At 73.4% G+C, this 114,317-nt stretch carries 97 protein-coding genes, 1 tRNA gene, 1 pseudogene and 1 riboswitch (1 of these 100 only partly in view); of the genes and pseudogenes, 40 read left to right on the top strand and 59 right to left on the bottom strand.

From position 1 onward, the window contains the following. Positions 1–53 precede the first annotated feature (53 nt). Positions 54–272, bottom strand: a complete 219-nt coding sequence (locus BJ976_RS07925; RefSeq protein WP_167736915.1) for a hypothetical protein — start codon at positions 270–272, stop codon at positions 54–56. 163 nt (positions 273–435) lie between these two features. Here BJ976_RS07925 and BJ976_RS07930 point away from each other — a divergent pair, with 163 nt between their 5' ends. Beyond that, positions 436–1,095 (top strand): PepSY domain-containing protein, encoded by a 660-nt coding sequence (locus BJ976_RS07930; protein ID WP_167736914.1) that lies wholly within the window; start codon positions 436–438, stop codon positions 1,093–1,095. 85 nt (positions 1,096–1,180) lie between these two features. Here the strand turns inward: BJ976_RS07930 and dnaG are convergent, their stop codons facing one another. Further along, entirely contained in the window at positions 1,181–3,061 is a 1,881-nt protein-coding gene (gene dnaG / locus BJ976_RS07935) for a DNA primase (RefSeq protein ID WP_135029144.1), read from the bottom strand. Between the two features lie 203 nt (positions 3,062–3,264). Between dnaG and BJ976_RS07940 the strand changes: the two genes are divergently transcribed. From BJ976_RS07940 to BJ976_RS07960, 5 genes are all read left to right on the top strand, one after another. Continuing rightward, on the top strand, positions 3,265–4,356 hold the full coding sequence (locus BJ976_RS07940) for an iron ABC transporter substrate-binding protein (RefSeq protein ID WP_135029142.1): 1,092 nt from the start codon (positions 3,265–3,267) through the stop codon (positions 4,354–4,356). A gap of 98 nt (positions 4,357–4,454) precedes the next feature. Beyond that, a complete protein-coding gene (locus BJ976_RS07945; RefSeq protein ID WP_229667203.1) occupies positions 4,455–5,942 on the top strand; it encodes an ABC transporter permease in 1,488 nt (495 codons plus the stop codon). A 5-nt stretch (positions 5,943–5,947) separates the two neighbouring features. Next, positions 5,948–6,973: an ABC transporter ATP-binding protein gene (locus BJ976_RS07950; RefSeq protein ID WP_135029138.1), complete on the top strand. Its 1,026-nt coding sequence runs from the start codon at positions 5,948–5,950 to the stop codon at positions 6,971–6,973. Positions 6,974–7,020: 47 nt separating this feature from the next. After that, positions 7,021–9,330 carry a chorismate-binding protein gene (locus BJ976_RS07955; protein ID WP_135029136.1) on the top strand — a complete coding sequence of 770 codons (2,310 nt, stop codon included), beginning with the start codon at positions 7,021–7,023 and terminating at the stop codon, positions 9,328–9,330. Between the two features lie 85 nt (positions 9,331–9,415). Beyond that, complete coding sequence (locus BJ976_RS07960; protein ID WP_135029134.1) at positions 9,416–10,228, top strand: SIR2 family NAD-dependent protein deacylase; 813 nt, start codon at positions 9,416–9,418, stop codon at positions 10,226–10,228. A 39-nt stretch (positions 10,229–10,267) separates the two neighbouring features. Here the strand turns inward: BJ976_RS07960 and BJ976_RS07965 are convergent, their stop codons facing one another. The 5 genes and pseudogenes from BJ976_RS07965 to BJ976_RS07985 form a co-directional block, all read right to left on the bottom strand. Beyond that, positions 10,268–11,590 (bottom strand): deoxyguanosinetriphosphate triphosphohydrolase, encoded by a 1,323-nt coding sequence (locus tag BJ976_RS07965; RefSeq protein WP_135029218.1) that lies wholly within the window; start codon positions 11,588–11,590, stop codon positions 10,268–10,270. A gap of 82 nt (positions 11,591–11,672) precedes the next feature. After that, positions 11,673–13,002: pseudogene (gene dusB, locus BJ976_RS07970) on the bottom strand (tRNA dihydrouridine synthase DusB). A 215-nt stretch (positions 13,003–13,217) separates the two neighbouring features. Continuing rightward, on the bottom strand, positions 13,218–13,733 hold the full coding sequence (locus BJ976_RS07975; protein WP_167736913.1) for a hypothetical protein: 516 nt from the start codon (positions 13,731–13,733) through the stop codon (positions 13,218–13,220). Further along, positions 13,730–14,332 carry a hypothetical protein gene (locus BJ976_RS07980; RefSeq protein ID WP_135029132.1) on the bottom strand — a complete coding sequence of 201 codons (603 nt, stop codon included), beginning with the start codon at positions 14,330–14,332 and terminating at the stop codon, positions 13,730–13,732. Before BJ976_RS07980 ends, BJ976_RS07975 begins: the two co-directional genes overlap by 4 nt. Next, on the bottom strand, positions 14,329–14,757 hold the full coding sequence (locus BJ976_RS07985) for an ankyrin repeat domain-containing protein (protein ID WP_135029130.1): 429 nt from the start codon (positions 14,755–14,757) through the stop codon (positions 14,329–14,331). Before BJ976_RS07985 ends, BJ976_RS07980 begins: the two co-directional genes overlap by 4 nt. A 93-nt stretch (positions 14,758–14,850) precedes the next feature. Between BJ976_RS07985 and BJ976_RS07990 the strand changes: the two genes are divergently transcribed. Both BJ976_RS07990 and BJ976_RS07995 read left to right on the top strand, forming a co-directional pair. Then, on the top strand, positions 14,851–15,873 hold the full coding sequence (locus tag BJ976_RS07990) for an LLM class flavin-dependent oxidoreductase (protein ID WP_135029128.1): 1,023 nt from the start codon (positions 14,851–14,853) through the stop codon (positions 15,871–15,873). A gap of 36 nt (positions 15,874–15,909) precedes the next feature. Beyond that, positions 15,910–17,217, top strand: coding sequence for an MFS transporter (locus BJ976_RS07995; protein ID WP_135029126.1), 1,308 nt, complete (start codon positions 15,910–15,912; stop codon positions 17,215–17,217). 96 nt (positions 17,218–17,313) lie between these two features. Here the strand turns inward: BJ976_RS07995 and BJ976_RS08000 are convergent, their stop codons facing one another. The 3 genes from BJ976_RS08000 to BJ976_RS08010 are packed head-to-tail and all read right to left on the bottom strand — an operon-like array spanning position 17,314 to position 20,413. Further along, positions 17,314–17,949, bottom strand: a complete 636-nt coding sequence (locus tag BJ976_RS08000; protein ID WP_135029124.1) for a cation efflux transmembrane domain-containing protein — start codon at positions 17,947–17,949, stop codon at positions 17,314–17,316. Then, on the bottom strand, positions 17,946–19,034 hold the full coding sequence (locus BJ976_RS08005) for a GNAT family N-acetyltransferase (RefSeq protein WP_308421549.1): 1,089 nt from the start codon (positions 19,032–19,034) through the stop codon (positions 17,946–17,948). The genes BJ976_RS08000 and BJ976_RS08005 overlap by 4 nt, the downstream gene beginning before the upstream one ends. After that, a complete protein-coding gene (locus BJ976_RS08010; RefSeq protein WP_135029122.1) occupies positions 19,031–20,413 on the bottom strand; it encodes a glycine--tRNA ligase in 1,383 nt (460 codons plus the stop codon). Before BJ976_RS08010 ends, BJ976_RS08005 begins: the two co-directional genes overlap by 4 nt. A gap of 130 nt (positions 20,414–20,543) precedes the next feature. Between BJ976_RS08010 and BJ976_RS08015 the strand changes: the two genes are divergently transcribed. Then, positions 20,544–20,792 (top strand): RNA-binding S4 domain-containing protein, encoded by a 249-nt coding sequence (locus tag BJ976_RS08015; RefSeq protein ID WP_135029120.1) that lies wholly within the window; start codon positions 20,544–20,546, stop codon positions 20,790–20,792. A gap of 15 nt (positions 20,793–20,807) precedes the next feature. Here BJ976_RS08015 and BJ976_RS08020 read toward each other — a convergent pair whose 3' ends face one another. Beyond that, a complete protein-coding gene (locus BJ976_RS08020; protein WP_135029118.1) occupies positions 20,808–21,491 on the bottom strand; it encodes an alpha/beta hydrolase in 684 nt (227 codons plus the stop codon). Between the two features lie 63 nt (positions 21,492–21,554). Here BJ976_RS08020 and BJ976_RS08025 point away from each other — a divergent pair, with 63 nt between their 5' ends. Beyond that, positions 21,555–22,424, top strand: a complete 870-nt coding sequence (locus tag BJ976_RS08025; RefSeq protein ID WP_184231839.1) for an SGNH/GDSL hydrolase family protein — start codon at positions 21,555–21,557, stop codon at positions 22,422–22,424. Between the two features lie 52 nt (positions 22,425–22,476). Here the strand turns inward: BJ976_RS08025 and metX are convergent, their stop codons facing one another. Both metX and BJ976_RS08035 read right to left on the bottom strand, forming a co-directional pair. Further along, positions 22,477–23,613: a homoserine O-acetyltransferase MetX gene (gene metX / locus BJ976_RS08030; protein WP_135029117.1), complete on the bottom strand. Its 1,137-nt coding sequence runs from the start codon at positions 23,611–23,613 to the stop codon at positions 22,477–22,479. An 8-nt stretch (positions 23,614–23,621) separates the two neighbouring features. Next, a complete protein-coding gene (locus BJ976_RS08035) occupies positions 23,622–24,971 on the bottom strand; it encodes an O-acetylhomoserine aminocarboxypropyltransferase/cysteine synthase family protein (RefSeq protein ID WP_135029115.1) in 1,350 nt (449 codons plus the stop codon). A 95-nt stretch (positions 24,972–25,066) separates the two neighbouring features. Beyond that, positions 25,067–25,183: riboswitch (SAM riboswitch) on the bottom strand. Positions 25,184–25,376: 193 nt separating this feature from the next. Between BJ976_RS08035 and BJ976_RS08040 the strand changes: the two genes are divergently transcribed. Beyond that, positions 25,377–26,036, top strand: a complete 660-nt coding sequence (locus tag BJ976_RS08040; RefSeq protein ID WP_135029113.1) for a VOC family protein — start codon at positions 25,377–25,379, stop codon at positions 26,034–26,036. Between the two features lie 99 nt (positions 26,037–26,135). On the opposite strand, the gene BJ976_RS08045 is transcribed toward BJ976_RS08040, so the two are convergent. Then, a complete protein-coding gene (locus BJ976_RS08045) occupies positions 26,136–27,017 on the bottom strand; it encodes a CPBP family intramembrane glutamic endopeptidase (RefSeq protein ID WP_135029111.1) in 882 nt (293 codons plus the stop codon). A 137-nt stretch (positions 27,018–27,154) separates the two neighbouring features. On the opposite strand from BJ976_RS08045, the gene BJ976_RS08050 reads away from it, so the two are divergent. Next, entirely contained in the window at positions 27,155–28,192 is a 1,038-nt protein-coding gene (locus tag BJ976_RS08050; protein WP_135029109.1) for a phosphotransferase family protein, read from the top strand. Positions 28,193–28,220: 28 nt separating this feature from the next. Here BJ976_RS08050 and BJ976_RS08055 read toward each other — a convergent pair whose 3' ends face one another. The 4 genes from BJ976_RS08055 to gatC form a co-directional block, all read right to left on the bottom strand. Then, positions 28,221–28,868, bottom strand: a complete 648-nt coding sequence (locus BJ976_RS08055) for a hypothetical protein (protein ID WP_135029107.1) — start codon at positions 28,866–28,868, stop codon at positions 28,221–28,223. A 217-nt stretch (positions 28,869–29,085) separates the two neighbouring features. Beyond that, a complete protein-coding gene (gatB, locus tag BJ976_RS08060; protein ID WP_135029105.1) occupies positions 29,086–30,588 on the bottom strand; it encodes an Asp-tRNA(Asn)/Glu-tRNA(Gln) amidotransferase subunit GatB in 1,503 nt (500 codons plus the stop codon). Further along, on the bottom strand, positions 30,585–32,198 hold the full coding sequence (gene gatA, locus BJ976_RS08065) for an Asp-tRNA(Asn)/Glu-tRNA(Gln) amidotransferase subunit GatA (protein WP_135029103.1): 1,614 nt from the start codon (positions 32,196–32,198) through the stop codon (positions 30,585–30,587). Before gatA ends, gatB begins: the two co-directional genes overlap by 4 nt. 5 nt (positions 32,199–32,203) lie before the next feature. After that, complete coding sequence (gatC, locus tag BJ976_RS08070) at positions 32,204–32,500, bottom strand: Asp-tRNA(Asn)/Glu-tRNA(Gln) amidotransferase subunit GatC (protein WP_135029101.1); 297 nt, start codon at positions 32,498–32,500, stop codon at positions 32,204–32,206. Between the two features lie 173 nt (positions 32,501–32,673). On the opposite strand from gatC, the gene BJ976_RS08075 reads away from it, so the two are divergent. Beyond that, entirely contained in the window at positions 32,674–33,861 is a 1,188-nt protein-coding gene (locus BJ976_RS08075) for a Fic family protein (RefSeq protein ID WP_167736912.1), read from the top strand. Positions 33,862–33,911: 50 nt separating this feature from the next. On the opposite strand, the gene BJ976_RS08080 is transcribed toward BJ976_RS08075, so the two are convergent. Genes BJ976_RS08080 through BJ976_RS08115 form a run of 8 tightly spaced genes read right to left on the bottom strand, consistent with a single transcriptional unit; the run spans position 33,912 to position 41,662 of the window. Next, entirely contained in the window at positions 33,912–34,481 is a 570-nt protein-coding gene (locus tag BJ976_RS08080; RefSeq protein WP_135029097.1) for a GNAT family N-acetyltransferase, read from the bottom strand. Further along, entirely contained in the window at positions 34,478–34,960 is a 483-nt protein-coding gene (locus tag BJ976_RS08085) for a glutaredoxin domain-containing protein (protein ID WP_135029095.1), read from the bottom strand. Before BJ976_RS08085 ends, BJ976_RS08080 begins: the two co-directional genes overlap by 4 nt. Beyond that, positions 34,957–35,844 carry an inositol monophosphatase family protein gene (locus BJ976_RS08090; RefSeq protein ID WP_135029093.1) on the bottom strand — a complete coding sequence of 296 codons (888 nt, stop codon included), beginning with the start codon at positions 35,842–35,844 and terminating at the stop codon, positions 34,957–34,959. The genes BJ976_RS08085 and BJ976_RS08090 overlap by 4 nt, the downstream gene beginning before the upstream one ends. After that, entirely contained in the window at positions 35,841–38,276 is a 2,436-nt protein-coding gene (ligA, locus tag BJ976_RS08095) for an NAD-dependent DNA ligase LigA (RefSeq protein ID WP_167736911.1), read from the bottom strand. The genes BJ976_RS08090 and ligA overlap by 4 nt, the downstream gene beginning before the upstream one ends. Positions 38,277–38,309: 33 nt before the next feature. Continuing rightward, positions 38,310–39,080, bottom strand: a complete 771-nt coding sequence (locus tag BJ976_RS08100; RefSeq protein ID WP_135029091.1) for a PP2C family protein-serine/threonine phosphatase — start codon at positions 39,078–39,080, stop codon at positions 38,310–38,312. A 12-nt stretch (positions 39,081–39,092) separates the two neighbouring features. Further along, on the bottom strand, positions 39,093–40,256 hold the full coding sequence (locus BJ976_RS08105) for an adenylate/guanylate cyclase domain-containing protein (protein ID WP_135029089.1): 1,164 nt from the start codon (positions 40,254–40,256) through the stop codon (positions 39,093–39,095). Further along, positions 40,253–40,783, bottom strand: coding sequence for a PH domain-containing protein (locus BJ976_RS08110; RefSeq protein ID WP_135029087.1), 531 nt, complete (start codon positions 40,781–40,783; stop codon positions 40,253–40,255). The genes BJ976_RS08105 and BJ976_RS08110 overlap by 4 nt, the downstream gene beginning before the upstream one ends. A gap of 45 nt (positions 40,784–40,828) precedes the next feature. Then, positions 40,829–41,662 (bottom strand): biotin--[acetyl-CoA-carboxylase] ligase, encoded by an 834-nt coding sequence (locus BJ976_RS08115; protein WP_135029086.1) that lies wholly within the window; start codon positions 41,660–41,662, stop codon positions 40,829–40,831. A gap of 127 nt (positions 41,663–41,789) precedes the next feature. On the opposite strand from BJ976_RS08115, the gene BJ976_RS08120 reads away from it, so the two are divergent. From BJ976_RS08120 to BJ976_RS08150, 7 genes are all read left to right on the top strand, one after another. Beyond that, a complete protein-coding gene (locus BJ976_RS08120) occupies positions 41,790–42,182 on the top strand; it encodes a DUF1622 domain-containing protein (protein WP_135029084.1) in 393 nt (130 codons plus the stop codon). Positions 42,183–42,264: 82 nt separating this feature from the next. After that, on the top strand, positions 42,265–43,848 hold the full coding sequence (locus tag BJ976_RS08125; protein ID WP_135029082.1) for an acyl-CoA carboxylase subunit beta: 1,584 nt from the start codon (positions 42,265–42,267) through the stop codon (positions 43,846–43,848). Then, complete coding sequence (locus BJ976_RS08130) at positions 43,845–44,117, top strand: acyl-CoA carboxylase epsilon subunit (protein WP_135029080.1); 273 nt, start codon at positions 43,845–43,847, stop codon at positions 44,115–44,117. Before BJ976_RS08125 ends, BJ976_RS08130 begins: the two co-directional genes overlap by 4 nt. Positions 44,118–44,227: 110 nt before the next feature. Then, complete coding sequence (locus tag BJ976_RS08135; RefSeq protein ID WP_135029078.1) at positions 44,228–45,910, top strand: DUF885 domain-containing protein; 1,683 nt, start codon at positions 44,228–44,230, stop codon at positions 45,908–45,910. Further along, a complete protein-coding gene (locus BJ976_RS08140; RefSeq protein WP_135029075.1) occupies positions 45,907–46,605 on the top strand; it encodes a Maf family protein in 699 nt (232 codons plus the stop codon). The genes BJ976_RS08135 and BJ976_RS08140 overlap by 4 nt, the downstream gene beginning before the upstream one ends. 168 nt (positions 46,606–46,773) lie before the next feature. Next, complete coding sequence (locus BJ976_RS08145; protein WP_135029074.1) at positions 46,774–48,639, top strand: acetyl/propionyl/methylcrotonyl-CoA carboxylase subunit alpha; 1,866 nt, start codon at positions 46,774–46,776, stop codon at positions 48,637–48,639. 264 nt (positions 48,640–48,903) lie between these two features. After that, positions 48,904–50,316, top strand: coding sequence for an MFS transporter (locus BJ976_RS08150; protein WP_135029072.1), 1,413 nt, complete (start codon positions 48,904–48,906; stop codon positions 50,314–50,316). 99 nt (positions 50,317–50,415) lie between these two features. Here the strand turns inward: BJ976_RS08150 and BJ976_RS08155 are convergent, their stop codons facing one another. Beyond that, entirely contained in the window at positions 50,416–51,843 is a 1,428-nt protein-coding gene (locus BJ976_RS08155; protein ID WP_135029070.1) for an NAD(P)H-quinone dehydrogenase, read from the bottom strand. 83 nt (positions 51,844–51,926) lie between these two features. On the opposite strand from BJ976_RS08155, the gene BJ976_RS08160 reads away from it, so the two are divergent. The 6 genes from BJ976_RS08160 (at position 51,927) to BJ976_RS08185 (ending at position 57,424) form a co-directional block, all read left to right on the top strand. Then, complete coding sequence (locus tag BJ976_RS08160) at positions 51,927–52,763, top strand: purine-nucleoside phosphorylase (protein ID WP_184231904.1); 837 nt, start codon at positions 51,927–51,929, stop codon at positions 52,761–52,763. 94 nt (positions 52,764–52,857) lie between these two features. After that, positions 52,858–54,576, top strand: coding sequence for a phospho-sugar mutase (locus BJ976_RS08165; protein WP_135029066.1), 1,719 nt, complete (start codon positions 52,858–52,860; stop codon positions 54,574–54,576). A 42-nt stretch (positions 54,577–54,618) separates the two neighbouring features. Further along, positions 54,619–55,317, top strand: coding sequence for a deoxyribose-phosphate aldolase (gene deoC / locus BJ976_RS08170; protein ID WP_135029064.1), 699 nt, complete (start codon positions 54,619–54,621; stop codon positions 55,315–55,317). A 45-nt stretch (positions 55,318–55,362) separates the two neighbouring features. After that, positions 55,363–55,656 carry a hypothetical protein gene (locus BJ976_RS08175; protein WP_135029062.1) on the top strand — a complete coding sequence of 98 codons (294 nt, stop codon included), beginning with the start codon at positions 55,363–55,365 and terminating at the stop codon, positions 55,654–55,656. Between the two features lie 80 nt (positions 55,657–55,736). Further along, on the top strand, positions 55,737–56,756 hold the full coding sequence (locus tag BJ976_RS08180) for an acyltransferase family protein (RefSeq protein ID WP_135029060.1): 1,020 nt from the start codon (positions 55,737–55,739) through the stop codon (positions 56,754–56,756). Beyond that, positions 56,753–57,424 (top strand): arsenate-mycothiol transferase ArsC, encoded by a 672-nt coding sequence (locus tag BJ976_RS08185; protein ID WP_135029058.1) that lies wholly within the window; start codon positions 56,753–56,755, stop codon positions 57,422–57,424. The genes BJ976_RS08180 and BJ976_RS08185 overlap by 4 nt, the downstream gene beginning before the upstream one ends. Positions 57,425–57,448: 24 nt before the next feature. Here BJ976_RS08185 and BJ976_RS08190 read toward each other — a convergent pair whose 3' ends face one another. Further along, positions 57,449–58,738: an O-antigen ligase family protein gene (locus tag BJ976_RS08190; RefSeq protein WP_135029057.1), complete on the bottom strand. Its 1,290-nt coding sequence runs from the start codon at positions 58,736–58,738 to the stop codon at positions 57,449–57,451. Positions 58,739–58,868: 130 nt separating this feature from the next. On the opposite strand from BJ976_RS08190, the gene BJ976_RS08195 reads away from it, so the two are divergent. Next, entirely contained in the window at positions 58,869–60,302 is a 1,434-nt protein-coding gene (locus BJ976_RS08195; protein ID WP_135029054.1) for a tyrosine-protein kinase domain-containing protein, read from the top strand. 75 nt (positions 60,303–60,377) lie between these two features. On the opposite strand, the gene BJ976_RS08200 is transcribed toward BJ976_RS08195, so the two are convergent. Beyond that, positions 60,378–60,941, bottom strand: coding sequence for a hypothetical protein (locus tag BJ976_RS08200; protein WP_135029052.1), 564 nt, complete (start codon positions 60,939–60,941; stop codon positions 60,378–60,380). Between the two features lie 305 nt (positions 60,942–61,246). Between BJ976_RS08200 and BJ976_RS08205 the strand changes: the two genes are divergently transcribed. Together BJ976_RS08205 and BJ976_RS08210 are read left to right on the top strand one after the other, a co-directional pair. Next, positions 61,247–62,134 (top strand): nucleotidyltransferase family protein, encoded by an 888-nt coding sequence (locus BJ976_RS08205; protein ID WP_135029050.1) that lies wholly within the window; start codon positions 61,247–61,249, stop codon positions 62,132–62,134. Beyond that, the gene (locus BJ976_RS08210; RefSeq protein ID WP_135029048.1) at positions 62,124–62,456 is read left to right on the top strand and encodes a PqqD family protein; all 333 of its coding nucleotides are present in this window, start codon (positions 62,124–62,126) and stop codon (positions 62,454–62,456) included. Before BJ976_RS08205 ends, BJ976_RS08210 begins: the two co-directional genes overlap by 11 nt. Positions 62,457–62,462: 6 nt before the next feature. Here the strand turns inward: BJ976_RS08210 and mfd are convergent, their stop codons facing one another. Then, positions 62,463–66,143 (bottom strand): transcription-repair coupling factor, encoded by a 3,681-nt coding sequence (gene mfd / locus BJ976_RS08215; RefSeq protein WP_135029045.1) that lies wholly within the window; start codon positions 66,141–66,143, stop codon positions 62,463–62,465. Continuing rightward, the gene (locus BJ976_RS08220; protein ID WP_135029043.1) at positions 66,140–67,219 is read right to left on the bottom strand and encodes a MauE/DoxX family redox-associated membrane protein; all 1,080 of its coding nucleotides are present in this window, start codon (positions 67,217–67,219) and stop codon (positions 66,140–66,142) included. Before BJ976_RS08220 ends, mfd begins: the two co-directional genes overlap by 4 nt. A 223-nt stretch (positions 67,220–67,442) precedes the next feature. Here BJ976_RS08220 and BJ976_RS08225 point away from each other — a divergent pair, with 223 nt between their 5' ends. Next, positions 67,443–67,949 (top strand): DUF2505 domain-containing protein, encoded by a 507-nt coding sequence (locus tag BJ976_RS08225; RefSeq protein ID WP_135029041.1) that lies wholly within the window; start codon positions 67,443–67,445, stop codon positions 67,947–67,949. A gap of 79 nt (positions 67,950–68,028) precedes the next feature. Here BJ976_RS08225 and pth read toward each other — a convergent pair whose 3' ends face one another. The 4 genes from pth to rfbB form a co-directional block, all read right to left on the bottom strand. Continuing rightward, positions 68,029–68,604, bottom strand: a complete 576-nt coding sequence (gene pth, locus BJ976_RS08230) for an aminoacyl-tRNA hydrolase (RefSeq protein ID WP_135029038.1) — start codon at positions 68,602–68,604, stop codon at positions 68,029–68,031. Positions 68,605–68,610: 6 nt separating this feature from the next. Then, the gene (locus tag BJ976_RS08235; RefSeq protein ID WP_135029036.1) at positions 68,611–69,282 is read right to left on the bottom strand and encodes a 50S ribosomal protein L25/general stress protein Ctc; all 672 of its coding nucleotides are present in this window, start codon (positions 69,280–69,282) and stop codon (positions 68,611–68,613) included. Positions 69,283–69,450: 168 nt separating this feature from the next. Then, entirely contained in the window at positions 69,451–70,863 is a 1,413-nt protein-coding gene (locus tag BJ976_RS08240; protein ID WP_135029034.1) for a sugar nucleotide-binding protein, read from the bottom strand. Positions 70,864–70,876: 13 nt separating this feature from the next. Next, positions 70,877–71,872, bottom strand: coding sequence for a dTDP-glucose 4,6-dehydratase (gene rfbB, locus BJ976_RS08245; RefSeq protein WP_135029032.1), 996 nt, complete (start codon positions 71,870–71,872; stop codon positions 70,877–70,879). Between the two features lie 1,028 nt (positions 71,873–72,900). On the opposite strand from rfbB, the gene BJ976_RS08250 reads away from it, so the two are divergent. Then, on the top strand, positions 72,901–73,731 hold the full coding sequence (locus BJ976_RS08250; RefSeq protein WP_239286754.1) for an alpha-1,2-fucosyltransferase: 831 nt from the start codon (positions 72,901–72,903) through the stop codon (positions 73,729–73,731). Positions 73,732–73,777: 46 nt separating this feature from the next. Here BJ976_RS08250 and BJ976_RS08255 read toward each other — a convergent pair whose 3' ends face one another. After that, positions 73,778–74,884 carry a glycosyltransferase family 4 protein gene (locus BJ976_RS08255; RefSeq protein WP_135029026.1) on the bottom strand — a complete coding sequence of 369 codons (1,107 nt, stop codon included), beginning with the start codon at positions 74,882–74,884 and terminating at the stop codon, positions 73,778–73,780. Positions 74,885–75,265: 381 nt separating this feature from the next. Here BJ976_RS08255 and BJ976_RS08260 point away from each other — a divergent pair, with 381 nt between their 5' ends. The 5 genes from BJ976_RS08260 (at position 75,266) to BJ976_RS08280 (ending at position 81,186) form a co-directional block, all read left to right on the top strand. Next, the gene (locus tag BJ976_RS08260) at positions 75,266–77,263 is read left to right on the top strand and encodes a glycosyltransferase (RefSeq protein ID WP_167736910.1); all 1,998 of its coding nucleotides are present in this window, start codon (positions 75,266–75,268) and stop codon (positions 77,261–77,263) included. Next, positions 77,260–78,105 (top strand): glycosyltransferase family 2 protein, encoded by an 846-nt coding sequence (locus tag BJ976_RS08265; protein WP_135029022.1) that lies wholly within the window; start codon positions 77,260–77,262, stop codon positions 78,103–78,105. Before BJ976_RS08260 ends, BJ976_RS08265 begins: the two co-directional genes overlap by 4 nt. A 188-nt stretch (positions 78,106–78,293) precedes the next feature. Further along, a complete protein-coding gene (locus tag BJ976_RS08270) occupies positions 78,294–79,100 on the top strand; it encodes a glycosyltransferase family A protein (protein WP_167736909.1) in 807 nt (268 codons plus the stop codon). 82 nt (positions 79,101–79,182) lie between these two features. Further along, positions 79,183–80,052 carry a glucose-1-phosphate thymidylyltransferase RfbA gene (gene rfbA / locus BJ976_RS08275; protein ID WP_135029018.1) on the top strand — a complete coding sequence of 290 codons (870 nt, stop codon included), beginning with the start codon at positions 79,183–79,185 and terminating at the stop codon, positions 80,050–80,052. A gap of 18 nt (positions 80,053–80,070) precedes the next feature. Next, positions 80,071–81,186 carry a glycosyltransferase family 4 protein gene (locus BJ976_RS08280; protein WP_135029016.1) on the top strand — a complete coding sequence of 372 codons (1,116 nt, stop codon included), beginning with the start codon at positions 80,071–80,073 and terminating at the stop codon, positions 81,184–81,186. Between the two features lie 61 nt (positions 81,187–81,247). On the opposite strand, the gene BJ976_RS08285 is transcribed toward BJ976_RS08280, so the two are convergent. Genes BJ976_RS08285 through BJ976_RS08325 form a run of 9 tightly spaced genes read right to left on the bottom strand, consistent with a single transcriptional unit; the run spans position 81,248 to position 91,724 of the window. Beyond that, the gene (locus BJ976_RS08285; RefSeq protein ID WP_135029014.1) at positions 81,248–82,360 is read right to left on the bottom strand and encodes a glycosyltransferase; all 1,113 of its coding nucleotides are present in this window, start codon (positions 82,358–82,360) and stop codon (positions 81,248–81,250) included. Between the two features lie 9 nt (positions 82,361–82,369). After that, positions 82,370–83,332 carry a glycosyltransferase family 2 protein gene (locus tag BJ976_RS08290; RefSeq protein ID WP_135029012.1) on the bottom strand — a complete coding sequence of 321 codons (963 nt, stop codon included), beginning with the start codon at positions 83,330–83,332 and terminating at the stop codon, positions 82,370–82,372. Between the two features lie 16 nt (positions 83,333–83,348). Next, positions 83,349–84,386 (bottom strand): glycosyltransferase family 4 protein, encoded by a 1,038-nt coding sequence (locus tag BJ976_RS08295; protein ID WP_135029010.1) that lies wholly within the window; start codon positions 84,384–84,386, stop codon positions 83,349–83,351. Further along, positions 84,383–85,519: a glycosyltransferase family 4 protein gene (locus tag BJ976_RS08300; protein ID WP_229667206.1), complete on the bottom strand. Its 1,137-nt coding sequence runs from the start codon at positions 85,517–85,519 to the stop codon at positions 84,383–84,385. Before BJ976_RS08300 ends, BJ976_RS08295 begins: the two co-directional genes overlap by 4 nt. Beyond that, complete coding sequence (locus BJ976_RS08305) at positions 85,510–87,753, bottom strand: N-acetylneuraminate synthase family protein (protein ID WP_135029008.1); 2,244 nt, start codon at positions 87,751–87,753, stop codon at positions 85,510–85,512. Before BJ976_RS08305 ends, BJ976_RS08300 begins: the two co-directional genes overlap by 10 nt. Beyond that, a complete protein-coding gene (locus BJ976_RS08310; RefSeq protein WP_135029006.1) occupies positions 87,750–88,526 on the bottom strand; it encodes an acylneuraminate cytidylyltransferase family protein in 777 nt (258 codons plus the stop codon). The genes BJ976_RS08305 and BJ976_RS08310 overlap by 4 nt, the downstream gene beginning before the upstream one ends. Further along, positions 88,523–89,740 (bottom strand): RNA-binding protein, encoded by a 1,218-nt coding sequence (locus tag BJ976_RS08315; RefSeq protein ID WP_167736908.1) that lies wholly within the window; start codon positions 89,738–89,740, stop codon positions 88,523–88,525. Before BJ976_RS08315 ends, BJ976_RS08310 begins: the two co-directional genes overlap by 4 nt. After that, a complete protein-coding gene (locus tag BJ976_RS08320) occupies positions 89,737–90,798 on the bottom strand; it encodes a CgeB family protein (protein WP_135029004.1) in 1,062 nt (353 codons plus the stop codon). Before BJ976_RS08320 ends, BJ976_RS08315 begins: the two co-directional genes overlap by 4 nt. Continuing rightward, positions 90,795–91,724: a glycosyltransferase family 2 protein gene (locus BJ976_RS08325; protein ID WP_135029002.1), complete on the bottom strand. Its 930-nt coding sequence runs from the start codon at positions 91,722–91,724 to the stop codon at positions 90,795–90,797. Before BJ976_RS08325 ends, BJ976_RS08320 begins: the two co-directional genes overlap by 4 nt. 201 nt (positions 91,725–91,925) lie before the next feature. On the opposite strand from BJ976_RS08325, the gene BJ976_RS08330 reads away from it, so the two are divergent. After that, on the top strand, positions 91,926–93,122 hold the full coding sequence (locus tag BJ976_RS08330; protein ID WP_135029000.1) for a hypothetical protein: 1,197 nt from the start codon (positions 91,926–91,928) through the stop codon (positions 93,120–93,122). Between the two features lie 60 nt (positions 93,123–93,182). Here BJ976_RS08330 and lepB read toward each other — a convergent pair whose 3' ends face one another. From lepB to rsmI, 12 genes are all read right to left on the bottom strand, one after another. After that, entirely contained in the window at positions 93,183–93,944 is a 762-nt protein-coding gene (gene lepB / locus BJ976_RS08335; RefSeq protein WP_135028998.1) for a signal peptidase I, read from the bottom strand. A gap of 3 nt (positions 93,945–93,947) precedes the next feature. Next, positions 93,948–94,928, bottom strand: a complete 981-nt coding sequence (locus tag BJ976_RS08340) for a ribose-phosphate diphosphokinase (RefSeq protein WP_135028996.1) — start codon at positions 94,926–94,928, stop codon at positions 93,948–93,950. A gap of 74 nt (positions 94,929–95,002) precedes the next feature. Then, entirely contained in the window at positions 95,003–96,523 is a 1,521-nt protein-coding gene (glmU, locus tag BJ976_RS08345) for a bifunctional UDP-N-acetylglucosamine diphosphorylase/glucosamine-1-phosphate N-acetyltransferase GlmU (RefSeq protein WP_135028994.1), read from the bottom strand. A 62-nt stretch (positions 96,524–96,585) separates the two neighbouring features. Further along, positions 96,586–96,657 (bottom strand) — tRNA-Gln (locus tag BJ976_RS08350). A 50-nt stretch (positions 96,658–96,707) separates the two neighbouring features. Further along, positions 96,708–98,201 (bottom strand): sugar transferase, encoded by a 1,494-nt coding sequence (locus BJ976_RS08355; RefSeq protein WP_135028992.1) that lies wholly within the window; start codon positions 98,199–98,201, stop codon positions 96,708–96,710. A gap of 90 nt (positions 98,202–98,291) precedes the next feature. Next, positions 98,292–100,118, bottom strand: a complete 1,827-nt coding sequence (locus tag BJ976_RS08360; RefSeq protein WP_135028990.1) for an ABC-F family ATP-binding cassette domain-containing protein — start codon at positions 100,116–100,118, stop codon at positions 98,292–98,294. A gap of 38 nt (positions 100,119–100,156) precedes the next feature. After that, positions 100,157–101,110 (bottom strand): 4-(cytidine 5'-diphospho)-2-C-methyl-D-erythritol kinase, encoded by a 954-nt coding sequence (locus BJ976_RS08365; RefSeq protein ID WP_135028988.1) that lies wholly within the window; start codon positions 101,108–101,110, stop codon positions 100,157–100,159. After that, positions 101,107–102,033 (bottom strand): 16S rRNA (adenine(1518)-N(6)/adenine(1519)-N(6))-dimethyltransferase RsmA, encoded by a 927-nt coding sequence (rsmA, locus tag BJ976_RS08370; RefSeq protein ID WP_135028986.1) that lies wholly within the window; start codon positions 102,031–102,033, stop codon positions 101,107–101,109. The genes BJ976_RS08365 and rsmA overlap by 4 nt, the downstream gene beginning before the upstream one ends. Before the next feature lie 62 nt (positions 102,034–102,095). Continuing rightward, on the bottom strand, positions 102,096–103,907 hold the full coding sequence (locus tag BJ976_RS08375) for an ABC transporter ATP-binding protein (RefSeq protein WP_135028984.1): 1,812 nt from the start codon (positions 103,905–103,907) through the stop codon (positions 102,096–102,098). A 75-nt stretch (positions 103,908–103,982) separates the two neighbouring features. After that, the gene (locus tag BJ976_RS08380; protein ID WP_135028982.1) at positions 103,983–104,954 is read right to left on the bottom strand and encodes a TatD family hydrolase; all 972 of its coding nucleotides are present in this window, start codon (positions 104,952–104,954) and stop codon (positions 103,983–103,985) included. Between the two features lie 93 nt (positions 104,955–105,047). Continuing rightward, the gene (locus tag BJ976_RS08385; protein ID WP_135028980.1) at positions 105,048–106,535 is read right to left on the bottom strand and encodes an NAD-dependent succinate-semialdehyde dehydrogenase; all 1,488 of its coding nucleotides are present in this window, start codon (positions 106,533–106,535) and stop codon (positions 105,048–105,050) included. A gap of 196 nt (positions 106,536–106,731) precedes the next feature. Then, entirely contained in the window at positions 106,732–107,616 is an 885-nt protein-coding gene (gene rsmI, locus BJ976_RS08390; protein WP_135028978.1) for a 16S rRNA (cytidine(1402)-2'-O)-methyltransferase, read from the bottom strand. A gap of 45 nt (positions 107,617–107,661) precedes the next feature. On the opposite strand from rsmI, the gene BJ976_RS08395 reads away from it, so the two are divergent. The 3 genes from BJ976_RS08395 (at position 107,662) to BJ976_RS08405 (ending at position 112,391) form a co-directional block, all read left to right on the top strand. Further along, positions 107,662–109,308 carry a dolichyl-phosphate-mannose--protein mannosyltransferase gene (locus BJ976_RS08395; RefSeq protein WP_135028976.1) on the top strand — a complete coding sequence of 549 codons (1,647 nt, stop codon included), beginning with the start codon at positions 107,662–107,664 and terminating at the stop codon, positions 109,306–109,308. Between the two features lie 130 nt (positions 109,309–109,438). Beyond that, entirely contained in the window at positions 109,439–111,232 is a 1,794-nt protein-coding gene (locus tag BJ976_RS08400; RefSeq protein WP_221419675.1) for an AMP-dependent synthetase/ligase, read from the top strand. Between the two features lie 85 nt (positions 111,233–111,317). Continuing rightward, positions 111,318–112,391, top strand: a complete 1,074-nt coding sequence (locus BJ976_RS08405; RefSeq protein ID WP_135028972.1) for an alkene reductase — start codon at positions 111,318–111,320, stop codon at positions 112,389–112,391. 65 nt (positions 112,392–112,456) lie between these two features. On the opposite strand, the gene BJ976_RS08410 is transcribed toward BJ976_RS08405, so the two are convergent. Together BJ976_RS08410 and ahcY are read right to left on the bottom strand one after the other, a co-directional pair. After that, positions 112,457–113,650 (bottom strand): TIGR01906 family membrane protein, encoded by a 1,194-nt coding sequence (locus BJ976_RS08410; protein WP_135028970.1) that lies wholly within the window; start codon positions 113,648–113,650, stop codon positions 112,457–112,459. A 43-nt stretch (positions 113,651–113,693) separates the two neighbouring features. After that, positions 113,694–114,317, bottom strand: partial view of an adenosylhomocysteinase gene (ahcY, locus tag BJ976_RS08415; protein WP_167736907.1) — the 3' portion only. 936 nt of this gene lie beyond the right edge of the window; 624 of the gene's 1,560 nt are visible here — the last part of the coding sequence; its start codon lies off the right edge, out of view — the gene reads right to left on this strand; it ends in the stop codon at positions 113,694–113,696.

The raw sequence follows: 114,317 nt of genomic DNA on the forward strand, positions 1-114,317 counted from the left end.
CGGTGTGCCGCCAAGTCGGCGCGGGACACCGCCGCGGTGGGGCGCAGGCCGTGTCAGACCGGGCGGGCACCCTCGGCCTCGAGCCGCTCCTTGAGCCGGTCGAGGTACCACCGGGGACCGGAGTCGGTCATGATGCCCACGCCGCCGTCGGTGGGCTCCACAGGGTCGATCATGCCCTGGTCCAGGTAGGCCCACTCCTGTTCGGGCGTCATGAAGAGCGAGGCGGGCGTGGGTCGGGCGGCGGGCCTGTCGGCGGGGGTGCGGTGCTGCATGGACGGCATCCTGCCCTGCGGGGCGGCGTCATGCCAGGGGCTGAACGGCCCGGCGTCGCTGGCACAGCACTCCCGCACAGTGTTCTCATGGGTTGACAGGTCGGTGGGATGCGTCCCGCCGCACCGACGCACACGAAGACCGCCGATGAAGGGAGTCCCTCCGATGGCTGACCTGAAGAGGACCCTGTCCCTCTCCGCGGGCGCGCTACTCGCCCTCACCGCCGTCACCGGTTGCGGCACGCAGGCCGAAAATGCCGCCGAGGACGCCGCCTCGGGTGCACAGAGCGCCGCCCAGGACGCCGCCTCGGGTGCACAGAGCGCCGCTTCGGGTGCTGCGAGCGCCGCCACCTCCGCCGCCGGCGCCGCCTCCTCCGAGATGACCGACGACGACGAGTCCTCGGGCGCCGTGGCCGACCCGGACGCCCAGGCCGCCGTGGACGCGGTCCTGGCTCAGCACGCGGGCGGCACCGTCACGGCCCTGGACCGCGACGACGACGAGGACGAGCGCTGGGAGGTGGACGTCGTCGTCGACGACCAGGTCAAGGAGCTGACTGTGGCCGCCGACGGCACCGTCACCGAGTCGGAGACCGACGACGCCGACGACGAGGACGTCGCCCAGGCGAAGGACGCCACGGTGGACGTCACCGCCGCGATCGAGGCCGCTCTCGAGGGCCGCGACGGCCAGGTCGTCGACGAGGTGGAGCTGGACGAGGACGGTGACCGACTCGCCTGGGACATCTCCCTGGACAAGGCGGATCGCCAGGACGCCGACGAGGTCCTCGTGGATGCCAAGACCGGCGAGGTCGTCTCCACCGACGGCTGATCCGCCCCCACGTCGACGGCGGCCCGTCTCCCCTGAGGGAGGCGGGCCGCCGTCGTGCTGGTCGCCTCGCCGCGCGCGGCCGGCCTCAGTCCGCGCGCAGGGCGCGGCGCTTGGCCTCCAGCTCCATGAGCTCGCCGTTGATGCGCAGGAACTCGTCGTGGTCCCCCTCGGGCCCGAGCCGCTGGAGCTGGCCGAGCAGCTCCTCCTTGCGGTGCACGATCTGCAGGGCGAAGAGCCGGTTCATGATGTCCCGGCAGTAGCGGTCCACGTCCTCGGCGGTGCGCGCGGGCAGGTCTCGGACCGCCAGTTCGGAGACGGTCCCGGCCACCTCCTCCGGCACGGCGTCCCGCACGGCGTCCACCCACCGCGAGGGCGTGGCCCCCGAGGAGCCGGCCACCTTCACCGCATGGTGCACGGCCGCGTACTGCGGGATGGTGAACCGCGCCTGGTACAGGGCCGTCCATTGCTCGGCGGAGAGCAGCGTGGGGTGCTGGAGCACGACCTCGAGGGACTCGCGCTCGCGCCGGGCAGTCGGGTCGCGCGGGTCCACGGGCACCACGATGGACGGGCGCGGCGCCGCCGGCCGCTCGTCCTGTGCGGGCCGGCCGACCGGGTCGGGGCGCTGCTCGCCCCGGCCCGCCCCGCGGCCGGCCTGGGCGACGGCCCGGTGCACGGCGTTGGGGTCCATGCCCAGCCATCCGGCCAGCTCCCGCTCGTAGCCTGGGCGCAGCACGGAGTCCTTGATGCCGGCGACGATCGGCGCGGCGTGCCGGAGGGCCCCGGCGCGGCCCTCCACCGTGTCGAGGTCGTGGTCCTTCAGCCCGGCCCGGATGGCGAACTCGAACAGGGGGCGGCGGGAGGCGATCAGCGCGCGCACCGCCTCCTCGCCCTTGGCCATGCGCAGGTCGCACGGGTCCATGCCGCTGGGCTCCACCGCCACGAAGGTCTTGGCCAGGAACCGGTGGTCCTCGTCGAACGCCTTGAGCGCGGCCTTCTGCCCGGCCTCGTCGCCGTCGAAGGTGAAGATCACCTCACCGCCCGTGCCGTCGTCGGTGATGAGGCGGCGGGCGACCTTGATGTGGTCCGCGCCGAAGGCGGTGCCGCACGTGGCCACCGCCGTGCCGACCCCGGACAGGTGCGCGGCCATGACGTCCGTGTAGCCCTCCACCAGGACCAGCTGTCGTTCCTTGGCGATGGCCCGCTTGGCCAGGTCGATGCCGTAGAGCACCTGCGACTTCTTGTACAGCGCGGTCTCGGGGGTGTTGAGGTACTTGGGGCCCGGGTCGTCGTCGTCCAGCTTGCGCGCGCCGAAGCCGATGGTCGCGCCGGTCATGTCGCGGATGGGCCAGAGGAGCCGGCCACGGAAGCGGTCGTAGAGCCCCCGTTGCCCCTCGGAGAACAGGCCGGAGGCGCGCAGCAGCTCGTCGTCCCGGAACCCCTGGGACCGCAGGTGCTCCAGCAGGTGCGACCAGCCCTGCGGCGCGTAGCCGAGCGAGAACTGCACCGCGTGCTCCTGCGTGAAGCCGCGGCCCGTGAGGAAGTCGCGCGCCGTCTGGGCCTCGGGGGTCGCGAGCTGGGCACGGAAGTACTCGTCCGCGATCTTATTGGCCTCCAGCAGCCGCTGGCGGCGGCCGACCTCGGCCCGGTCCGGGCCCTGGCCATCCTCGTAGTGCAGCTCCACGCCCGCGCGGGAGGCCAGCCGCTCCACCGTCTCGGTGAAGGAGGTGTGCTCCATCTCCATGAGGAAGCTGATCACGTCCCCGTGCTCGCCGCAGCCGAAGCAGTGGTAGGTCCCGACGCCGGGGCGCACGTGGAAAGAGGGGGTCCGCTCGTCGTGGAACGGGCACAGGCCCTTGAACGAGCCCACGCCGGCCGAGCGGAGGGTGACGTACTCCTCCACGATGCCCTTGAGGTCGGAGCGCTCGCGGACGAGGTCGATGTCCTTGCGCACGATCAGTCCGGCCATGCCCGCCAGTCTAGGCGTGGCGACCGGGCGCCCTGCCCGCCGTCCCCAGCGCGATCGGAATACGTCATACTGCTGTGACGGAATGGGTCGAAGCCGTGTACAGTCCCCGACTGAGGTAAGCCAGACCTCATCTCGGCAGCGTCGACCCGCGCAGCCCCGCCCGCCGACGACGCACCCCGCGTCCCTCGACACAGGAGCCCCCCGTGATCGCACGATCTCCCCTCGCCCTCACCGGCACCGCCGCCGCCCTGCTTCTCGGCCTCACCGCGTGTGCCGACGGCGGCACCCCCGCCGCCTCCTCGGCGCCGGCCGCCGGCTCCGCCTCCTCCGCAGCCCCCCAGGTCGGCGACGACGCGTCCGACGGCAAGGTCACCCTCTACTCCGGCCGCGACGAGAACCTCGTCCAGCCGGTGCTGGACCAGTTCTCCGAGGAGACCGGCATCGAGGTGGAGGTCCGCTACGACAAGACCGCCGCCATGGCCGCGCAGCTCATCGAGGAGGGCGACTCCTCCCCCGCCGACGTCTTCCTGGCCCAGGACGCGGGCGCCCTCGGCGCCACGGCGAAGGAGGGCGTGCTCACCGAGATGGACGAGAAGACCCTCGAGGCCATCCCGGAGCAGTACCGCGACGACGAGGGCCGCTGGGTCGGCCTCACCGGCCGCGTCCGCGTGCTCGCCTACAACGAGGACGCCGTGGCGCAGGAGGACCTGCCGGACAGCGTGTCCGAGCTGACCGAGGACGAGTGGAAGGGCCGCGTCGGCATCGCCCCCACGAACGCCTCGTTCCAGACCTTCGTGACCGCCCTGAACGTGGTGGAGGGCGAGGACGCCGCCCGCGAGTGGCTCACCGGCATGGCCGAGAACAACCCGCAGATCCGCGAGAAGAACGGCGAGATCCTCTCCGACGTGGACGCCGGCACCATCGACGTCGGCCTGATCAACCACTACTACCTGTACGAGATGGCCAAGGAGAAGGGCGTCGCCCCGGAGGACATGACGGCCTCCCTGCACTTCTTCGAGGACGGCGACCTCGGCTCGCTCGTGAACGTCTCCGGGATCGGCCTCGTCGGCGAGCAGGAGGACGCGGACGCGCAGCAGCTCGTGGACTACCTGCTCTCCGAGAAGGGCCAGCAGTACTTCGTCGAGGAGACCTTCGAGTACCCGATGATCGAGGGCGTCGAGCCCCCGGCCGGCCTGCCCGCACTCGAGGACCTCGAGGCCCCGGACGTGGACCTCAATGACCTGGACGACCTGCAGTCCTCCGTCCAGCTGATCCAGGAGTCGGGTCTGCTCTGAGGCCACTCCCCCGCCCCGCCGCCCGCCGCGGCGGGTCCCGCACCCCGCCGGCGCTGACCGCCGCGGCCCTCGTAGCCGCGGCGGCGGCGCTGGTACCGGTGGGATACCTGTTCCTGCGTGCGGCCGAGGGCGGCGTGCCGGCCTGGCTCGACGCCGTCGCCCGGCCCCGGGTGGCCGAGCTCGCCGCCACGTCCCTGGCCCTGACAGCCGTGGTCACCGCCGCCTGCCTGGTGGTCGGGGTCGGCGCTGCATGGCTCGTGACGCGGTCCGACACCCCCGGCCGGCGGTTCCTGGCGGTGGTGTTGGCCATGCCGCTGGCCGTGCCCTCGTTCGTGGCCGCGTTCACATGGGTGTCCGTCTCCGACCTGCTGCCGTGGGTGGACGGCGGCCGCCTCGAGGGATTCGGGGCCGCCGCCCTGGTGCTGACGCTCTACACGTACCCGTACGTCTACCTGCCCGTGGCGGCGGCGTTCTCCCGGACCGACCCGGCCCAGGAGGACGTGGCCCGCTCGCTCGGCCGGGGACCGTGGCGCACGTTCTTCACGGTGACCCTGCCGCAGGCCAGGCTCTCGATCGCCGGCGGCGGGCTGCTCGCCGCGCTCTACACGCTCTCCGACTTCGGCGCCGTGGCGATCCTGCGCCTGGACACGTTCACCCGCGCGATCTTCACCGCGCTCGAGGTGGGCTTCAACCGGCAGCTCGCCCTCGCGCTGGCCACCGTGCTCGTGGTGCTGACCTTCGTGATCCTGTGGGGTGAGGGGCGCACCCGACGCGCGATCCCCGCCGTCCGCACGGGCCGCACCGTCCGCCGCGCCCCCGCCCAGCGCCTGGGTCCCTGGCGGTGGCCGGCCGCCGCCGGGCTCGCCGCGGTCCTCGTGGCCGCCCTCGGGGTGCCCGGCGTGAGCCTCATCCGATGGATGGGCGCGGGCACGTCCCTGTCCGCCGCCGCGGACCGCTGGCTCGAGGCCGTGCTGGGCTCGCTCAGCCTGGCCCTGGCGGGCACGCTCCTGACGATGCTCCTGGCCCTGCCGGTCGGCGTCCTCGCCGCGCGCCACCCTGGGCGGGTGTCCCGCTGGGTCGAGCACGCGGTGTTCCTGGCCCACGGCCTGCCCGGCGTGGTCGTAGGCCTCTCACTCGTCTTCCTCGGCGCGTCCCTGGCGCGCCCGCTCTACCAGACGACGTGGATGGTCGCCTTCGCGTACGCCACCCTCTTCCTGCCATTGGCCGTCGCCGCGGTGAGCGGCGCCGTGGCGCAGTCCTCCCCCGCGATCGAGGAGGCGGCCCGGTCCCTGGGCGCGCCCCCGCGCGTCGTGCTCCGGCGGGTGACGCTCCCGCTGGCGGCGCCGGGGCTCGGCGCGGGCGCCGCCCTCGTGATGCTGACGGCCATGAAGGAGCTGCCCGCGACGCTCCTGCTGCGTCCCACCGGGACCGACACGCTGGCCACCCGGCTGTGGAGCGCCACGGGCGTGGGCCGCTACGCCGAGGCCGCCCCCTACGCGCTCACGCTGGTGCTGCTCGCGGCGATCCCGGCGTGGGTCGTGGTGCACCGCACGGGGGTCGTCCCGGCCGAGGGCGTGCGAGCATGAGGACCATGCCCGCCGCCGCCGTGTCCGCCGTGTCCGTCGCCGACCTCGGTGCCTCCTACGGCGCCGCGCCCGTGCTGGCCGGCGTCGACTTCGAGCTCGCCACCGGCGAGCTGCTCGCCGTCCTCGGCCCCTCCGGCTGCGGCAAGACCACGCTGCTGCGCTGCCTGGCCGGGTTCGAGCGCATCGAGGCCGGGCGCATCAGCCTGGCCGGCGACGTCGTCGCGCTGCCCCGCGTGCACGTGCCGGCGCACCGCCGGCAGGTGGCGGTGGTCCCGCAGGAGGGGGCGCTGTTCCCCCACCTCTCCGTGGCGGAGAACGTGGGCTTCGGGCTCCGCCGCCGCCGCCCCGGGCGCGTGGCCCGCATCCGTGAGTGCCTCGCCCTCGTGGGCCTGGCGGGCCTGGGCGAGCGGATGCCCCACCAGCTCTCCGGCGGACAGCAGCAGCGGGTGGCGCTGGCCCGCGCCATGGCCCCACGGCCGCCGCTGATCCTGCTCGACGAGCCCTTCGGCGCCCTCGACGCCGCCCTGCGCACCGACCTGCGCCAGGCCGTCCGCCGCGCGCTCAAGGAGGACGGCGCCACCGCGGTGCTCGTCACCCACGACCAGTCCGAGGCCCTGTCCGTCGCCGACCGGGTGGCCGTCATGGAGGGCGGGCGCCTGCGGCAGGTCGGCACCCCCGAGGAGGTCTACGCCCGCCCGTCGGACGCATGGGTGGCGCAGTTCGTGGGCGAGGCGGACCTGCTGCCCGTCCTGGGGACGACGCCGGACGGCCGTGTCCGCACCGCGGCCGGCGCGGTGGCCGGGATCGGGACCGGGACGCGCGCCGTCGTCCGGCCCGAGCACGTGCGCCTCACGCAGGGTGGCGAGGGGGTCACGGCTCGGGTGGTGGACGTGGAGTTCCGCGGGCACGAGCACCTGGTGGCCCTGGAGCTGCCGGACGGGACCGCCGTGCGGGCCCGGAGTCTGCGTGCTCCCGCCCCCGGCTCCGTGGTGACGGTGTCCCTGACCGGGGCCGTCGCCCTCGTGGACTGAGGGCCGCCCGCCTCGGCGGGGACGGCTGGCATGATGTGCCGGTGCCCGTGACCGCTCCCGCCCCCTCCCGCCGCCTGCTCGTGGTGGACAACCGCGACTCCTACACGTTCAACCTCGTGCAGATCCTGTCCGCCCGGGCGCACGAGGCCCACCCGGGGCTCGAGGTCGTCGTGGTGGGCGCGGACGAGCCGGCGGCGGCCCGGGCGGCCCTGGCGGACCCGGGCCTGGCCGGCGTCGTGGTCTCCCCCGGCCCCGGCCACCCCGGACGCCCCGGGGACTTCGCCGTGTCCGGGGAGGTGATCGACGCCGTCCTGGCCCGCGGGGACGGCGCCGACGCCCTGCCCCTGCTCGGGGTGTGCCTGGGCCACCAGGGCCTAGCGCTGCGGTTCGGGTGGGAGGTCGGCCCCGCCCCGGAGCCCCGGCACGGCTGGATCAGCGCTCTGCGCCACACGGGCACCGGCCCGTTCGCAGGCCTGCCGCAGGGCACCCGCGTCACCCGGTACCACTCCCTCGCGGCGACGCCCGGACCCGGGGCCGACCCGCGCCTCGTGCCGACCGCCTGGAGCGAGGACGGCGTGGTGCAGGCCGTGGCGGTGGAGGGTGCGCCGTGGTGGGGCGTGCAGTTCCACCCGGAGTCGATCGCCTCGGAGGACGGTGCGGCGATGCTGCACGCGTTCCTCGCGGAGGTGGAGCGGCGGCGGCCGGGGAGCGCCCCGGCCGGGGGCACGAGGCCGGATCACCGCGACGAGCGCAGCCGGCCGGATCCCCGGGGGTCCATCTCACGGGAGCCGGCCCCGGACGGCCCGGCGCTGCACGTGGCCGTCGAGGATCTCGACCCGGACGCCCTGCGCGCCCTCGGCCACGATCTGCGCTCCGCCTGCCGCGCCGTGTACGCCCGCGCGCTCACCCGCGGGGCCGGGTCCTTCTGGCTCGACTCGGCCCGCACGGACGTGGGCACGGCCCGGTGGTCCGTGCTCGGGGACGCGGAGGACGTCCTCCCGGACGGCCGCCCCCGGGTGCTGCGCGTGGACCGCGCCGACGCGGCGGACCACGCGGCGGTCCTGTGGGACGCGCTCGCCGCCGCGGCCGCGCCCCGTCCCGTCCGCGGCGGTGAGGGCCTGGCCTTCCGGGGCGGCCTCGTCGGGTTCCTCGGCTACGAGGCGGGCCTGGCGGGCCTCGGGGTGGCTCCGCCGCGCGCGGCCGGCCCGGCGGGCCTGCCCGACGCGTGGTGGGCGCGGCCCGCCCGCTGGGTGGCCGCCGACCACGCGGCCGGCACGCTCCACGTGTGCGTCGCCGGTCAGGACCCCGACGACGCCGCCCGCGCCCTGGACGCGTGGCTCGCCGCGGTGCGCGGGGCGCTCACGGCAGAGAGGCCGCACACCGGGGACGACGCGGAGGCCCCGAACGCGGCAGCCGCCCGCGGCGAGGACGCCGGCGACGAGCCCCTCGAGGTCCCCGGGACCTGGCGGCACAATCGCGCCGAGTACCGGGGTCTCGTGGAGCGATGCCGGTCCGCCCTCACGGCCGGCGAGTCCTACGAGCTGTGCCTGACCAGCCGGTTCGACGTGGACCCGGGCGTCGGAGAGCGTGTCGACCCGCTCGCCCTGTTCCTGGAGCTGACCGAGCGGACCCCGACCCCCTATGCGGCGCTGCTCGAGGTGGCCGCCGGCCCCGGCGAGACGGACGCGGACGGCGGGTTCGCCGTCGTGAGCGCCTCCCCGGAGCAGTTCCTCTCCGGCGCCGGCGGCGTGTACTCGACGAAGCCCATCAAGGGGACGACGCCCCGGCACGCGGACCCCGTGGCGGACGCGGCGGCGGCCGAGCACCTGACCACGGACCCGAAGACGTTCGCGGAGAACCTGATGATCGTGGACCTGCTGCGCAACGACCTCGGCCGCGTGTGCGAGCCGGGGTCGGTGCACGTGCCGGCGCTCATGCAGGTGGAGTCGTACGCCACGGTCCACCAGCTGGTGTCCACGGTGCTCGGCCGGGCGGCCGCGGGCGTGACTCCCGTGGACGTGGTACGGGCGCTCTTCCCCGGCGGCTCGATGACGGGCGCCCCGAAGCTGCGGTCGGTGCAGCTGCTGGCCGGGCTGGAGGGCGCCCCGCGCGGGGTGTACTCGGGGGCGCTGGGGTTCCTCGGCGCCGACGGGCGGACGGAGCTGAGCATCGTGATCCGCACCGCCGTCCGCGACGCGGCGGGCCGGTGGAGCGTGGGGGCCGGCGGGGCCGTGGTGCTCGACTCCGACCCCGACGCCGAGGCGGACGAGGTGCTGCTCAAGGCGCGGTCCGTGCGCCAGGCGATGGCGCGCGTCGCCGAGGCGACCGACGACGGCGCACCCCGCCGCGCGACCTGAGCTTTCCGTCAGGACCTGAACCGACGGACGCGGTCTTGACGGAAGGTTGAGGTCAGGCGGGGCGCCCGCTCCGTACGCTGGTCGCATGACTCCTGACCGCTCCGCAGCCGACCTGGACCTGCCCGAGCTCGACGCCGTCCGTGACCTCGTGGCCCGGGCCGAGCGGCCCGTCGTCCTGACCGGGGCGGGCATGTCCGCCGAGTCCGGGGTGCCCACGTTCCGCGACGCGCAGACCGGCCTGTGGGAGCGCTACTCCCCTGAGCAGCTGGCCACGGAGGAGGCGTTCCTGGCGGACCCGGGCCTCGTGTGGTCCTGGTACCTGTGGCGGGCGCGCATGGTGCGCGGGGTGGAGCCGAACGCGGGGCACCGCGCGGTGGCCGCGTGGCAGGCGCGGGTGCCCGGGCTCGTGGTGGCCACGCAGAACGTGGACGACCTCCACGAGCGCGCCGGCGCGGACGTCCTGGCCCACCTGCACGGCTCCCTGTTCCGGTTTCGCTGCGCCGAGTGCGAGGCGCCGGCCGAGGTGGACGTGGCGGCTGCGCACGACGGCGGCCACGCCCCCGGCTCGGAGGCCGACCTCGAGGGGCTCCTGCGGACCGAGCCGCCGGTGTGCACGGCGTGCGCGGCGGGCCGGGTGCGCCCGGACATCGTGTGGTTCGGGGAGATGCTCCCCGCGGACGCGTGGGATGCGACCTACGCCGCACTGGACTCGTGCGACCTGTGCGTGGTGGTCGGCACGTCCGGGCTCGTGCAGCCGGCCGCGTCCCTGCCGTTCGTGGCGCTGGGCGCGGGGGCGCCGGTGGTGGAGGTGAACCCGGACGTCACGGAGCTCAGCTCTGCCGTGACCCACCGCCTCGCCGGGCCGGCCGGCCTCGTGCTGCCGGCGCTGCTGGCCTGAGGTCGGCGCCCCCGGACGCTCCGAGGGGAGGCTGCCGGCTCAGACCCACTCGCGGTGGAACGTCTCCCCGCGCACGAGGGTCCGGTGCCACTCGATCGCGGTGGAGTCCGTCAGCGAGGCCACCTGGTCGATCACCACGCGGGCGCGGGCTGCGTCGTCATCGGCCTCCCGCCAGTCCGCGGCGAACATGGGGTCCAGGTAGCGGTCCCCCGTGGACTGCAGCAGGTCCACCAGCTCGGCCAGCAGCTCGCGCTGCCGCGCGTAGAGCGGCTGGCGCTGCTCCGCGGTCATCACGAAGGCCGCCGCGATGCCCTTCATCACGGCGATCTCGTGCTCGGTCTCCGCGGGGACCACGACGTCGGCCCCGTGCCGGGTCAGCGGCTCGTTGCCGAAGACCTCGCGGGTGGCCTCGAAGGCCGCCGCGCAGAACCGGCCGATCAGCTGGCTGGTCATGTCCTTCATCGCCGCGAGCGCCCGGCGGGTGCCGTCCATCTCCGCGACCCACACGTCCAGGGACTCGAGCCGCGCCAGGGCGGCCTCGATCTCCGCGAGGTCCCCGCCGGGCAGGTACCAGTCCCGGGTGGTCTCCACCACGCGGCGGCGGTGCTCGGCGTGTTCGGTGACCCAGCGCAGCTGGAACGCGGTGTTGACCACGCCGTCCTCAACGTCGTGCACGGAGTAGGAGATGTCGTCCGCGAGGTCCATGACCTGGGCCTCCATGGACTTCCGCATTCCCGGCACGCCCTCGCGGAACCAGCGGAAGACGGGCAGGTCGTCGGCGTAGACACCGAACTTCTTGGAGCGCTTCCCGTTGGGCTTGAGCGGGGCGTCTTCGCGGGTCCACGGGTACTTGCACGCCGCGTCCAGGGCGGCGCGGGTGAGGTTCAGCCCGGCGGAGGAGCCGTCGTCGAAGGTCTTCTTCTGCTCCAGGCGGGCCAGCAGCCGCAGGGTCTGGGCGTTGCCCTCGAAGCCGCCGCACTCGGCGGCCACGGCGTCCAGCGCCTTCTCCCCGTTGTGCCCGAACGGAGGGTGGCCGAGGTCGTGGGACAGGCACGCGGTGTCCACGAGGTCCGGGTCGCAGCCCAGGGACCGGCCGAGCTCGCGGCCGACCTGCGCGACCTCGAGCGAGTGGGTGAGCCGGGTGCGGGAGAAGTCGTCCACGTCCGGGGCCACGACCTGCGTCTTCGCCCCGAGCCGCCGCAGGGCCGCCGAGTGGAGCACACGCGCGCGGTCCCGTTCGAAGTCCGAGCGGTAGGAGTTCTTCGGCGGCTCGGCCAGCCACCGCTGCCGGTCCCACGCGGAGTACCCGGGCGTGAGGGCGGGCCGGCCCGCGTACGGCGGACGCCCCTCGGGCCCGAACAGCACGGGCTGGGAGGCGCGGCGCGCACCGGGGGCGCCGCCCGACGTCGTGCCCGCCCCCGCGGACGACGACGGCGTCCCCGCCTCAGCCACCGGAGACGTCCAGCTCGGCGGCGGCGATCATGGCCTTCTGCTCGGCGTTGAGCTCGCGGGAGTCGAGCCAGCCGTCCGGCAGGTGGGGACGCTTCGGGGCGCCGGCCCGGCCGCGCGGGCCCTCGGCGGCCTCGCCCGGGTAGGGGGCGTCGCGGTCCACGCCGTCCAGCAGCTCGCGGAGGGTGGCCAGGTCCGGCACGGTGGACAGCGCGGTGCGGATCTCGGAGCCGACGGCGTAGCCCTTGAAGTACCAGGCCACGTGCTTGCGGATGTCCCGCAGGGCCTTGAGCTCGTCCCCCTCGAAGGTGTCCACGAGCAGCTCGGCGTGCCGGTACAGCGTGTCCGCCACCATGCCCAGGCTCGGGTGGAACCGGTCCGGCCGTCCCTCGAAGGCCGCCTGCAGGTCGCCGAACAGCCACGGGCGGCCCTGGCAGCCGCGGCCGATCACGACGCCGTCCACGCCGGTCTGCTCGACCATCGCGATCGCGTCCTCGGCGGACCAGATGTCCCCGTTGCCCAGCACCGGGATGTCCGGCAGGGCCTCGCGCAGGCGCGCGATGTCCTCCCACACGGCGGTGCCCGAGTAGAACTGGCGGGTGGTGCGCCCGTGCAGGGCGACGGCGGCCACGCCCAGGTCGCGGGCGGTGCGGCCGGCGTCGAGGAAGGTGAGGTGGTCCTCGTCGATCCCGCGGCGCATCTTCACCGTCACCGGGATGTCCTTCCTCGACGCCTCCGTGACGGCGGCCTTGACGATGGAGGCGAACAGCTCCGACTTCCACGGCAGGGCCGACCCCCCCGCCGCGCCGGGTGACCTTGGGCACGGGGCAGCCGAAGTTCAGGTCGATGTGGTCCGCGCGGTCCTCCTCGACGAGCATGCGCACGGCCGCGCCCGTGGTCACCGGGTCCACGGAGTACAGCTGCACGGAGCGCGGGACCTCGTCCGGGTCGTGCTTGATGATCCGCATGGACTCGGGCTTGCGCTCCACCAGGGCGCGGGCCGTCACCATCTCGTTGACGTACAGGCCGCCGCCGTACTCGCGGCACAGGCGGCGGAACGCGGTGTTGGTGATGCCCGCCATGGGCGCCAGCACCACGGGCACGTCCACCGTGATCGGCCCGAGCTGCAGCGGGGGCAGGGAGAGGCGGTCCGTGGTGGGGGCGGCGTGGCGGCCCTCGTGGAGCTGGTCGTCGTCGGCGATCCGGCGACCCGCCCCGGCGGCCTTGGCGTAGAGGGCGTGGTTCGGGTCCACGCCGGGGGCGTCGACGGCGGGGGCGCCGGGCATGGCCAGCGCGGCGTCGGGAAGGGTGTGGGAAGCACTCATGTCAAGGGCCATTCTTCCATCGCGGTCAAGCCGACGACGGTGGCGTCCCCAGGGACGCCGGCCCGTGAGGTGTCAGCGGCGGCCGAGGGGTGGCACCGCCGCCCCCGAACCGGTTGTGATCATGACACGCCGTGCCCGCCAGGGGGCCCGCGGCGTGTCGTGACCACAACGTGCAGGGCCGACGGGCCGACGGCGTTGGTGTTCTGTGCCGGCGCTCAGCCGTCCGTCCGGGTCCAGGCCGCGCGCATGACGTCATACGGGCCGGGCTCCGCTCCCTCGACGCCCTCCGGGACCACGTTCTGCATGACCATGGCGAGCGTGCCGTTCTGCAGCCGCACCGCGACGGTCCACCCCCACCCGGAGTACTCCATGGACACCGCCACGCCCTCGCCGCTGATCGGGTGGGTGCTGATCGGGTCAGTTGAGATCGGGGCGGCCTCCCCGGCAGACCCCGCCTCGGCGACCCCCTCCAACACGCGGATCTCGGGGGCCTGGTGGAAGTCGTCGGTGAGGGACGCGGTGACGCGGCCGGCGTCGTCGGGGCGGCCGATCACGAGATGGCCGGCCCGCTCCCCCTGCTCCGGGTGGACCCACGTGTAGTCCAGGGCGAGGGCGGCGCCCCCGGCGACCGGCGTGAGGCGGGCGGCCGAGGGGCCGGAGGCGAAGCCGTCGGTGGGGAACATCCGGAAGCCGCAGGTGCCGGACCAGTCGGTGGCGGGGAACAGGCTCATGGGGCGATCCTCCCATCCGCCACGACCGCCAGCTGAGGCAGGATCCGGCACAGGTCCCGCAGGAACGACGCCAGCTCCTCCCCCGCCACCGGCTCGGTCCGGACGCCGAGCACGTCCTCCGGCCAGCCCTTGGCCCACCGCAGCGGCAGCCCGTGGCGTCGCGCGGCGTCCGCCTTGGCCTTCGCCGCCCCGATCCGCCCGCCGCCGGCGCTGCGGGAGATCCTCACCGGGCCGTCCGGGGCGCACACCGCCTCGGCCGCCTCGCTCACGCGGCGCAGGGCGCCGATCCAGGCGGGGGCGGCGCCGTCGTCCTCGGGGTGGGACGCGGTGACCTCCCCGGGGGCCATGACGACGCCGGCCGTGGCGTGGAAGCGGTCCGCGCGGCAACGGACGGGGGTCACCCAGGCCGCGACCGCGCGACTGCCGGCCGGGGGCGACCGCTCGAGGCGCACCGTGGGATGCGGGCCGGCGACGTCCGCCGCCACCCGCCAGCCGGGGCCGAGCCCCGCCTCCAGCTCCGCGGCGAGGCCGGGGAGCTCGGTGCGGAGGCGGTCATAGAGCCGGTCGACGTCGGCCGCACCGGCGGAGCGACGCGTCACCGAGGCTCGCCCGCGGCGCCGTCGAGGAGGGCGAGCAGCTCGGCCGAGCCGGTCATCTGCGCGGTCTCGCGTGCGGTCGGGGTGCCGGCGTCGGGGTCGGCGCCGGCGGCCAGCAGCAGCCGCGCGGACTGCGCGTCCTGCTTGAAGACGGCGCACACGAGGGGCAGCTGGCCGCGGTCGTTGGCGAGGGCCGGGTCCGCGCCGAACTCCAGGAGCATGGCCACGGTCTCGGGGCGGCGGTGATACGCGGCGAGGGTCAGGAACGTGTCCCCGCCGGTGTTCTGCAGGTCCGGGCTGACCCCGCGCCGCAGGAACGTGCCCAGGAGACCGGTCTGTCCGTGGCGGGCGGCGTCGAACAGCCGCCGGGCGAGCTCGAGCTCGTCCTCGTCGACGCGGGTGGGGCTGGTCTGGGGTGCCTCGGACATGCCCGCCAGTCTCCCGTTCCCCGCTCTGACCGGGGAGGTCTCAGGACCCGCACCTCGGGGAACACCCTCAAGTCCTTCAGTGTTGAACCACCCATGACGAAGAAGCACCTCGGATTCCTGAACTTCGGGCACTGGATCCCTATCCCCGGCGGCGAGCCGGACGCGAAGGCCGCGCTGGACGACGTCGTGCAGATGGCGGTGGATGCCGAGGCCGCGGGCCTGGACGGCGCGTGGATCCGCATCCACCACTTCCAGCGGATGTTCTCCAGCCCCTTCCCGATCCTCGCCGCCATGGCGGCGCGCACCGAGCGCATCAGCCTCGGCACCGGCGTGATCGACCTGCGCTACGAGAACCCTCTGGCCATGGCCGAGGCCGCCGCCACCACGGACCTGCTCTCCGGCGGCCGGCTCGAGCTGGGGATCTCGCGCGGCTCCCCCGAGGCCGCCCTCGACGGGCAGGCCCAGTTCGGCTACGCCCCCGCCGACGGCCAGACCTGGGCCGACCTCGCCCAGGAGCGCGGCCGTCGGTTCCTGGAGGCGATCCGCGGCGCCCGCCTGGCGACGCCGGACCCCTCCTCCGGCTGGTCGTACACCTCCCAGAAGATGCCGGTGGAGCCGCAGTCCCCGGGGTTGGCGGACCGGATCTGGTGGGGCTGCGGGTCCACGGCCTCGGCGGTGCGCGCGGCGCAGGAGGGCTACCACATGCTCTCCTCCACCCTGCTCCTCCAGGACGACGGCCGCCCCTTCCACGTGCAGCAGGCCGACCAGATCGCCCGCTACCTGGATGCCCGCGCGGCGGCGGGCGTGCCGGGAGCGGGCCGCACGGCCGTGACGCGCTCGGCGTTCGTGATCCAGGACGACGAGGACGAGCTGTACTTCGGCCGCGAGCGCCGCTCCCAGGAGTCCGCCGGGCATCTCGACGGCGGCGCCGCCCGCTCCGGCCCCACCTACGCGGGCAGCACGGAGGAGGTGGCGGAGAAACTCGCTGCGGACACCGCGGTGCAGGCCGCCGACTGGGTGCTCTTCGCCAACCCGAACCAGCTCGGCGCGGCGTACAACGCCAAGATCTTCGCCGGCTGGGCGGAGGTGTGGCGGCTGCTCGGCTGGGACCGCTGAGCGCCCGCCCTGGACCGGCGTGAGAGGCTGGCCGGCATGCCCTCTCCGCCCGCCACGGCCGGCGTCAACCGCGCCCGCTGGGCCGCGACCGCCGCGTTCTTCACCAACGGCGCCCTGCTCGGCGCGCTGATCCCGCACTATCCGGGGGCGAAGGCCGCCTTCGGCCTGGACTCCGGTGCGTTCGGGCTGCTGGTCATCACCCTGGCCCTCGGCGCCGCGGCCGCCGGGTCCACGCCGGCGCCGCTGCTGCGCCGGTGCGGCAGCCGCCGGGTGGTCCTGCTGGGCAGCCTGCTCGTGGCCGCCCTCGCCCTGATCGCGGGGTTGGTGATCGACGTCGCGGCAGCCGCCCGTGCCGACGGCGACATGGGGGTGACCGGCAGCGCCTGGCCCGGCGCCGTCTGGCTGTTCGCCGCATGCCTGTTCGTGGCCGGCGCAGCGGACGCCGCCGTGGACACTGCCCAGAACGCCCAGGGCCTGCGCGTGCAGTCGCTGCTGGGCCGCCCCGTCCTCACCTCGATGCACGCCGGGTGGAGCCTCGGCGCCGCGGCCGGCGCGGGCCTCGGCGCGCTGAGCATCGCCCTCGGCCTGCCCGTGGCCGTCCACCTGGGCCTCAACGGGCTGGCGTGCGCGGTGATCCTCGCGCTCGCCGTCGGCCGGTTCGTCCCCGACGACGTCGGCCCTCACCCGACCTCCGATTCCGCCTCCCCCTCGGGCACCCCCGCCGCGGACGCCTCGGCCTTCCCCACCACCGGCCTGCGCGCCGCGGGGGCGCCGCTGCTGCTCGTGTCCGTGATCGCGATGGGCGGGTTCGCGGTGGAGGAGTTCGGCAACTCCTGGACGTCCCTGTACCTGCAGTCGGAGCGCGGGCTGGACGCGGCGCTTGCCGGGCTCGGAGCCGCCACCCTGCTGCTCGCGCAGTTCGCCGGCCGCGTGGGAGGCGACGCCGTCCTCCATGCACTGGGCCGGCGGCGGACGCTGACGGCGAGCCTCGCCGTCGTGGTGGTGGGCCTGGTGCTGGCGCTGGGGGCCCCGGCCACGCCGCTGGTCTCCGCGGGGCTCGCGCTGGCGGGCGTCGGCTGCGCCGTGGTGGTGCCCACCGCGTACGCGCTCGGCGACGAGATCCCGGGACTGCCCCGTCAGACCGGCCTGGCGGTGGTGAGCTGGCTCATGCGGCTGGCCTCGATCGGGCTGAGCCCGCTCGTGGGCCTGCTGGCCGTGGGCCTGCCGCTGACCGCGGCGCTGGCCGCCTTCCCCGCGCTCGCCGCACTGGGGCTGGTCTGTTCTCTGCTCATCGAGCGGCCGGCACGCCCCCGGACCGGCGCGCCGACGCCCGCCGCACGCTGAGCACGGCTAGCACGGCGCACGGCGCTTTGGGGGCGGAACCCGTCGCCTCCTCACCGTGACGGCGACGTGTTCCGCCCCGGAAGTGCCAAGGGAGTGTCAGTCGTCGTCGAACTCGCCGGCCAGGGCCTTCGCCGCGAGCTCCTCCTCCGTGGCGGCCTCCCAGACCTCCTTGGCGGCGGAGCCGTTGAGCACCACGAGCAGCACGCCCACGATGATGTCGGCCCAGCCCGAGGCCGTCAGCGCCGTGGCCCCGGCCAGGGCGATCAGCACGACGCCCGCGATCAGGTCGTTCCGGGCGGCGAGCCACGCGGCGGCGGTGAGGGAACCGCCGTCGGCCCGGAAGCGCGAGAGCAGGCCCACGCACACGAGGTTCACGAGGATCGCGCCGACGGCCGTCCACAGCAGGGCCCCGGCAGCGGGCGGCTCGGGGTCGCCGATCTTCACCACGGCCATGACGAGCGCGGCGATCGCCGGGAGCACGATGATCCCGGCCATGACCTTGCCGACCCTCGCCCGCCGGGCCAGGGACCAGCCCAGGGCCACGAAGATCAGCAGGTTGACCGCGAAGTCCTCGAAGAAGTCCACCGAGTCGGCCACGAGCGCCACGGACCGGATGGACAGCGCCACCGCGATCTCCACCACCATGTAGGCCAGGTTCAGCAGCGCCACCGTGAGGACGGTGGTGCGCAGGGACCGCACGCGGCCCGCGTCGGCGGTCTCCTGACCGCTCACGTCGGATCCGTGGCCCAGATGCGGGTGTCCACGAGGGTCAGCGCGGCCTTCGCCCCGATCAGCCCGTCGAGGATCGGCTCGAGGGCCTCCATGGCCTCGTCCACCTCCACCTGCACGGGGTGCTGCGCCACGAGCATCGCCAGCAGCTGACCGGTTGCCAGCTGCGCCTGATCGAGCGGCAGCTGCGGGTCCCAGCCGAGGAACACGTCCGCGGGCGCGTCCTGGCGTTCGGCCGTGTAGGACACGGCGAACGCGCGGATGGTCCCGCCCTCCTCCTTCGGGGTGTCCCGGAGCACGACGGCGCCCGCCGCCCCCGTCTGCGGGCCCAGGATCAGCTGCTGGGCGGCACCCACGGACATCTGCGAGGGGTCCCAGCCGTGCACGGCGTCGTAGAACGAGGCCACCGCGCGGGTGAGCTCCACCGACCCGGTGGCGGCCTCCTCGAGGACCGCGCCCTCGGGGTGCTCCTCGTCCCGCAGCGGCGGCAGGGCGATCGAGCCCGGCGCCACCGCGATCCGCCGCGAGCGCTGCACGGGGGTGAACCCTGAGGCCACGAGGAACGCCTCGGTACCGGCCACCTGCGCGGCGTGGGCCTCCCCGGCTTCCTCGCCGAGAGCCGCGGTGGTCGCCGCAGCATCGCCCTCACCGGACTCCGCCGCGGCGTCCGCCTCATGGCCCGTCACCACGGGCACACGCGAGGCGACGGCGAAGCGCGTCTTGAGCTGCGTCGTCGTCACCCGGCCGGCGGCGTGGGCCTGCTCCACCGCGGCCCGCAGGGCCCCGAGCAGGGCCGAACCGATGCCCCGGCGGCGGGCCGTGGGCGCCACCTCGAGGTAGAGCCACAGCCGGCGCGGGTGCAGGGACTGCGCGAACACGGTGCCGGCACCCACCGGGACGCCGTCGTCCTCGGCCACGAGCGTGCGCCGCCACGGGGCGTCCGCGTCCGGGGCGAGCATGGCGCGGTCCTGGTGCTGCTGGACGTCGGCGGGGTCCCCCCACACCTCGAGCAGGCGCAGGTCGTCGCCCTCCGCCCACGGGCGCAGCGTGACGCCTGCGGGCAGGTCCATGCTGTGCTCGGCGCTCACTTGACCAGGCGCTCCAGCAGGTAGGACTTCACCTGGGACAGCGCCACACGCTCCTGGGACATGGTGTCCCGCTCGCGGATGGTGACGGCCTGGTCCTCGAGGGTGTCGAAGTCCACGGTGATGCAGAACGGGGTGCCGATCTCGTCCTGGCGTCGGTAGCGGCGGCCGATCGCGCCGGAGTCGTCCGTCTCGATGTTCCACAGGCCGCGCAGCTCGGCGGCGAGGGCCCGGGTGGGCTCCTGCAGCTCGGGCTTCTTGGACAGCGGCAGCACGGCGGCCTTGACCGGGGCCAGGCGCGGGTCCAGCTTCAGGACGGTGCGCACGTCCACGCCGCCCTTGGCGTTGGGGGCCTCGTCCTCGGCGTACGCGTCCACGAGGAACGCCATCATCGAGCGGGTCAGGCCGAAGGACGGCTCGATCACGTAGGGGGTGTAGTGCACGTCGTTGGCCTGGTCGAAGTACTGCAGCTTCGTGCCGGAGGCGTTCGTGTGGCTGGTGAGGTCGAAGTCGGTGCGGTTGGCCACGCCCATCAGCTCGCCCCAGCCCTCGCCGCCGCCGAACCCGAACCGGTACTCCAGGTCGATGGTGCCGTCCGAGTAGTGCGCGCGCTCCTCGGCGGGCACGTCGAACTTGCGCAGGTTCGCCGGGTCGATGCCCAGATCCACAAACCAGTTCCAGCAGTCCTCCACCCAGCGGTCGAAGTGCTCGCCCGCCTCCGCCGGCGGCACGAAGTACTCGATCTCCATCTGCTCGAACTCGCGCGTGCGGAAGATGAAGTTGCCGGGAGTGATCTCATTGCGGAACGCCTTGCCGATCTGGCCGATGCCGAACGGCGGCTTCTTCCGGGATGCGCTCAGCACGTTGAGGAAGTTCACGAAGATGCCCTGCGCCGTCTCCGGGCGCATGTAGTGCAGGCCCTCCTCGTTGTCCACGGGGCCCAGGAAGGTCTTCATCAGGCCGGAGAACATCTGCGGCTCCGTGAACTCGCCGCGCGTGCCGCAGTCCGGGCACACGACCTCGGCCATGGACTCCGGCGCCCGGCCCTTCTTGGCCTCGAACGCCTCCTCGAGGTGGTCCTGGCGGTGGCGCTTGTGGCACGCGGTGCACTCGACCAGCGGGTCGGTGAAGGTCTCCACGTGGCCGGAGGCCTCCCACACGTCCCGGGGCAGGATGATGGAGGAGTCCAGGCCCACCATGTCCTCGCGGGAGCGGACGAAGGTCCGCCACCACTCGGCCTTGATGTTCTCCTTCAGCTCCACGCCGAGGGGCCCGTAGTCCCACGCGGAGCGCGAGCCGCCGTAGATCTCACCGGCCTGGAAGACGAATCCGCGGCGCTTGGCCAGGTTGATCACGTTGTCCAGGGGGGACTTGGCAGCCATGGGGGCATCACTTCCGTACACATCGGGGGCAGGTGGGGATCACGACGACGACGCCGCCCGGTCCGCGTGCGGGGCACGGGCCGGCGTCGGGCGGGTCGACGCGCCCAGCCTACCGGGGACAATGGAGCCCATGACCTCTGCTGACGCCCCCTCCCCCGACGCCCAGCCGCTGCCGATCCGCGACGCGTCCATCCGCCTGGGCCAGGCCCTCAAGCTCGCCTCCCTCGTGGAGGACGGCGCCATGGCCCGGGACGTCGTCCAGGACGGGATGGTCACGGTCAACGGCGAGGTGGAGACCCGCCGCGGCCGGCAGCTGCACGGCGGGGACGTCGTCGGGTTCAACGGCGAGGAGATCGTGATCGAGGCCGACCAGGGCTGAGCGCCCGGCTCGGGCTCAGCGCACGTGGTGCGCGAGGTACTCCTTCACGTGGCCCAGCTCCTGGGGGCTGATCGCGTGGCCCAGGCCCGCGTAGACCACCTTGGTCAGGTCGGTGTTCGCGGTCAGCCACGCGTGGGACTCCTCCACGCGGTGCTCGGAGATGATCGGGTCGGCCTGACCGCGGCCCCAGAAGACCTTCGGCTTCGCCGCGGCGACGGTCTCGTCCGCCGGGAACAGCCCCTCCAGGCCCGCCTCCGCGTGCCGCGGGTCCACGACGAACCCGGACAGGGCGACGGTGCACGCGTAGGCCTCGGGGTCGAGCCGCAGCAGGGACGTGGCCATGGCCATGCCCTGCGAGAAGCCCAGCAGCGACACGGTGCGGAACCCGGCGCGGATCTCACGGACCCACGCGTCCAGTGCCTCGACCGCGGACCGGACCGCGCCGGCGTCGGCGCCGATCTCCCCGGTGACGGGGTCCTGGGAGAGCGGGAACCAGGCGGCCCCGCCGGTGGACAGCGCCAGCGGGGCGCGCACGGACACCGCGGTGAGGTGCTCCGGCAGGTGCGCGGCGACACCGACGAGGTCGTGCTCGTCGGCGCCGTAGCCGTGCAGCAGGATCAGCAGGTCGTCGGTCCATTCGCCCTCCGGGCGGGACCAGCGGACGGTGGACGGGGCGGGGGCGGAGGAGGTCTCGGTCACGGCGACACCCTACTGGTCGTCTCCCCTGGCCCCGGGGGCACAGGACGGGCACAATGGATCAATGTGAGTGAGACGACCGGTATCGACAACTTCTCCGCCACCGCCCTCGGACAGCCCTGGCGCCGCTTCGTGGCCCTCGGCGACTCCTTCACGGAGGGGATCGGCGATCCCGACCCCACCCCGGAGAACCCCGACTACCACCGCGGCTGGGCCGACCGCGTGGCGGAGGAGCTCTCCCGGCTCACTCCGGCCGGCGAGCCCTTCTCCTACGCCAACCTCGCGGTGCGCGGCCGCCTGATCGACGAGATCGCCGCCGGCCAGGTGGATCCCGCCGTGGCGCTCGAACCGGACCTGATCAGCATCTGCGCCGGCGGCAACGACATCCTCCGCCGCGCCGACCCGGACGACGTCGCCCTGCGCCTCGACGACGCCGTCGCCCGCCTGGCCGAGAGCGGCGCCACGATCCTGCTGTTCAACGCCACGGACATCCGGGACACCCCCGTGCTGGGGCGGATCCGCGGTCGCGTGGCGATCTTCAACGAGAACATCCGCACCGTGGCCGCCCGCCATGGGGCGCTCGTGCCGGACATGTGGTCCCTCAAGGAGCTCTCCCGCCCGGAGATGTGGGCCGAGGACCGCCTGCACTTCTCTCCCGCCGGGCACCACACCATCGCGGCCATGGTCCTGGACATGCTCGGCGTCGAGCACGATCTCAACCCGTTCGTCCCCCGCCCCTCCGTCGAGCGCACGTGGAGCCAGGCGCGCGTCTCGGACGTGCGGTGGGCGCGCACGCACCTCGCCCCGTGGGTGGGCCGCCGGCTGCGCGGCGTCTCCTCAGGGGACGGGATCGAGGCGAAGCGGCCGCTGCCCGCGCCGCTGTTCGGGGCGGACATGCCCCACGGCTCCGACCACACGGAGGACGCCCGGGACTGACCCGGGACGACGCCGGCCCCGGCCCGGCAGGTCCGCACGCCGGCCCCGGGCCTCACAGCTCGAGCGCGGCCTTCAGCTCCTCCGCCACCTGCGCGTACTCGGTGAGGAACCCGTCGTGCCCGATCGGCGAGGCGATCGTGTGCACCGGCACCTCGCCGGGCAGCAGGCGTGCCAGCCGCTCCGACTCGGCCGGGAAGTACAGCCGGTCCGAATCGACGGCGGCCACGAACGCCCGCCCCGGGTATCCGGCGAGCGCGGCCTCGACCCCGCCCCGGCCGCGCCCGACGTCGTGGCTCATGAGCGCCTCCGTGAGGGTGACGTAGGAGCCGGCGTCGAACCGGTCCACGAGCTTGGCGGCCTGGTGGTCCAGGTAGGACTCCACCTGGTAGCGGCCCGCCCGCGGCCCGGCGACGGTGCCGAACGGGTTCTCGGCGCCCTGGGCGGCGCGGCCGAACCGGCCCTCCAGCTCCGCCGCGGACCGGTAGGTGGTGTGCGCGATGCGCCGGGCGATGCCCAGCCCGACCACCGGACCGGGGCCCGGGTGGTAGTCGCCCCCGGCCCAGTCCGGGTCCAGGCGGACGGCCTGGGTCTGGGCCTGCGCCCACGCGATCTGCTCGGCGGAGGAGCACGCGGTGGAGGCCAGCACCGCCACCCCGCGGACCATCTCCGGGTGGGTCACGGCCCACTCGAGCGCCCGGGCCCCGCCCATCGAGCCGCCGATCACGGCCTGCCACGCGGTGACGCCGAGGTGCTCCGCCAGCCGCCGCTCCGTCTCGACCGCGTCGCGCAGGGTGACGAACGGGAAGCGGCTGCCCCAGGGCGCGCCGTCCGGGGCCGGCGAGGACGGGCCCGTGGAGCCGTCGCAGCCGCCCAGCATGTTCGGGGCCACCACGAACCAGCGGTCCGTGTCCACCGCGCGGCCGGGGCCCACGAGCTCCTCCCACCAGCCCGCGGAGGGGTCCGCACGGTGGGAGGCCACGTGCGCGTCCCCGGTGAGGGCGTGCAGCACGAGCACGGCGTTGGCCCCGTCCGCGTCCAGGGTGCCCCACGTCTCGTAGGCCAGCCGCACGTCCGGCAGGTGTCCGCCGGTCTCGGTGTGCAGCTCCCCCACGGAAAGGCTCCCCCGCGTCCCGTGGGGCAGGCGCGGAGCACGGAGCGCCGGGGCCGGACGTGTCGTCGTCATGGTCATCACTGGCCTCAGCCCTGATCCTGCGGACCCACGGCGCGACCGGCGGCGAGGAAGCCGCCCTCCAGATCGGCGAGGACGTCGTCGAGGTCCTCCACGCCCAGGGACAGGCGCACCAGTCCGGGGGTGACGCCGGCGGCGCGCTGCTCGCCCTCGGTGAGCTGGGAGTGCGTGGTGGAGGCCGGGTGCACCACGAGGGAGCGGACGTCGCCGATGTTCGCCACGTGGTGGTGCAGCTCCAGGCCGTCCACGAACGCCGCGCCCGCGGCCGCGCCGCCGGCGATCTCGAAGGACACGAACGCGCACGCCCCGCGGGGCAGGTAGCGCTGCGCGCGCTCGTGCCACGGGCTGGACTGCAGGCCCGGGTGGGAGACGGACTCCACCTGCGGGTGCCCCTCGAGGTGGCGGGCCACCGCGAGCGCGGTGGCCACCTGGCGCTCCATGCGCAGGGAGAGGGTCTCCAGGCCCAGGTTCACCAGGAACGCGTTGAACGGGGAGATGGCCGACCCGTAGTCGCGCAGCAGCTGCACGCGGGCCTTGAGCACGAACGCCAGGTTGGCGCCCAACGGGCTGCCCACGCCCAGGTCCCGGGCGTAGACCACGCCGTGGTAGGACTCGTCCGGCTCGTTGAACCCGGGGAACCGCTCGGGGTCGCGGGCGTAGTCGAACCGGCCGGCGTCCACGATCACGCCGGCCATCGCGGCGGCATGCCCGCCGAGGTACTTCGTGGCCGAGTGCACGACGACGTCCGCGCCGTGCTCGATGGGCCGCACGAGATACGGGGTGGTCAGGGTGCTGTCCACGATCAGCGGCACGCCGGCGTCGTGGGCGGCCTCGGCGACGGCGGCGATGTCCAGGACGTCGCCGCGCGGGTTGCCCACGACCTCCCCGAAGAAGGCCTTGGTATTCGGGCGCACGGCGGCGCGCCACTGCTTGGGGTCGTCCGGGTCCTGCACGAACGTGGTCTCCACGCCCACCTTGGCCAGGGTGTGCTTGAACAGGTTCTGCGTGCCGCCGTACAGCGAGGCGGAGGCGACGACGTGGTCCCCGGCCCCGGCGAGGTTGAGGATCGAGAACGTGGTGGCGGCCTGGCCGGAGGCCAGCAGCAGCGCGCCGACACCGCCCTCGAGCGCGGCGATCTTGGTCTCCACGGCCTCCTGGGTGGGGTTGCCGATGCGGGTGTAGATCGGGCCGAGGTCCTTGAGCGCGAAGCGGTCGGCGGCGACCTCGGCGGACGGGAAGTCGTACGAGGTGGTCTGGTAGAGCGGCAGGGCCGTGGCCCCGAAGGCGTGCGGCTCGGTGGCGCCCGCGTGGACCTGGGTGGTGGAGAAGCCCCAGTGCGGGGCGGCGTCGGTGGTCATGGCTGGTCCTCCTGAACGGATCAGGGGCCGCGGACGTCCACCCCTGCGGCGCCGCCGCGGACGGGCGTGCACCGAGGGAGGGGACGCCGTGGGGCGGCCCGCGCTTGCCGGCACCCCGGGCGGGGGCCGGCCTGGTCGTCACCCGGGGCACCCCACCGCGGTAGGAGGGTTGCCGGTCAGCTCGCCGGGGCCTTGCGCTGACTCTCGTGACCGTGCCGCCATCGTAGCCGCCCCGGGGCGGCGGGAGGCCGGATCGCGACGTCCGGTGACCCGATTTCGTCACCTGTGTCACACGCGGATACGCTTCCACCACAGGGGGAGCGCCGCCGTCAAGACCCGGCTCGCACCGCTGCTCGCACCAGCCCAGGACCTCGGGAGAGCCGGGGAACCGAGAGGATCAGCGCCGTGAACACCTGCCGCATGGACCACGTCTCCTACGCCGCCGGACCCGAGGGCCTCGACGCGACGGTGGAGCGGATCTCCGCCGCCCTCGGCGTCGAGCGGATCAAGGGCGGGGTGCACCCGCGCTTCGGGACGCAGAACGTCCTGTTCCCCATGGCCAACCGCCAGTACCTCGAGGTCGTCGAGGCCCTGGACCACCCGGCCTCCCTGTCCGCCCCGTTCGGCCAGCTGGTGCGCGCCCGCTCCGAGCAGGGCGGCGGCTGGATGAGCTGGGCCGTCTCCACCACGGACATCGGCCGCTTCGAGCGCCATCTGGGCCGCGCGGCCGTGCCCGGCGCCCGCCGCTTCCCCGACGGCCGCGAGCTGTCCTGGCGCCAGATCGGGGTGAAGGGCACCCTGGCCGACCCGCAGTTGCCGTTCATCATGCGCTGGGCGGACGGCCAGGAGGACATGCATCCCTCCCAGGCGGCCGAGCCGCAGGCCGCGATCGAGAAGGTGTCCATCGCCGGCTCCCGGGACCGCCTCATCGAGTGGCTCGGCGGCGAGCAGGAGGACGAGGCGGACGGGGTCGCGGACGTGGACGTCGAGTACCTCGCCCCCTCCGGCACCCCGGGCATCGTCTCGGTCACCTTCACCACGCCGGCGGGCACGGTCACCCTCTGACCGGGCGCTGCCCCTCCTCCTGCGCTGTGGGGGCGCTATCTGGTGCCTTCCGGGCGGGACAGCACCGGGTTCCGCCCCGGAAGTACCGCGGGGGCGGCCTCACCCGCCGAAGAGTCCCGCCTGGTGGAGCAGCGGGTACGCCACGAACCCGGCGGCGTCCAGCAGGAAGTGGGCCAGGACCAGCGGCATGACCCGACGCGTGCGCAGCAGCACCAGCGTGAACACCACGCCCATGAGCGCGTTGCCGATCCCCGGGCCCACCCCCTGGTACAGGTGGTAGGCCCCGCGCAGCACCGCGAGCGCCAGGACCACCATCCAGACCCGCACGGGCAGGATCAGGCCCGGCCCCTCGACAGCGGGGGCGGGGACCCCGGAGGCCCCGGCGGCGCGCAGCCGCTGCAGCCACCCGAGCCGGTCGACGAGCCACACCCCCACGATCACCTCCTCGACGAGGGCGTGCCGCGCAGCGGAGAGCAGCAGCACCGGGATCTGGTACCAGGTGTCGTCGAGGGCGTTGGCGACGATCGCCGTCGTGATCCCGGCGGCGCGGCCGGCGGCGTACACGCCCAGTGTGCCGAGGCCGATGCCGAGGAAGAGGGCGAACCCCCACGCGAGGTCGCGGCCGGGACGGCGCAGGTCCAGGCCGAACGCCCGGAACGGGTTGCGCCCCCGCAGCCACGTCAGGTGCAGCACGAGCAGCACGGGGACCAGTGCGAACCCGATGTCCAGCAGCTGATAGGTCAGGTCGAAGCCCCACCGTGGGCTGAGGGTCGGGTTCAGCACGGTGGTCTGCTCGCCGAGCGGGGCGCGGGTGGCCTTGTCGATCAGCTGGACGATCGCGTAGACGGCGCTGCGGCCCAGGGACAGGCCCAGCACGATGGCGATCTCCCACCGGACCACGCGCGCGCTCGGGGCGGGGAGGGCCTGGGGCCCCGGGCGGGTGGCGGCCACGGAGGGGACGGGGGCGGCGGGTCCGGTCATGCGGGCCAGTATCTCCTCCTCCCCTCCCCCTCTCTCACTTTCGAAAGCGGAATCGGCCCTTCAGCCGTCTCCCGGAGACTCGGAAGCCCCGATTCCGCGTGCGACAGTGCAGGCGGGGCGGGCGTTACCGTGGGGTCATGACCTCCTCCCCCGCCGCGTCCGAGCTCGAGCTGGCGGCCGAGGCCCTGGACCGTCTGCTGCCGGACGTGCCCGCCACGCTCGCGGGCCGCCTCCGCTCCGCCGACTGGGGCGGCGGTCGCGTGGTGGAGTCCGGCCAGTTCCACCGGGTGCTGGTGCTCGAGGACGTCGGCGTGCTGCGGATGACCCGTCTGAGCGAGGCCGGGGCGCCGATCGGCGCGGCCTGGGCGCCGGAGGACTCCCCCGCCGCGCACCTGCCCCGCCGGATGGCCCTGCTCGAGGCCCTCGCCGCCGCGGGCCTGCCCTTCGCGGTGCCGCGTCCGCTGTCCGCGGTGCTCCGCCGGGACGACGACGCCGGGCACCCCCTCGCCACGGCCGTCCTCCAGGCGTTCGTGCCGGGCCAGCCGCATCCGCCCCACGAGGGGGACGCAGCCGTCCTGCGCGGGATCGTGGACGCCCTCGACGCGGTGGACGTGACCACGCCGGCGGTGGCCGCGGGGCTGGGTCCGGCGTTCGCGTTCCGCGGCCCGTGGACCGCCGAGCGGATCGACCGCGTCGCACGGCTCGGGGCGGCGCTGCCCGCCGAGCACACGAGCGCACTGCCGGCGGACTGGGCCGGCGTCGTCGGGCGGATCGCGGCGGCCGTGACCGCGTGGGCCGCGGCTCCCCCGGACGGCCCGTCGCTCGTGCACGGCGACCTGGCCGGGCACAACATGCACTGGCTGCCGGTGGCGGGCCAAGGCGGCCACGAGGTCCGCTGGGAGCCGTCCGGGATCCTGGACTGGGACCTGGCGCACGCCGGGGACGCCGCGCGCAACGTGGCCTCCCTGGGGATCTGGCACGGCGAGGAGTGGATCGAGGCGATCGCCCGCACGCCGGAGGAGGCCCTCCGCGCCCGCGTGTGGCTCGGCGCCGCCGGCCTGGACTCCCTCGACGACGCTGCCGCACGGCAGGAGCTGACCGGCCGCGCCCCGCGCTGGGGGCGCCTGTTGCGCAAGGTGCTGCCGCGGATCGAGCGGGCGGCCGCGGCGCTCTGACCTGCCACCCCTCGCCGCCCGCCTCCGGTCAGGGGCAGATGCTGTACGTCAGCTGGAAGGCGGAGAGGAAGATGCGCTGGTCCCCGTCGATGGTGGTGCTCGCGGTGGCGGCCTGGTTCCAGTAGTGGAGGTTGAACGAGGTCACGTCGCCGGTGAAGCGGATCGTCGCATTGCCCCGGCTCTCGCTCTCCTGGACGTCGGTGTTCCTGCCGGCGGCGCGGAGGGGGTCCGTCAGCGTCCCGGTCCCGCTGACGCCCGCGGTGGTGGTGTTCGCCCTCGTCGCCGTGAAGACCGTGGCGCTCTGGATGCCCACCGCGTCCACGAAGTCGGCGGTCTTCGAGTCGATGTCCGTGATCGTGAAGGCGAGACCGCTGACAGGCCTGCTGAAGGTGAAGGTCGTCACCGTCTTGTTGGCGTTCGTCCGGGTGTCGCGCTTGTCGCTGTCCGACCGAGGGGACTGATGGAGGACCAGCGGGTTGGCTGCTCCCCCGGCGGTATCGGCAGTGGCGGAGGTGCGGGTGTAGCGCGCCGTGGACCAGTCCACGGTGACGCTCCGCAGGCATGCCGGTGAGATGGCCATCGCGGGCGCGGCGGCGGCGAAGGCCACCGCCGGTGCGGTCCAGGCCAGGCCATGGACGACGGCGCGCCGGCCGGCGCAGTGTCGGGTCTCGTTCATGGGGGTCGGCCTCTCCACTGCTCTTCCTCGGTGTGGCGTCCGACGGAACGTCATCACAGCGGAGACGAGTACCGACCTGTGAACATTGGGGTGACGTACATGTCCTGCCGCCGTAGAGCAGGAGTCGCCCCACCCACCTCAGACGAGGGGCCACGAACGGTTCGGATCCGGCCTGGATTCCCACCGTTCGTGGCCCCTCGTCGGGGAGGGGTGCGGCTCAGCCCACCCCGAGGCGCTCGAGCACGATCTCGCGGACGCGGCCGGCGTCGGCCTGGCCGCGGGTGGCCTTCATGACGGGGCCGATCAGCGCGCCGACGGCCTGCATCTTGCCGCCCTTGATCTTCTCGACCACGTCCGGGTTGTCCGCGATCGCGGCGTCGACGGCCTCGGTGAGGGCGCCGTCGTCGGAGACCACGGCCAGCGAGCGCGCCTCCACGATCTCCTTCGGCGTGCCCTCGCCCTCGGCCACGAAGCCGAGCACCTGCTTGGCGATCTTGTCATTGATCGTCTTCGCGGCGATCAGCTCCTCGATCTCCACCACGTGCGCGGGGGTGACGCCGAGCTCGGCGACCTCCTTCTCCTGCACGTTGGCCAGGCGGGCGATCTCGCCCATCCACCACTTGCGGGCGGCGGCGGGGGTCGCCCCGGCTCCGACGGTCTCCGCGATCTGGTCCGCCACGCCGGCGTTGACCACGTCGCGGAACTCCGCGTCGGAGAAGCCCCACTCGCCCTTGAGCCGCTTGTTCCGCACGGCCGGCAGCTCGGGCAGCTCGGCGCGCACGCGCTCGATCCAGGCCTCGTCCACCACGACGGGCAGCAGGTCCGGCTCGGGGAAGTAGCGGTAGTCGTCGGCGTCCGACTTCGGACGGCCGGCCGTGGTGGTCCGGGTGTCCTCGTGCCAGTGGCGGGTCTCCTGCGTGATGGTCCCGCCCGCGGCGAGCACCGCGGCCTGCCGCTGGATCTCATGCATCACGGCGTGCTGGACGGCGCGCGTGGAGCTCACGTTCTTGGTCTCGGTGCGCGTGCCGAACTCCGACGCGCCCTTCTCCATGAGGGACACGTTCGCGTCGCAGCGCACGTTGCCGTGCTCCATGCGGGCGTCCGAGATGCCGATCGCCTTGACGATGTCCCGCAGCGCGGTGACGTAGGCGCGGGCGATCTCCGGGGCGCGCTCCCCGGCGCCCACGATCGGCCGGGTGACGATCTCGATCAGCGGCACGCCGGCGCGGTTGTAGTCCACGAGCGACGCCGACGCGCCCTGGATGCGGCCGGAGCCGCCCTGGTGGGTGAGCTTGCCGGCGTCGTCCTCGAGGTGCGCGCGCTCGATCTCCACGCGGAACACCGTGCCGTCCTCCAGCTCCACGTCCAGGTGGCCGTCGAACACGATCGGCTCGTCGTACTGGGACGTCTGGAAGTTCTTGGGGGTGTCCGGGTAGAAGTAGTTCTTCCGCGCGAACCGGCAGGACGGCGCGATCTGCGCGTCCAGGGCCAGGCCCAGCTTGATCGCCGACTCCACGGCCCCCCTGTTCAGCACCGGCAGGGTCCCGGGCAGGCCGAGGTCCAGCGGGGTCACGTTGGTGTTCGGCTCGTCGCCGAACGCGTTGGCGCCGGTGGAGAAGATCTTGGACGCGGTGTTCAGCTCGACGTGCACCTCGAACCCGAGCACGGGGTCGAAGCGCTCCATCGCCTCCGCGAAGTCCATCACGTCTGCGGTGCTCACTTGCTGCCTCCTGCGGGGGTCGCGGCGGCGCGCTCGGCGCCCTTCTGAAGGTCCGGGGCCTGCGCCCACACGGGGTGGCCCTCGCGCTCGGTCACGAGCCTCTCGACGGCGGCGCCCACCGCGTACAGGCGCGCGTCCTCGCGGGCCGGGGCCATGAACTGCAGGCCGTAGGGCAGGCCGTCCACGAGGCCGCCGGGCACCGAGATGCCGGGCACGCCGGCCAGGTTCGCCGGGATGGTGAACAGGTCGTTCAGGTACATCGTCACCGGGTCCTTGGTCTGCTCCCCGAGGCGGAACGCCGGGATCGGCGCGGTGGGGGTGAGCAGCACGTCCACCTGCTCGAACGCGGCGGCGAAGTCCTGCTGCACCAGGGTGCGGACCTTCTGCGCCGAGCCGTAGTAGGCGTCGTAGTAGCCCGCGGACAGGGCGTAGGTGCCCAGGATGATGCGGCGCTTGACCTCGTCGCCGAAGCCGGCGGCGCGGGTGGCGCCCATGACCTGCTCGATCGTGCCGCCGCCGTCCGGCACCACGCGGTTGCCGTAGCGGACGCCGTCGTAGCGGGCCAGGTTGGAGGACACCTCGGAGGGCATGATCAGGTAGTACGCGCCCAGGGCCGCGGAGAAGTGCGGGCAGGAGACCTCCACGATCTCCGCGCCCGCGTCGGCCAGGGCCCGCACGTCCCGGTCGAAGGCCTCCTTCACGCCCGGGTGCAGGCCCTCGGCGTCCAGGTCGGTCACGACGCCGACGCGCAGCCCCGCCAGGTCGCGCCCGGCCGCCGCGGCCACCAGGTCCGCCTGTCCCTCGGGCAGCGAGGTGGAGTCGCGCGCATCGTGCCCGCCGATCACCTGCTGCAGGGCCGCGGCGTCCGCCACGGTGCGGGCCGCGGGGCCCACCTGGTCCAGCGAGGAGGCCATGGCGATCACGCCGTAGCGGGACACCGCGCCGTAGGTGGGCTTGACGCCCACGGTGCCGGTGAACGCGGCGGGCTCGCGAATGGAGCCGCCCGTGTCCGAGCCGAGCGCGAAGGGCGCGCAGAACGCCGCCACCGCCGCGGCCGAGCCGCCGCCGGAGCCGCCGGGCACGCGCTGCCCGTCCCACGGGTTGCGGGTCACGCCGAACGCGGAGTGCTCGGTGGAGCCGCCCATGGCGAACTCGTCCATGTTGGTCTTGCCGAGGATCGGCAGGCGGGCTGCACGGATCCGCTCGACCACGTGGGCGTCGTACGGGCTCATCCACCCGTCCAGCATGCGCGAGGCCGCGGTGGTGGGCTGGCCCACGGTGACGATGTTGTCCTTCAGCGCCACGGGCACGCCGGCCAGCGGGTGCAGGGCCTCGGCCTCGGCGCCGCCGGCGGCGCGGATCGCGTCCACCTCGGCGGCCACGGCCAGGGCCTCCTCCGTGTTCACGTGCAGGTAGGCGCGCACGCCGGCGTCGGCGTCGGCGTCCTGGCGCGGGTCGCCGTCGACCGCGGCGATGCGGTCCAGGTGGGCCTGCACGAGCTCCACGGAGGTGGTGGTGCCGGCGCGCAGGCGCTCGGCCATCTGCAGGGCGGTGAGGCGGACGAGGCCGTCCGCCTCGATCGGGGCGTGCACGTCGAAGGTCTCACTCATCTCGATCACTCTCCGTCCAGGATCGCGGGGACCTTGAACATGCCGTCCTCGGCGTCCGGCGCCTGGTCCAGCGCCTGGTCCTGCGTCAGCATGCCGGTGGGCTCGTCCGCGCGGAACACGTTCTCCAGCGGGATGGGGTGGGAGGTGGGCGCCACGTCCTCGCCCGCCACGGCCTGCACCTGGGAGACGTGCTCCAGGATCTGCTCGAGGTCGCCGGACATCGCGTCCAGCTCCTCCTCGGTCATCCGGATGTGGGCCAGGCGGGCCAGATGCTCCACCTGCTCCCGGGTGATCTCAGGCATGGATCTCCTTCGCACAGTTCGGTTCGCACAGTTCGGGCGCCACTTCCAGGCAGGGCGGGACGCCGGTTTCAGACCGAGTCTATCGGCGGGACGGCTCTCGCCTCATGTACGATGAGGATGGATTGTCAGTTATTAAACGACATTCGACCACTATCTGCCCCATGGAGGCGGCCATGCTCTTCAACGCCCCAGACCTCAATGCGGACGACAGTGCCGTCCTGGAGGAGATCAACCGGCTGAGGCTCGATCTGCGGCACAATCTAGCCCCGACCCATCGCTGGTTCGGTACCCTTGCCCGCCAGCACCGAGCTCGGGCCGTCCGGGGGTCCAACTCGATCGAAGGCATCGACGTCTCGGAGGAGAAGGCCCTCGCTATTGAGGCCGACGAGGAAGAACTGACCACCGTTGACGACGTATGGCTCGCGGTCAAGGGGTATTCGGATGCCATGACCTACGCGCGCGTCCTGGGAGGCGACCCCGGTAGGACACTGGACATGTCCACGTTGCTCTCGTTGCACTTCATGGTCCAGGGTCATGACCTGTCGAAATCGCCCGGGGAGTTCCGCAAACGAGACGTATACGTGGAGGAGGAGGACACCGGACGCATCGTCTACGAGGGTCCCGACGCGGACGCGGTACCCGACCTCGTCGCTGAACTCCTGCATGATCTCGACGGCACGTCCGCGGGCGTGCCTCCCCTCGTCGTCGCGGCCATGGCTCACCTTAACCTGGTGATGATCCACCCCTTCCGGGACGGCAACGGGCGTCTCTCGCGCATTCTGCAGTCGGCGATCCTGTACCGGGAACGGGTGGCCGAAGCCGAGTTCGTCTCTGTCGAGGAATACCTGGGGCGCAATACATTGGCGTACTACGACGTGCTGGCCCAAGTCGGTGGTGGTCGGTGGCAGCCGCATCGTTCGGCCCATGCCTGGATCGAGTTCATGCTGACCGCCCACTACCGCCAGGCGACCACCGTGCAGCGCAGGGTGGAGATTATGAACCATGTCGCGGCACGTGCTGACGACCTGCTCGAGCGTCACGGTCTTCCTGAGCGCTCATTACCGGCTTTGGAGTCGACCCTCAGTGGTTGGCGCCTCACCAACGCTCGCTATCGAGAGGATGCGGGAGTCACTGCGACAACCGCTTCACGCGACCTGCGGGCGCTGTGCCGCGCCGGGATCTTGGAACGTCAGGGGCAGAAGCGCGGCAGTTGGTACATACCGACGGAGGAGCACCGATCCTGGCTGGCCCGCCTCCAATCGTCGTTGCGGGAGAAGTACGACTCGTCGGTCGATCCGTATGCCGTCCTGCGACGGGCAGGGCACCTTCCTCCTGCTGGCCAGGCGAGCATTGGGGGGTAGGCGGGACGGGTCCAGCTACTGGCCGCTGGCCACAGTGGCCGGACGAGGCCTCAGTCCACGGGCAGCACGTACACGATGAACGGGCCCTTGTCCTCCTCCGGGGGCAGGCCCGGCAGCAGCGCGGAGAGCATCCAGTCCCGCTCGGGCGTGCGGACGAACCCCGCCGCCTCGTAGAGGCGGTGTGCCTCGACCATGGACTCCATGGTGGTCAGCGCGACGCCGCGCACCCCCTCCATGGCCCGCGCCCGCTCGACGACGGCGGCCAGCAGCGCGCGGCCGATCCCCCGCCGGTGCAGGTCCGGGTGCACCGCGAGCATGCGGAACTCGTACTCGTCCTCGCGGGCGGTCTCCTGCAGGGGCGAGCCGGGCGGGGCGAGCACCACGCTGCCGCCCACCCGGGGCCCGGCGTCGGTGTCCACCTCGGCCACGAGGATCTCGGCCACCTCCGCCCGGGAGGCGACGTCGGCCAGGATCGCCCGGTAGGTGTCCTCCTCCTCGAGGTGGCCGCCGGCGTCGTACGCGGCGAGGATCAGCTCCGACACGGCGTCGTGGTCCTCGGGGCGCAGACGGCGGATGCGGACCCCGTGCTCCCGCCCGGTGGTCTCCTCCTGTGCCGTCATCCCGCTGCCTCCCTCGTCTGGCGCAGCCGTTCGCGCAGCCGGTCCCGGTCCGCCTCCGAGGCCACGATCCAGTCGCGGCGGCGGGTCCAGGCGGTCGGCACGGCCTGGTGCGGGCGGCCGTCCCGGCGAGCGTGCAGCGCCTCGAGGGCGGCCGCCGCCTCCGGCTCCTGCCAGATGTTGACCCAGTGCACGCGCCCGCGCTCCTCAGGCGTGAGGGTCTTGATCAGGGTCATGCAGTACCGACAGCCCGGCCGCCAGAACACGACGACGCCGCCCGCGTCCACCGTGCCCTGCGCCTGCGCGTAGGGCCGGGAGCGCACCCGGGTGGCGCGCAGGGACGGGAGCATCAGCAGGACCATCAGCACGGCGGACACGATCACGGCGACGTTCCGCTGCGCCGTGCCCCAGAGCGCGAACGCGAGGCCCGCGGCGATGAAGGCCGTGGGGTAGGCCCACGGGTGGCCGAGCAGCCGCCTCATGCGGTCGCCGCCTTCGCGCGGGCGAGGGCGGACGCGTCCACGTCCCCGGCCACCATCCAGTCGGGGTGGTCCGTCCCGTCGCCCGACGGCGGCCGGGTCACGGGCACGCCGGCCTCCTCGGCGATCAGCGCGCCGGCGGCCCAGTCGTACTCCTGCGTCCCGTACTCCGCGTAGGCGTCCAGGGTGCCGTCGGCCACCATGCACAGGTCCAGCGCGGCCGAGCCGATCCGCCGCACGTCCCCGAAGTCCGGCAGCAGCGCCTCGAGCGCGGCCAGCTGCAGCCGGCGCCGCTCCGGCCGATACCCGAAGCCGGTGGCCAGCAGGCGTCCTGAGCGGCCCGGCACGGGGCCGGTCAGCCGCACGGGCTCGCCGCGGTCCGGCGCGTGCACGCCCGCGGTGGAGGCGTCCACGGTGCTGAACGCGCCCCCGCCGGCGGACGCGTACCAGGTCCGCCCCAGCCCCGGCGCGACGACGGCGCCCGCCAGCCAGCGCTCCTCGCCGCGGGCGTCCGGTCCCCACACGGCCACGGAGGTGCAGAACTGGGGCAGCCCGCGGATGAAGTTGGTGGTGCCGTCCAGCGGGTCGATGGACCACCGGAACCCGGAGGGCTCGGCGGGGACGGTGGCCCCGTGCTCCTCGCCGGTGATCTCGTCCTGCGGCCGGTAGGCGGTGAGCACGCGGCGCACGACGTCCTCGGCGCGGCGGTCGTAGTCCGTGACCCAGTCCGAGCCGGAGGACTTGGTGTCCGCGCCGAGCTGGCCCCGGGTCAGCGGCACCGCCGGGTGATGGCCGGCCCAGCGCTCGCCGAGCACGTCCGCGCCGGCACGCGCGGCGGCCTTGGCCACCACCAGCAGCCCGGTCGGCGTCGTCCCGACGGCGCTCACGCCTGCTCCACCGCGCCCGGCGCGGCGCCCCCGGGGGCCTCCGGGCCGTCCTCCGCCTCGGCGTCCTCGTCCTCCCCGGCGAACGCCTCCGGCCCCTCCGCGAGCAGCCGCACGAACCCGGCCTCGTCCAGCACCGGAACGCCGAGCGACTCCGCCTTGTCCAGCTTCGAGCCCGCGGCCTCGCCCGCCACCAGGAAGTGCGTCTTCTTGGACACGGAGCCGGAGGCCTTGCCGCCGCGCACCAGGATGGCCTCCTTCGCGGAGTCGCGGGAGAAGCCCTCGAGCGAGCCGGTGACCACCACGGTGACGCCCTCGAGGGTGCGCGGGACGGACTCGTCCCGCTCGTCCTCCATGCGCACCCCGGCCGCGGCCCAGCGGTCCACGATCTCGCGGTGCCAGTCCTGGGCGAACCACTCGATCAGGGCGTCGGCGATGGTCGGGCCCACGCCGTCGATCTCCGCGAGCCGCTCGCGCTCGCCGCCCTCGGCCGCCGCCCGCAGGGCCGTCATGGAGCCGAACGCGGTGGCCAGGGAGCGCGCCGCCGTCGGGCCGACATGCCGGATGGAGAGCGCCACGAGCACGCGCCACAGCGGCTGGGACTTGGCCTTCTCCAGCTCGTCGAACAGGCGCAGGGTGGTGGCCGTGGGCGACGAGGGCCGCTTCGCGGTGCCCGCCGTGAAGAAGTACGGCTTGAGGGACCACACGCCGGACGGGACCATGCGCCCGTCCACCTTGGTCCGGCCCTCGCGCCACACGCGCACCTCGCCCAGGGCGCGCTGGGCGTCCGTCAGTCCGTCCTCGCCGCGGGGGCCGACGATCTCCTCGGGGGTGCCGGAGGCCAGGTCGAACACCTGCGCCTCGGCCGTGATCGGCCCGGCACCCTCGGGCACCACCCGCCCCTCGTTCTCCGCCGGATCGGGTCCGGGACCGTTCACCAGCCAGCGGGCGGCCTCCTCGCCGAGCGCCTCGACGTCGAACGCGCCGCGGCCGGCCAGGTGCTCCACGCGCCCGGCCAGCTGGGCGGGGCAGCTGCGCGCGTTGGGGCAGCGCAGGTCCACGTCGCCCTCCTTGGCCGGGGCCAACGGGGTGCCGCACGAGGGGCACTCGGACGGCATGACGAACTCGCGCAGCTCCACGCCCTCGGCCCGCAGCCGCTCGCGCATCGGCAGCACCGGACCCACGACCTCCGGGATGACGTCCCCGGCCTTGCGCAGCACCACCGTGTCCCCGATCAGCACGCCCTTGGCCTTGACCACGTCCTGGTTGTGGAGGGTGGCCATGGCCACGGTGGACCCGGCCACCCGGGCGGGCTCCATCATCGCGAACGGGGTGACGCGGCCGGTCCGGCCCACCGAGACCGTGATGTCCAGCAGCCGGGTGTGCACCTCCTCCGGCGGGTACTTGTACGCCGCGGCCCAGCGCGGCACACGGGAGGTGTGCCCCAGGTAGCGCTGATCCGCGAACGCGTCCGCCTTCAGGACGATCCCGTCGATCTCGTGCACCAGGCGGTGCCGCTTCTGGCCGTACTCCTCGATCACCGCGACGACGCCGGCCAACGCCGCCTCGTCCGCCCCCTCCACCACGCGGGTGTAGGGGCTCACGGGCAGCCCCCAGCCGGCCAGCGCCTGGTAGGCCTCCTCCTGGGAGTCCAGCCCGAACGCCTCCACCGAGCCGATGCCGTGCACGAACATGCTCAAGGGGCGCTGCGCGGTGACAGCCGGGTCCTTCTGGCGCAGCGCGCCGGCGGCGGCGTTGCGCGGGTTGGCGAAGGGCGGCAGCCCCTCCTCCGCGCGGCGCTCGTTGAGCTCGGCGAACGCCTGCGACGGCATGAACACCTCGCCGCGCACCTCGAACTCCTCGGGCCAGCCCTCCCCGGACAGGCGCTGGGGCACGTCCTGGATGGTCATGACGTTGCGGGTGACGTCCTCGCCCGTGACGCCGTCGCCGCGGGTGGCCGCCTGCACCAGGCGCCCGCCGCGGTACCGCAGGGCCACCGCGAGCCCGTCGATCTTGACCTCCACGAGCCAGCGCGGGGCCCGCCCCGGGCGCACCTCGGTCAGTGCGCCCGCGGCCCGCAGGAACCAGACCTCCAGCTCCTCCGGGGAGAACAGGTCCTCGAGCGAGTACATGCGCGCGCCGTGGGTGACGGGGGCGAACGCCTCGGAGGCCTCGCCGCCGACCTCCTGGGTGGGCGAGTCGTTCGAGACCAGCTCCGGATGCAGCGCCTCGAGGTCCTCGAGCTCGCGGTACAGGCGGTCGTACTCGGCGTCGGAGAGCTCGGGCGCGTCGTGCTGGTAGTAGGCCACGCGCGCGGCGCGGACCTGCTCCACGAGCGCGTCGTGGCGCTCGCGCACGCCCTGCTCGGGGATCTGCCCCTCGGTGGGGACGTGGTCGTCGGGGCCCTCGGCGGGGGCGCGGTCTGCGGTGCTCACCGGGTCAGCCTAGCGGCGGCCCCGGACACGGCATCAGGGGCGGGGGAAGCCGACCAGCACCACGGTGATGTTGTCCCGGCCGCCGCGCCACAGCGCGGCCTCCACGAGACGCTCGGCGGCCTCGGAGAGCGCGCCGGCGTCGTCGAGGATGGCGCGGATCTCCTCGTCCAGCAGCTCGCCGGTCAGGCCGTCGCTGCACAGCAGGAGCCGGTCGCCGGGCGCGACGTCGATCTCGGTGACGTCCACCGTGAGGGCGTGGCTCGAACCCAGCGCGCGGGTGATGACGTTGCGGCGCGGGTGCACGCGGGCCTCGGCCGGCGTCAGCTCCCCGGCCTCGACCATCATCTGCACGGCGGAGTGGTCCACGGTCAGCTGCTGCAGGACGGGGGCGCCCACGGGGCGCAGGTAGGCGCGGGAGTCCCCCACGTTGGCGATCGCCCAGCGGCCCCGCTCCACGTCCAGGCACGCCAGGGCCGTGAGGGTGGTTCCGGAGCGGCCCCCGCCGGAGTCGATCACGGCGGCGTTGGCCTCGTGGACGAGCGCGCCGAGCTCCTGGGGGGTGTGCGTCGCGCCCGGGGCGAGGACCTCCGGGACGCGGTGCTCGAGCAGCTCGACGGCGGCGGCCGAGGCCACCTCCCCGGCCTCGTGACCGCCCATGCCGTCCGCCACCGCCGCCAGCAGCAGCGGCTCCCCGACGATCGCCCACGCGTCCTCGTTCAGCTCCCGGACGGCTCCCACGTGGGTCACCGCCACCGCCTCGGGCTGCGCGGGGTCGGCCGCGCCGGTGGTCGGCTGCTCGCTCATGGGTCCTCGGGTTCAGTCGGTGATCAGGGGCTGCGCCGCGCCGTTCATGAGGAGGGAGGGGCGGACCTCTCCGAACCCCCGGACGATCCGCGGCGGCTGCGGGACGAGCACGAAGCGCTCGTCCTCGGAGAGGGCGGCCGCGGTCATGGCGTCCACGAGCACGGTACCCGGATCCGCCAGGGACGTCAGCCGGGAGGCCAGGTTCACGGTGGGCCCGTAGATGTCCCCCAGGCGGGAGAGCACGCGCCCCCACGCCAGGGACACCCGGGCCGAGGGCAGCTCCGTGTCCGCCGCCATGGCCTCGGAGAGCGCGAGCGCGATCTCCGCTCCGGCCTCCGGGGTCTCCGCGTTGAACAGCACCTCGTCCCCGATGGTCTTCACGAGCCAGCCGCCGCCGGCGGCGATGATCTCCGCGGCCCTGGACTCGAACCGCTGGACCGTGCGGGCCAGCGTCCGCTCGTCCATGGTCCGGGAGAGCGTGGTGTAGGAGACCATGTCCGCGAACCCCACCGCGCGGGCCAGCGGGAGCGGCGCGTCGTCCTCCGAGCCGTCCCGGCCCTGCTCCGAGGCGGCCAGCCCCGCCTCCACGCGCACCGTCAGGCGCTGCACCGCGTTGTTGAGCTGACGCCGGTACACCACCTGCATGACCTTCTCGAGCGGACTGATGATCTGCGGCAGCAGGTCGACGGCGGCGCGGCGGGCCTCGGGGTCCGTCCGGCCCTCCGAGGAGATCTGGTCCTCCACCAGCGCCTCGATCTGCCAGACCACCATGCGGTCCGTCATCTGACCCACCGAGCGGGCCAGGGACACGGCCGTGTCCTCGTTGAGGGTGCCCTCGCGGACCAGCTGGAGGACGGCGTCGAACGCGTTGAGGTCCTCCTCGGAGAACACGGTCTCCCCGTCCGGCACGTCCGGGTAGCCCAGGGCCCGGGAGATCCGGCGGGCGGCGCCGGCGGTGATGCCGAGGCGGCGGGCCGCCTCCCGACGGGAGATGGCGGGGGGACCGGCCACGAGTCCGGCGTCGAGCGTGCGCATCGCGCTCGTCCAGCCGGGCTGGGCGACGGGCGCGGGCGTGCGGCGGGGACGCCCGGCGTCGGGTCGGGACCCGTCCGACGGGGGCACCACGGGCAGGGGCGCGGTGACGGGGGTGGCCGGGTCGGGGCGGTGGCGGGTCATCGGGGTCCTCCCCCCAGGTCGGCGGCGGGCCAGGAGACGGTCCGGGCGCGGCGGGTGGTCTCGGCGAGCAGCTCCTCGAAGCGGGCGGCCTCGGGGACGTCGGCGAGGCGCCAGTACACCTGACGGACCGGCTCCTGGAACAGGACCAGCAGGTCGCCGGCGCCCGAGCCGCGGCCGCGGCGCTCCACGTCCGCGATGGCCACCAGCGGCATGGCGCCGTCCGGTCCGCCGCCGAGGCCCGTGCGGCGGATCAGGCGCGCGGTGGTGAGCACGGTGCGGCCGGTCAGCCAGACCAGCAGGGGACGGAGGGTGCCCAGCAGGACGGCCAGCGCGGCCGCGGCCCACAGGAGCGCGTCCAGCCACGGGGCGGCCCGGTCCACGACGCCGGGCAGGCCCGGGCGGGCCAGCACGCCCCGCCCCAGGCCGAGCAGGAAGGCGGTGGCCACCAGGGCGGAGGCGGCGCCGAGGAGCGCGCGGGGATGGCGGCGCGTGCGCACCACCACCTGCTCGCCGGGCTCGAGCCGCATCCTCGTCCACCTCCGGGACTGTCCGTGCCGGGCGCCCGCGGGGCGTCACCGGCCCCGGCGCACGTCCCCCCGCAGGTGGACCACGTCGCCGGCGCTGATCTCGGTCTCGAGTATCTCACGGCCCTCGCCGCCGGTCCGGACCCGCAGGACCCCTCCGGGGCCCAGCCCCACGGCCTCCCCCTCGAGCGCCGTGCCGTCCGGCAGCTCGGCCCGCACGGACCGGCCGGGAGTGCTCAGCCGCGCCGCCACGGGAGCCACGGCGGGGTGGGTCCCGCCCACGGGGTCGGCCACGCCGTCCAGGGCCGCGGCGAACGCGTCCGCGGCGGTGACGACGGCGGCGCGCAGCTCCTCCGCGAGCGCCCTCGGCGCGGGCACGGCGGCGGCCGGGACCCAGTCCGCGAGCGCGGTGGCGGTGGGGGCCGGGGGCCCGCCCGGGAAGGCCAGGTTCACGCCCGTGCCCACCACCACGCCGCCGCCCGGGGCCACGGTGGCCAGCACGCCGCACAGCTTGCGGCCGTCCTCGGCGAGCACGTCGTTGGGCCACTTGACGTGCGTGGGGGCGCCCCGGTCCGCCAGGAGCCCGGCCACCGCCGAGGCGGCCACGAGGGAGATCCAGCTCCAGTGGGCCGGGGCCAGCGGGCCGGAGGGCCCCGCCGGGCGCAGCAGTACGGACAGCGCCAGGGAGGACCCGGGCGGGGCCTCCCAGACCCGGCCGTGGCGTCCGCGCCCGGCGCGCTGGTCCGCGGTGGCGAGCACATCGCCGTGGGCGGGGGCCGGCGTCGTGCCCCCCGCCCCGGACGGGCCCGCCGGCCCGTTCAGCAGGCGCAGCAGGGCGTCCTGTGTGGAGTCCACCGTGTCCAGCCATGTGAGTCGTCCCATTCCTCCAGGTATAGCCGACGCCGGACCGCGCCGCTGCCCCTCCCGCCGGGGCCCCGTGAGACGGGCGTATCCTCGGCCCGTCCCCGGGCGACCGCGCGGGGGCCGGACGAGTGGAAGCGGGTGCCCCGTGGAGGAGACCATCCAGGCCGTGATCGGCGTCGTGATCCTGGTGGTGGAGTCCCTGGGAGCGGCCGCCGTGGCGGTGGGCGCCGTGGCCGCCGTCGTCCTGCTGGTGCGCGGCTGGCTGGGCGGGGACCGGCACGGGATCACGCGGGCGCGGGTCGCGCTCGGCAGGGCCCTGGCGCTGGCCCTGGAGTTCCAGCTGGCGGCGGACGTCCTGGCCACCGCCGTGGCGCCGACGTGGGACATGATCGGGCGTCTGGCGGCCATCGCCGCCATCCGGACCGCGCTCAACCACTTCCTCGCCAAGGAGATCGCCGAGCAGCAGGAGGTCATGGCCCGGGACGAGGACGTCCTGCCCGCCCGCCCCGCGCGCCGGCGGGCCGCGCGCGTAGACTGACGGCCGCACCCGACCGCCGCATCCGAGCCCTGCGACGGGCCCGCCCGGGCCCGGCCGCCGCCCCCGCCCCGAGGAGCCCCGCGTGACCGACCCCGACCTCAGCACCACCGCCGGCCGGCTGGCCGACCTGCACCGCCGCCTCGAGGCCACCGCGGCCCCCGGCGGGGAGGCCGCCGTGCAGCGTCAGCACGCCCGCGGCAAGCACACCGCCCGCGAGCGCGTGGACCTGCTGTTGGACGAGGGCTCGTTCGTGGAGCTGGACGCCCTGTCCACGCACCGCACCACCGCGTTCGGCATGGACGCCAAGCACCCGGCCGGCGACGGCGTGGTGGCCGGCTTCGGCACGGTGGACGGCCGCCAGGTGGCCGTCTACTCGCAGGACTTCACCGTGTTCGGCGGATCGCTGTCCGAGCGCAACGGCCAGAAGATCGTGAAGGTGCAGGAGTTCGCCGCGCGCAACGGGTGCCCGGTGATCGGCATCCTCGACGGCGGCGGCGCGCGCATCCAGGAGGGCGTGGCCTCCCTGGCGCAGTTCGCGGACATCTTCCGCAACAACGTGCTGGCCTCGGGCATGGTCCCGCAGATCTCCCTGATCATGGGCCCCTCGGCCGGCGGCGCCGCGTACTCGCCGGCGCTGACCGACGTCGTCGTGATGGTGGACCGGACCTCGCACATGTTCATCACGGGCCCGGACGTGATCAAGACCGTCACGGGCGAGGACGTGGACATGGAGACCCTGGGCGGCGCCCGGTCCCACAACAGCACCTCCGGCACCGCGCACTACATGGCCTCCTCCGAGGAGGACGCGATCGCCTACGTCCAGGACCTGCTGGAGTTCCTGCCCTCGAACAACCTGGCCGAGGCCCCCGCGTTCGAGCCGGCCTCCCTCGAGGTGACGGAGGAGGACGAGGCGCTGGACACGATCGTCCCGGACTCGGCGAACCAGCCGTACGACATGCTCGAGGTGGTCTCCGCGCTGGTGGACGACGGCCAGCTGCTGCAGCTGCAGGAGATGTACGCCCCCAACGTGATCACCGGCCTGGCCCGCATGGACGGGATGAGCGTGGGCGTGGTGGCCAACCAGCCGCAGCAGCTGGCCGGCACGCTGGACATCGCCGCCTCGGAGAAGGCCGCACGGTTCGTGCGCTTCTGCGACGCCTTCAACATCCCGATCCTCACCCTCGTGGACGTCCCCGGCTTCCTGCCCGGCACGGACCAGGAGTTCAACGGGATCATCCGCCGCGGCGCCAAGCTCATCTACGCGTACGCGGAGGCCTCGGTGCCGAAGCTCACCGTGATCACCCGCAAGGCCTTCGGTGGCGCGTACATCGTGATGGGCTCCAAGAAGCTCGGCGCGGACCTGAACCTCGCGTGGCCGTCCGCGCAGATCGGCGTGATGGGCCCGCAGGGCGCCGTCAACATCCTGTACCGCCGGGAGCTGCAGGCCGCCGAGGAGGCCGGCGAGGACGTCGAGGCGCGCCGCGCGCAGATCGTGGCGGACTACGAGGCGGAGCTGCTCAACCCGTACCAGGCCGCGGACCTGGGCTACGTGGACGCGGTGGTCCCGCCGCGCCAGACCCGCGCGCAGCTCGTGCGCGCGCTGCGGGCCACCCATCACAAGCGCGAGGCGCGCCCCGCCAAGAAGCACGGGAACATGCCGCTGTGAGCGCCGCACAGCAGGCCCCCCATCCGGGCGAGGGCCAGGAGGAGAACGACCCCGTGCGCCTGGACGGCGCCCAGCTCGAGCCGGAGGAGATGGCCGCCCTCACCGCGGTGCTCGCGCAGATGCGCGCCCAGGGCGCCACGGCGGTGCCGCAGGCCGGCCGCCACGGCCGGATGCGCCGCCCGGACCGCACCCTCCTGCGCCGCGGGGACCTGGGCCTGTGGGCCCGCCCCGGCCAGGATCAGTGGCGCCGTGCCGCAGGCTGGCGCTGACCTGGGCGGACGACGCCGGCCGGCCCCGCCGGCGTCGTCCGCCCCTCCGGCGGCGCGCACCGGCCGGCCGCGATGGTAGGACGTCTGTCACACCCCCTAGAGTGCCGTGCATGACCGACACCGCCGCCGTCACGGGCGCCGCCCGCACCCCCACCGCCATCGACGCTCTCGCCGAGCGACACGTCGCCGAGTACCTCCGCCTGCGCCCGGACGAGGCCACCGCCATGGGCTTCCCCGGCGGCGAGACCGAGTACGGCGACCTCTCCCCCGCCGGGCTGCGCGCCCTCGACGAGCTCAACGCCCGGACCCTGGCGGAGCTGGAGGGCCTCGAGCCGGCGGACGAGGCGGACCGCGTGACCGCCGCCGCGATGCGCGAGCGGCTGGGCCTGGAGCGGGAGATCCACGCCACCGGCCGCGTGGAGCTGAACAACATCGCCTCCCCCGCCCAGGGCGTCCGGGCCGTGTTCGACCTCATGCCCACGGACACCGCCGAGCAGTGGGAGCACGTGGCCGGGCGCCTGGAGAACCTGCCGGCGGCGCTGGCCGGCTACACCGCGTCCCTGCTCGCCGCCCGGGACGCCGGGCACGTGGCCGCGGTGCGCCAGGTGGACATCGTGATCGAGCAGGCCGAGGCGCACGGGGCGCCCGGCGGGTTCTTCCCCGGGCTCGTGGAGCGGGCCGGCGCGGCGGAGGCCGTGACCCCCGCGCTGGCCGCGCGGATCCGCTCCGGCGTCGAGGCCGGCGTGCAGGCCTACCGGGACTTCGCCACGGCCCTGCGCGAGGAGTTGCGCCCGCACGCCCCGGAGGAGGACGCCGTCGGGATCGAGGCCTACCGCCTGGCCTCCCGCGTGTTCCTCGGCGCGGAGATCGACCTCGAGGAGACCTACCGCTGGGGCCAGGAGGAGCTGGCCCGGATCGTCGCCGCCCAGGAGGCGGACGCCGAGCGCATCCGCCCCGGCGCCACCGTGGAGGAGGCCCGCGCGATCCTCGACGCGGACCCGGCCCGGAAGCTCACGGGCACGCAGGCGCTGCGGGACTGGATGCAGGGGCTCTCGGACGAGGCCATCGAGGCCATGAAGGAGCACTTCGCCATCCCGGCACCCATGGACCGGGTGGAGTGCATGATCGCCCCCACGCAGGAGGGCGGCATCTACTACACCGGCCCGTCCGAGGACTTCTCCCGCCCGGGCCGCATGTGGTGGTCCGTGCCGGCGGGCGAGGACGAGTTCACCACGTGGGCGGAGACCACCACCGTCTACCACGAGGGCGTGCCGGGCCATCACCTGCAGATCGCCACGGCCATGATGGCGCGGGACGAGCTGAACCTGTGGCGCCGCAGCTTCTGCTGGACCTCCGGACACGGCGAGGGCTGGGCCCTCTACGCGGAGCGCCTCATGGACGAGCTCGGCTTCCTCGAGGACGCCGGCGACCACCTGGGCATGCTGGACATGCAGCGCATGCGCGCGGCCCGCGTGGTGTTCGACATCGGCTACCACTGCGGCTTCGCCATGCCGGAGTCCGAGGGCGGCGGCGCGTGGACCCCGGAGCGGGGCTACGACTTCCTCTCGAAGCACCTGATCCTCTCCGAGGGCCAGCGCCGGTTCGAGTTCACCCGCTACCTCGGCTGGCCGGGCCAGGCGCCTGCCTACAAGGTGGGCCAGCGGATCTGGGAGCAGATCCGCGCCGAGCACGAGGCGCGCGAGGGCGAGGACTTCGACCTCAAGGCCTTCCACACCCGCGCCCTGCGCCTGGGCTCGATGGGCCTCGACACCCTGCGCGAGGCGCTCGCATGACCCCTGCCGACGACGACGGCGGCCGCCCCTGCCCCGGGCACCCGCTCCTGGTGCTGGGCTCGGCCTCGCCGGGCCGCGCCGAGATCCTGCGGCGCGCCCGCCTCCCGTTCCGCGTCGTGGTGTCCGACGTGGACGAGGAGGCCCTCGGGGCGGCGCGCCCCGAGGCGACCCCGGAGGAGCTCGCCCTCCACCTGGCGAGGGCGAAGGGGTACGACGTGGCGGAGCGGTTGACCGCGGAGGGCGTCGAGTGCCCCACCCTGGTGGTGGGCTGCGACTCCGTGTTCGAGCTCGACGGCGTGGCGCACGGCAAGCCGTACGAGCCGGAGGTCGCGGTCGAGCGCTGGCGGGAGCAGTCCGGGCGCACCGGGCGCCTCCACACCGGCCAGTGGGTCGGCCTCCTGACCCCGGGCGACGACGGCGCCGTGCCGGATGCGGAGACGTGCACCACGATCAGCGCGGACGTGCACTTCGCCGCCGTGGACGAGGACACGGTGCGCGCGTACGTGGCCACGGGCGAACCCCTGCAGTGCGCTGGCGCGTTCACCATCGACGGCGCCGGCGCCGCCCTCGTGGAGTCGGTGGACGGAGACCCGAACGCGGTGATCGGCCTGTCCGTGGCGGTGCTGCGCGCGCAGTGCGCGGAGCTGGGCCTGCGGTTCACGGACTTGTGGGATTCCTCCAACCCGGGCGGGTGAGCACCGCCGGACCCCCGCGAACGCCTGTGCGGGGGTCCACCACCGCAGTACAGTGCACGTGAACAGCGGCGCCGTGCGGGCGGCCCGTCCCGCGTCGGCCGATCGGCGCGACGGGCCGGACCCCGCGGCGGCCGCACCCCCGCCCCCGTCTTCAGGAGCCCCGACCCCATGACCACCACCAGCGGCCCCCAGGTCACCCCCGCCTCTCCGGACGGGAGGGTCCGGCGCTTCTCCCGGGTGCTGATCGCCAACCGCGGGGAGATCGCCGTGCGCGTGGTGCGGGCCTGCCAGGACGAGGGCCTGACCTCCGTGGCCGTGTACGCCGAGCCGGACCGGGATGCGCTGCACGTGAAGCTCGCGGACGAGGCCGTGGCCCTCGGCGGGGAGACCGCCGCGGACTCCTACCTCCTGATGCAGAAGATCCTCGACGCCGCCGAGCGCTCCGGCGCGGACGCCGTCCACCCCGGCTACGGCTTCCTGTCCGAGAACGCGGACTTCGCGCGCGCCGTGGAGGCGGCCGGCCTGGTGTGGATCGGCCCGCCGCCGGAGGCGATCGACGCCCTCGGGGACAAGGTCTCCGCCCGCCGGATCGCCACCGAGGTCGGTGCCCCGCTGGCCCCCGGCACCACGTCTCCCGTCAACGGCACGGACGAGGTCGTGGCCTTCGCGGACGAGTTCGGCCTGCCCGTGGCCATCAAGGCCGCCTACGGCGGCGGCGGCCGCGGCATCAAGGTGGCCCGCACGCGCGAGGAGATCCCCGAGCTCTACGAGTCCGCGGTGCGCGAGGCCGTCGCCGCGTTCGGCCGCGGCGAGTGCTTCGTGGAGCGGTTCCTGGACCGCCCCCGCCACGTGGAGACCCAGTGCCTCGCGGACGCCCACGGCGACGTCGTCGTCGTGTCCACGCGCGACTGCTCCCTGCAGCGCCGCAACCAGAAGCTCGTGGAGGAGGCCCCGGCGCCGTTCCTCACCGACGAGCAGAACGCGCGACTCGTCGAGTCCTCGAAGGCCCTCCTGAAGGCCGCCGGCTACGTGGGCGCGGGCACGTGCGAGTTCCTCGTGGGCCAGGACGGCACGCTGTCCTTCCTCGAGGTCAACACCCGCCTCCAGGTGGAGCACCCGGTGACCGAGGAGGTCACGGGGATCGACCTGGTGCGCGAGCAGTTCCGGCTCGCGCGCGGCGAGGCCCTCGGCTACGGGGACCCGGAGGTGCGCGGCCACTCGTTCGAGTTCCGCCTCAACGGGGAGGACCCGGGCCGGAACTTCCTGCCCGCCCCCGGCACGCTGAGCACGTTCCGGATGCCCTCGGGCCCGGGCGTGCGCGTGGACGCCGGCGTGGTGGAGGGCGAGACCGTCTCCGGCGCGTTCGACTCCATGGTGGCGAAGCTGATCGTCACCGGCGCCACCCGCCGCCAGGCCCTGCAGCGTGCGGCCCGCGCCCTCGCGGAGGCCGAGATCGCCGGCATGCCCACCGTGCTGCCGTTCCACCGCGCCGTGGTGGCGGACCCGGCGTTCGCCCCCGAGCTGCAGGGCTCCGAGGCGCCGTTCTCGGTGCACACGCGCTGGATCGAGACCGAGTTCGCCCACGAGATCGCCCCCGCGCAGGTGACGCCGGCCGAGCCGGTCGAGCGCGAGGCGCGACACACCGTGACCGTGGAGGTCAACGGCAAGCGCGTGGACGTCACCCTGCCCACGTGGGGTGCGGCCATGCACCAGCTCCAGGACGCGGCCGCACGCGCCGGCGCGGGCCGGCGTCGTCCCCGCGGCGGGCGCCGGACCGGGGCCGCTCCCGCCACGGCGAGCACGGACGCCCTCACCGCGCCCATGCAGGGCACCGTGGTGAAGGTGGCCGCCAAGGACGGCGAGACCGTGGCCGAGGGCGACCTGATCGTGGTCCTCGAGGCGATGAAGATGGAGCAGCCGCTCACGGCCCACAGGGCGGGCGTGGTCTCGGGGCTGACCGTGCAGGCGGGCGAGACCGTCTCCGCCGGGACCGTGATCGCCACGATCGCGGACGCGGAGGCGTCGAAGGACTGAGCCCCGGAGGCCCAGCGCCCCGGAACACAACGCCCCGGCGACGTTCCAGCGGTCCTGCACCGCTGGAACGTCGCCGGGGCGCTGTCCTGCCCGGATCCCCGCGCGCACGGGTCGGTGGGGAACACCCCTCGTTCTTCTCACATCGTGGACGCCTGGAGATGACGAGACCCCCCCACCGGCAACGCTCCTACACTGGCGGTCGCTCTGTCTCACATCGTGGTCGCATCCGGCGCCCGCGGTGTCCACTCGCCCCCAGGAGGTCGCATGTCCCACTCCCCCTCCGCCGCTCCCGCGGCGGCCTCCCCTGCCGGAGACGTGCCCCGCTCCCGCGTGATCGTGGCCTCGCTGATCGGCACGTCGATCGAGTTCTACGACTTCTACGCCTATGCCACGGCCGCCGTCTCCGTCTTCCCGCTCATCTTCTTCGCCAAGGGCGACGGCGACGCGGCGCTCCTGGCCTCGATGGCCACCTTCGGCGCCGCGTTCTTCGGCCGGCCGATCGGCGCCGTGCTGTTCGGCCACCTGGGCGACCGCGTGGGTCGGAAGGCCACCCTGATCGGCGCGCTCCTGACCATGGGCATCGCCACGTTCCTCATCGGCCTGCTGCCCACGTACTACCAGATCGGCCTCTGGGCCCCGGCCATGCTCGCGATCCTGCGGTTCGCCCAGGGCCTCGGCCTGGGCGGCGAGTGGTCCGGCGCGGCGCTGCTGGCCACGGAGTACGCCCAGGAGGGCAAGCGAGCCCAGGCGGCCATGTGGCCCCAGCTGGGCGCGCCCATCGGCTTCCTGCTGGCGAACGGCCTCTACCTGATCCTCGTGATGGTCACGGGCCACGACTCCACCGCCCCGGACATGGACGGCCCGTTCCTCACCTGGGTGTGGCGCCTGCCGTTCCTGCTGTCCATCGTGATGGTCGCCGTCGGCCTCTACGTGCGCTTCAAGCTCGAGGAGACCCCGGTCTTCCAGCGCGCCCTGGACCAGGACCAGCGCGTGAAGGCCCCGCTGGGCGAGGTGTTCCGGCGCAACTGGTGGGAGCTCATCCTCGGCACGTTCGTCATGTACGCCACCTACGTGCTGTTCTACCTGATGACCACGTGGATCCTCTCCTACGCGATCGGCAAGGAGGAGTCCGGCTTCCTGGGCGTCCCCTACGGCGAGTTCCTGGTGCTGCAGCTCGTGGGCATCCTGTTCTTCGCCGCCTTCATCCCGGTGTCCGGGTGGCTCGCGGACCGCTTCGGGCGCAAGCCCACGCTGCTTGTCGTCACCGCCCTCATGGTGGTGTTCGGCCTGAGCTTCGGCCTCTGGCTGGCCCCCGAGACGATGGGGCAGGGCGCGGAGTTCAACGTGGGGAGCATGATCGTCTTCCTGGCCGTCGGCATGGCCCTGATGGGCCTCACCTTCGGCCCGATGTCCGCCGTGCTGCCGGAGATGTTCCCCACGAACACGCGGTACACCGGCTCGGGCATCGCCTACAACGTCGCCTCGATCATCGGCGCGGCGGTCACGCCGTTCATCGCCGCGTGGCTGGTGCAGCGGTTCGACGTGTCCTTCGTGGGCTACTACCTGGCGGCGGCGTCGCTCATCACGCTCGTGGCGCTGGCCCTCGCGCCCGAGACGCGGCACGCCGACCTGCACACGGTCACGTCGGCGCGCGAGCGCCGCGCCGCTGCCCGCTGACACCGGGCCCGCAACGCAGCCTGGGCGCAGTACTGCCACGTAGACACGGGTCTACGTGGCAGTACTGCGCCCAGGCATGGCAGGGCACGGCGCCCCGGCTCAGAGACGCACGTGGAGGCGCCGCGCGGCTTCGGCGATCGACCCGGACATGGACGGGTACACGGTGAAGGTGTCCGCGAGGTCGTCCACGTGCAGCTTGTGGGTCACCGCCAGCGCGATCGCGTAGATCAGCTCGGAGGCGCGCGGGGCCACCACGACGCCGCCGATCACGGTGCCGGAGCCCTGACGGGCGAAGATCTTGACGAAGCCCTCCTTGACGCCCTGCATCTTGGCGCGCGGGTTGGTGGCGAAGTCCAGCCGGATGACGTCCGCCTGGTAGCGGCCGGAGTCCACCTGCTCCTGGGTGACGCCCACGGTGGCGATCTCCGGGGAGGTGAAGATGTTGGAGGCCAGCAGGTGCGGCCGCAGCGGCTTGAGGGCGTCGCCGAGCAGGTGGGCGACGGCGATGCGCCCCTGCATCGCGGCCACGGAGGCCAGCGCGAGCTGGCCGGTGCAGTCGCCGGCCGCGTAGATCGAGGGCACGGTGGTGCGGGAGACGCCGTCGACCTTCACGTGGCCGGCCTCGGTCAGCTCCACGCCGACCTCCTCGAGGCCCAGGCCGGCGGTGTTGGGCACGCCGCCGACGGCCACGAGGGCGTGGGAGCCGTCGATGTACGGGCGGTCGGCGGCGCCGTCGCCGGACAGGTGCACGCGCACGCCGTCCGCGGTGCGCTCCACGGACTCGGCGCGGCAGCGGGCGGCCACGTCCAGGCCGTGCTCCTGGAAGACGTGCTCGAGCAGCTGGGCGGCGTCGGCGTCCTCGCCGGGCAGCACGCGGTCGCGCGAGGACACCAGGGTCACCTGCGCCCCCAGGCGGTTGTACGCGGAGGCGAACTCGGCGCCGGTGACGCCGGAGCCCACCACGATCAGGTGCTCGGGGAGCTCCTCGAGGGCGTACACCTGCTTCCAGTTGAAGATGCGCTCGCCGTCCGGCTTCGCGGTGGGCAGCTCGCGGGGGCTGGCGCCCACGGCCACGAGGATGGCGTCCGAGGTGATGGTCTCCGGCTCGGCCCCCTCGGCGGCGTCGTGCGAGCGCACGGCCACGGTGTGCGGGCCGGTCACGGTGGCCTCACCGAGGATCACGCGCACGCCGCGCCTCTCGAGGGCCCGGTGGATGTCCCGGGACTGCTCCCCGGCGAGCTCGAGGATGCGGCGGCCCACCTCGGCCATGGAGGCCCGGGGCTCGGCGTCGCCGAGGTCCACCCCGAGGTCGCGGGCGAGGTCCACGCGGCGCATGGAGTCGGCGGTGGCGATCAGGGTCTTGGAGGGCACCACGTCCGTCAGGACGGCGGCACCGCCCAGGCCCTGGCGCTCGATCACGGTCACGGTGGCGCCGAGCTTGGCGGCCACCATGGCGGCCTCATAGCCGCCGGGGCCGCCGCCGATGATGGTCAGGGACGGGAGGAAGGTGGTGTTCTCGTCGGTCACGCCCCCATTGTGTCCGCTGGGCGCGCGAAGTCCCAGCCGTCCTGCGCGCCTAGACTGGCGCCGTGAACGAGCAGAGCACCCCCGTGACCGCGTCCGACGCCGACTCCTCCCCCCTGCGCGGGGACCATCCCGGCTTCGCGGAGGCCCGCGACGCCGCCGCCGTGCTCGCGGAGGCGACGGGCGCGGCGGAGCACCGGATCGCCGTCGTGCTGGGCTCCGGCTGGGGCGAGGCGGCGGAGCTGATCGGCACCGAGCGGGCCCGCGTGGATTTGGCGGACGTGCCGGGCTTCCACGCCCCGAAGGTCCCCGGCCACAACGCCGTCATCCGCTCCGTGGAGCTGCCGGACGGCACGCGCGCCCTGGTGTTCGGCTCCCGCACCCACTTCTACGAGTCCCGGGACGCCCAGGCCGTGGCGCACACGGTCCGCACCGCCGCCGCGGCGGGCGCGCGCACCGTGGTGCTGACCAACGGCTGCGGCGGGCTGGACCCGGAGATCGCCCCGGGCACCCCCGTGCTGATCGCCGACCACCTCAACCTCACCGGCGCGACTCCCCTGGTCGGTGCCACGTTCGTGGACCTCACGGACCTGTACTCCCCGCGCATCCGGGACATCGCCCGCGAGATCGACCCCTCCCTCACCGAGGGCGTGTACGTGCAGTTCTCCGGTCCGCAGTACGAGACGCCCGCCGAGGTGCGCATGGCCAAGGCCCTCGGCGGCGACCTCGTGGGCATGTCCACGGCCCTGGACGCGATCGCCGCCCGCCACGCCGGCCTCGAGGTCTTCGGCATGTCCCTGGTGACCAACCACGGCGCCGGCATCCAGGAGACGCCGCTGTCCCACCAGGAGGTCGTGGAGGCCGGCCAGGCCGCCGGGCCCCGCATCTCGCGCGTCCTCGCGGACGTCATCGCCCGCCTCTGACCACGGCCGACGACGACGCCGGGCACCCCCGCACGACGTCGCCGCCGCCCCGCCGCCCCCTCCCCGCGCCCGCCCCCGTCCCAGGAGCAGTCCCATGAGCCCGACCCCCGCCCTCGACCCGCAGGTGCTGGACCTCGCGCGGCGGTGGTCCCGCGAGGACCCGGACCCCGCCCACCGCGCCGTGCTGGACGCGGAGCTGGCCGCCGCCGGCGGCGAGGGCCCGGCGGCGGAGGCGGCCCGCGCGTCGCTGGCGTCCCGGTTCGCCGGCCCGCTGGCGTTCGGCACGGCCGGGCTGCGCGCGGAGGAGGGGCCCGGCGAGTCCCGCATGAACCGGCTGGTGGTGCGCCGCACCGCCGCGGGCCTGGGCCGTCACCTGTGGGCGGAGCTGGGCGCGGACGCCGCGGCCCCGCTCGTGGCGGTGGGCTACGACGCCCGCCGCGGATCCGCCGACTTCGCCCGGGACACCGCCGCCGTGCTCACCGCCGCGGGTGCGCAGGTCGTGCTCCTGCCCCGCCCGCTGCCCACGCCCGTGCTGGCCTTCGCGGTGCGGCATCTGCACGCGGATGCCGGCGTCATGGTCACCGCGTCCCACAACCCGCCGGCGGACAACGGCTACAAGGTCTACCTCGGCGGCCGGATGACGGACGAGGCCGGGCGCGGTGCGCAGATCGTCTCCCCTGCGGACGCGCAGATCGCCGCGCAGATCCGCCACACGGACTGGGTCGCGGACGTCCCGATGGCCGAGGACGGCTGGGAGACCGCCGGGGAGGACCTCGTGGACGCCTACCGCGAGGCGGCCCTGTCCGTGCTCGACGACGAGGCCGACCCCGCCCGCGACCTGCGGATCGTCTACACCCCCCTGCACGGGGTGGGCGGGGAGGTCCTGCCGGGGCTGCTCGCCGCGGCCGGCTTCACGGACGTGCACGTGGTCCCCGAGCAGGCCGAGCCGGACCCGGCGTTCCCCACGGTGGCTTTCCCCAACCCGGAGGAGCCGGGCGCGATCGACCTGGCCCTGGCCCTCGCCGCGCGGGTCCGCGCGGACCTGGTGATCGCCAACGACCCCGACGCCGACCGCCTCGCCCTGGCCGTGCCCGCCCCCTCCCCCAACGACGCCGCCGCGCCCGTCTGGCGCATGCTCTCCGGGGACGCGGTGGGCACGCTGCTCGGCGCGCACCTGCTGCCCCGGCTGGCCGCGCAGGGCCGCTCCGCGGCCAACTCCGTGGTCTCCGCCCCGCAGCTGGCGGCACTGGCGGAGGCGGCCGGCGTCGAGCACCACGTCACGCTCACCGGCTTCAAGTGGATCTCGCGCGCCCCGCACCTGGGCTTCGGGTACGAGGAGGCCCTGGGGTACTGCGTGGCCCCGGACCTGGTGCGGGACAAGGACGGGATGACGGCGGCGCTGGCCGCGGCCGAGCTCGCCGCGCGCCTGGCCGCGCAGGGCCGCACCCTGCTGGACGCCCTCGCGGACGCGGACGCCGTCACGGGCGCCATGCCCAGCGCGCAGGTGGCCGTGCGCGTGGCGGACCTGTCGATCATCACGGACACCATGGCCGCCCTGCGGGCCGCCGGCCCGGCCACCCTGGCCGGGGAGCCGGTGACCGTGCGCCGTGACCTGGCCGCCGGCTCCGCCGCGCTGCCGGCCACGGACGCGCTGCTGTTCGCCACCGACTCCGGGACGCGCGTGCTGGTCCGGCCCTCCGGCACCGAGCCCAAGCTCAAGTGCTACCTGGGCACCCGGGACGCGGACCCGGCCGTGGCCGCCGAGCGCCTGGCGCGCCTGGAGGCGGAGGTGGCCGCGCTCGTCGCCGGCTGAGACCGGGGTCCCGACGCCGCCCGGCCCACTAGGCTGGAGCGCATGACCGACTCCGCACCGCAGCTGTCCACCGCCGAGCTCGCCCGCTACATCGACCACACCCTCCTCAGGCCGGAGGCCTCCCGCGAGGACATCCTCAACGTCGTCGCCGAGGCGCGCGAGGCCCAGGTCAAGAGCGTGTGCGTGAACCCGCGCTGGGTGCGCGAGGTGCACACGGCCCTCGAGGGCTCGGACGTGCTGACCTGCACCGTGATCGGCTTCCCGCTCGGGGCGAGCTCCTCGGCCGTGAAGGCGTTCGAGACCACCCAGGCCATCGCGGACGGCGCGGACGAGGTGGACATGGTCATCGACATCGCCGCGGCCCGCGCCGGGGACCGCGCCCGCCTCGAGGAGGACATCGACGCCGTGGTCCAGGCCGCGCACGCCTCGGGCCCGACCGGCGAGGGCGGCGCCCTGGTCAAGGTGATCGTGGAGACGGCCCTGCTGGACGACGACGCGATCGTCCTGGCCTGCGAGGCCGCCGTGGCCGCGGGCGCGGACTTCGTGAAGACCTCCACCGGCTTCTCCACCGCCGGCGCCACCGCCGAGCACGTGGCCCTGATGCGCGCCACGGTGGGCCCGGAGATCGGCGTGAAGGCCTCCGGCGGGGTGCGCAGCCGGCAGGACGCGCTGACCATGATCCAGGCCGGCGCCACCCGCATCGGCGCCAGCTCCGCCCTTGCTATCCTGGGAGACGACTGACGCCGGCTCGCACCGCCGGGCACATCCCGCACAGAGGAGATTGACGTGATCCGCAACGGCAAGGCCATCGACCACTCGAACCACGGTGGCGTGTGGGGCTCCCTGATCGCCTGGCTGGTGGCCTTCGCGTCCCTCGTGGGCGCGATCTACGCCATGGGCTGGTGGACCTTCGACAACGTGTGGCTCCCCGGACTGATCGCCATGACGCTCGCCACGCTGGCCATGGCACTGCCGAAGGCCGTCCTGGGCCGCAGCGACACCGTGGACACCGTGGCCATCCACACCCAGCACCCGGTCGAGGTGGGCTCCTCCCACGCGGCCGGTCGCCTGCACCACTGAGCGTCTCGACAGCCCCGCGCCCCGCGGGCGCACCGCGGCCGAGCGCCGCACGGCGAAGGGCGTCCACTCGCAACACCGGAGTGGACGCCCTTCGTCTGGTGTCCATCGCCGCCGTGGTGTTGGGCCACGCCTACCTCGCGGACCTGCGGTTCAACGCGTACCTCGAGATCTGGCGGATGCCGCTGTTCTTCTTCCTCACCGGCTGGTTCTGGACGCGGCGCCGCCCGGTCCTCCCGGACGTGAGCGCCCGCTTCCGCGCCCTGCTGGTCCCCTACCTCCTGTGGTCCGTGCTGATGAGCGCGGTGGTGCTGCAGTGGAACCGGCGGGACCAGCTCGACGGCGAGCACCTGCGCTCCCTGCTGGCCGCCGGCTGGTACGGCGGCGCGGACCAGCCCCCGCCATGGTGGGCGTTCTGGTTCATCTCCGTGCTGTTCTTCGTCACCGTGCTGCGGCGCCTGCTGGAGCACCTGCCCTCCTGGATCGCATGGGCCGTGGCCCTGACGGGTCTGGTGCTCGCCCACGTGATCCCCGAGTCGGGGCTGGCCCGCACACCGCTCGGCGTGGGCCTGGCCCTGCCGTGCCTGTTCTACGTCCTCTGCGGGGAGTCCTTCCGCCGCCACGTGGTGCCCCGACTGCGCCGGCACCGGGCGGTGCTGGGCACCACGCTGGTCCTGGCGGGGATGCTGGCCGTCCGGCTGGGCCTGCCGCCGCACAACATCAAGTTCGGCGGGTTCGGCACGTTCCTGCTCACCCCCGTGGTGGGGGTGGTGATGTCCGCGGGCATGGTGCTGGTGTTCGGGGCGTTCGTAGAGCGCCAGCTGCGCACGCTGGCCCGGCGCACCGGCACGGGACACGCCCTCCGCTCGGGCATCACCGCCCTGACCCGCACCGGCACCGTGGTGGTGCTCCTCCACGGCCTCGTGCTCATGGAGGTCATGCGCCTGGGCGTGGAGGACGACCTGGTGAAGTTCACGGTGGCCCTCGGCCTGAGCTGGGCCGTGGGCCTGGCCCTGCTGGCCACCCCCCTGTCCCGTCCGCTGGCGGGCGTGCCGCAGCAGTGGCACCCGCTCAGCCCGTCCACCGCAGGAGCCCGCCCATGACCTGGTTCTCCCGTCCCCCGCTGCGCTCGCCCTTCGCCGCGCCGGAGGCCTCTCCCACCCCGCGCACCGACGACAGCGACGGCGCCCCCGGCGGGATCCGCATCCTCACCGTGTGCACGGGCAACATCTGTCGCTCCGCCTGGGCCCAGCACGTGCTGCAGGCCCGCCTGGACCAGCGCCTCGGGACCGGTGGGGCGGCGGTGACGAGCGCGGGCACCGGCCCGAACCAGGCGCTCTCGGTGCCGCGCGAGCTGCTGGACCTGGCCGGCGGGGACGCGGCGCTGCGCGGGGCGCTGGAGGCGCACCGGCCGCGGCTGCTCACCGCGCGCGTGCTGGAGGGCCAGGACCTGGTGCTCACCGCCACGGAGGCCCACCGCGACGCCGTGGTCCGGGAGGCTCCGGCCGCGCTGCGCCGCTCGGCCACGTTCCTGCGGGCCGGGGCGCTGTTCGCCGAGCTCCAGGCCGTGGCCCCGGGCGGAGGCCCCGGCGCGCTGGCGGACGCGCTCGCCCGGGGGCAGGCCTCCCGGAGCCGGCTGCGGGACCGGGCCGCGGACCTGCCCGACCCGTTCCGCGGGCCGGCCGCCGGGTATGCGGCCATGGTCGCGGCCCTGAACCCCGCGTTGGACGCCGCGGTGGAGGCCGTGGAGCGGGCGCTCACGCGGCGGTGAGGCGCCGGAGCCCAGGCCTGCCGCTCAGGCGAAGCGGGCCCGGGCCTGCTCCAGGATCTGCTCCCGGCGGCGGTCCGTGATCTGCTCCTCGGCCGCCGTCTCCGCCTCGGTGAGGGCCAGTCCGACGCCCGCCGCCAGGATCAACATGCTGGGGATCGTCACGAACACCTCGCCCAGCTGGGTGGCGGTCACCAGCACGACCACGGCGGCCGCCTCCACGGCCACGCGCGGCGGGGTGCGCAGCCGGCCGCTGGTCAGGCGCAGGCCATACACCGCGTAGGCCAGCAGCATGGCGCCGAAGAGGATGGCCCCGCCCTCCACGTAGAGGCCCGCGTACGAGTTGTGGAAGAGCCACGAGCTGCCGTCCTCGTCGAGGGTCACATGGGCCTCCGTCAGGCCGCGGCCCGTCCAGGGGGTGCCCTCCACCTTGAGGGCGGTGGCGTCATGGATGCGGCCGCGGAACCAGTCGGTGCCATCCCGGTCTGAGAAGATCCCGATGCGGGCGAGGTTGTCCTCCGCGTACGCCACGGCCCAGCCGAGGGCCAGGAGGAGTCCGATGCGCAGGACCGGACCCAGCCGCGGGGTCAGCCAGACCCACACCACGGCGCACGCGAAGGCCGCCATGGACGTGCGGGAGCCGGTGAGGAAGAGGCACACCGCCGCCGCGAGGAGCACCAGGAGCCGCCGCTGGGGCGTGCGGATGTAGGGCAGCGCCAGCACGGGGATGGCGGCGTAGTACAGGCCGGCCACGTTCTTGTCCGCGAGGAAGCCGGTGAGGAAGCCCCCGTAGGGGGCGGGCACCAGGCCCAGGTAGAACAGGGGCACATTCACCGCCATGGCGGTCAGCAGCCCCACCAGCACGGAGCGCAAGGACAGGCGTCGGCCCGCGAAGCACCCCACCAGCGCGGTGAGGGCGGCCATGCGCACCAGTCGGCGGAGCCAGTCGGCGTCCGGGATGCCCTGGGCCAGGGAGAGGCCGGCCAGGTACAGGAGCACCCCACCGGCCAGCAGTGCCGTCACCCCCAGGCGGGAGGTGTCCCGCGCGCTGCGGCGGAGGATCGCCAGCCCCAGCAGCGTCATCATGGCGGCCTCGTTGACCGGCACGGAGAACGGGCCGAGCGGCAGGGGGTAGACCTCCAGGGCCAGCAGGAAGCCCAGCACGAGCTCGGGCAGCCGCAGGGGGTGCCGTTCGAGGGCCCCCGTGCTCCACGCAGAGACCCCGCGGGAGAGCTCGTGGGCGTGATTGGTGCGCTCGGCCATCACCTCCCGGTAGCGGGGGTCCTCGACGCGCGGGCCGGAGAGGCTCCTGGCCATGGTGTGCTCCCTCCTGACGGCGGCGCCGCGGCGGACGGACACCGGGCTGTGTCCAGCCTAGTGGAGACCCGTTCCTGTGCCCTGACCGATAGAGTGCAGTCAGCGTCCGTCCCCCGACTTCAGGGATCCCATGAACCTCCTCGACTTCCTGCGCGTGCTGCGCAACAACAAGCTGCTCCTGCTGGGCGGGATCGTCCTCGGCGTGGTGGCCGGCCTTGTCTACTCCCTGCTGCAGCCCACGCTGTACACGGCCACCTCCACGGGGTTCGTGACAGTCCAGGGGGAGGCGAGCATCTCCGGCACGGAGACGGCGCAGACCCGGGCGCAGTCCTATGTCCCGCTGATCAACAGCCGCACCGTGCGTGAGCGCATCTCCCAGGGCGGGGTGGACACCGCCGGCGCGAGCCTCAGCGCCGCCCTGGTCCCCGGCTCGAACCTCATCACGGTCTCGGCGATCGCCCCGGACGCCCAGCAGGCCGCCGCCCTGGCCAACACGGCCCTGGTGGCCACCGCTGACGTGGCCAACGGGCTGGACCCCGCATCCAATGTCAAGGTCACGGCCATGGAGGACGCCCTGCCCCCGCAGGCGCCCTCCAGCCCGGACCACCTGCGCAACGCTCTGATCGGCGGGTCCATCGGGCTCCTGGCCGCCCTCGCCGCAGCCTTCCTGCGGCGCCTCCTGGACGTGAACGTGCGCACCACCACGGATGCCACCCAGGCCTCCGGCGCCGGCCTGCTCGGGGCCATCCCGCAGGACAAGACGATGACCGCCGAGCGCACCGACCGGCTTGGGGATCCGTCCCCGCGCGCCGCGGAGGCCGTGCGCCAGCTGCGCACCAACCTGCGTTTCGCGGCGGTGGATGATCCGCCCCGCGTGGTCATGGTGACCAGCTCCAACCCGGGCGAGGGCAAGTCCACCGTGATCGGCAGTCTGGCCCAGGCTGTCGCGGCCTCGGGTCAGCCGGTCATCCTGATCGACGCCGACCTCCGCCGCCCGCGCCAGGCCGGCCAGTTCGGCGTGGACGGCCGCGTGGGGCTCTCCGAGGTGCTCAGCGGGGACGTGTTCCTCGCGGACGCCCTGATCACCCTCGAGGACGGCCTCGTGCTGCTGCCGGCCGGGCGCACGCCCCCGAACCCGTCCGAGCAGCTCGGCTCGTCCCGGATGAGGGAGCTCCTCGAGGCCCTCTCGGAGACGCACATGATCCTGGTGGACGCCCCGCCGGTGCTGCCGGTGACGGACTCCACGCTGCTGGCCAACGCGGTGGACGGCACCATCCTGGTGGTGCGCCACGGCACGACGCGCAAGGAGCACGTGGAGGTGGCGAGGGACATGCTGGCCCGGGTGCACGCCCGCGTGCTCGGTGTGGTGCTCAACGGCGTCCCCGCCTCGGGCGTGGGGAGCGACTACTACGGCGGCGGTCTCGGATCCCATGAAGACGAGTACCACGCCTACTACCGCGCCCCCGCAGAATCGCGGAAGGCGGAGGCTCCGCTCGACGGCGCCGGCACGGACGCGGCAGCCGAGGCCCGGGGCAGCACCGTCGCCGAGGAACGACGCGGCTGAGCGTCCGCGCCGGGCGTACAGACGAAGGGGCCCCGCCGTGTGACGGCGGGGCCCTTCGTCATCGGGAACTGAGGATCAGCAGCCGGCGTCCGGCGGCGTGGTGCCGAAGCACTGCTTCAGGTCGACGACGCCGTCGTTGCACAGGTCCGCACCCTCGGGAGCGGTAGGGGTCAGCGCGAGCGCCAGCTTGGCCAGGACGCAACCGGCCTCCTTGGCGGAGTTGCCGGTGATGTTGACCACGTAGTAGTAGGTCTTGGACTCACCCGGCTGCAGGAGCAGCTCCTCGTCCATCGCCTTGAGGCGCACCGCGTCCTTGCAGGCGGGATTCTTGTCGTAGAGGCGGGCCTCGCCTTTCTTATCCTTGCTCTTCTCGAAGTCAACGGTCACGGTGCCGGGGTTGACGTACACAGCGATCGGGGAGTCGTTGGTGATCGTCACCTCGAAGCCGTAGCCGTGCTTGATGCCGTCGGGGCCACTGCCACCGGGGAACTTGACCGCGGTGCCCGGCACGGCCGAGACGCAGCCGGTGGGCGAGGCCGCGGCGAAGGGGGCGGCGGCCACGGCGGCCACGGCGGGCACGGACCACGCGATGCCGGCGGTCACCTTGCGACGGGAGAGGGTGGAGGTGTTCTTCTGCATGGCTTCACTCGTTTCGAGTCGAGATGTGGCTTTCGCGCCCGAACGGGGTCACGCGAGTGGACGGAGCACCGCGGCTTACTCGGTGAGCATCGGCTGTGGAACTCTCCAGGTGAGTGTAGACGGGCCGCAGAGCTCATTGCCAGCCCTCTCGAACATTCCTGGCGGGCGCGCCGCGACATGGCCCCCGGGGCCATGCGGATCTCATGCCACCGGTCCGTGAATTCACCCGAAGTTCACCCTCGCCCAACAATGTATCAAGCACAGTCGACAACAGGGTCTTCTTTCGGTCGACTAAGCTCGCGGCCATGGGCGAACGAGCGACGGGACCGCGACCGGCCGCCCCGCCGTCCCTGGACCTCGAGGTCCGCGTCCGCCTCGCCCACGCCCGCATCACGCATCTGCTGGACCGAGCCGGCATCCGGGGCCTGCACCTCAAGGGCTATGCCACCGAGCCCGGCGTCTACCCCGAGCACCGCCGCAGTTCGGACGTGGACCTGCTGGTCCATCCGGCCGATGCCGCCGCCGTCATCGCACTCCTGCGCTCCCACGGCTGGGAACCGGTCGCCACCTTCTCGGAGGGGTCGATCTTCCAGCACGCGGCCACGCTCTGGCACGACCAGCTGGGATATGTGGACGTGCATCGGCTCTTCCCCGGCCTCGGCGCGTCCCCCGAGGCGGCCTTCGACGCCCTGTGGAGCGAGCACGTCCACCTCGTGATCGCCGGCCGGCCCGTTCCGGTGCCGAGCCCGCGCCATCAGCGGCTCGTCGTGATCGTCCACGCGGCCCGCGACCCGTATCGCGGCGCGCACGACGTCCGGCACATCCGGGAGTCCCTCCCCGCCGAGAGCTGGGCAGCCCTGCGCGAGGAAGCCCACCGGCTGGACGCGGGCGCGGCCTGGCACGTCGCCACGGGCGAGGCCGCCGACGGCGTCGACACCCGGCAGCTGACCCTCTTCGCGGCGCTGCACGAGAGCCAGAGCGGTCTCGAGCTGTTCCGCACCCGGTGGCAGTCGACCGCCACGGCGCGGGAGCGGGCCGTCCTCGTGGCCCGCACGATCCCGGTCAACCGCCCCCATCTGCAGATGCGCCTGGGCCGGCCTGTCACGCGCGCGGACCTGTGGCGCGAGCAGCGCGCCCGGCTCGGCGCACTCGCCGGCTGGGCCTGGACGAAGGCGGTGCGCCGTGACCGTTGAGACCACCGAGGGCTGGGCCCTCGCCCCCGACATCGCGTGGGCCCGCACCGCCGGCGGCCAGGCCGCCGTCATGACGCTCGAGGCCGGTCAGCCGCTGCTGTTGAGCGCCTCGGGCGACGTGATCTGGGACATCCTCGTGGGCGGCCGCACGCCGGAGGACGACCTGGTCGCGGATCCACCGGCGCCGCTGTCGACGACGGACGTCACGGTCCAGGTGGCGGAGGCGTTCGGCCTCGCCCCCGCCGACGTCGCGGCCGACGTCCACGCGTTCCTCGAGATGCTCGAGGCGCACGGCGTCCTCGTCCGCATGACGACGGCCTGACCTGTCTCAGCCCTCCGGCGCGAAGATCGCCTGCACCACCTGGTCCGCCCACGCGAGCAGCGGGGCGTCCACGAGATCCTGGCCCATGACCGGCTTGGTCTTGGGCCGCGGGATGAGCACGGCGTTGAGCGCCGGCTTGACCTGGGCGCCCTTGTACATGCGCTGCAGGCGCATCTGGCGGGACTCCGGCAGGTCGTCAGCAGGGCCGAACTTCACGTTCTGCCCCAGCAGCATGACCTCCGTGACCCCGGCCGCGCGGGCGCGGTTGCGGAACCGGGCCACGGCCACGAGGGCCTGCACCGGCTCCGGCAGCGGCCCGTAGCGGTCCTGCATCTCCTCCACCACGGCGTCCACGGCGGCGTCGTCCACGGCCGTGGCCAGGGCCCGGTACATCTCCAGGCGCAGCCGCTCCCCCGGCACGTAGTCGTGCGGCAGGTGGGCGTTGACGGGCAGCTCCACCTTGACCTCGGCGGGCGCGGTGTCCTCCTCGCCCTTGAAGTCGGCCACGGCCTCGCCCACCATGCGCAGGTACAGGTCGAAGCCCACGCCGGCGATGTGCCCGGACTGCTCGCCGCCGAGCAGGTTGCCGGCGCCGCGGATCTCGAGGTCCTTCATGGCCAGCTGCAGACCCGCGCCGAGCTCGTTGTGCTGGGCCACGGCCTTGAGCCGCTCCATGGCCACCTCGCCCAGGGGCCTCTGCGGGTCGTAGAGGAAGTAGGCGTAGGCGCGCTCGCGTCCGCGGCCCACGCGGCCGCGCAGCTGGTGCAGCTGGGACAGGCCGTAGCGGTGCGCGTCCTCCACGATCAGGGTGTTCGCGTTGGCGATGTCCAGGCCGGTCTCGATGATGGTGGTGGACACCAGCACGTCGAAGCGCCGCTCCCAGAAGTCCACCATGATCTGCTCGAGCCGGGCCTCGCCCATCTTGCCGTGGGCGACGGCGATCCGCGCCTCCGGCACCAGCTCGGCGATGCGCTTGGCCACCTTGTCGATGGTGGTCACGCGGTTGTGCACGTAGAACACCTGGCCCTCGCGCATGAGCTCGCGGCGGATGGCGGCGGTGACCTGCTGGTCCGTGTACGGGCCCACGGAGGTGAGCACGGGGTGGCGCTCCTCGGGCGCGGTGGCCAGCGTGGAGGTCTCGCGGATGCCGGTGAGGGACATCTCCAGGGTGCGCGGGATGGGCGTGGCGGACATGGCGAGCACGTCCACGTTGGTGCGCATCTTCTTCAGCGCCTCCTTGTGCTCCACGCCGAAGCGCTGCTCCTCGTCCACGATCACGAGGCCCAGGTCCTTGAACTGGACCTCCTGGGAGAGCAGGCGATGGGTGCCGACGATCACGTCCACCTCGCCGGAGGCCAGGCCCTCGACGACCTCCTTGGACTCCTTGACGGTCTGGAAGCGGGAGAGCGCGGCCACGGTCACGGGGAAGCCGGCGAACCGGTCCGTGAAGGTCTGGTGGTGCTGGCGGGCGAGCAGCGTCGTCGGGACCAGGACCGCTACCTGCTTGCCGTCCTGCACGGCCTTGAACGCGGCGCGGACGGCCACCTCGGTCTTGCCGAAGCCCACGTCCCCGGAGACCAGGCGGTCCATGGGGACGGTGGCCTCCATGTCCCTCTTGACCTCCTCGATGGTGGTCAGCTGGTCCGGGGTCTCGATGTACGGGAAGGCCTCCTCCAGCTCGGCCTGCCAGGGGGTGTCCGGGGCGAAGGAGTGGCCCCGCGAGGCCATGCGGGCGGAGTAGAGGCGGATGAGCTCGCCGGCGATCTCCTTGGTGGCGCGCTTGGCCTTGGACTTGGTCTGCGCCCAGTCCGAGCCGCCCATCTTGGACAGCACGGGGCTCTCCCCGCCCACGTACTGCGAGATCAGGTCCAGCTGGTCCGTGGGCACGAACAGCCGGTCCCCGGGAGCGCCGCGCTTGGACGGTGCGTACTCGAGCACCAGGTACTCGCGGTAGGACTCCTCCTCGCCCGGGCGTCGGCGGGGGCCGCCGGCCACGGGGCGGCGCTGCAGCTCCACGAACCGGGCGATCCCGTGCTGGGAGTGCACCACGTGGTCCCCCGGCTGCAGGGCCAGCGGGTCCACGGCGTTGCGCCGCTTGCGGGCCAGCGGCGCCCCGGCCGCGCGGGTGCCCGCGGTGCGGTGCCGGCCGAACAGGTCCTGCTCGGTGACCACGGCCAGCTTCTGCGCGGGGTCCACGAACCCGGTCCCGACGGCGGCGGTCGCCACGCGCACCCGGCCCGGCGCCGGGTCCGCGTCCACGGGGCCGGTCAGGACGGAGGCGGTGAGGCCGGCGTCGGCGTGGAGCTCGGCGAGGCGGCGGGCCGAGCCGGGCCCGTCCGTCAGCAGCACCACGGACCAGCCGTCCTCGAGCCGGCCGCGGGTGAAGCGGACCATCGCGTCCATGTCGCCGCCGAAGGTGGTGGGCGAGCCCAGCCCGGAACGCAGGGTGGCGGCGTCGGGGAGGAGCTCGTCGTCCGGGGAGAGCGCGGTGGTGGACCAGTGGCCCTGGCCGCGCTGGAGCGCGGCCTCCCGCAGCTCGGTGAGGGTGAGGAAGCCGCCCGCGGCGGACTGGTCCTCGGCGCCGAGGTCCACGGGGGCATCCGCGCCCTGAGCGGCGCCGGCCCACGCGGCGGCCAGGAACTCCTGGTTGGTGGTGAGCAGGTCGTCCGCGCGGTGGCGGATCCGCTCGGGCTCCACGAGGACCGTCAGCGACCCCTCGGGGAGCAGCTCCACCAGCGAGGTCATGCCGTCCGCGAGCAGCGGGGAGAGGGACTCCATGCCCTCCACGGCCACGCCCTCGGCGAGGCGCTCGAGCATGTCCGCCGCGCCCGGCAGACGGGCGGCCAGGGCGCGGGCGCGCTCGCGCACGGAGTCGCTCAGCAGCAGCTCCCGGCACGGCGGCGCGTACAGCTCGGTGGGGTGGCCGGTGCCGTCCTCGGTGGTGTCCTGCAGGGAGCGCTGGTCCGCCACGGAGAACCAGCGCATCTGCTCCACCTCGTCCCCGAAGAACTCGATGCGCACGGGGTGGGCGGCGGTGGGCGGGAACACGTCGATCAGCCCGCCGCGCACCGCGAACTCCCCGCGCCGGGACACCATGTCCACGCGGGCATAGGCGGCGTCGGCCAGGGCCTGGACCACGGCGTCGAAGTCGCGCTCCTCCCCCACCGCCAGCCGCACGGGCGCCAGCTCGCCCAGGCCCGCGACCATCGGCTGCAGCACGGAGCGCACGGGGGCGACGACGACGCGCAGCGGCGCCCGCCCCTCCTCGCCCGGGTGCGCCAGGCGGCGCAGCACGGCCAGGCGGGCGCCCACGGTGTCCGAGCGCGGCGAGAGGCGCTCGTGCGGCAGGGTCTCCCACGAGGGGAACAGGGCCACCCGGTCCGGGTCCGTCCAGGCGGCGAGGTCGGCCAGCAGGTCCTCGGCCTCGCGCGAGGTGGCGGTCACCGCGAGCACCGCGGCGCCCGGCCCGTGACCGGTGGACACCGCGTCCGCGAGCAGGGCGAACAGCGGAGCGCGGGCGCCGTCCGGCAGGCCCACCTCTAGCTCGGCGCCGCGGGCGGTCAGCGCGCGGCCGGCGGAGGCGGCGGCCGCCTCGAGGGCGTGGTCGCGGGCCACCACGGGCAGCAGCGGCGCGAGCACGGGCACCGTCCCCTCGGCGGTCGCGGGGGCGGGGGCGGGAGCGCTCACGGGCGGTGTCCTCCATGGTCGTGATCGGTCTGCGCGGCGGGGAGCTCGGCGGCCATGATCTCGGCGATCTCGTCGAGGAACTCCAGGACGGCGTCCGCGCCGAAGACCGGGCCGCCGGCGGTGAGGCGGTCCGTGCCGAGCAGGACGGCGCTGGGGAAGGAGCTCAGGCCGAGTCCCTGGCACGCCCCCGCCCCGGGGTCCTCCAGCACCAGCTCCGCGGGGATCTGCCCCAGGTGCGGGGCATGCTCCGCGGCGGTGCCGTAGCGGGGCACCAGCACGCGGGGCCGGACCGGACCGAGCCGGTCCACGTAGTCGGGCAGCTGCGCGATCACGGAGGAGCACGAGCCGCAGCCGGGCGAGAGGCGCAGGGCCACCACGGCACCCTCGGCCACGACGTCGTGGAGGGACCGGTACGAGGAGTCCGAGACCACCACGGCGGCGGGGAACGGACGACGCTCGGGCTCGTCACCGCCCTCCGGGGCGGCGGGCGCACCCGCCACGGGGGCCGTCGCGGCGGCGGGCGCACCGGCGTCGAACGGGTCGGGGTCGTCCGCCGGCGGCACCGACTCGCGCCCCACGAGGAACGCGGCCGCGGCCAGCAGCAGGGCCACCAGGAGCGCCCACGCCCACGCGCCGGAGCCGAACGCGGTCAGCGGGACCCAGGCCACGGCGTCGTGCGTGAGGAAGGAGACGATCCCCTCGACCAGGGCGAGCACGGCCAGGGCGAGGAAGAGCACGTTGCGCACGATCGTCCAGCGGGAGATCGGGGCCGCCGAGGCCTCGCCGAAGCACCCGCACGAGACGCCGTCGTCCTTGGCGCGCACCACGAGCACCAGGAACGCCGTGAACAGGGCCACCGCGGCGGCCCCCACGAGCGGGCGCAGCGCCGGGAAGGGCAGCAGGAGGGCCAGGCCGAGCAGCAGCTCGAGCCAGGGGAACGCCCGAGCGAGCCACGGCGCGGCCAGCGCACGGGGCACCTTCAGGCGGGTGAAGACGGCCCCCACGTCCTCGCGGGAGCGCAGCTTCGCGGCGCCGCTGAGGAGCATGATCAGGGCCACGGCCCAGAGAGCGGACATGGTTCACGCGCCTTTCGGAAGCGGACAGCGGGCGGCGCCCCGGGCCGGCGGGGACAGGGGCGGCGACGCCGCGGCACGGCCCGGCGGCGGGCCACCGTCCAGCATATAGGCTGGGGATCCGTGCCCCCGGGCGGGCCCCGTCACCCCCTGACACCCGGCACCGCCCGCCGGCACGGCGCGTCGCGAGCCTGCGCCGCGCCGCCCGTCCCCCTCAGGAGTGACCATGGCCTTCAGCGCCCAGCAGACCATCCCGCACCCCCCGGCCGCCGTGGCCGAGGCCCTCTTCTCCGAGGACTTCCACCGCTCCGTGGCCGAGTCCCTCGGCGGCTCCCTCGTCAGCTTCACCCGCACCGGTGAGGGCGACGGCGAGGTGACCCTCACCATCGTCCGGCAGGGCCCCACGGACCGCCTGCCGGAGATGGCCCGCAAGATCGTGGGCGGCAACGCCCGGATCGAGCAGGTCGAGCGCTGGTCGGCCGCCGCCACGGACGGCTCCCGCACCGGCACCACCACCATCACCGTGCCCGCCGCGAAGGCCACCGCGGAGGGGACCCTGCGCCTGGCCGCCGTGCCCGCCGGCACGGAGTACGCCGTGGACGGCGACCTGCAGGTGAAGATCCCGCTGGTGGGCTCCAAGGTCGCCCAGAAGGCCGAGCCGATGGTGGGCAAGGTCGTGGCCCGCGCCGGCCGCGAGGTGTCCGCCTGGATCGAGCGCGGGGGCCGGGCCTGACCCTGCCGGGCACCACCGACGCGGGCCCGCCGACCTCCCGCCGGGAGCGGCGGGCCCGCGAGGCCGCCCCGGGGCAACGTCAGGAGTTGAACCGCTGCTGGGCGGCCTCGAGGCCGTCGGTCACGAGGGCCTCCACGGCGTCCGCGGCGCGGTCCACGTGGAGGGGCAGCAAGTCCTGCTCGGCCTTGGTGAACGGCTTGAGCACGAAGTCGGCCACGTCCATGCGGCCGGGCGGGCGGCCGATGCCGGCGCGCACGCGGAAGTAGTCCTTGGTCCCCAGGGACGCGGTGATGGACTTGAGCCCGTTGTGGCCGCCCTCTCCCCCGCCGCGCTTGAGCCGCAGGGTGTCGAAGGGGATGTCCAGCTCGTCGTGGACCACCACGAGGTCCTCCGGGCCGACGTCGTAGAACTTCGCCAGGGCGGAGACCGGGCGCCCGGAGGTGTTCATGTACCCCGTGGACATCGCCAGGACCACGCGGGGCCCGCCGATGCCGAGCCGGCCGGTGGCCACCACGGCGCCGGCCTTGTGGCGGGTGAACCCGCCCCCCATGCGGGAGGCGAGCTCACCCACCACCATCTGGCCGATGTTGTGGCGGGTGCGCTCGTACTCGGGCCCGGGATTCCCGAGCCCGACGACGAGCGTGGTCCCCGCCATGGCCGATCAGTCCTCGGAGCCCTCGGCGTCGGACTCGGCGGCCTCGCCGGAGCCCTCGCCCTCGGCGGCCTCGGTCTCCTCGCCCTCGGCGGCCTGCTCCTCCTGGGTGGAGGTGTCGCCCAGGTCCTGCTCCACGACCTCGGAGACGGTGGCGATGACGATGTCGTCCTCGAGCTGCAGGACGACACCGGCGGGCAGCTGCACGTCGGTGGCGTACACGTGCTGGCCCGGCTCGCGGCCCTCGATGGAGATGGTGACCGACTCGGGCAGGTGGGTGGCCTCGGCCTCGACCGGCACGGTGGCGTAGTCCAGCACATAGGTGGTGTCCACCTCGGTGGACAGCTCGCCCTCCACCTCGACCGGGACGTCCACGACGACCTTCTCGCCGCGGCGGACCTCGATCAGGTCCAGGTGCTCGACGGTCTGCTTCAGCGGGTGGCGCTGGATCTCCTTGGGGAGCACCATGTGGTCCTCGCCGGCCTCGTTCACCACGTGCATCAGGGCGTTGGGGTTGCGGACGGCCAGGGTGGTCTCCTGGGCCGGCAGCAGCAGGTGGATGGGGTCGGCGCCATGGCCGTAGACGACCGCGGGGATCATGCCGGCGCGGCGGGCCTGGCGGGCGGCGCCCTTGCCGAAGTCGGTGCGGCGGATGACCTTGATCTTGAACTCGTCAGACATTCTCGTCCTCCTCTGGTGCTCGGCCGCCTCCCCGGGCGGGGCGGCGGGTGTGGCCAGGAAGGGTCTGGAGAGCCGCGCGCGGAGCTGGGCTCACGCGGACGCGGCGGCCTCGTCGATCACGGAGCGTGCACTCCCTCGCCTGGGCAACCCGGACAGGATATCACCGGCTCAGGACAGGTGGTCTCGCAGGCGTCCACGCTGGTCCGGGGCGGTGTAGCCGACGGCGGCCAGGGGCCCGAGGTCGAGGGCGCTGTTGGTCGGCCGCGGGGCCACGCCCTCCTTGCCGGCCAGGTACGCCGCGGTGGTCGTGGCGGAGACGCGCCCGGCGTCGTGGCCGGTGTCCTCGAAGACCCACCGGGCGACGTCGTGCCAGGTGACCACGTCGCCACTGTTGGTCATGTGGAACGTGCCCGTGGGCACGTCCGTGGTGACCAGGTGCAGCAGGGCGTCGGCGAGGTCGTCGGCGAAGGTGAGGCGGCCGTGCTGGTCGGCGACGACGGCCGGGTCGATCCCGCGCTCGGCGAGGGAGGCCATGGTGGCCACGAAGTTCTTCCCCTCCCCGATCACCCAGGAGGTGCGGACGATCCAGTGCCGCGGCACGGTGCGCACCGCGGCCTCACCGGCGGCCTTCGACTGGCCGTAGACGCCCAGTGGCGCGAGCGGGTGGTCCACCGGGTGCTCCTGCCCCACGGGGAGGGTGCCGTCGAACACGTAGTCCGTGGAGACGTGGGCCAGGGGGACGCCGGCCTCGGCGCAGCGGCGGGCGAGCTCGGCGACGGCGGTCGCGTTGACGGCCCAGGCCTGGGCCCGGCCCTCGGGCGTCTCGGCAGCGTCCACCGCGGTCATGGCGGACGCGTTGACCACGGCGCGCAGGCCGCGGAAGTGCTCCCGCGGCCATGAGGCCGGGTCGGTCATGTCCCAGGTGTCCCGGCCGTGGGCCTGCACCGGGATGCCCGCCGCCTCGGCCCGGGCCACGAGGGCGCGGCCGAGCTGCCCGCCGGCGCCGAGCACGAGGATCGGCGCGGGCGGCATGGGGGTGACGTCCGCGAGCATCGGGTGGGCGCGGTCCTTGTCCGAGAGCTCGGCGTCCTCGAGCGGGATGGGCCAGGCGATGGCCGCCGTCGGGTCCGCGAGGTTGAGGAACGTGTACTGGCCCTGCGCGTCGGCGGACCAGTGGTCGTTCACCAGGTAGGTGTAGGCGGTGTCCGGCTCGAGCGTCTGGTAGGAGTTGCCCACCCCGCGCGGCACGAAGACGGCCTTCTCCGGGCCGAGCTCCACGGTGGCGACGGCGCCGAAGGACGGCCCTTCGCGCAGGTCCACCCAGGCGCCGAAGATCCGGCCGTGGGCGACGGCCACGTACTTGTCCCACGGCTCGGCGTGGATGCCGCGGGTGGTGCCGACGGCGTCGTTGAAGGAGATGTTGTTCTGCACCGGGGCGAGCGAGGCCAGGCGGGGGTGCTCGGCGGCGAGGGCGCGGATCTTCTCCCCCTGCCAGTTCTCCTTGAACCAGCCGCGGTTGTCCCCGTGGACGTCGAGGTCGAGGACGAGCAGGCCGGGGATGGCGGTCTCGGTGATCTGCATCAGCGGTGCCTCCTCACTGACCGAAGGCACGGTACTTCGCCTCGACGGCGTCCTTGGCCGGGCGCCACCAGGCCTCGTTGTCGCGGTACCAGCGGACGGTGTCCGCCAGGCCGGCCCGGATGTCCGTGAACTGCGGCTCCCAGCCGAGCTCGGTGCGCAGCGCGGTGTTGTCGATCGCGTAGCGCAGGTCGTGGCCGGGGCGGTCGGCCACGAGGTCGTAGTCGTCCGCGGGGCGGTCGAAGAGCTCGAGGAGGATCTCCACGATCTCCTTGTTGCTCCTCTCGCCGTCCGAGCCGATCAGGTACGTGCGACCGATCTCGCCGCGTTCGAGGATGCGCAGCACGGCCGAGGAGTGGTCCTCTGTGTGGATCCAGTCCCGGACGTTGACGCCCTGGCCGTAGAGGCGGGGGCGGACGCCGTCGATCAGGTTGGTGATCTGGCGCGGGATGAACTTCTCGATGTGCTGGTACGGCCCGTAGTTGTTGGAGCAGTTGCTCAGCGTGGCCTGCACTCCGAAGGAGCGGACCCACGCGCGCACCAGGTGGTCCGAGCCGGCCTTCGAGGCCGAGTAGGGGCTGGAGGGGTTGTACGGGGTGGTCTCGGTGAACTTCGCCGGGTCGTCGAGCTCGAGGTCGCCGTAGACCTCGTCCGTGGACACGTGGTGGAAGCGCTTGCCGTGCTTGCGGACCGCTTCCAGGAGGACGAAGGTTCCGACGATGTTCGTCTGGATGAACGGGGAGGGATCGTTCAGCGAATTGTCATTGTGGGACTCCGCCGCGTAGTGCACGACGGCGTCCGACTCGGCGACCAGGCGGTCCACCAGGGCCGCGTCGCAGATGTCCCCCACCTCGAGAGTGACGCGACCCTCGGGCAGGCCGGCGAGGTTCTCCCGGTTGCCGGCGTAGGTGAGCTTGTCCAGGACGACGACGTCGTGCCGGGTCTCGCGCACGACGTGATGGACGAAGTTCGAGCCGATGAACCCGGCGCCGCCGGTGACGAGGATGCGCATGATGACAGGATACTGAGTGGTCCGTTCAATATCGTGTCCAGGGCGACCTGCGGCGGGCAATCGGCTCGCTTAAGCCCCGACCCATGCGCCTTCGCATCCTCCTCGCCAACGGCGGCATGGCCTACCCCGGCGGTACCCAAGCCTGGATCCGCCAGATGCACCGCCCCCCTCTCACGAGACCACGAGGTACACCTCTACTCGGGCGACGGCATAGAAAACGCGATAGCGCCGTTTGACGCCGGTGCCAGGTACGACATTGGGCTGATCAACCACTGGACGAGCATGCAGGCTCTGCGGCACGCACGGATCGAAAAGCGGATCTTCACGAGCCACGGCGTCATCCCTGACGAGGAGATCCCCGTTCTCGGTGCAGATGCCTACGTCTCTGTCTCTGGGACGGCACTGCCCGAACTGCCGCGCCGTGTCGCATTCGTGTCCAATCGCCAGGGGACAGCGCGGGGAGATCATCGAAGCAGCGTGCACGCTGGCAGGGTTGGGACTCCGCGTCGTCGGCAATAAGACTGCAGTGGCCGATCCCCAGCAGGTATACCAATGGGCAGACTTCGTCGTGGCATCGCGCGGGTCACCGTGGAGGCGCTGGCGGGGGACGCAATGTGCTCTGCTTTGACTATAAGGGCTTCCGTGGAATGGCGACTGAAGAGAATCTCTCCTAACTGCGGAGGCCCAACTTCGGAGGACATGTGGCCGGCACGTGGCCGACACCGCAGCACGTGGCCAGGGTTCTTCGGACTGAATATGACCCTGCCAGGAACCTCCGGGCCGCAATGAGGGAAGAGCATTCGGCGGACCACCTCGCGCAGAGGTACGTTTGCCTGGCCGAAGCCATCTTGAAAAGTTGCGTCGCAGCAGCCATCCGCAAGGGCCATCGACAGCTAGGTTGCCCGAAGGTTTTTCGTCTGATGGGCTGTCTTGGATGAACGCGCCTGTGCACGGGTAGACATGCCAGCCGCCGACGCGGGTTTCGCAGGTCACTTGGACGCCGGCTCGATAGCATTCGGACTGTGAACATGCTCCGGCACGCAAAGTCCTCCGTCTTGCGCCTGGTCCGTCACGGACGCCCCGTCGCGTGGGTGCCCGACTGGATGAACCTCGGCAACCTGCTGTACATGGGCAAGTGGGCCTACGACGATCGCGACGCTGGGCGTCGGGTGCTCCTGCATCCAAAGCATGAGAAGACGGTCGGGCTGTTCCCGGACCTTCGCGAGGGATTGTTCATCACCCCCGAGGAGGTGCGGTTCACGGATCAGCGGGTCATGCCGTGGTCCGGCCAGCAGGACGCGCCCCGCAATGAGTTCACCGATCCCGAGCCAGACGCGCAGTTCATCGAAGATCTACTGCTCCATGGAAGCCCGCTCACCGAAGACGTCCCCGGCATCGATGACTCGATAGTTGTGAACGTCCGTCGGGGTGACTACTACTCGGTTCCCGAATACAACGCTGAGTACGGGATGAATCAGAGGGAGTACGTCCGGGCCGCTGTCGCGGCGTCTGTTGCCGATGGTGGCCGTCCCGATCGAATCATCGTCATCTCGGACGGCATGACATGGTGCCGCGAACACCTTTCTGGCGTCCTTGACCCGATCGCCACGACGCTCTACCAGGACGGCGACGTCGCTCACGATCTTCGACATCTGATCCACGCGCGCCGATTGGTCCTGCCGAATTCGACTTTTTCCTATTGGGGCGGATACATCGGCGACGTCGCCCACCCTGGTCGGGAGGTGACCGCGCCCTGGTTCTTCTCGCGCGCTCAGGACGGAGGCATGGCCACCCAGCTCCGCCACCACTGGCGTCGGATCGATGACATACCTGGCGGGTGGGGCCCCACCGGTCCGTGACCCCGGATGCAGGCACGTGGCCTCCCCCGCCCACCCCGGCGTGTGCCTAGGCGGCGGCGCCCGTGCCGGGACGCGCCCATCCCCGCCGTCGTATGGCCGCGTCGACCTGACACCACATCTCGTCGTAGGTGAACCGCTCGGAGACGAGCGCTGCGGCGTTGCGGCCCAGCTGACGGCGTCTGACCGGATCCGCATCCAGTGTGGTCAGCGCATCACGCCAGCCTTCGACGTCGCCGGGCTGGACGAACACTGCTGTCTCGTCCGTGAAGTACTCCCGCATGGCCGGGGTGTCGGTGAGGACGAGACAGGCCCCGGTTCCTGCAGCCTCAAGCGCCACGGTCTGACCGGTGGGATAGGCCTGGACGTGAGTCGGGATCGTCACTACCGAGGCCGTCGCCATCAGTTGCCGATATTCCGCGAACGGCACCCTTCCGTGGAACTTCACCTCGGGCGGCAGCGTCTCGCGCTGGACGTGCCCTCCGCCGGTGTACAGGTCCAAAGACAACCCCGAGCCGTTCATCGCGGCGATCAAGGTGCCGAAGTCCCTCCCGCGGTCGGCCCCCACGGAGACGATCCCGTACCTACGAGCATCATTGGACACCGGGAACTGTCCAGGGTCGTAGCCGAAGGTGACGGCCTCGATTCGCGCCGCATCGAACCCCGCCTCCACCAGGATCTCCACCTGGTTCCGTGACAGGACGAGAATCAGATCCACCCCGCTGTAAGAAGTGACCACGGCTGTTCGCTGCGCAGGGGACATCCGTTGGAGCTCATCTGCCAGCCAGCACGCGATCATGACGAGTGGCCTTCCGGCGTAGGGCATCATCCCTCGACGCTTAGCCCAGGAGGCGGAGAGCGCCTCTTTTTCCAGGAAGGCGAGCACCAGGTCCGAGCGCCATGCTTTGCGGACAGACCGGAGAGTCTTGTCCATCGGCCGACCGGAGCGGTGCTCCACGACATCGCGGAGCTTCCGGTGAACACGCGTCCGTGCCGGCTCGACTTCCATGAGGTCGTAGCCGAACTGGCTGAGCCGATCAATCCCGTAAGGGCCGTCCGCTGCCCGACCGGAGGTGAGGACCAGGCAACGGGTGTACACGGGCGCCTCCCGAATGGCATCGCGGATGGAGAACGATTCCTCGACGCTCCCCCGCATGGGAGCATCCGCGAGGAACTCGCTTCAGCGTACCCGGCCCTGTCCGACCTAGGATGGACCCTACGCCGACCACCTGACCGAGGAGTTGACTCACTCGTGGCCCTCCATGTCGGGCTCTACGGTCCCTGGAGTACCGACGACCCCCGGGCATGGTCCGGTGTCGTGGCACCCATGGCAGCCGCGCTCCGTGAGCGATTCGGCGTGACCGTGTTCCCTCCGGTCGCTCAGCCGGATGCAACCGGCGAGCGGCTCCGCACCCGCCTCCGCGGCATGAGGGGACGGCGCAGTCTCCCCACCCACACCATGGCGACCGCTCGGCTTCGCAGCGTAGCTCTGGCAGATCAGATCCGCGCGCACACGGGAGAGCCCCTGGATGCCCTGGTGGCCATCGCATCATCGACCGATGTGCTCTCACTCCCCCACGATCTGCCCCTCGTCCAGGTCACCGACGCCACCTTCCCCGCCATCTGCGGGTTCTACCCGATCGCGACCGGCCTCGGCCGTCGCAACGAGCGGGAGGGGCTGCGCGTCGAACAGGCCGGGGCTGCCGTGACGGATCAATTCCTGGTCGCGTCTGACTGGGCTGCCCGCAGTCTGATCGGGGACGCAGGCGTCTCACCCAGTCGGGTGACCGTCGCCCCCTTCGGCCCCGCCACCCCCACGTCGAATGCACCCCGCCCACGGACGCCGGGTTCCCCATTGCGAGTCCTGGCTGTCATCGCTGATTGGGAGCGCAAGCGTGGAGACGACGTTGTCTTCGCCGCGGAGCAGGCTCGACAGAGCCGGGAGATCGGACTGACCATCGTCGGTCGAGTCCCCGACGGCCTCCCCCCGTGGGTGGACACGCCAGGCGTGGTAGACCGGTCGGTCCTCGCCGAGCTTTACAGGGAGCACGATGTCCTCCTTGACCTCGCCCTGGCCAACGCGGCCGGCGTGGTCATGACCGACGCACTGGTCTCGGGGCTGCCCGTCATCGCCACGCGCGTAGGGGGCGTGGAGACCATCATCCAAGAAGGACTCACCGGATGGCTCGTCGCCCCGGGCGAGGCCGTCGACCAGACCGCACGTCTGCTCGGGGAGCTCTCGAAGGCAACCGTGGCGCGCGCCGCCGAGGCGGCAACCCGAGACGGCCGGTTGCGGCTGAACTGGCAGGCATGGGCAAACACAGCGGAACAGGCGGTCCATTCCGCCCTTGAAGCGCGCAGAAGTCCTGGGCCCTCCGCCTCGACCAAGCGAAAAGCCGTCATGCTCACACCCGTTCTTCCTTCGTCGACCCGCCAGGAGTCAGCGGGCGAGCACCTGGTGCACGCCATTGCCGAGATGGTAAGCGATAGCGCCGAGCTGACGATGGTCACGACCGATGGCCCGGCCAACCGTCGCGCTCTCGCCCGCGGAGTCCCCTTCTCCCATCGGATGCTCTCCCCTGCGGCAGACCGTCGCGGCCGCCTGGAACGCCTGCTCGCAGTGGCCCCGCCGCTGAGCCGGGCCGCCCTCTCACGGGTTCGAGACCTGGTGGCAGAGGCCGATGTCATCGACCTGCAGTGGGAGGAGACCGCCATCCTGCTGGGAGCCATTCGCCGCATCAATCCCAACGCGCGCGTCGTCGTAACACTGCACGACGTCCTCTCCCAACGGTTCGGGCGGCAGCGAAAGCTCCAGACGAGCATCCCACGCCGAGCAGCCTGGGCGGTCCGGCGTGCCGCCGCCCTCCAACTCGAGGGTCGGATCGCTCGACACGCCGACGATGTCGTGGTCCTCAGCCAGAAGGACGCCGATCTGCTGCCCCGCCGAGGCACGCACGCACGGGTGCATGTGGTGCCCCCAGCGATCTCCGGCCACGTGCGCACTGAAGCCCCCTCCTCAACGAACCCCCTGCTCCTCTTCGTGGGCTACATGGCCCGTTGGGAGAACGAGGACGCGATGCACTGGTTCGTCACAGAGATCCTCCCCAAAGTGCGCAAAGCGCACCCGAACGCGCGGGTCGCCGTCGCCGGCGGCGGGCTCCGCGACCACGTCGTGGCAGAACTCGAAGCCAACTCCGTCGAGGTTCTGGGCTTCGTGGACGACCTCGAGCCTCTGTATGAAGAAGCCGCCGTGGTGGTGGTCCCCCTCCGCTACGGCGCCGGCGTGAAATTCAAGGTGGTGGAGGCACTCATCCGCGGAGTGCCCACGGTAACGACCACCGTGGGGAACGAGGGCATCCACCCCGCCGACGCCGCGTTCGTGGCCGATGACCCCCGGGCCTTCGCGGCGTCCGTCAACCGGGTGCTCCGAGATCCTGACGCCGCCAATGACCATGCTCGCCGCACGGCCCATGCCGTGGCCGAGGAATACGGAGAACAGCGCTTCCGCGCCCGCCTCCAGGAGGTCTACGGATGAGCAAAGCTGTCAGTGTGGTCATCCCCTGCCACAACGCCGCCGCCACAGTCAGCCGCCAGATCTCTGCTGTGCTGACCCAGCTGCGGCCGGACGACGAGCTAGTCCTAGTGGACAACCGCTCCACCGACGCCACACGGGCCGTGCTCGACGCCGCGGCGGCCCAGGACGGACGTGTGCGCGTCGTCTCGGCAGAGGAACGGGCCGGGGCGAACCACGCCCGCAACGCGGGCGCCGCCACCGCGCGCCACGACGTGATCCTCTTCTGCGACGCCGACGACGCGGTCCACCCCGGCTGGGCCGACGCGCTGCGCGCGGCCCTGGCCAACGGCGGCGTGGCCGGTGGCGCGGCGACCCCGGTCGACGCGGCCGGCCGCCGCCTCGGGCCAGACCTGGGTCTGCACGAGATTTTTGGCGGGCCAGCATACCCGCTGGGCGCGTCGATGGGCCTGCATCGCGACGTCCTGCGGGCGGTCGGCGGGTTCGACGAGTCCTTCGCCGGCGGGCACGATGAAACTGACCTGGCCTGGCGTGCCGACACGGCTGGCTGGCCAACCGTGTTCGTGCCCTCGGCCCGCATCGACTACGTCCAGCGACCTGACGCGCGCACCGCCGTCCGGCAGCGGCGCTCCTACGCCCGCACTGCGATCCAGTTATGGACGCGTCACCCGGAGACGGTCGACCCCCACGGGGTGAGTCTGCGCGGAGCCGTGCGGAACCTTGCGCGCAACGTCCCCTCGGGGCTGCGCGTGCTCCTCCGGACAGCCACCACAGAGCAGGCCGCGGGCTGGGGCTGGAACGTCGGGCTGCTCGAAGGGCACCTGCGCTATCGAGTGGCCGGGTGACCTCCAGAACCGCGAGTGCCCACATTCGCTCGGTGAGCAGATAGGGAGCTGTCGGCTCGCCGGGCCGATGCCCGTGGCGTTAAGCCCAGGGGGTTGCGCCCGGGGGTAGCGGCTACCCATTCCACCACGCCCCGCCGGTGTCACGAGGAGCGTCCCAATAAGATATCTTGATACGTGTGACGTCACAGGTGGCATTTATCATCCCCACGTTCAACGACGATCCTATCCATCTACGGGAGGCTGTTGAGTCGGCGCTCCGACAGGAGCATGTCAGTGTTGAGGTGGTGGTAGTGAATGACGGTTCCACGCGAGCGGAGACCTTGAGGGAGCTCAACGAGCTTCCGAGGTCGGTGAAAAGAATCGATCAGCCCAATCAAGGACCAGCGGCGGCCCGAAATACCGGAATTCGCGCGATCTCTTGCCAATATGTGGTACCTCTCGACGGAGACGACCGCGTGAGTCCGGACTTTGCCGCACGCGGCGTCGAAACGCTGGAGTCTGACGCAGATTGTAGATTCGCGTACGGGAAAGTCGCGCTCTTCGGCGCAGAGACTGGAGCGAAGATCCCTCCGGCCTCGGTTGGCCTGGCGGACCTGGCGGGCGGCAATCGCATTGCCGCAACTGCTGTATTCCGGCGCGAAGACTGGCAGGCCGTGGCCGGCTACGACGTGGAACTCCGACGCGGGTTCGAGGACTACGAGTATTGGATACGACTCCTAACGCGGCTAGGCGGCCACGGCACCCGCATCGAGGCGACTCTCGAATATCGCCAGCGGTCTGAATCGCGCCGCCGGGCCGACCTGGCGATGGGCATGGCTATTACCCGCGAGCGGATTTTGATCAACAACGCAGCTCATCTGGACATCCTGCTTCGGGCCACGTGGAACCGGCTTGACGAATCATCCGCCGAGACCCAGATGGCATGGAATGATCCCCTCCAGATCCGGCGCTACCTCCGACCACTGAAGACACTGCTCGCCCCGTTTCCACGCTAGTGCCCACGGCCGCGCCACATGCCGATCGAATCCTCGACAGGGCTCGGTTCTCACCCCCGGGGGCGCCGGTAGAGTGTCAAACATGAAGGGCATCATCCTCGCTGGCGGCACCGGCTCTCGGTTGCACCCCATCACCCATGGCATCTCGAAGCAGCTCGTGCCGGTCTACGACAAGCCGATGATCTACTACCCGCTGTCCACGCTCATCCTGGCGGGGATCAGCGACATCCTGGTGATCACCACCCCACACGACGCGCAGCAGTTCCAACGGCTCCTGGGCGACGGCTCACAGTTCGGGATCTCACTCAGCTACGTTCAGCAATCCTCCCCGGACGGGCTGGCACAGGCGTTCATCCTCGGGGAGGACCACATCGGCGCCGAGCACGTCGCGCTCGTCCTGGGGGACAACATCTTCTACGGTCCTGGCATGGGCCAGCAGCTGCGCCGTCACACCCAGGTCGACGGAGCCACTGTGTTCGGCTACTGGGTGGCGGACCCCAGCGCCTACGGCGTGGTGGAGTTCGACGACGCCGGCAAGGCCATCTCACTGGAGGAGAAGCCTGAGGAGCCCAAGAGCAACTATGCGGTGCCCGGCCTGTACTTCTACGACAACGACGTCGTCGAGATTGCGAAGAGCCTCAAGCCGTCGGCACGCGGCGAGCTGGAGATCACCGACGTGAACCGCACCTACCTGGAACGCGGCAGCCTCAACGTGGAGGTCCTTCCCCGGGGCACCGCATGGCTGGACACCGGCACGTTCCACGACCTGAACGACGCGTCCAACTTCATCCGCACCATCGAGTCACGGCAGGGCCTCAAGGTCGGCGCGCCCGAGGAGGTCGCCTGGCGCCAGGGACTGCTCACGGACGACGAGCTGCGCGAGCGCGCCGAGCCCCTCGTGAAGTCCGGGTATGGCCGGTACCTGCTCGACCTGCTCGATACCGGTCGCTGAGGCCGCGAACGGACCGGCATGGATCTCGGATACCTGTCCCCGTCGTCGCTGTGGAGCACCCCGGACGGCCTCGCCATGGACGCCCGCGCGTGGGAGTCCGTCGAGGAGATGGCCCGCTCCCACGAGGGCCGCTTCATCGTGGCTTCGCCCGGCTTCACCCGGGCGCCCGCGACCCCGGTGGGCTGCGTCGCGCTCGACATCGTGTCGCCGGCATTCGACGTCGTCGCCGTGGAGCCGACCGCCGAAGGAGTCGACTCCCTGGACCTGGACGCGATCCTGGCGCTCCATTCGCGTTCCACCGCAGGCCTCGCACGAGCGCGGACGCCGGTCGTCCTCACCTCCGAGGTCACCTACGGCATCCGCCTGGGCATCCACCGCGCGTCCCTGTCCGGGCTGCCCCTCGCGCGGGCCGCGGCAGGACTCCTGCGCCAGGAGGCAGGCCTGCTCCGTCAGGTCCTGTGGGCGGCCTCCCTGCAGGCCAACGGGCCGGCGGCCGCCCGCGCGTACGGGCGGCTGACCGAGGACGCGTTGGCGTTCCATGACTCACGCATCCGGCACGCCGAAGTCGAGGCCGCCGCGACGACTCCGGGGTGGGAGGGCGGACCGCTCCGCATCGGGTTCTCCGGCCGCCTCGACCCGATCAAGGGACCCGGGTTCGCGATCGCCCTCGCGAAGCGGGCGAAGGAGGACGGCCTGCCCGTGGAGCTCCATGTCTTCGGCGCCGGCCCCCTAGAGGCCGAGCTGCGTTCGAGCGCCGGATCGAACATCGTCTCCCGGGGATTCGCGGACTTCCATGAGCAGTGGGTGCCCGCGGTGCGCGAGGAGGTGGACGTGATGGTCCTCCCGCACGTCCAGGGGGATCCGTCCTGCACCTACTTCGAGGCCCTCGGATGCGGGACCCCGATCCTCGCCTTCGCCAATCAGACCTCGACGTACATCGCCGAGGAGCGCGGGGCGGGATGGGTGGTGCCCCAGCGGGATGTGGAGGCGATGCTGCAGGTCCTGCGCGAGATCCTCCGTGATCCCAGGAAGCTCCACGACGCCCGGGCGGCCGGCATCGCGCTGATGCGCACCCACCACTTCGAGGCGACCACGCGGTCCCGGCTGAGACACCTCGCGCAGCACGCGGCGTGACCCTCCGGATCCGTTCCCGGGACCGCCGCCGAGCACGAGTGGCCGGGGTGTCGGGAATTCCTCACAACGACCCGACGGCGTCGCTGATCTGCCGGGCGAACTCGGCCTCCGAGAACCGCGCCGCATGGCTCCGTAACGCGTCCCGGTCCCAGTCCCGCCCCAGCGCCCGCTCGATCCCGTCGGCCACCGCATCCACCGTCGGTTCCTCCACGAATACCCCGTTGACGCCTTCCACGATGGTGTCCAGGTAACCGCCGGCCCGCAGTGCCACGGTGGGCACGCCCCACGCGCTCGCCTCGAGCGGCGTGATGCCGAAGTCCTCGTGGCTCGCGGCGATCAGTGCCGTCGCGTGCGCGTACGCCCAGCGCAGCTGCGCGTCGGTGAGGTCCTGGCCGAACACCACGTCCTCCCCCGCCATCGCCCGCAGCCGGGCCTCCTCCGGGCCCTTGCCGATCACCACGAGCGGCCGCCCCGCGCGGGCCGCGGCCTCGATCGCCACGTCCACGTGCTTGTACGGCATGAGCCGCGCGACCGACAGCAGGAAACCGTCCTCCGCCAGCCGCTCGGCTCCGGGGATCGGCTCCTGCGGGCCATCCGTGCTCACGGAGTGCGGCGGGAACACGAGGTCCACGCCGTCGAGCCCGTAGACGTCTTCGATCCGCTCCTTCACCACCGTGGAGTTGGCCACATAGCGTGATCGACGCCGGACGGACGCGCGGTCCCACCTGCGCAGGCCCGGGCGCAGCACGCGGGCGACCCGGCCCTTGATGCTGTCCCGACCGTCCTCACCCAGGTAGTCGTCCAGCAGATACACCCAGCGCGCCGGGGTGTGGCAGTAGACGAGCGTGGCGCCGTCGTAGCGGAATCCGTGCGCCCAGCCGGACGTCGAGACGACGGCGACCGGCTCCTTCACGTGCATCAACGAGGAGGCCAGGGGCAGCAGCGGCAGTGCTCTCCGCGGGTCCTTCCGCAGCAGCCCCACCCGGTTCAGGGGTGAGGTGATGATGTGCGCGTCCTTGAACTCCGGGAAGGTCCCCTCGGGGTCGTAGAACGTCGTGTAGATGGGCGCATCCGGCCACATCCGGTGCAGGGCGAGCACCACCCGTTCCGCCCCGCCCTTCTGGGTGAGGTAGTCGTGGGCGATGGCGATCTTTGCGGGGGTCTGTTCCGACATCGTGTCTCCTCAGATGGCCCGTTGCGCACGGTGGGGGTGGGCCCGTCCGGCCTCGGCCGCACCCTCCACCTGGAGGGCGATGAGTCGACGGGCGAGCCCCCGGGGCAGGTGGTCCGCGACGGCGTCGATCAACGCACTGGAGCGCGTGAGCGTGGCTTCGGTGGTGCCCAACGCCACCAGGCGCACGGCGGCACCCCACGCGCCTCGGGGAGCACCGATGGTGCCGAGCGGTGCCGCCCCGTGCTTGCCCACGAACAGGTTCCGCGCGGCCGTGCCGTGCAAGGCCCGCACCGCCTTCGAGTGCGTCGTCACGGCGGCAGCGTGGTGCCGCGTCTCCAGCTCGGGACGGATCACCACCGGATAGCCTGCCGCGTGCAGCCGGTAGCCGTAGTCGATGTCCTCCCACCCGTACTGTCGGTAGTCCGGGTCGTAGCCACCGATCTGCTCGTGCAGGGCACGGGGGACGGACACGTTGCCTGCCCAGTGCCGCCACTGCTGATCCGCCGGCAGCGCATACGCGTGCTCGCGGTGCAGGACGTCCTGGGCGTCACCGTAGGCGCGCTGATACGGGGTGGGCTCCAGGACGTTCACATAGAGTCCGATCGCCCCACCGGGTCCGTCGTCGTGCGCGGCCACGTGGTCCCGGATGTAGTGGGGTCCGGGCTCCAGATCGTCGTCCGCGCGGATGAGGATGCGGCCGGACGTCGCGTCGGCACCGGCGTTGAGTGCGGCGACCCGTCCGCGGTTCTCGCCGAAGACGGTCCAGCTCAGGTCCAGGACCGGATACTCCGCGGCCAACTGGGCGAGCACCGCTTCCGACCCGTCCACATCCCCGTCCACGACCACGTGGACCTCGAACGGCGGGGCGTCCTCCTGCGCGGCGAGGGCGCCGATCAGGCGCGGCAGCCGCTGGGCTCCGCCCCGGCTGGGGACGATCACGCTGGCCTCGGGGGTCAGGGGCGTCTCGGTCATGAGTCCTCCGCAGGTGTCATAGGGACAGGTCGTCCAGGAGCTCGGCGACGGCGGCGCGGCCGGCCTCGGGTGAGAACAGCGACGCCCAGCGGCGCCGCTGGGAGTGGGCCACCGCGCCCAGATCGCCCGCGCGCACGGCCTGCAGGCGGTCCGCGAGCGCGGCAGCGTCCTGCTGCGGAAAAACGAAGGGGTGTTCGCTGCCGACCACCTCGGGAACGGCCCCCGCATCGGAGGCCACCACCGGAACGCCCGCGGCCATCGCCTCGGCCGTCACCAGGCCGAAGACCTCGGCCCACTGCGACGGCACGGCCAGCACGTCCACGGAGGACAGGAACTCGCTGGTGTCCTGCCAGCCGAGCACCTGGACGTCCTCACCCGCCGCCTTCAGGGCAGTGGCAAGCCGCTCGGCCTCGTCCTCCGCCACGAACCGGCTCTCCCCCGCGACGCGGAACACGAAAGCACCCGGGTCGGTCTTCCGCAGCAGCGCGGCGGCCTCCAGCAGGGTGACGATGCCCTTGTCCTCGGACAGCCGGCCGAGGAAGCCCACGGTCACCGGCTCATCGGCATCGCGGGCCCGCCCTGCCTGTGGCGTCGTCGGACCCGGAACCCAGTTGTGGAGCACGCGGGCCCCGCGGATGCGGTCCGCCGCGAACCGGGAGGGCGCGAGGACCGCGAGTGCGCCGGGACGCGCCAGGGCGGAGAACACGCGCAGAAGCGGCTTCTCGGGCACCTGGTGCAGGTGCACAATCCGGCGCGGCCGGCCTGCCAGGGCCGTGGCCGGCAGCAGCCCGTTGCACCAGGCGACGTCGTCGTCGCCGCGGCCGCGGTCCCAGGCCCGGAGAGCGCGCAGGTACCCCAGTCGTCCGGGCCCACCCACGCGGACCACGTCGAAGCCGTCCGCGGCCAGACGATCGGCGGTCTCGGCCGGGTGGGCAGGAGCCACGACGCCCACGTCCCGCCCCAGCTCGCGCAAGGACGTGGCGAGATGGTGCAGCATCACCTCGCCGCCGCCCACCTCGCCCTGGTTCGCCAGGATCCAGATGCGACCGGTCATCCCGAGGTCTTCCCCACCCGGCGCCCGAGCACCTCGAGGGTCGCCTCGGCGGTGGCCCGGGCCATCGTCTCCACGTCGCCCACGCGCACCTCGCCCGGGCCGTCGACGGCGGCACGCATGACGGCGTCGGCGATGGCCGCCGGCGTGGTCTCGTGGACGAGGCGCTCGGGCGGCAGGATCTCCCCGTTGCCGCCCACGTCCGTGGCGACGGCGGGCAGGCCGGCCGCGGCGGCGTCGAGCAGGGTGTAGCTCAGGTTCTCCCACGCGGAGAGCTGCACCAGCACGTCGTGCTCGGCCATGGTGCCCCACGGCTCCACGAAGCCGGGCAGGTCGACCGCGTCCGCGACACCGAGGGCCTCGGCCTGGGCGCGCAGCGCCGCCGTGAGCGGCCCCGTGCCGGCCAGCGTCACCCGCGTCCCGGGGTCGCGCTCCAGCAGGGCGGGCAGTGCGGCGATCAGCCGGTCCAGGTTCTTCTCGGGGGCCAGCCGGGACAGGGACAGGATCCGCAGTCCCTCCCCCGGTGCGCGCCGCTGCCCCGCGGCCGCGGCGCGCACCGCGGGCACGTCCACGCCGTTGCGCACCACGGTGAGGGGCACCCCCGCACCCCACTTGCGGCGGAGGACGTCCGCGGTGGACTGGGCGACGGCGATCACGAGGTCCGTGCCGCGCAGCCGGGCGCGGTGCGCGGTGTTCTTCACCCGGGCCGCGGCGGCGCGGTTGTACAGCCCGTCGTCCGGGGCGATCCCGTGCTCGGTGCTGATCAGCGCCGGGGCACCGGCCCGCCGCAGGGCCCGCTCCGCGCCCAGCGCCGTGAAGGCCGCGAGGTCGGCGTAGGCCAGGTGCGTGTGGACCGCGGCCGGGCGCAGGGTGCGCACCGCCGTGCGGAGCGTGCGCACCGAGGCGGCCAGGCCGGCGTCGGGACCGAGGTGCCCGGTGAACACCGCCGCGCCCTGCTCACGCAGGCGCTCGGCGAGCGGGCCCTCGGGGCACAGCACCGCCAGACGCAGGCCGGGCAGGCCGACGCGCGCGACGTCGAGGACATGCCGGGCCACGCCGCCGAGGTCGGCGACGGGCACCACCCAGAGCGTCAGCGGGGCCGGGGTGGTCGTCGCGGCCTCGGGGATCACAGCCACTGCTCCAGGCGGTCCAGGGCCGTCCAGAAGCCCTCGCCGTTGTTGATGTGACCCTGCCAGATCTCCGGGATGAAGCTCACCCCGGGGGCCAGGCGGTCGAGCTGCTCGCAGAGCACCGGCCAGTCCACGTCGCCCTCGCCGATCTGCGGCCCCTCCCCGTCCACACCGGTGGCGTCCACGAGGTGCAGGTGGATGGTGTGCGGGGCCAGCTTCTCCACCATCTCCGAGAAGGGGATCCCCAGGAACGTGGCCGAGAGCTTGGAGTGGGAGATGTCCAGGCACAGGGGCACCCCCGTGGCCTCCACGAACGCCACGGTGTCGTCCGGGTCCATGAAGAGGTTGTGGTACTGCTGACCGCCCATGAGCCACGGGAACGGCGGCAGCGTCTGCGCGGCGATCCGGATGCCGGAGGTGTCCAGGCGCTGCACGGCCTCGGCGATGCGTTCGTACTTCGGCAGCCGCTCCTCCGGGCGGATGTGCCGGTCCAGGGTGAACCCGCCCATGGTGATGACCATGATGGGCTCCTCCTCGTTCGGGAACCAGCGCTTCAGGTCCCGGGTGATGTCGATCGTGCGCTGCACCTCGGCGATCGAGCGCTCCCACACGGCGTCGTCGTCGCTGGCCAGGTCCACGAGGAAGTCGCCGGAGAAGATGTCCGGCAGGTGGGTGGTGAAGCCTCCCGGCATGGGCTCACGGAACACCGAGTCGATGTCGATCTCGAGGTCCTTGTAGGAGAAGTGGAACTCCAGGAAGTCCGGGGTGCAGTCCTTCGTCAGCGCCTCGACGTCGTGGTACCGCACCGGCAGGCCCCAGGGGCGCCGGAACTCGAACTGGCGCCCGGTGGGCACCGTGTCCGTGAGGTCTCCGGCGAAGAAGAAGTCACCCTCGGCCATCTCGCGGTGCAGAGTGCGGCCGACCAGGCGCGGCAGCTCGTTGGGCTGCAGGCCACGGCCCGGGGACTTCACGGTCACGTCGTCGGCGGTGATCGTGGCGCCGGCCTGCAGCGGACGGGCCGCCACCAGGGACTTGGCCAGGTTGATGCGGTTCATCGCCTCGCCCGTGGAGACCACGCGCTCGCCGGCCACGCCGATCGACTCCTCGATCTCGCGGGTCTGCCGCACCATCTGGGCGAACTCCTCCGGCAGGAGGGAGACCTTGTGGTCGTTGCCCTCGAGGGAGCGGTCCACGGTGAAGTGCTTCTCGATGATGGATGCCCCGCGCGCCACCGCGGCCAGCGCCACGTGGAAGCCGCGCTCGTGGCCGGAGTAGCCCACCGGGGCCTGGGCGATCTCCGCCAGGCGCTCCAGGTAGGCGAGGTTCACGTCCTTGTACGGCGCTGGATAGGTGGACTGGGCGTGCAGCATCGCGAAGGGGACGCCGAGGGAGCGCACGAGGGCCACGGACTCGCGGATCTCCTCCTCCCGGGACATGCCGGTGGAGAGCACCATCGGCAGGCCGGAGGCGGCCGCGTCCCGCAGCAGACCGTGGTTCGTCAGGTCCGCCGAGGCGATCTTCACGCCGTCCACCGGGTACTCGCGCAGCACCCGCATGGACGGGGCGTCCCACGGGGTGCACATCAGGGCGACGCCGGCGTCCCGGACGTGATCGAACACCCGCACCATGTCCTCGACGGACAGGGAGAACTTGGCCAGCTCGTCCAGGGTGCGCTGCGCGCCGAGGTCCTCGCCCGCCGTCGCGGCGCCGGCCTGACGGTAGAGCGCGTCCATGTCCCGCAGCTGGAACTTCACGGCGTCCGCGCCGGCCTCCACCGCCAGGTCCACGAGACGGCGGGCCAAGTCCACATCGCCCTGGTGGTTGTTGCCGATCTCCGCGATGAGGAACGCCGGGTGGCCCTCGCCCACGCGGTGCGCGCCGATCCGCAGCTCCTGCTCGCGATCGATTGCGATGGCAGCCAGCCGGCCGCGCTCGTCCAGCAGCGGCAGGTGCGCCGCGCCCGTCGGGAGGGCCTCGCGCATCTGATCGGCGGACGCGCTCAGCGGGGCGGTGGCCGGGGAGCGGTGCGCCGCCTCGGCGGCCGGGGCGTCCAGGGACGCCTCCGGGTGCGTCAGGAGCCAGCGGCGGAAGTCGCCGTCGGTGAGGGAGCCGACGAGGAAGCCGTGGGAGTCCACCACGAACACGATCCGCTCGCGGTTGTCCGTCATCTTCCGGAGGGCGGCGAGGAGCGAGTCCTCCGGGAACACGAGGTAGGGAGTGAGGGTGCGTTCGATGATCACAGGGCGCCTCCCGGGGTGCTGTGGGTCGGGACGGAACGGGGATGGGTGAGGTCGGAGCGGGACTGCAGGAGCTTCTGCACGGCCAGGTACTGGTCCATCTGCTGCTCGGCGAGCGCGAAGTCCAGCTCCGTGTCGATGTCCACCCCCTCGAGGTCGTCCAGTTCGAGCAGCGCGATGCGCCCGCCCAGCCGGTTGTGCAGCTCGTCGTAGACCCACGGCCGGGTGACGTACAGGGAGCCGTTCTCCCGATAGCGCAGGTCCGTGCGGTCCATGTCCTGGCGGCGCTTGCGCCCGTCCACGGCGTAGTCCGCGATCGGGGCCGCCTCCGGGTCCTCGGCGTGACGCCACAGGAACGGGGAGACCGGCACGACGCCGACCACCGAGTCCACGCCCGGCTCGCGCAGGCGTGCCACGGCGCGGTCCAGGGTGCCGGGCAGACGCAGCGGGCTGGTGGCCTGCAGCAGCATGACGGCCTCCGGCTCGACGCCCCGGGCGCGCTCCTGGGCGAGGGCATGCTCCACCACGGGCTCGGTGGGCGTCTCGTCCTGCGCGAGCTCCGCCGGGCGCAGGCCGGGGACGTCCGCGCCGTACTTGCGGGCCACCTCGGCGATCTCCTCCGAGTCCGTGGAGACCACCACGTGGAGGTCCTCCGCGGCCTCGAGGGCCGCCTGGACGGTCCATGCCAGGAGGGGGTGCCCGCCGAGCATGCGGATGTTCTTGCCCGGCAGGCCGCGGGACCCGCCGCGGACGGGGATGACGCACAGGATGCTCATGCGGGGTCCTTCCAGACGTCCTCGGCGATCGCCGCGGCCGGATCCGGCGTCGGCGCCACCAGCGGCGGGGTGGGGGCGGGGCCGGCGGCGCCGTCGCCTCCGCCCGGGGTCCAGCGGGCGATCCCGTAGCGGTCCCAGAACTCGGTCAGCCACGCGGGCGGGTCCGGGTGCACGGCCCAGGCCGGGCGCCCGGCCTGCGCCGCCTCCAGGATGCCCGTGGAGAACACGGCGGCCACGGGCCCGGTGGCCTCGGCCAGCGGGGCGCCGGAGCGGTCCACGGTGATCCCCTGCCGCTCCCAGCGGGCGTGCTGGCCGCGGGAGAGCCGGTCCCGCTCGGCCGGGTGCGGCCGGTACGCCGCGCCCGTGACGCGGATGTACTGCTCCGCTGCGGCGGCGAACGCGCGGCGGGGCAGCTCGGCCCCGTGCAGCTGGCCGAGGAACACGCCGGGGCCGTCGGTGGAGGCGGGCGCCGGGGCAGCGGCGGTGTCCTGGCGGGCGGCCTCGAGCAGCGCCGAGCCGACGACCACGGTGCGCACGTCCGCGCGGTCCTGGGTCCACCAGTCGGCGTCTCGCTGCGTGAAGGCGTAGAGCGTGACGTCCCGCGGGACCGGCGGCGTCGAGACGGCCAGCAGGCCGTGCTGCACCACGCCCACCCGGACGCCGCGCTCGCGGGCCCAGCGGACGGCGGCGCGGCCCGCGGGCAGGTACTCCCCCGCCACGAGCACGCGGCGCAGCCCGACGAGGCACTCGGCCACGTCCGGGTCCGTCGCGGGCACGGCGGTCAGGCCGGTGTGCCCCGGCAGGTCGGAGGCCAGCTGCTCGGCGACGTCGGCGGGCATCACCCAGCCGATGCCGTCGAGGACGCGGGCGACCGCGTGCGGAGCGTCCCCCGAGACAGCCGCGCGGCCCTCGGCGAGCGCGGCCACGGGCGCCACGAGGGCGGCCCGCTGGGTGGGCCCGGCGGACTCCACGGCCACGAGCGTGTGGACGTCCCCGGCGGGCAACAGCACCCGCAGGCCCGCCTCCGGTGCGTCCGGCGACCGGCGCACGGCGGCCCGCGCGGTGCGCACGGCGTGCGCCGCCCGGCGGCTCAGCGGCCAATGGGACCGCTGCCACCGGGACCATCGGGGCAGGTCCTCGGCCCGCCAGAACATCGGCGGGGTGGGTGAGCCGGCGGAGGGGCGCGGCGTCGTCGTGGTGTCCCCGCCGCTCACACCCACCACTCCTGCGCCATGGCGGCCCGGTGGGCAAAGGTGTGCTCGGCGTGGGAGCGGCGGCGGCCGGCCGCGCGGATCCGCTCGCCCCAGGACGGCTCAGCGACGACGCGCTGCGCGAGCTCCACCAGGTGGTCGGCGTCCTCGAACACCAGGACCTCCTCGCCGGGCTCGTAGAACTCCGCCACATCCGGGCGGTCCACGAATTGCAGACCGCCCATGCCGGGCACCTCGAAGGTGCGCATCGCGTGCCCGGCCTGCAGTCCGTGCACGTTGATGGCCGCGGCGGCGGCCGCCTGCACGGCGTAGGCCTCCTCCAGCGGGATGTCGCGCTCAGCGGGCAGGTCCGGGCGGCGCAGCTCCCACGTGCGCAGCCGGTCCACCGGGTGGTGGCTCCATTGGCGGCCGTAGGCGCGCACGGGCACGCCGGCCTGGGCCAGGCGCTCGAGGAGCTCCACGCGGTTGGGGTAGCGCGAGCCGACGAACACGACCTCCTCGCGGCGGTCCAGGCGCGGGACGGCGAGGTCCGGGTCGAACCCGTTGGGCATGTAGTGGGCGTCCACGCCCTGGGCCGCCAGCGCCTCCGTCTCCGAGCGGGCGTAGCTGAGCACGGGGCCCACCTGGCGCAGGAAGTCCGCCGAGTAGTCGTGGCGGTGCAGGTCGTCGTAGAGCCACAGCATGCGGGGCACGCCGAGTGCCTCCACCTCGTCCCAGAAGGCGTCCCCCAGGGAGTCGCCCTTGATCACCAGCACGCGGTCCGGGCGGGCCTCACGCAGGGCGGCCACGGCGCGGTCGGTGTCCCAGGCCACGCGGGCGGCCGCGCGGTCGATGCCCGCCTTCTGCGGCAGCTCGAGGAGCGCCTTGTTCCGCAGCTTCATGGCCGGGGTGGAGTACGCGTCGTACGTGTGCACCGTGACGTCGAAGCCCTGCTGCGCCCAGGCCGCGGCGATGGAACGGTGATACCCGTGGAAGGCGGGCGAGACGAGCAGGAGACGCTCGACGCGCCGGCCCGGCGCGCCGCCGGCGGGAGCCGGGAGGGTGTAGCCGCCGGCGCTCATCGGTGCGTCCCCTTCCAGATCAGGTCCCGTTCCGCGCGGAAGACCGCAGCGGCGTCCACGTCCGTGCCCCGGGCCTGGCGGATGCGGTTGACGGCGAAGTTCACCCCGGTGGCGGCGGTGAGGGCCGCCTTGAGGGTCCGCGGGTGGCCGAACGTGCGGGCGTACCGGAAGCGGGAGTCCACCAGCCAGCTGCGGCGGCGGAGCGGGTCGGAGGAGCCGTGCAGGCCGTGCACCACACGGACGGACGGCACCACGATCGAGGGGACGCCGGCGTCGCGGAGGCGGCGCTGCAGGTCCACCTCCTCGGAGTTCATGAAGTAGTCCTCGTCGAAGCCGCCCACCGCACGCACCTGCGCCATCGGCAGGAGCAGGACGGCGCCCATCACCCAGTCCACCGGCGTGGGCGCCTGGGCGCGCGCGGCGGCCACGTCGTGGCCCACGGCCTCGTGCAGGGCGGGCAGGTGGCGGAAGCGGGCCAGCGGGGTGAGCCACTCCACCACCTGATGCCCCACCGTGGGGAAGTGCCGGCCGGACCACTGGGGCGTGCCGTCGTCGTTGACCACTTGCGGGCTCACCACGGCGGGCTGGTAGGGGGCGGCGGCGGCCACGAGGGCGTCGATCTGCTCACCCGTGATCTCCGCGTCCGAGTTGAGGACCAGGGCCAGCTCGGTGGTGACCTCGGCCAGGCCTGTGTTCACGTTCGCCCCGAACCCGCCGTTGCGCTCGCGGCGCACCACGCGCAGCGCGTCCTCACCGGGTGCGGGCAGCGGGTAGGGCTCCGGGGAGGCGTCGTCCGAGACCACGACGGCGGCCACGGACCGCCCCGGAGCGGCCAGCAGCGCCTCCACCAGGGCTCGGGTGGGGTCGGGGTCCCCGTAGTGCGGGATCACCACCGTCACGGGGGCGGCGGAGTGCGGGGCGGACATGGCTGAGAGGCCTCCGGACGGGGATGGGTGCGGGCGTGCCGGAGCGCACGGGACACTCCATTCGTCCAGTATAGGAACCGCCCCTCGATAGACTGCCCGGGAGGTCCGGACTCGAGCGCGACCTCCCCCACCTCGTGCCGCCCCCGTCCGCCGCGCCCGGCGCCGCCGAGAGCGGGGCGTGACCGACGGACAGGAGTCCCCATGGCCCCCGGCACCCCCGACCGGACCGAGGAGCGCCCGCCCCGGGCGGTGCGCCTGCGCACCGGGCGGACGGACTTCGTGGTCGGCGGCCTGGACGAGGCGGAGCAGGCGGAGATCGCCCGGAACTGGTCTCGCTGCTCCCCCGAGCCGCTGGACGGCGCTCACGCCGCCGAGCCGGACCTGGACCGCCGCACCCGGCCGGACCAGCCCTGGGACGACTTCCACGAGACACTCGTCTACCGCGCCACCTCGCGGACCATCGAGTCCGGCCGCGGCCGGGACCTGATGTTCCACGCGGCCTGTCTGGCGGATCCCGCCACCGGGGCCGCCGTGCTGCTCGCCGCCGCCTCCGGGACCGGCAAGACCACCGCCACCCGCCGGCTGGGACCGCACTACGCCTACCTCACGGACGAGACCGCCATGGTGGACGTCGAGGACCTCTCGGTCACCCCCTACCCCAAGCCCCTCTCCCTCCTGCAGGACGGGCGGCGCCCCAAGCGCCAGGTCAGCCCGGACGAGCTCGGCCTCGGCCCGGACGTGCCGGCCGTCCTGCGGCGCGTGGCGGTCCTGGATCGGGAGCGGGACGCCGCGGAGGAGGACGTCGCGGCGCGCGCCGAGCGGATGGACCTGGCCGAGGCCCTCGTGCTGCTCGTGCCCCAGACCTCGTCCCTGGCCCATCTGGAGCGTGGACTGGTGACCCTGTGCCGCACCCTGGACCGCCTGGGCGGCGTCCAGCGGCTCGTGTACGCGGAGGCGGAGGACCTGCGCCCCGTGGTGGACGCGCTGCTCGCGGCGGAGCCGGCGCCGGTGGAGCCGGAGTGGGAGGCCCTCGACGATGCCGAGATCGCCGCCTCCGCGGGAATCGCGGCCGGGCCTGCGGCGGACGACGCGTCCGGGACCGCGCGGGTTCACCGCGCGGCCGCGGACTGCGGGATCGAGCTGGCGGACGGCCGGCTGGTGCTGCTCATGGGCCAGCAGCTGATCATCCTGGACGGTCTCGGTCCCGCCCTGTGGCTGCTGCTGGACACCCCCCGGACGGCACCCGAGCTGCTGGCGGAGCTCACGGACCTGGGCCCGGTGCCGGACGGCGCCCCGGAGCGGCTCGGGGAGGCCGTGGCCGCCCTTGTCCAGCAGGGCGTGGTGTGGCAGGAGGACCCCCGCGCCGACGCGGCTTCTGCGGAGGACCACCGCCGGTGACGCGGACGGGCCCGGTCCCTCCGTGCGGAGGGACCGGGCCCGTCACGATGACGGCTCAGCTCACGGCGTGCCCCAGTTGCTGGGCGGCCAGAGGGTGAAGAACACCTCGCCCACCACGTCCTCGTCCCGGATGAACCGGGCGCAGTCCCCGGCCTCCTCGGCCGTCACGCCCCGGCAGTCGATCACGGAGTCCGCCGAGTTGGACCGGTGGTCCCCCAGCACCAGCATGGAGCGCTCGGGCACCGTGACGGGTCCGAAGCACCGCGGCGAGCGCGCCTGCGTGGACTCGCAGTCCAGCTGACCCGGCACGAACGGCAGGTCCCGGTGGATGTAGGGCTCCTCCAGAGGCTCCCCGTCCACGAGCACGGCGCCCTCGGCGGAGCAGCACTCCACGGTCTGGCCCTCGGTGCCGATCACGCGCTTGACCAGGGCCTGCTCGTGCGAGCGGCCGATGCCGGTGACGTCGCCGAAGGTGCGCACCGCGTTCTCCACCGGCCCCTCCGGACCCATGTCCATGGCCCAGTCCTCGTTGGCGGCGAACACCACCACGTCCTGGGGCTCGGCCATGCCGTCCGGGTAGGCGGTGCGGTTGACGAGGATGCGGTCCCCCACCTGGAGGGTCTCCTCCATGGAGCCCGAGGGCACGGAGTAGACCTTGACCCAGAACGCCTGGACCACGGCCACCACGGTGAGCGCGATGACCACGTTCAGCAGCACCGAGGCCCAGAACGGCAACCGCGGCCCGCGGCGCTCGGGGGCGGCGGTGGCCGACGACGACGCCGGGGCGCCGTCCTCACCGCGCGCGGCGGGGGTGTGGGCCATGGCTCAAGCGTCCCCGTCGAAGAGGCTGGTCACCGAGCCGTCCTCGAACACCTCGCGGATGGCGCGGGCGATCAGCGGCGCGATGGACAGCACCGTGAGGTTGTCGAAGCGCTTCTCCTCCGGGAGGGGCAGGGTGTTGGTCACCACCACCTCGCGCGCCCCCGAGTCGCCCAGGCGCTGCGCGGCCGGGTCGGAGAACACCGCGTGGGTCGCGGCGATGATGACGTCCTTCGCACCGGCCTCCTTGAGGATCCGCACGGCGCCGGAGATGGTGCCGCCCGTGTCGATCATGTCGTCGATCAGCACGCAGACGCGGCCCTCGATGTCGCCCACCACGGTCTTGGACTCAGCCTTGTTCGGGGTGGTGAGGTCACGGGACTTGTGCACGAACGCCAGCGGCACGCCGCCCAGGCGGTCCGCCCACTGCTCCGCCACGCGCACACGGCCGGTGTCCGGGGACACCACGGTGACCTGCTCCCCCTCCACGCGGCCCCGGATGTAGTCGGCGAGCAGCGGGATGGCGAAGAGGTGGTCCACCGGGCCGTCGAAGAAGCCCTGGATCTGCGCGGTGTGCAGGTCCACGGACATGATGCGAGAGGCACCGGCGGTGTGGTAGAGGTCCGCCACCAGGCGGGCGGAGATGGGCTCGCGGCCCCGGCCCTTCTTGTCCTGGCGCGCGTACGGGTAGAACGGGGACACCACGGTGATCCGGCGGGCGGAGGCACGCTTCATGGAGTCCACCATGATCAGCTGCTCCATGAGGTGGTTGTTCAGCGGCGCCGGGTGGGACTGGATGACGAACACGTCCTTGCCGCGCACCGACTCCCCCGAGCGCACGTAGATCTCCCCGTTGGCGAAGTCGTACGCGCTCAGGGGCAGCAGCTCGGTGCCGAGGCACTCCGCGATCTCCTGCGCCAGCTCCGGGTGGGCCCGCCCGGCCGCCAGCACCAGTCGCTTGTCCTCGCTCCGGCTCAGTTCCGTCATGACGTCCCCTGTCCTCAGTTCCCTGCTCGTGTGCGCGGCGCCGTCCGGCACCGCGTTCCATCCTAGGTGCGGGATCAGGCCCGCTCGTCGCCCTCGGCCCGGCCGGGCGCCTCGTCCCGCCCCACGGCGCCGGCCGCGCGCGCGGCGTCGGCGGAGGCGGTGCCCGCCCGACGGGAGACCACCCAGCCGTCCACGTTCCGCTGGTCCACGGCGTTCAGGGCCAGCGCCCCGGCCGGCACGTCCTCGCGCACGGTGGCGCCGGCCCCGGTGTACGCGCCGTCGCCCACGGTCACCGGAGCGATGAACACGGTGTTCGATCCGGTGCGCACGTGGGAGCCGATCACGGTGCGGTGCTTGTCCACGCCGTCGTAGTTGGCGGTGATGTTGCCGCAGCCGATGTTGGCGTACTCGCCGATCTCCGCGTCCCCGGCGTAGCCCAGGTGGGAGAGCTTCGCGCCGCGGCCGATGGTGACCTTCTTGGTCTCGTAGAACGCGCCGATCTTGCCCTCCTCGCCGAGCACGGTGCCCGGGCGCAGGTAGGTGAAGGGGCCCACGGTGGCACCGGCGCCGATCACGGCCTCCGTGGCGTCCGTGCGCTTCACGACGGCGCCCTCCCCCACCGTGGTGTCCGTCAGCGTGGAGTCCGGGCCGATCGCGGCGCCCGTGGCCACCTCGGTGGACCCGTGCAGCTGGGTGCCGGGCTTGAGGGTGACGTCCGAGGCGAGGGTGACGGTGACGTCCACCCACGTGGAGGCGGGGTCGACGACGGTCACGCCCTCCTTCATCCAGCCGCGCAGGACGCGGTCGTTGAGCTGGCGGCCCAGGTCGGAGAGCTGGCGGCGGTCGTTGGCGCCCTCGACCTCCCACACGTCCGCGGTGCCCACGGAGGCCACGCGGCCGCCCTCGGCGCGGGCCATGCCCAGCACGTCGGTGAGGTACTTCTCCCCCTGCACGTTGTCCGTGGACAGCTGCGGCAGGGTGCGGCGCAGCAGGGCGGCGTCGAAGGCGTAGATGCCGGAGTTGACCTCGGCGATCTCCACGAAGGAGGAGTCGCCCGTGGTCTCGGCGTGGGCCAGGGCGTCCTTGTGCTCCATGATGCGCTCCACGAGGCCCTCGGCGTCCCGCACGATCCGGCCGTAGCCGGTGGCGTCCTCGAGGGTGGCGGTGAGCACGGTGACGGCGTTGCCGTCCGCCTCGTGCGTGGCCACGAGCGTGGCGAGCGTCTCGGGGGTGAGCAGCGGGACGTCGCCGTAGGTGACCACCACGGTGCCGGTCAGGTCCGCCGGGAGCGCGGCGAGGCCCAGCTCCACGGCGCGGCCCGTGCCGGGGACCTCGTCCTGGTCCGCGATCGCCAGTCCGGCGATGCCGAGGTCGTCCGCGACGGCCTCGATGTGCTCCGCCACGCGGTCCCGCTCGTGGCGGACGACCGCCACGAGGTGCTCCGGCGTCAGGGACTGCGCCGCGGCGAGGGCGTGCCCCACGAGCGAGCGCCCGCCGATGGCGTGCATGATCTTCGGCGTGGCCGACTTCATGCGCGTGCCCTGGCCCGCGGCCAGCACGATCACGGCGGAGGGACGGGCGGCGGACTGCGTCATGCGCGGGGCTCCTGATGCTCGGGGAAGCGGGGCGTACCGTGCTCCCCGTCAGGGAGCGGGCGTTCCGCCCCTAGGATTCGAACCTAGACTGCACGGCTCCAAAGGCCGGCGTGCTGCCATTACACCAGGGCGGAGCGTCACGGCCCACGCCGGGCGCGACGACGCTCCATTGTTCCACGGGGCGTCAGTACGCGCCGTCCGACGCCGCGACCGCCTTGACCGTGCGGGCCAGGATGACCAGATCGCCGAGGATGGACCAGTTCTCCACGTAGTAGAGGTCCAGGCGCACGGCCTCCTCCCACGGCAGGTCCGACCGGCCGGAGACCTGCCACAGGCCGGTGATGCCGGGCTGGACCAGGAAGCGGCGGCTCATGTACTGCTCGTACTGCGCCACCTCGTGGGGCAGGTGCGGGCGGGGTCCGACGAGGGACATGTCCCCGCGCAGCACGTTGACGAGCTGGGGCAGCTCGTCGATGCTGGTGCGGCGGATCACCCCGCCCACCCGGGTGACGCGCGGGTCGTCCTTCATCTTGAACAGCACGCTGTCGTCCCCCGAATCGGAGACGAGCTGCGCCTTCTGCTCCTCCGCGTCCACCACCATGGAGCGGAACTTCAGCATGGTGAACGGCGTGCCGCCGAGGCCGATGCGCTGCTGACGGAAGAGGACGGGGCCTCCGTCGGTGGCCTTCACCGCGAGGGCGACCGCGGCGAGCAGAGGGGAGATCACGACGATCCCGAGAGCGGACGCGACGACGTCGAAGACGCGCTTCGTGAACGCCTTGCCTCGGGAGAGCCGCGGGGTGGAGATGTGGATCAGGGGGAGGCCCGCGAGGGGCTGGGTGTGCAGCCGCGGGCCCGCGATGTCCAGGAGGGCCGGCGCCATGATCAGCGAGATGCCCCGCTCCTGCAGTTCCCAGCCCAGACGCCGGACGTCCGCGGGGACGAGGGGGTGTCCCGAGGTCAGCACCACGGCCTCGATGTCCATGTGGCCCACCTGCTCCACGACCCCCTCGACCCCCTCGACGTCCGTGCGGCACGGGATCGGCAGGAAGTCCGGCCGGCGGGGGTTGTACCCGGGCAGGAAGGCCATGACGGGGCGGTAGCCCGCGCCGGCCTCGGAGTCGAGGGCATCGAACACGTGCTTCACGGCCTTGGGTCCGCCGATCAGCAGCAGACGGCGGCGGAACGCACCCGCCTGCCGACGTCGGGCGACCCAGCCTCGCACCAGGAAGCGGCCGACGAGGAGGAAGACGATGCCGATCGGCAGGGCGAGGGCGATGTAGCCGCGGGCGATCTCGAGCCCGACGGCGAAGGAGACGATGGCGACCAGGCCGAACAGGTACAGGGTGCCCCGCAGGACCCGCTTGTACTCCTCCGAGCCGCCGCCCAGGATGCGGATGTCCCGGGACCCGTCCACGCCCAGGGCGATGACCCAGAGGGCGCTGAGGATCAGGCTCAGAACGCTGTAGTCCAGCGCGTCCAGGCCGGGCACCTCCGCGAGGCGCGGGCCGCCGAAGCGCAGCTGCGCGGAGAGGAACGTGGCGAGGAGCACGGCGAGGACGTCCGCGGCCAGGACGAGCCGCGGCAGACCCTGCTCCCAGGAGGCCCCGAGGATGCGCGAGCGGACGGCGGAGCCCGCGGTGTCCGGGCCCCGGTCCGGGTGCACACTCTCCGTCACGTCCTGCTCCTTCGATCAGCCCCCGCCGAGGCGATGCACAACATTACGCAATAGTAGTTCGCCGACGGACACCCGACCCAAGAGCGCTGGTCACCCCGCGAGTTCCGCCGCCTCGAGCCACTCGAGTTCGAGGGAGTCCAGCTCCTCCGCGAGTTCGCCCGCCTCGGCGGACACGGCGGAGAGCTCGTCGAACCGCTGCGCCTGGCCGAGCTCCGCCATGCGGGACTCGAGGCCCGTGCGGCGGGCGCGGATCCGGTCCATCTGCTTCTCGATCCGCGCCATGTCCTTGCGGGCCCGGCGGCGCTCCGCCTCGGACGCCTCGGGGGCGGCCTCCTCGCCGCCCCCCATCCCGCGGCATGTGCCCTCGGCGTCGCCGCGGCCGCGCGTGGGCCGGGGGGCGGCGTCGGCGTCCATGGCGGCGCGCAGCTCGAGGTACTGCTCCACGCCGCCGGGCAGGCCCCGGACCTTCCCGTCCCCGAGCAGGGCCACCTGGTGGTCCGTGACGCGCTCGAGCAGGTAGCGGTCGTGGGAGACGACGACGAGGGTGCCCGGCCAGCCGTCCAGGACGTCCTCGACCGCCGCGAGGGTGTCCGTGTCCAGGTCGTTGGTGGGCTCGTCCAGCATGAGCACGTTGGGCTCCCCCACCAGCAGGCGCAGCAGCTGAAGACGGCGGCGCTCGCCGCCGGAGAGCTCGGACACCTGGGTCCACTGCCGGGAGGTGCCGAAGCCGAGCATCTCCAGCAGCTGCCCGGGGGACATCTCCTTGTCCCCCACCTGGAACGCGGACCCCTCGCGTGCCATGACCTCGGCCACGCGGAGGTGGGCGACGTCGTCGAGCTCCTTCACGTCCTGGGTGAGGGTGGCGGAGACCACCGTCTTGCCGCGCTTCATGCGGCCGGAGTCCGGGGTGAGCGCCCCGTCCAGCAGGCGCAGCAGCGTCGACTTGCCGGCGCCGTTGACGCCCACCACGCCCAGGCGCTCGCCCGGGGCCAGGCGCAGGGTGACGCCGTCGAGGATCCGCTTGTCCCCCAGGGTGAGGGAGACGTCCTCGAGGTCGATCACGTCCTTGCCCAGCCGGGCCGTGGCGGTCTTGGCCAGGGAGACGGTGTCCCGCGGCTCGGGGACGTCCGCGATGATCGCGTTGGCCGCCTCGATGCGGAACTTGGGCTTGGAGGTGCGGGCCGGAGCCCCGCGGCGCAGCCAGGCGAGCTCCTTCTTCATCAGCTGCTGGCGCTTCTGCTCGGTGACCTGTGCCTGCCGGGACCGCTCGGCGCGGGCCAGGATCCAGGCCGCGTAGCCGCCGTCGAACGGGTCCACGGTGGCGTCGTGCACCTCCCACGTGCGGGTGCAGACCGCGTCCAGGAACCAGCGGTCGTGGGTGACCACCACCAGACCGCCGTCGGTGGGGCGCCAGCGCTGCTGCAGGTGGCGGGCCAGCCAGGCCACGCCCTCCACGTCCAGGTGGTTGGTGGGCTCGTCGAGGAAGAGGACGTCGTCGTCCCCCGCCAGCAGACGGGCCAGCGCGACGCGTCGGCGCTGGCCGCCGGAGAGCCCGGCGACGGTCTGCTCGAGGTCCAGGCCGGAGAGCAGGCCGGTGAGCACGTCCCGGATCTTGGCGTCCGAGGCCCAGACGTGGTCGTCCACGTCCCCCACCACGGCATGGCGCACCGTGTCCTCCGGGTCCAGGACGTCCCGCTGGTCCAGCACGCCCACACGCACGCCGCCGCGGCGGGTCACGCGGCCGGTGTCCGGCTCCTGCAGCCCGGCGAGGATGCGCATCAGGGTGGACTTGCCGTCCCCGTTGCGGCCCACCAGGCCGATCCGGTCCCCCTCGTCCACGCCGAGGGACAGCCCCTCCAGGACGGAGCGGGTGCCGAAGGAGATGCCGATGTTCTCGGCGCCGAGCAGGTGGGCCATGAGGGGTGGGGCCTTTCGAGACGGGTGGGGGCGGCGGGTCAGAGGACGTGGGCGCCGGGCACGGGCCCGTGCACGGGCAGTGCGGCCACCCCGGTGCGCTCCTCCACCGCCGTGGCCAGGCGCAGGGCGTCCTGCTCGCTGTGGGCGGCCAGGAGCAGGGTGGGGCCGGAGCCGGAGACCATGGCGCGGAGGGCTCCCTCGTCCATGGCCACGTCCATGACGTCGGAGAGCTCGGGGAACAGCGCGACGGCGGGGGCCTGGAGGTCGTTCTCCATGGCGGTGGCCAGGGCCAGCGGGTCCGCCCGCGTGAGGGCGCGGACCACGTCCTCGTCCACCTCGGGCACGTCCCGGCCGGCGGGAGCGCGGCCGGCGGCGCGCAGCTCGTCCAGGGTGCGGAACACCACGGGCGTGGAGAGGCCGGCGTCGGCGGGCAGGAGGACGAGGTGGACGGGCCGACGGGCGGCCACGGGGGTGAGGTCGGCACCGGTGCCGAGCCCGACGGCGGCACCGCCGAGCACGGCGAACGGCACGTCGGCACCGAGCGGCTCGGCGATCTCCGCGAGGCGGGCGCGCGTGAGGCCGGTGTCCCACAGGGCCGCGCAGGCCATGAGGGCGGCGGCGGCGTCGGCCGAGCCCCCACCCATGCCGCCGGCCACGGGCACCTGTTTGGCGACCTCGAGGTCCACGCCGTGGGTCTCGGGGTCCAGACCCAGGTGCGAGCGCAGGTGCACGGCGGCACGGTGGGCGAGGTTGCGCTCGTCCCACGGGACGTCCGTGGTGTCCACGAGGCTGACCTGACGGCTGCTGGGACCCACGGTGATCCGGCCGTCCGGGCGGGCCGTGGCGGTGACGGCCTCCCGGAGGCTCACGGCCAGGTAGACGCTGGCCACCGGGTGGTAGCCGTCCGGGCGCGGCGGCCCCACCCGAAGGGAGAGGTTGACCTTGCCGGGGGCGGTGGCGGTGACGTGCCGCGCGGACGAGGGCGCGCTCATGCGCAGGCCCCCTGCCGCCGCGACGCGTCCGGGCGGTGCGCCGCGATCCGCGCGAACGCGGCGATGTCCAGGGACTCCCCGCGCGCCTTCGGGTCCACGCCTGCGGCGAGGAGCGTCTCCTCCGCCAGGGCGGGCGAGCCGGCCCACGAGGCCAGGGCCGCGCGGAGGGTCTTGCGGCGCTGGGCGAAGGCGGCGTCCACGACGGCGAACACGTCCGTCCGGGCCACGGAGTCCACCGGGGGCTCCCGGCGGGTGAAGGCCACCAGCCCGGAGTGGATGCGCGGGGCGGGCCAGAACACCTGGGTGCCGATCACGCCGGCCTTGCGGACGTCCGCGTACCAGGCGGCCTTCGCCGAGGGCACGCCGTAGGTGCGGGACCCGGGCGGGGCGGCCAGGCGGTCCGCCACCTCCTCCTGGACCATGACGAGACCGTGGCGCAGCCCCGGCAGCTCGGCGAGGGCGTGCAGGAGCACGGGGACGGCCACGTTGTAGGGCAGGTTCGCCACCAGCGCGGTGGGGCCGGTGGCCGCGACGGGCGGGCGGACGGCGTCGATCTGCTCCGCGGACAGGGCCAGGGCGTCCGCGTGGAGCACCGCGAGGTCGGCCGCGCGCTCGGGGCGGAACTCGCCGGCGGTCCGAGGCAGTCGGGCGGCCGTGACCGGGTCGATCTCCACGGCGGTGACGGCGGCCGCGGCGTCCAGGAGGCCGAGCGTGAGGGAGCCCAGGCCGGGTCCGATCTCCAGGACGTGCTCGTCCGGGGCCAGGTCCGCGGCCGCCACGATCCGGCGGATCGTGTTGGGGTCGATCACGAAGTTCTGGCCCCACTGCTTGGTGGGCCGCAGGTCCAGCTCGGCCGCCAGACGGCGCACGTCAGCGGCGCTCAGGAGGGGCGCGGTGGCGGCGGTGTCGGGGGGCTGGACCATGCCGGCGAGTCTACCGGCGGGACCGACACGCTACGGGCGGGAGCCGGCGGCACCGGGAGGCCTCAGGCGGAGAGGTCGCCGAGCTTGACGAGTTCCCGGAACTCCGGGCTGGTCAGCTGGAGGCCGGCGAACGTGCCCTGGCCGACCACGCGGCCCTGGTCCATGAGGACGATCTGGTCGCACCGCTTCACGGTGGACAGGCGGTGCGCCACCACGATCACGGTGATGCGGCCGCTGAGGGACTCGATCACCTCGGTGACCTTGCGCTCGGTGAGGTTGTCCAGGGCGGAGGTGGCCTCGTCCATCACCAGGAGACGGGGCCTGCGGTACAGGGCGCGGGCGATGCCCAGGCGCTGGCGCTGCCCGCCGGACACGCCCACGGCACCCTCGCCGATCACCGTGTCCAGCCCGTCGGGGAGGGCGTCCAGCCACTCGCCGAGCTGCGCGTCCCGCAGGACGCGCTCCACCTCGGCGCGGTCGGCGGTGGCCACGGCCTCGGCGTCCAGAAGTACGTTCTGGAGCACTGTGCCGTTGACCACGGTGACGGACTGGGGGACGAAACCCACGTGATCCCACCAGCCGCGAGGGTTGGGCTCGAGCTCTCGGCCGTCCACGAACACGCCACCCCGCTGCGCATGGTGGAATCCGATGAGCAGGTCCACCAGGGTGGTCTTGCCGGCACCGCTGCCCCCCACGAAAGCGAAGGAGGAGCCGAAGGGGATCGTCAAGTCGATCTCCTTGAGCACCGGCTCGTCCTTGCCGGGGTACGTGAAGCTCGCATTCCTGACCTCGAGGGACCGGGTGAAGTCGATGGTCTCGTACGCCCGGTCGGCGGCGTCGAGCACCGGCTGCGCGTCCTTCAACTCCTCGACGGTGCGCTCGAAGGCGGGCCAGGACGTGCGGATCTCATTGGAGGTCGCCATGATCGAGGCCATCGAGGGGAGCACCCGGAAACCGGCCATCGCCAGAAGGGCGAGGGAGCTGAACGCCTGCTCCCCCCTCCCCGTCAGGAACGTGACCGCCACCAGCAGCGCGATGGCCACGACGAAGGCGACCTCCAGCACGTACCGGGGCATCATGGTGAGGATCATCTTGAGGCGGACAGCGGCAGCGTTCTCCGTACGGGCGTCCCGGTACTCGTGCATGAAGGCGGAGTCATTGCCCCGGATCTTGACATCCTTGTAGTTCTCCAGGCCCTGCAGTGCTGCGGTGCCCGAGCGCTCCCCCGTGACCACCAGCGTCCATCCGAGCCGCGAAGCAGGACGCCGGATCCAGTACTTCAGGATCAGTGTGATGACCAGGAAGTAGGCGGCCATGCCCAGGGCCGTGAGCGGCATGGCGACGCCGACCACCAGGGCGACGGCGACGAGCGTCACCGCGTCCGTCAGGAGAGTCACGGAGCCGCTGATCACGCCCGTGTAGGCCATGCCGACAGTGCCGGTCACGTTGTTGACCAGGGTGCCCACGGTGCGCGTGAGATGCAGACCATAGTCGGCGCGCAGGTAATAGCGCAGCAGCTTGGACGACGTCTCGATGAGGTTCCGGTTGGTGAACCCCATGGCCCACCAGCGGAAGCTGAGGACGAGCACCGCTTTGAGGAAGAAGGCCAACACCACCACACCGGCGAACGTGATGGCGTACCCCGCGGTGGTGCTCACGCCCCAGCCCTGGAGCACCCCCTCGAGGACGGCCACACCCGGTGTGCCGGTCGTCAGGATGTTGACCAGGGGGAGGATGGAGGCCAGCGCGGCCATCTCCAGCACCGCCACGAGGATCGAGCCGACCACGACGAAGCCCAGGCGGACGCGCATGGGCTTGTCCACGAGGTACTGCGTCCCGTCAGGCAGGCGGCTCTTGAGAAGGCGGGAGATCACGCCCGCCATCGTAGTGGGCGCACCTGCACGGGGATCTCGCACCGCTCGGGTGCGAGACCGGACCTTTCTCAGCCCTCAGAACTCCCCGTAGACCCTCCGCGTCGTCTCCGCGACCGCGCGGGCCAGGTCCGCCACGTCCTCGCCGCGCGCCTCCGCCATGCCACGAAGCGTCAGGGGGATGAGGTACGGCGCATTGGGCTGGCCGCGGTGCGGATGCGGGGTGAGGAACGGGGCGTCGGTCTCCACCAGGATCCGCTCCTGCGGCATGAGCCGGAGGGCCTCCCGCAGCTCGTCGTTGGCCTTGAAGGTCACGGGCCCGGCGAAGGAGGCATGCCAGCCGTGCTCCGCACAGACACGAGCGAGATCGGGTCCGCCGGAGAAGCAGTGGAACACCACGTGCGGGGGCAGACCGCCGTCGGCCTCCTCCTCGAGCAGGATCCGGACGACGTCCTCGTGGGCGTCCCGGTCGTGGATCTGCAGGGCCTTGCCGAGCCGGCGGGCCAGTCGGATGTGCCGCCGGAAGGACTCCTGCTGGGCGGCATGCCCCTCCGCCTCCCGCGTGCGGAAGTAGTCCAGGCCGGTCTCCCCCACCGCCCGCACGCGGGGATGCGCGGCGAGCTCCTCGATCACCGCGAACGCCTCCTCGAACTCCCCGCGCGCGGTGAGCCGGGCGGCGTCGTTGGGGTGCAGGGCGATCGCCCCGAGGAGGCGGGACTCGGCCTCCACGGCCTGCACGGTGAACCGGGCCGACTCGACGTCGCAGGCCACCTGCACGGCCCCCACCACGCCCACGGCCTCGGCGGCGTCCATGGCCTGGTGCACGTCCACCCGGACGAGGCCGTCCCGGAAGTCCAGGTGCGTGTGGTTGTCCACCACGGGAACGGATAGCGGCTCGGGCGCCGGCGGATACTCCAGACGGCGCTTCTTCCCGGTCTTCTCCTCGCGGGTGTCCCGCCGGGGGCCCCCGTCCTCGGTGACGGCGGGTGCCTCCGGAGTGCGGTAGGCCTGGGGCGCGGAGGGATCGGGCGTGGACGTCTGATCGGGCATGGTCCCCACTCTACGGACGACGCCGGTCCCGTCACCTCGCCGAGGTGACTGGACCGGCGTCGTGAGGATCGGGCGCTGCGGCGCCCGGCGGGGTCAGGCCTTCTGCCCGGCGAACGGGTCCGGGATGCCGACGTACTGCACCGTGGTGTACTCCTCGATGCCCTCGGCGCCGCCCTCACGGCCGAGACCGGACTGCTTGACGCCGCCGAACGGGGCAGCCGGGTTGGAGACCACGCCGACGTTGGCGCCCAGGATGCCGAAGTCGATCTGCTCGGCCACGCGGTACATGCGCGCGGCGTCCTCGGTGAACACGTAGGAGGCCAGGCCGTACACGGTGTCATTGGCCATCTCGATGGCCTCCTGCTCCGTGGAGAAGGTGACGATCGGCGCCACGGGGCCGAAGATCTCCTCCTGCAGGATCGGGTTGCCCTTCTGCACCTTCAGCGCGGTGGGGGCGTAGAAGTAGCCGTCGCCCTCGATCTTCTCGCCGCCGGTGAGGATCTCGCCGCCGGCCTCCACGGCGCGGGTGACCAGCTCGTGGATGTCGTCACGGGCGCCCTCGTCCACGATCGGGCCGAGGGTGGACTCCGGGTCCGTGCCGCGCAGCGGCTTGAGCGCCTCGAGCTTCGCCACGAACCGCTGGGTGAACTCCTCCACCACGGACTCGTGCACCAGGAAGCGGTTGGCGGCGGTGCAGGCCTCGCCCATGTTGCGCAGCTTGGCCGCGAACGCGCCGTCCACGGCCTTGTCCAGGTCCGCGTCCTCGAACACGATCAGGGGCGCGTTGCCGCCGAGCTCCATGGAGGTGCGCAGGACGTTGTCCGCGGCGTCCTTCATGAGCTTCACGCCCACCGGGGTGGAGCCCGTGAAGGACACCTTGCGCAGGCGGGGGTCCTGCATGATCGGGCCGGAGATCGCGGAGGCGGAGGAGCCGGACACCACGTTGAGCACACCCTTGGGCAGGCCGGCCTCCTGCATGACCTGCGCGAAGAGCTGCGTGGTCAGCGGGGTCAGCTTGGCGGCCTTGAGCACCATGGTGCAGCCGGCGGCGACGGCGGGGCCCACCTTGCGGGTGGCCATGGCCAGCGGGAAGTTCCAGGGGGTGATCAGCAGGCAGGGGCCCACCGGCTTGTGGTGCACCTGCATCCGGAGGGCGCCCTCCGGCATGATCAGGGTGCGGCCGTAGTGGCGCACGGCCTCCTCGGAGAACCAGCGCAGGAAGCCGTTGCCGTAGGCGACCTCGCCGCGGGCCTCGGCCAGCGGCTTGCCCATCTCCAGGGTCATGAGCAGCGCGAAGTCCTCGGCGCGCTCGTTGATCATGTCGTAGGCGCGGCGGAGGATGTCGGCGCGCTCCTTGGCGGGGGTGCGGGCCCAGGCCGCCTGCGCGGCGCACGCCGCGTCGAGGGCGGCCATGGCGTCGTCCGAGTTCGCATCCTGGAGGCTGGCGATGACCTGGCCGGTGGCCGGGTCCTTCACGTCGAAGGTCTTCCCGGAGGAGGCGTCGCGCCACTGGCCGTCGATCAGCAGGCCGGTGGGGACGGAGTCCAGCAGGGCCTTCTCGCGCTCGTCGGTCACGGTCATGGGGCACCTCTTTCGAGTCGGTGGAGCGAGGAGCGGCTCCGGCGCCGTCCTCCATGGCTGAGGAACGGGACGCACCGGCGCCGTATTCCGGCGCGATGGGACGCCGGTCCTGCTCCGGATCCTAGTGAGCGACGGCGCCGCGGTCGCGTGCGCGTCGGCCGGGAGCGGCGAGCCTGGCCGAACCGTCGAGCCTGCCTCACTCCCGCCGCGCGTCGAGCACGGTCTGGTACAGCTCACGGCTGCGCAGCCCGTGCGCGGCGGCCACCGTGGCCACCGCCTCCTTCAGCCGGGTCCCCGACGCCGTGAGCGCGGCGACCTCCGCCACCAGGTCCGCGTCCGACGCCGGGGCGACGTCCTCCGCGGAGGCCGGACCCACCAGGAGGACCACCTCCCCGCGGATCCCCTCCCCCGCCTCCCGCTCGGCGGCCCACGCGGCGAGCTCACCGGCCGTGCCGCGCACCACCTCCTCGTGCAGCTTGGTCAGCTCCCGGGCCACGCAGGCCGGTCGCCCCTCGCCCAGCACTTCGGCCACGGCCGCGAGCGCGGCCGCCGTGCGCTGCGGGGACTCGAAGTAGACCACCGTGCGCGCCTCGGCCCGGATCTCCTCGAGGCGGCGGCGCCGCTCCCCGTCCTTGCGGGGCAGGAACCCGTCGAAGGCGAAGCGGGCTGTGGGGAGTCCGGACAGGGCGAGCGCGGTGGTCACGGCGCTGGCCCCCGGTGCGCAGGTGACCGGCAGCCCGGCCTCCACCGCGGCGGCCACGAGGCGGTGGCCGGGGTCGGAGACGGCGGGCATGCCGGCGTCGGAGACCATCACCACGGTGGCGCCGGCCCGTACCTGGTCCAGGAGGCCCTGGGCGGAGGCGGCCTCGTTGTGCTCGTGGTGCGCCACCATCCGCCCGGTCGGGGTGATCCCGAGCCCCTGGCAGAGTCGGCGGGTGTTCCGGGTGTCCTCCGCGGCGATCACGTCGGCGGTGGCCAGCAGCTCGCGCAGCCGCCCGGTGGCGTCCCCCAGGTTGCCCAGCGGGGTGGCGGCCAGGACGATGCGTCCGGGGCCGGCGTCGGCGGTGCTCTGCGGGCTCATGCCCGCGAGCCTAGCCGCGTCCGTCCCGGCCCGTAGCATGGGCGCGTGCCCGCCTCCGCCCTCGTCACCCGCCCCCGCCCGGCCCGCCGGGACGTGACCGCGGCCGACCCCTCCCACCCCTTCGGCGAGGCCGCCCTGCGCGCCCGCCTGGGTGTGGAGCGCACGGTCCGCACGCACGCGCACTGGCTGGTGCCGCTGCTGGTCACGGTGCTGGCCGCCGTCATGCGGTTCACCAACCTGTCCTTCCCGGACCGGCTCATCTTCGACGAGACCTACTACCCCAAGGACGCCTACTCCCTGCTGCTCTCCGGCTACGAGCGCCGCTGGGACGAGGACGTGGACGCCGCCTTCGCCCGCGGCGAGGCGCAGCCGCTGGACGAGGCCGCCTACGTGGTCCACCCGCCGCTGGGCAAGTGGCTGATCGGCCTGGGGATGCTGGCGTTCGGCCCGGACAACGGCCTGGGCTGGCGGTTCAGCGCCGCCGTGGCGGGGACGGTGTCCGTGCTCCTGGTGACGCTCGTGGCGCAGCGGATGTTCCGCTCCGTGGCGCTCGGCGCCCTGGCCGGTCTGCTGCTGGCCGTGGAGGGCCACCACCTGGTGATGTCCCGGATCGGCCTGCTGGACATCTTCCTGTCCGTGTTCGTCCTGGCCGGGTTCGGCGCGCTCCTGCTGGACCGGGACCACGGCCGGCGCCTGCTGGCCCGGCGCCTGGCCGCGCAGGTCTCCGCGTACGACGCCGGCACCCGCTCCGCCGACCCCCTCGCCTCCGGCCCGTGGCTGGGCTGGCGGCCCTGGCGGATCGTGGCGGGCGCCCTGCTGGGCGCGGCCTGCGCCGTGAAGCTCTCCGGCCTGGCCTTCATGGCCGTGTTCGGCCTGCTCACCGTGCTGTGGGACATGGAGGCCCGCCGTACCGCCGGCATCCGGGACTGGCTGCGCGCCGGCGTCGTGAAGGACGGCCTGCTCGCCTTCGTGGCCGTGGTGGGCACCGGCGCGGCCGTGTGGCTGGCCTCGTGGACCGGCTGGTTCCGGTCCGAGGACGGCTACTACCGGCAGTGGCACGCGGACAACCCGCCGGAGGGCCCCCTCGCGGCGCTGGTCCCCGGGCCGCTGCGCTCGCTGATCCACTACCACCAGGAGTCCTTCCGCTTCCACGAGGGGCTCACCAGCCCCCACGAGTACGGCTCCAGCCCCTGGACCTGGCCCTTCATGGGCCGGCCGGTGAGCTACTACTACGAGGGCGGCGAGCCCGGGGAGAACGGCTGCCCCGCGGACGCCGCCCAGGCGTGCTCCGCGGCCATCACGGACATCGCCAACCCCGTCATCTGGTGGACGGGCCTGATCGCGGTGCTCGTGTGCGTGGCGGTGCTCCTGCGCCACCGGGACTGGCGCGCCGGGGCCCTGCTGGCCGCCTACGTGGCCGGCCAGGTGGTGTGGTTCCGCTGGCCCGAGCGCACCATGTTCTTCTTCTACACGGTGGCCTACGAGCCGTTCCTGATCCTCATGATCGTCCTGGCCCTCTCCCTGCTGCTGCGCCGGGGGCACCGGCCCGGCCCGCGGTGGGGCGGCGTGCTGGTGGCCGCATACCTCGCCGCGGCCACCGCGGTGTCCCTGTTCTTCCTGCCCGTGTGGCTCGGCGAGCAGATCCCGTACTCGTGGTGGAGCCTGCGGATGTGGTTCCACAGCTGGATCTGAGCCGCACCTCCGAGCCCGGATCCCACCCCGGGACCGGCGCACGGGCCTGACCGGGCCCGCCGGGGTCGCTAGGCTCGACCCCGTGCACCACGAGACCCCCACCACCGAGGCGTCCACGGACGTCGTCGGCATGCCCCCGGCCGAGACCAACGTCACCGACCTCATCCTCGCCTCCGCCGCCGAGGCTCCAGAGGCCCCGGTGTACGCGCTGCGCAACGGCGCCGGCGCCTGGCTGGACGTCCGGTTCGACACGTTCCTGGACCAGGTGCGCGCCGTGGCCAAGGGCCTGATGGCCCGCGGCGTGGGACGCGGGGACCGGGTGGCCCTGTTCGGCGCCACGAGCTACGAGTGGGCCGTCCTGGACCAGGCCGTGTGGTTCGCCGGTGCGGTGTCCGTCCCGGTCTACGAGACCTCCTCCGCGCACCAGGTGGCGCACATCCTCGGGGACTCGGGCGCGGTGCTGGCCGCCGTCGGCACCCCCGCGCTGGACGCGCGCACCCGCGAGGCGGCGGCGCTCGCCTCGTGCGAGGTGGACACCTTCCCCATGACGCCCGAGGGCCTCGCCGAACTGGCCCGCGAGGGGCAGGACGTCCCCGACGAGGAGCAGGAGGCCGCCCGCGCGGCCGCCACCCTCGCCGACCCCGCCTCGATCGTCTACACCTCCGGCACCACGGGCCAGCCCAAGGGCGCCATCATCACCCACGGGAACTTCGCGGCCGCGTGCCTCAATGTCCTGGAGTTCGCCGCCGAGGTGGTCGGCCGCGGCCACGCGGAGCCCTCCCGCACCCTGATGTTCCTGCCGCTGGCGCACGTGCTGGCCCACGCGGTGCAGGTGATCTGCCTCTACGGCCGCATCCAGGTGGCGCACGCCCCCTCCACCGCCACCCTGCTCAAGGACCTCGCCTCCTTCCGCCCCACGTGGCTGCTGGCCGTGCCGCGCGTGTTCGAGAAGGTCGAGTCCGGGATCGCCGCCAAGGCGGAGAAGGCCGGCACCGGCCGCATCTACCGGGCGGCGCGGGCCACGGCCATCGAGTGGTCCCAGGCGGTGCAGGCCCGGGAGCACGGCGAGGGGCCCGGCCCCTCCGTGGCGCTCACCGCGCGTCGGGCGCTGTTCGACCGGCTGGTCTACCGCAAGGTGCGCGAGGCCCTGGGCGGTCAGGTCCGGTACTGCGTCTCCGGCGCCTCGGCCCTCTCCCCCGAGCTCACGCACGTGTTCCGCGGCATGGGGGTGCCGATCGTCGAGGGGTACGGGCTCACCGAGACCACCGCCCCGGCCACCGTGAACATCCCCGGCGCGCACAAGATCGGCACCGTGGGCCTGCCCGTGGCCGGCGCCGCCGTGCGGATCGCCGAGGACGGCGAGATCCTCGTCTCCGGCCCCGTGGTGTTCGGCGGCTACCACGGCCGCCCCGAGGCCTCCGCCGAGAGCTTCGACGGCGAGTTCTTCCGCACGGGCGACCTGGGCTCCCTGGACCAGGACGGCTACCTGCGCATCACGGGGCGCAAGAAGGACGTGATCGTCACCGCGGGCGGCAAGAACGTGTACCCCACGCCGCTCGAGGAGATCATCCGCCGCCACCGCCTGGTGGACCACGCCGTGGTGGTCGGCGACGACCGCCCCTACGTGGGCGCCCTGATCGTGCTGGACGAGGACGAGCTGACCAGCTGGGCCCTGGACCGCGAGCGCAGCCTCACGCTGGCCGAGGCGGCGGAGGACCCCCAGGTCCTGGCGGCGCTGCAGGAGGCCGTGGACGAGGCCAACGAGACCGTGTCCCGCGCCGAGGCCATCCGCCGCATCCGCGTGCTGGACCACGTGGTGACGGAGGAGTCCGGCCACCTCACCCAGTCGCAGAAGCTCAAGCGCGGCCAGCTGATCGAGGACGTCGCCCACGAGGTCGAGGCGCTGTACCAGCGCCGTCGCTGAGTGGACGGCACGGGCCGCGGAATATCCGCGGCCCGCCCGCCCGTTGCCGGGGGTGACCTCGACCGACCCGACCGACAGGACCCCCATGCCCTCCCTGTTCGACCCCCTCGACCTCGGCGCCCTGCGCCTGGACAACCGCGTGACCATGGCCGCGCTGACCCGCCAGCGCGCCGGCGAGGACGGCGTCCCCACGGACCTGCACGTGGAGTACTACCGCCAGCGTGCCTCGGCGGGCCTGGTGATGAGCGAGGGCGTGTTCCCGGCGTTCTCCTGCCGCTCCTTCCCCGGCCAGGCCGGGATCGCGGACGCGGACCACGCCGCCGGCTGGGCGCGCGTGGCCGAGGCGGTCCACGACGACGGCGGGCGCCTGTTCCTGCAGATCATGCACGGCGGGCGCATGTGCCACCCGGACCTGCTGCGCGGCGCCGAGCCGGTGGCCCCCAGCGCGATCGGCCCGGGCGTGCCCGTGCGCGGCTTCTCCGGCAAGCTCGAGGGCTCCGTGCCCCGCGCCCTGCAGGCCGAGGAGCTGCCGGGGATCGTGCAGGAGTTCGCGGACGCCGCCCGCCGCGCGGTGGACGCGGGCGTGGACGGCGTGGAGATCCACGGCGCCAACGGCTACCTGCTGCACGAGTTCGCCGCGGCCTCCAGCAACCGGCGCACGGACCGCTACGGCGGCTCCCCGGAGAACCGGGCGCGGCTGACCGTGGAGGTGGTGCGCGCGGTGGCCGCGGAGATCGGGGCCGAGCGCACCGCCCTCCGGATCTCCCCCGAGCACGACGTCCAGGGGGTGCTGGAGCCGGACCGGCAGGACGTGCTCGCCACGTACGGGGCGATCCTGGACGGCCTGGCCGACCTCGACCTGGCCTACCTGTCCGTGCTGCACCGGGACATCGACGGCGACCTGGTGGCCGCCCTCCGCGAGCGCTTCGGCGGGACGTTCCTGCTCAACAGCGGCTTCGCCTCCCCCACGGACCTGGCCGAGGCCCGGCACATCGTGGAGGACGGCCTGGCCGACGCCGCCGTGGTGGGCCGGGCGCTGATCGCCAACCCGGACCTGGTGCGCCGCTGGCGTGAGGGCCTCGACCTCAACGAGCCGGACCCGCAGACGTTCTACGTGGGCGGGGCGCGCGGCTATACGGACTACCCCACCGCCGACTGAGCGACCCCCGGCAGCGACTGCCGCCGGGGGCCTGTGGTCCGTGCGGGACGTCCCGCGGGGCGCGCTCAGCGCGCCCCGTAGGCGTCCTCGCGGGCCCAGCGCAGGCGGGTGGCCTCCAGCTGGGCGCGGCGGTCCTGCGTCAGCTCCCGACGGCGGCGGCTCGGCCAGCCCAGCACGAGCGCCAGGAGCGCACCGGCCAGGGTCAGCACGGCGACGGCGAAGGCCGCGTCCACCCAGAACTGGCCCGGGTAGAGGCGGATGAGCGAGTCCGCCGTGGAGAACGTCCACGTGCCGTCCGCGAAGAACAGTGAGTGGAACCCGGCGAAGAACGTCTCCCACCCGGTGGCGGCCAGCACGCCGAGCACCACGAGGGCGATCAGCAGCCACACCGCGCCGGCGAACAGGGCGCGGCGCACCCCGCCCGGGCTGGTGCGGTGCAGGTACCAGGCCAGGGCGGCGCACACCAGGGCCAGCACCACCAGGGCGGCCGTGGCCGCGAGCATCACGATCTTCACGTCGGTCATGTGGGACACCTCCGCGGCGGTGAAGAGCGGCTGCCCCTCGTGCATCAGCGAGGACAGGTACCGGGAGCCCGCCGCGTTGCTCAGGTAGTCCAGGCCGGCGGAGCCGTAGTGCATCCGGTCCGCCGTGGTGAACCCGTAGTCGTCCGCGGGGAACCCGGGCCGGTGGTACTCAAGCCAGAGGAACAGCGGGCTGGCCACGAGGCGCACGGCGCCCAGCAGCAGCGTCAGCGGGGCCAGCACGGCCAGCAGCACCTGCGCGATGCGCGGCCCCGCCTTCGGCAGGCGCGCCTGCTCCTCCGGGGTGGGCCCGTCCGCGTCCACGGCACGGGAGCCGGCCACCCCCGCGGGCGCGGCGGCGGCGTCCCCCGGGTAGCGGTCCGGGGCGTGGCCGCCCACCGGGGCGCCCTGGCGCACCGTCGGGCGGGCCGCCGTACCGCCGAGCGCCCCCGCGGGGGCGGTGGCGGCCGCCGGGGTCTCCCGCGTGAACGCGATGTCCTCCCTGCCGTCCGCGGCGTGCGCGCCGACACCGGACCCGCCGGCCGCGGCGATCCCGCCGCGATCCATCACCAGGGTCGGGTTGTCCCCCGCACCGGGGCGGTCCGTGCCGCCCTGACGGGGCAGCGCCTGGGTGGTGTCGGCGTCGTCCTCCACGAACGCGCCGTAGTCCAGCCCGGACTCGAAGTCGTCGGAGCCGGCGCGGTCCGCGCGCCCGCCCCCGGGGATCTGGGAAGCCATGGGAGTCCTCTCCTGCCGGGCCGCCGCGGAGGGCGGCACGGGCTCAGTAGCGGTAGTGGTCCGCCTTGTAGGGGCCGGCCACGTCCACGCCGAGGTACTCGGCCTGGGTCTTGGACAGCTCGGTCAGCCCGACGCCGAGGGCGTCCAGGTGCAGGCGGGCGACCTTCTCGTCGAGCACCTTGGGCAGGGTGTAGACCTGCTTCTCGTAGTGCTGGCCGGTGAGGGCGCCGGTGCCGGTGGAGCCGCCGAACAGCTCGATCTGCGCCATCACCTGGTTGGTGAAGGACGCGGACATCACGAAGGACGGGTGGCCGGTGGCGTTGCCCAGGTTCAGCAGGCGGCCCTCGGAGAGCACGATGATCGAGCGCTCGGACTCCGTGCCGGACTCGAACGTCCACTCGTGCACCTGCGGCTTGATCTCGGTCTTCACCACGCCGGGGACGCGGGCCAGCCCGGCCATGTCGATCTCGTTGTCGAAGTGGCCCACGTTGCCCACGATCGCCTTGTCCTTCATGCGGAGCATGTCCTCGGCCATGATGATGTCCTTGCCGCCCGTGGTGGTGATGAACAGGTCGCCCTGCTCCACCACGTCCTCGAGGCGGGCCACCTGGTAGCCGTCCATGGCCGCCTGCAGCGCGCAGATCGGGTCGATCTCGGTGACGATCAC

The sequence above is a fragment of the Micrococcus flavus genome (genome assembly GCF_014204815.1).
GTDB classification, from domain to species: domain Bacteria; phylum Actinomycetota; class Actinomycetes; order Actinomycetales; family Micrococcaceae; genus Micrococcus; species Micrococcus flavus.

Excerpts from the sequence above, each read along its gene's own strand:
- BJ976_RS07975 (WP_167736913.1), bottom strand. The coding sequence starts at position 13,733 with ATGAGCCTGTTCCCCGCCACCGACTGGTCCGGCACCTGCGGCTTCCGG.
- BJ976_RS07985 (WP_135029130.1), bottom strand. The coding sequence starts at position 14,757 with ATGTCCGAGGCACCCCAGACCAGCCCCACCCGCGTCGACGAGGACGAG.
- BJ976_RS08285 (WP_135029014.1), bottom strand. The coding sequence starts at position 82,360 with ATGTCGGAACAGACCCCCGCAAAGATCGCCATCGCCCACGACTACCTC.
- metX (WP_135029117.1), bottom strand. The coding sequence starts at position 23,613 with ATGACCATGACGACGACACGTCCGGCCCCGGCGCTCCGTGCTCCGCGC.
- glmU (WP_135028994.1), bottom strand. The coding sequence starts at position 96,523 with ATGACGCAGTCCGCCGCCCGTCCCTCCGCCGTGATCGTGCTGGCCGCG.
- BJ976_RS07960 (WP_135029134.1), top strand. The coding sequence starts at position 9,416 with ATGACTCCTGACCGCTCCGCAGCCGACCTGGACCTGCCCGAGCTCGAC.
- rfbB (WP_135029032.1), bottom strand. The coding sequence starts at position 71,872 with ATGCGCATCCTCGTCACCGGCGGCGCCGGGTTCATCGGCTCGAACTTC.
- BJ976_RS08055 (WP_135029107.1), bottom strand. The coding sequence starts at position 28,868 with ATGAACGAGACCCGACACTGCGCCGGCCGGCGCGCCGTCGTCCATGGC.
- BJ976_RS08365 (WP_135028988.1), bottom strand. The coding sequence starts at position 101,110 with ATGAGCGCGCCCTCGTCCGCGCGGCACGTCACCGCCACCGCCCCCGGC.
- BJ976_RS08165 (WP_135029066.1), top strand. The coding sequence starts at position 52,858 with ATGAGCCCGACCCCCGCCCTCGACCCGCAGGTGCTGGACCTCGCGCGG.
- BJ976_RS08185 (WP_135029058.1), top strand. The coding sequence starts at position 56,753 with ATGACCTGGTTCTCCCGTCCCCCGCTGCGCTCGCCCTTCGCCGCGCCG.
- deoC (WP_135029064.1), top strand. The coding sequence starts at position 54,619 with ATGACCGACTCCGCACCGCAGCTGTCCACCGCCGAGCTCGCCCGCTAC.
- BJ976_RS08405 (WP_135028972.1), top strand. The coding sequence starts at position 111,318 with ATGCCCTCCCTGTTCGACCCCCTCGACCTCGGCGCCCTGCGCCTGGAC.
- dnaG (WP_135029144.1), bottom strand. The coding sequence starts at position 3,061 with ATGGCCGGACTGATCGTGCGCAAGGACATCGACCTCGTCCGCGAGCGC.
- BJ976_RS07950 (WP_135029138.1), top strand. The coding sequence starts at position 5,948 with ATGCCCGCCGCCGCCGTGTCCGCCGTGTCCGTCGCCGACCTCGGTGCC.
- BJ976_RS08360 (WP_135028990.1), bottom strand. The coding sequence starts at position 100,118 with ATGGCCCACCTGCTCGGCGCCGAGAACATCGGCATCTCCTTCGGCACC.
- BJ976_RS08045 (WP_135029111.1), bottom strand. The coding sequence starts at position 27,017 with ATGACCGGACCCGCCGCCCCCGTCCCCTCCGTGGCCGCCACCCGCCCG.
- BJ976_RS08380 (WP_135028982.1), bottom strand. The coding sequence starts at position 104,954 with ATGCCCGATCAGACGTCCACGCCCGATCCCTCCGCGCCCCAGGCCTAC.
- BJ976_RS08075 (WP_167736912.1), top strand. The coding sequence starts at position 32,674 with ATGCTCTTCAACGCCCCAGACCTCAATGCGGACGACAGTGCCGTCCTG.
- BJ976_RS08310 (WP_135029006.1), bottom strand. The coding sequence starts at position 88,526 with ATGAGCATCCTGTGCGTCATCCCCGTCCGCGGCGGGTCCCGCGGCCTG.
- BJ976_RS08385 (WP_135028980.1), bottom strand. The coding sequence starts at position 106,535 with ATGACCGTGACCGACGAGCGCGAGAAGGCCCTGCTGGACTCCGTCCCC.
- BJ976_RS08220 (WP_135029043.1), bottom strand. The coding sequence starts at position 67,219 with ATGTCCGCTCTCTGGGCCGTGGCCCTGATCATGCTCCTCAGCGGCGCC.
- BJ976_RS08280 (WP_135029016.1), top strand. The coding sequence starts at position 80,071 with ATGGATCTCGGATACCTGTCCCCGTCGTCGCTGTGGAGCACCCCGGAC.
- rsmI (WP_135028978.1), bottom strand. The coding sequence starts at position 107,616 with ATGAGCCCGCAGAGCACCGCCGACGCCGGCCCCGGACGCATCGTCCTG.
- BJ976_RS08115 (WP_135029086.1), bottom strand. The coding sequence starts at position 41,662 with ATGGGACGACTCACATGGCTGGACACGGTGGACTCCACACAGGACGCC.
- pth (WP_135029038.1), bottom strand. The coding sequence starts at position 68,604 with ATGGCGGGGACCACGCTCGTCGTCGGGCTCGGGAATCCCGGGCCCGAG.
- BJ976_RS08205 (WP_135029050.1), top strand. The coding sequence starts at position 61,247 with ATGGGCGAACGAGCGACGGGACCGCGACCGGCCGCCCCGCCGTCCCTG.
- BJ976_RS08240 (WP_135029034.1), bottom strand. The coding sequence starts at position 70,863 with ATGCAGATCACCGAGACCGCCATCCCCGGCCTGCTCGTCCTCGACCTC.
- BJ976_RS08105 (WP_135029089.1), bottom strand. The coding sequence starts at position 40,256 with ATGACCCGCCACCGCCCCGACCCGGCCACCCCCGTCACCGCGCCCCTG.
- BJ976_RS08190 (WP_135029057.1), bottom strand. The coding sequence starts at position 58,738 with ATGGCCAGGAGCCTCTCCGGCCCGCGCGTCGAGGACCCCCGCTACCGG.
- BJ976_RS07925 (WP_167736915.1), bottom strand. The coding sequence starts at position 272 with ATGCAGCACCGCACCCCCGCCGACAGGCCCGCCGCCCGACCCACGCCC.
- BJ976_RS08340 (WP_135028996.1), bottom strand. The coding sequence starts at position 94,928 with ATGACGGAACTGAGCCGGAGCGAGGACAAGCGACTGGTGCTGGCGGCC.
- BJ976_RS08410 (WP_135028970.1), bottom strand. The coding sequence starts at position 113,650 with ATGGCTTCCCAGATCCCCGGGGGCGGGCGCGCGGACCGCGCCGGCTCC.
- BJ976_RS08320 (WP_135029004.1), bottom strand. The coding sequence starts at position 90,798 with ATGAGCGCCGGCGGCTACACCCTCCCGGCTCCCGCCGGCGGCGCGCCG.
- BJ976_RS08035 (WP_135029115.1), bottom strand. The coding sequence starts at position 24,971 with ATGACCACCGACGCCGCCCCGCACTGGGGCTTCTCCACCACCCAGGTC.
- BJ976_RS08330 (WP_135029000.1), top strand. The coding sequence starts at position 91,926 with ATGGCCCCCGGCACCCCCGACCGGACCGAGGAGCGCCCGCCCCGGGCG.
- BJ976_RS08015 (WP_135029120.1), top strand. The coding sequence starts at position 20,544 with ATGACCTCTGCTGACGCCCCCTCCCCCGACGCCCAGCCGCTGCCGATC.
- BJ976_RS07930 (WP_167736914.1), top strand. The coding sequence starts at position 436 with ATGGCTGACCTGAAGAGGACCCTGTCCCTCTCCGCGGGCGCGCTACTC.
- BJ976_RS08080 (WP_135029097.1), bottom strand. The coding sequence starts at position 34,481 with ATGACGGCACAGGAGGAGACCACCGGGCGGGAGCACGGGGTCCGCATC.
- rfbA (WP_135029018.1), top strand. The coding sequence starts at position 79,183 with ATGAAGGGCATCATCCTCGCTGGCGGCACCGGCTCTCGGTTGCACCCC.
- gatA (WP_135029103.1), bottom strand. The coding sequence starts at position 32,198 with ATGAGTGAGACCTTCGACGTGCACGCCCCGATCGAGGCGGACGGCCTC.
- BJ976_RS08145 (WP_135029074.1), top strand. The coding sequence starts at position 46,774 with ATGACCACCACCAGCGGCCCCCAGGTCACCCCCGCCTCTCCGGACGGG.
- BJ976_RS08400 (WP_221419675.1), top strand. The coding sequence starts at position 109,439 with ATGCCCCCGGCCGAGACCAACGTCACCGACCTCATCCTCGCCTCCGCC.
- BJ976_RS08010 (WP_135029122.1), bottom strand. The coding sequence starts at position 20,413 with ATGGCTGCCAAGTCCCCCCTGGACAACGTGATCAACCTGGCCAAGCGC.
- BJ976_RS08255 (WP_135029026.1), bottom strand. The coding sequence starts at position 74,884 with ATGCGGGGGAGCGTCGAGGAATCGTTCTCCATCCGCGATGCCATTCGG.
- BJ976_RS08085 (WP_135029095.1), bottom strand. The coding sequence starts at position 34,960 with ATGAGGCGGCTGCTCGGCCACCCGTGGGCCTACCCCACGGCCTTCATC.
- BJ976_RS08195 (WP_135029054.1), top strand. The coding sequence starts at position 58,869 with ATGAACCTCCTCGACTTCCTGCGCGTGCTGCGCAACAACAAGCTGCTC.
- BJ976_RS08265 (WP_135029022.1), top strand. The coding sequence starts at position 77,260 with ATGAGCAAAGCTGTCAGTGTGGTCATCCCCTGCCACAACGCCGCCGCC.
- rsmA (WP_135028986.1), bottom strand. The coding sequence starts at position 102,033 with ATGGTCCAGCCCCCCGACACCGCCGCCACCGCGCCCCTCCTGAGCGCC.
- BJ976_RS08150 (WP_135029072.1), top strand. The coding sequence starts at position 48,904 with ATGTCCCACTCCCCCTCCGCCGCTCCCGCGGCGGCCTCCCCTGCCGGA.
- lepB (WP_135028998.1), bottom strand. The coding sequence starts at position 93,944 with ATGGCCCACACCCCCGCCGCGCGCGGTGAGGACGGCGCCCCGGCGTCG.
- BJ976_RS07990 (WP_135029128.1), top strand. The coding sequence starts at position 14,851 with ATGACGAAGAAGCACCTCGGATTCCTGAACTTCGGGCACTGGATCCCT.
- BJ976_RS08200 (WP_135029052.1), bottom strand. The coding sequence starts at position 60,941 with ATGCAGAAGAACACCTCCACCCTCTCCCGTCGCAAGGTGACCGCCGGC.
- BJ976_RS08325 (WP_135029002.1), bottom strand. The coding sequence starts at position 91,724 with ATGTCCGCCCCGCACTCCGCCGCCCCCGTGACGGTGGTGATCCCGCAC.
- BJ976_RS08290 (WP_135029012.1), bottom strand. The coding sequence starts at position 83,332 with ATGACCGAGACGCCCCTGACCCCCGAGGCCAGCGTGATCGTCCCCAGC.
- BJ976_RS08235 (WP_135029036.1), bottom strand. The coding sequence starts at position 69,282 with ATGTCTGACGAGTTCAAGATCAAGGTCATCCGCCGCACCGACTTCGGC.
- BJ976_RS08050 (WP_135029109.1), top strand. The coding sequence starts at position 27,155 with ATGACCTCCTCCCCCGCCGCGTCCGAGCTCGAGCTGGCGGCCGAGGCC.
- BJ976_RS08140 (WP_135029075.1), top strand. The coding sequence starts at position 45,907 with ATGACCCCTGCCGACGACGACGGCGGCCGCCCCTGCCCCGGGCACCCG.
- BJ976_RS08295 (WP_135029010.1), bottom strand. The coding sequence starts at position 84,386 with ATGACCGGTCGCATCTGGATCCTGGCGAACCAGGGCGAGGTGGGCGGC.
- BJ976_RS08135 (WP_135029078.1), top strand. The coding sequence starts at position 44,228 with ATGACCGACACCGCCGCCGTCACGGGCGCCGCCCGCACCCCCACCGCC.
- BJ976_RS07995 (WP_135029126.1), top strand. The coding sequence starts at position 15,910 with ATGCCCTCTCCGCCCGCCACGGCCGGCGTCAACCGCGCCCGCTGGGCC.
- BJ976_RS08225 (WP_135029041.1), top strand. The coding sequence starts at position 67,443 with ATGGCCTTCAGCGCCCAGCAGACCATCCCGCACCCCCCGGCCGCCGTG.
- BJ976_RS08100 (WP_135029091.1), bottom strand. The coding sequence starts at position 39,080 with ATGAGCGAGCAGCCGACCACCGGCGCGGCCGACCCCGCGCAGCCCGAG.
- gatC (WP_135029101.1), bottom strand. The coding sequence starts at position 32,500 with ATGCCTGAGATCACCCGGGAGCAGGTGGAGCATCTGGCCCGCCTGGCC.
- BJ976_RS08110 (WP_135029087.1), bottom strand. The coding sequence starts at position 40,783 with ATGCGGCTCGAGCCCGGCGAGCAGGTGGTGGTGCGCACGCGCCGCCAT.
- BJ976_RS08250 (WP_239286754.1), top strand. The coding sequence starts at position 72,901 with ATGCTCCGGCACGCAAAGTCCTCCGTCTTGCGCCTGGTCCGTCACGGA.